This is a genomic window from Rhizobium sp. KNZ14-9A, assembly GCF_056755015.1.
This window is the reverse complement of the sequence record NZ_JBPGXB010000004.1, coordinates 978229-1091199: the sequence shown is the minus strand read 5'-3', so window position 1 is coordinate 1091199 and position 112971 is coordinate 978229. Positions and strand designations below refer to the sequence as shown.

The window sequence follows — 112971 nt, the reverse complement described above, 5'->3', positions numbered from 1 at the left end:
GCAAATGCCTTGTCGAATGCGCCTAAAGTGTTCCGCTCATGGGGTGCAAGCCACCAGCCACGATGTGCGAGTATCATCATCATTATGTCCCTCCGGCCCAATCGGCCAACAAACGATTTTGTGTCGTCACAAAGGGCGGATTAAATCCATGCATGTGCCGACCAATCTTCATATGCAGGATTGTAATTTCATCTTGACTATGCAGAAGTGAGTATAGATCGTCAATATCGAATATACACCAAAGTTGTTACTTTGGTAACACATGCGGTACGCGTAATAATGACAATATAAACTCCAGATAAACTCAAAAGAACATGTGACCATGGGCACATCTAGTACGGCATCACTACCCGGCGCAGAGGAAGACCAGGAGCCGCGTAGTGTCTCTACATCACGGGATGCGCTATGGGTTTCAGGCGCTCGTCTGGTCAGCCAGCTCTGCGGTATCGGTACGTTGCTGGTCGCAGCCCGCGTCCTCTCACCGGCCGCGGTTGGCGTCTTTGCCATGGTCTCCTCGACCGTCTTGCTGCAATCAAAGATTGCGGAAGCCGGATGGAGCGAATATCTGATTGCTGCACCGCACGATAGGGAGCTGCCCGGGACGGTTCTTTATTGCGCGCTTGCAAGCGGACTCGCCTTCACCATTCTCGGCTTCATTGGACTTGCTGTTTCCCTCATCTGGCTGGCGCCGACCGGGCCGATCTTCTTCACCCTCCTGCTGCTGATGGCGACCATCGTGCCCGGCACCTTCATCATCTGCCAGAGCGGCGTATTGGTCAGGAGGCGACGCCTGCGCGAACTTGCCTTCTATCAGGCGGCCTCGGAATTTTCGGGCCTTCTCGTAACGACCGGAGGGCTATTGCTCGGCTGGGGCATCGTCGCGCTTGCGGCAGGACGCTGTTGCGTCGTGCTTGTCGCACTCCTGATGTCCACCGGCTTTGCGCGCTGGCTTCCGCGGTTCGAATTCCAGCTCACGACCGCCCGCGAGGCGCTTGCCTATTCCACCCGGCTCCTGGCATCGCGCCTCATGCAATTTGCACAAAGTTATGGCGCGGAGTTCCTGATCGTGTTCTTCATCGGCGCGACGGAGGTCGGCATCTATAGAATGGCAAGCCGGATCGTCGGCGCCGTCACAGAGCTGATTTCCGAACCCGTGCGGATGCTGGCATGGAGCTATTTCTCCCGCCAGCAGAGCGCGCCGGGCAGCGGGGCGGAAGGCCTCAGCCGGCTTATGGGATTGATCATGGCGGCCACTGCTTTTGCCGCTCTTCCCGTCTTCATGGGCCTTGCCGTCATATCCGAACAACTCGTCAGCGTGCTGCTCGGGGTGCAGTGGCTCGCGGCCGCCCCAGTCCTCATCCTGCTGGCGGCTGCGCGCGGCATTGCCGTCATCCAGATGCTCAACGAGCCCGTGCTCAGCATCATCGGCCGGGTTGCCCTGCTGCCGCGGCTGAACATGCTGTTTACGGCAACAAGCCTCGCTTGCCTTGCAATCGCCGGCTGGATCCGACCGGACCTCGTCAATATCGCGGTTGCGCAGGTCGTGGCTGCGGCATTGACGACTTCGGTGTCTCTCTACTTCCTGCAGCGCGGCACCGGATTCCGATGGCCATCCTTGTTGCGCCGGATCCTGCCCGCCGGGCTGGGTGCCTGTGTCATGGTCGGCGCCGTCGGCCTGGCTCTCCATATGACGGGCGGTAGCCTGCACCTCCCCTGGGTGGATTTGTTTATGGGAGTTGCGGTGGGAGGCCTCGCCTATGTCGTCATTGCATGGTCCAGCGGTCGTGCCTTAATGGCGGAGCTGAACCATGTGACGGGTGCGCAATAGCGGCATGGATGCGGATGCCTGTTAAACCCAGCTTTCGTTGGTCCCCTTAGCCAATGCTCGAAAGCCATGCACCAAAAAATTGTATCCTTGTGGCGATTTATTTCATTCTCAAATGGGCGGTGAGATCGTCCAACTCGACGGGCTGTTGCTCCGGTTCCAGGCATAAAGCGGGATGTATCGGCTAGCTTCGAACTTATGACGGCTGAGCGCGTTCTCATCTTGCGATAATCGACCCGGCGGATGGGAGGTGCTTATGACGGATATACGCACGCGCGGATTCAAGACGAAGGCCGAGCTTGACGAACATCTTGCCGACATCGAGGAGGCGGCCGAAACGGAACAAGTCATGCCTACGGTCGACCATTCGGTGGAGAAGCAGGAGACCGTCGAGCTCGCAAGATTGCAGGAGGATCTGACGTTGCTGCGCAGACACCTCGCTCTCCTCCGCGAGCAGGCGAAGACCGCGATCTCGGCACGCACCCAATGGACGGATGCGAGTGCCCATGAGCAGCTTGGAAATTATCCCTGGCTGAAGCTCGCGGGGGTCATTGCCATAACATTCCTCGCGGCCAGGCGGTTGCGGTTGCTGCCTCCGTCGGGAATGGTGACGATGCCTCTCGCCCTTTCACGCTTCAACCGAATGTGATCACCCTTTTGAGCTAAAAGCTCGGTGTGCGCAGCAGCCCGTCGCGAACCTTCGACATCGGACCCCTGTCAGATCCGATCCTCCTCGAACTGCGCGGCGCCCTCCACCGGCTGCAGCCAGGGTTCACGCCGCTTGATCCAGAGCTCGTAGGTGGGCTTGAGGCTGGTCGGCGCATCCTGGAGGGTCCCGAGTTTGATTTCGGCCTCGTCCTCGTCATAGGCAAAGACCCGCGAACCGCAGGCCGGGCAGAAGCGGCGGCCTTGATGCACCACGGTTTCCCCGGTGGTCTTGAAGGCGGACGTCTGCCAGATCGCGTAATAGGTAAAAGCTGCGCCGCTCTCCTGCCGGCAGTCGGTGCAATGGCAAAGCCCGACGCGCTTGGGTTCGCCCTCCACCTGATAGCGCACCTTGCCGCAATTGCAGCTCCCGTATCGTATGGTCATCCAAAGCCTCCCTTAATGTTTCACCCCGAAAGGCGGTTGATCGTCGTCAAAATTGCCGTTGCTCAAACTGTCGTAGCGATTGAGGCTCGGCTCGCCGCCTCGGGTGCCGAAGGGTGTCAGCTGCACCATCATTTCCCTCGCACGATCGATTGCGTCTTCTTCGCTCAGCGCCGCCGCCTCGGGAAGGCGCACCGTCAGCTGCTCACCGGCGTCGCCGAAGAAATCGACATGCCAGGCCTTCTGCCGATGCGTCACCTTTGCCTCGTTCAGATGCATTGAAACCTCCGTTCGGCCTTTCCACCGGTTTCGCTTCTCTCGGGCATGGAGATCAGTGTATCAACCGATGTACTGGCGATTGGTTCCGAGCCCTCCCTCCTTCGGGTGTTCACTGCCGGCTTGCGGCGTTGTTCACTCAAGGCTTCACTCCGCCGGCACCTGTCGAAGAACATAAGCATTCATTGAAGAGCAGCGATCGATATAGTTTTCGCTCCGCGGACGTACATAGAGATGATCGAACGCATCTATTTGCGGTCCTCTGCGTTCACTCCAAGGACGGATCTTGTTCGAACCCTCGAAAGGAACGCAGATGAGTTTTCCAGCCCCGACAAGCAATGATCCCACGCGCCGGTTTCAGGATGCGACCGATGCTGCCCGCGTTGCCCTAGAGGCGCTTATCGCCGATGCCAACGCCGCGGGTTGGAGCACGGACGAGATGACCGTGGCACTCGTTGAGGCGGCACGGTCTCTCAAAGACGCAAACACCAGGGACCCCGACCCTGCCGACGATCCGCCAATCAGCGGCGTCGATGCGAAGCAAGGGCAGATTGGACGTGGCGAGTTATTTGACTGAGTGACGACCAGCGGTCGCTCATAACAGGACAAGTGACAGGAAGTGAGACCTCATCTCGCACGACATCGTCTCGTCAGATCCTGATCTGCAACAGGCCCCCTCGGGCCACCTGTCTGCCGTGGCACCAGAACGGATGGATCATGTCACTGATGGTCAGGATGTCGGCACACGGAACGAGTGGCGACCATCCTTCATGGGCATCGAGCCCGACGAAGGCCAGCCTTGTCAGGGATCTTGTGCCTGCCAGCAGATCTTCATCATCGATGGTGATGTCCACCAGCAGCACTTCCGGCGCCCGCACAGAGCAATCGACTGCTTCCCGAGCGATTGTCGTCACCGACGTGCTTGCTCCGATATAGAAGGCCATGACTGTATTGTCGTCGAAGTCGGCGATGGCGGGAATAAGCAGATTTGCCGGTAGGGCCGTCAGCGTGTCGCGTGTACCGTCAAACCGATGCCCGGTTGCGTCCTCGCCTGCGAGACTGCGATTTCCCGAAAATTGATAGAAGACCTCGCGTCGGGTCAGATATTCGACCGTCCAGCGACCGGAATGGTCTGCTGCAGCAGAAGTCGCGAGTGCCTCGATCTCCGAGACGACTTCATGGAAGGTGGTGCGAGCGTTGGCCATGGCGATTCTCCTTGAGGGAACAAAAGCGGATGGCGGGTGAATGTTCCTGCGAAAGGAGAATAACTTCCTATGCGGGCCTGATAACCAACGACGCCGATCATGATGCGGTGCCTTCGGTGTGGTCCCGCTGAAAGGCGCAATTAGCGCCATCATATTGACGCAGTGCGCGTTAACCTTTGAGAGCGAAAGGAGATGAGCATGGCCGGACACGATAGCTACTATATCGAGATCACCACGCGTCTTCGATCGGTGCGTTCTTTCTGCGACTTCCTGTCGAGCGGCGGGACAGTCGGCGTTGCTTCGGCGGACGGCTCACGCTACGGCGATGTCACCACCGATTTGCTTGCAAGAACACGCAAGGAAGCCGAGGCCCTCGATCGCATGCGCCGTCAACTCTTTCCGGATCGTGCGGACGAAGAGGTTTCGCCGGCGCTCTATACTTGTGGACTCACCGGCTCGCGTCAGTTGCGTAAGGCAGGTCGAGCTCAATCATGACTGGCGCATGATCGCTTGTATGGTCCCAACTTCGCGGATTGCGCCGCACGCTGGCAGAGCGAAGATGCCCAGCGAGGTCGGGACTGAGAAGAACGTGGTCGATCCGCATTCCTGCATCCCGTTCGAATGAGTTTCTCCAGTATTTCCAGAAGGTGTAGATTCGCTCATTCGGGTGAAGGTGGCGAAGCGCATCCGTCCATCCCTGTTGAACCAACCTGGCATAGGCCTTTTTGACCTCGGGTCTGAACAAGGCATCATCGCGCCATCGTCCCGGGGAATAGACATCCATCTCTGTCGGCATGACGTTGAAATCGCCAGTGAGCAGGGTCGGGACTTTGAGATCCAAGAGCTCTCCAGCATAGTGATGCAGGCGCTGGAACCAGCGCAGCTTGTAGTCGAATTTCGGGCCAGGCGCCGGGTTGCCGTTTGGAAGGTAGAGGCAGCCGATCAACATCCCGTTTATGGCAGCCTCGATGTATCGGCTGTGGCTGTCGTCCGGATCGCCCGGCAGGCCACGGCGTGTCAGCACCGGCAAAACGCCTCTCGCAAGGATCGCCACACCATTCCAGCTCTTTTGGCCATGCCAGACGGCACGATATCCGGCGCTTTCGATTTCCCGTCGCGGGAATTTATCGTCAGAGGTTTTCAGTTCCTGAAGACAGACGACATCAGGCGCATCTTCTTCCAGCCATCGCAGCAGTATTGGAAGGCGGCCGATGATCCCGTTAATATTATAGGTAGCTATCTTCAATCGACCTCCAAAGGGTGAGGCGGGCCGGACAGGTTGGGCGCTCGTCTGCCGTTCGTCGGCCATGGCGGGAAACCGGAAAAATCGTCATGTTCGCCATCCCCGTCGCGTCCGGTTGACACGGCCCGCGCTCGGCAAAGGGAATGTGCATGGCTTCAGAAGGTTCCCGTCGGGCCGCTGGAGGCGGATCCGGCTGCCTTGCAATGCCGTTATGCCTTTCTTATTTACCTCCCATCACCCCTATCGGTTTGGTACGACCCAGAGAATGACGCGTAGCGCTTCAGAAGAGAGGTGGTACGCGCTCCAGCCAGCACCTTTGCAGATATCGGCTACTGGCCGTTCAACACATGATGCAGCCACACTGACGCAACGCGCGGCAAAGCGCGGTCCTCTGATCGTTTTAGCTAAGGCTTCCTTCGATTGCGCCATTTGCGCAGAACGAATGCCGAGGGGTCGCCAGCCGAGCGGGCTCAACACCATTATCCGCAAGGAGAAAACATGCAGGTCATTGTCAGAGACAACAATGTTGAACAGGCTCTCCGCGCCCTGAAGAAGAAGATGCAACGCGAAGGACTATTTCGCGAAATGAAGGAACGCCGGGCCTATGAGAAGCCCTCGGAGCGGCGTGTCCGCGCGAAAAAGCCCAGGCAATTGCCCGACAGCGTAAGGCTGCCCGCAAGAAGATGCAGCGCGAAGGACTTCTGCCAGCCGCAAGACGCCGCGCGTCCACACGCTGATGACGACAGCGCCGCCGCATATGGGGGCGGCGCTATATTCTGGCCCTCTATTCTGGAAAGGGACATCATGGAAGAGTTGCGTAGTTTGACGGTTTCCGATGATCGGCTTGACGACTGCCGCGAGGCTATTGGCCCGGATCTGCAGGATCTGATCGACGCGAGTGTCGCCTCCGGTTTTACGGTCGAGGAAACATTGATCGCGATCAGCGAACTGGTGGCAGAAGATTTCGCCTCTTTGGTGAAACTCCCGAGCGTTCACTGAGGCGGAAGATCAGAGAATGGTTGCGAGCGCATCAGATCAGCCAGATTCAAGAGACGTTGGCGATTCGATCAGTCAAGCGCGCGACACGCGGTCGCGAGACGGTACATCATGACTGTCGCTCACTTTTTCTTCTCCATCGAGGGCGTTTTGCATTTCCTCAAGAACTCGAATGAGCTGCGAGGTCGCCGGCGCCTTATCGCCTGAGGAGACTGTGTCGGAAGCGATATTGGCGGGCGTTTTCTGGCCCGTTCGCGCCAGAACCGGTAGCAGGCTGACGATGAGTGAGGCGAAGAACTTCTTTCGGCGTTCTGCGACTTCCGCCAACAGGAAGCAAAGGATGAAACAGGCGACGAGCAGGGCAGCCGCCATCGGAACGTGCTCCTCCACCGGATGCAGGAAGGCCGCAAACATGAGGATAAGGGGCTGGTGGACAAGATAGAGCGTAAAACTGCCGCCAGCCAGCCATTTGATCGCCGGGCCTGCCTTCTCGAACAATACTGGAGCCTCATAAAGCAACGATGCCGTACCGATGAGGTGCAGTACAACGGCAACGCCGATCAGATTGAAGTATACGAAATTGATCACTTCCTGAGACAGTGACCAGGTCTCGTACATGTTGGTCGCAGCGCGATCGGCGAAAAATTTCAGGCTGAAGAACAGCAAAAGCGACGCGGCGATCATCGCAATGGAGATGGGGCGTCGAAATGGCGGGCGTTCGATGACGCACTTCATCGTCAACCAACCCATGAGCCACAGCGGCATATACATCAGGATTTTCGGGCCGGCGACCGCTGCCCAGAGACAGAGCAATGGTATTTTCGCGCGCCGCGGCGAAAAGGCAAACAGCCCGAAGAACAGATAGTACTGAACTTCGAAGCCAAGCGACCAGTATGGTTCGCCGCTGCCAAAAACGGCATGCGCAAACCACAACTGATTGGTGAAGGTCACATAGGCGAGCGCGGCCTCGGCTGATACCGGAGTGAAAAATCCGGTATTGATGAAGTCATAGTAAAAGGCGTTCGCGTGCATCCCGATGGTGTCGGCCACGAAGATCGCTGCGATCGCCACCAAAGCAACAGGCATTATTCGAGCGAGACGGGCGACGAGGTATACGCGCCATTCCCTTTCGCTTACCTGCCCGACGTAGCTGATGACAAATCCCGAGAGAACAAAGAAAACCGCGACAGCTTCCCGTCCCCAACCAAGAGGTCCGATCTTGATGGAGGGGAGCAGGAAAACATGCGCATGGGAGAGAAATACGACAACGGCTGCGCCGAGCCGCAGCAGATCAAGATAGATGGAAAGATTCCCGTCAATCTTCCTGCCTTCGATCGCGCGCATGACTGATTTCCCGTCGGATGACAAAGGGCATGTTCAGCTGGAAGCCGCTTTGTTCAGGAGCTGATTTCTGCGCGGATGCGCGAGGGCGCATTCGATCAAGCAAACCTTTTAAAAATGTTTACTGAACAAGCTTAAATATTGAGGAAACGGTTGATATTAGTGGGAATATCGCGTCAAGCGAGCGTTGATTTGTTCGTTACAACCGTTCTGCCCAGGCCGCCGTATATTCGGACAGTCGCCGCATATGGTCGCCAGCGGAATATCCGGAGATCTTCTTTCGCGGCTTGAGATCGTGGTCGCCATCTTCCAGCCAGAGCAGATCAATCCGGTCTGAGAGCGTATAGGATACGACCTCTTCCCTTGATCCGAAGGGGTCACGCGTTCCCTGGCAGATCAGTGTGGGCGTGCGCAGGCTTTCCAGATGCGCGGTGCGGAGCTGGTCCGGCTTTCCAGGCGGGTGAAACGGATATCCGAGGCAAAGCAGGCCCCGGACTTTCTTCGCCGCAAAACTCTCGTCGGCGATCATGCTTGCAACGCGGCCTCCCATCGACTTGCCACCGATGATGAGTCTGCCGGCATTTAGTTCGCCGATCGCCGCGCGATATTCATCCAGGAGATGGTCGGCACGCGGAGGAGGCTTGACCGCTCCGGTCAGGCGACGCTGCGCCATATAGGCGAACTCGAATCGCGCCACCCTGAATCCTCCGTCTGCGAGCGCTTTCGATAGATCCGTCATCGACGCGGAATCCATCGCTCCGCCTGCGCCATGAGCCAGGAGGATCGTGAAGCTCGCCGTTTCCGGTCCTGTGATCAAAAAGCTGGTCATTCCTTTTCCGTATGCTCTTATTGTGAGTCCATCATACTGCTCGCGTCATTCTGCGAGCGAATGTGCGATTTTAGCAAGAGCATGGCGTTTCATTCGAACCAAGGCTTTCCGATTTCCTGTTGCGTTTGAAATCAAGAAAGGCCCTGATTTTTCAGGCGAAGGCCCGAACTAGAATTGGCTGGAAGTGCGAAATTTGTGGGTGGGCCACCGCCGCTTCGGGAGCCATTTTTTGGTCCCACCAGCCCCGCGTTAACGATTTGTTAACCATGAAGCAGCTAAAGCTTTTAAATCGAAATTAACCAAGTTTACTAACGTGTTAACCGAAGCGCGCTCCATTCGCATCAAAGGCAGATCGTTTCTTGCGGTCGTGCTGACGCCTGATCTGCCATTCGAGGACTGGCTCGTACGCCTCGACGACCTCGCTGCACGCTCCGCTGGGTTTTTTCTCGGCAGGCCGGTGGTTCTGGATGTGAGTGATCTCTCACTGGATCGCGCCGCGCTCAAGGCAATGGTTGCTGCTCTCGGTGGGCGTGGCGTCAGGGTAATGGGCATCGAAGGTGCTCGGCCATCGCAGCTCGATGCCAGCATGCCACCGGGCATGGTTGGTGGCCGCCCGGCTGCTGACGTCGAGATGCCCGCTGCTGATGCCCAGGCACATGCGCAGACGCCAGGTAAGGCGCAGCCGGCCGAGGTGCGGGAAGTTGTTGCGCCGGTTGCGCGCGCTGCTCTGTCGTCGCTGGTATTGCACGAACCGGTACGCTCCGGCCAGTCGATTGTCTTCCCTGAAGGGGATGTAACGGTCATTGGATCCATCGCTTCGGGGGCTGAAGTTATCGCTGGTGGCTCGATCCACGTTTATGGCGCGCTTCGTGGACGCGTACTTGCCGGATCGATCGGCAATTCGGCGGCGCGAATCTTTTGCCGCAAGCTTGAGGCCGAGCTTCTGGCAATCGACGGGATCTACAAGACGGCGGACGATCTGCCGGCGGAGCTGCGCGGTCAGGCCGCACAGCTATGGCTTGAGAACGACGCGATCATGGCATCGCGACTGACTTAACTGGGTGAATGGTTGAAACAGGAGAGGGATATGGGAAAAGTCATTGTTGTAACCTCGGGTAAAGGTGGCGTTGGCAAGACAACCTCGACTGCAGCGTTGGGGGCGGCGCTGGCGCAAAGGAACGAGAAGGTTGTCGTCGTCGACTTCGACGTCGGTCTTCGCAACCTCGATCTCGTCATGGGTGCCGAACGTCGGGTCGTCTATGACATGATCAATGTCATCCAAGGCGATGCGAAGCTCACCCAGGCTCTGATCCGCGACAAGCGGCTGGAGACACTATTCCTGCTGCCGGCATCCCAGACCCGCGACAAGGACTGCCTCACCGAAGAAGGTGTCGAGCGCGTCATCGGCGAGCTGAAGAAGCATTTCGACTGGGTCATCTGCGATAGCCCGGCCGGTATCGAACGCGGCGCAACGCTGGCGATGCGGCATGCCGATGTTGCTGTCGTCGTCACCAATCCGGAAGTTTCCTCGGTGCGTGATTCCGATCGCATTATCGGTCTTCTGGATGCCAAGACGGAAAAGGCGGAGCGCGGCGAGCGCATCGAAAAGCATCTGCTTCTGACCCGCTACGATGTCACCCGCGCCGAACGCGGCGACATGCTGAAGGTGGATGACGTGCTCGAGATCCTGTCGATCCCGCTGCTCGGCATCATCCCGGAAAGCATGGATGTGCTGCGTGCTTCCAACCTCGGCGCTCCGGTGACACTTGCAGACCAGAACAGCGCTCCGGCAAAAGCCTATTTCGAAGCAGTCCGCCGCCTCAACGGTGAGGTTCTCCCGGTGACGGTACCAGGCGAGAAGCGAGGTCTGTTCGGTAAGATCTTCGGACGGAGGGCAGCATGAGCGTATTCGATTTCTTTCAGAAGAGGAAAACCGCGCCGGTTGCGCGCGAACGCTTGCAACTGCTTCTGGCACACGAGCGTATGTCTCCCGGTTCGGATCTCGTCTCTCTTCTCAGGGAGGAGATCCTTGCCGTTATCGCCAAACACGTCGAGATCGAGGGCGATCGCCTGCAGATAAGGATTGATCGTGGCGAGAACGTCTCGATCCTCGAAATCGACGTCGAGATCCCTGCCAAAGCCGCCCGGGCGGCATGAGGTTCGAATAGACTATTCGGGAGACCGAAATGTCTCCCGGATAAGTCATCGTGATTGCCATCGTGATGGCACACGGCAGAATTCTGTTGCTACAGGATCACCGGCGATAGACCGCAGTCCGCGCGAAACGCCTTGAAACCACTGAGCGCACGCAGCGAGCGGCCGTCATCGATGGCAGCGAGGTCGAGAATGACCGCGTTGGCGATCGTCATGGGAACGACGAGCGATTGAGACTCGCCGGCTTCCCCGCGGGAAACCGAGATCTGACGGTCGGGTGCGGGATCGATGCGGGCGCTGAGCAGATCGGTTAGCGCCAGGACCTTGGCGCCTCTTTCTGCGGCAATCTTCCTGATCTGATGGATGAGCGGCGAGGCCTTGCGGAAAGCGAGCAGCCAAACGACATCGCCAGGTCCCAATGTCGCCAGCGCTTCGGCGATCAGATGCATCTGGCCGGCGAGATCGACTGCCGGATAGCCTGAGCGATTGAGCCTCAGCGCGATGAGTGAGGCGAGGGCGGCAGAATGGCCACGCCCGAAGACGAAGACCCGGCGGCAATCGCGCAGCACGTCCGAAAAGCCTCTGACATCGGCGTCGGAGACGGCGTTGCGCACCTGCTGGAGGGCTGCAATCTCGCTATCGAGAACGGAGGAAAGCACGCCGCCGTCTTCCGCCCGGACGAGACGGGCGGCCATGCGGGCGGCCGGACTTTCGAAATCGCCGCCTCCTTTGATGAGGCTCGCCTGCAAGAAGGTGCGAAATTCAGGATAGCCTTTGAAGCCGAGGCGGCGTGCCAGCCGCACGGCTGAAGCCGGGTGCACTCCGGCGCGGAAGGAGACGGCCTTGCCGTTTTCCATCGCCGCGCGGATCGGGTCCTGCATCATCACGTCGAGAAGGCGCGTGTCGGCTTCGGTAAGCTTTGTCGAGTTGCGGCTGATAAGATCGCCGAGAAGCTGCGGAATTTCGCTCTGTCTTTCCATTGCATCACTTCTTGCGGTGCCGCTTCCGAGGTAGGAGCGGTCAACGGCGTCTAAATTAGATCGACGCGGCTCCCGCTCTGGTTATCGAAAAACACCGCCTGGTCAAGGTCGCACATGACCCAGAAGTTGTCGGCATGGCGCGGCACGTCCTTACGCGAACTGGTGAGCGTGATGCGCCCGGCCGGGCTGTCGCAGTGCAGGATGATATCAGAACCTGTCATCTCTGACAGCATGAGCCGCACGGGTAGGGCGGGTTCCGCCGGCTCTTCGGCACGGATCGCCATGGATTCGGGTCTTAATCCGGCGGTCAGCCCCCGCCGGCCCTGCCAGCCGGGAAGATGTTCGACAGGCAGGAAATTCATCGCGGGAACGCCGAGGAAGCCCGCGACAAAGCGGTTCTGCGGCTGGTCATAGATCGCTTCAGGAGTGTCGAACTGCAGGAGATCTCCGTCCTTCATCACCGCAATCCTGTCGGCCAATGAGAGTGCCTCGGTCTGGTCATGCGTGACATAGACGATGGTGGCGCCGAGCTGGCGGTGCAGCTCCTTGATTTCGGTGCGCATGGCGACGCGCAGCGCGTTGTCGAGGTTCGACAGCGGCTCGTCCATCAGGAAGATGGAACTGTTGCGCGCCATGGCCCGGCCCATCGCCACACGCTGACGCTGGCCTCCGGAGAGCGCACCCGGCTTGCGATCGAGGTAGGGTTCGAGCTGCAGTGTCTTGGCCACACTTTCAGCCCGCGCATTGCGCTCGGCCTTGGGCATGCCGCGCAGTTCCAGGCCGAAGGCAATGTTTTCGCGCACGGTCATGTGCGGATAAAGTGCGTAATTCTGGAAAATCATGGCGATATCGCGATCCTGCGGCGCAAGGTCATTCGCACGCCGTCCGCCGATTTCGATATCGCCCTCTTCGCAGCGTTCCAGCCCGGCAATGAGGCGCAGGAGCGTGGATTTGCCGCAGCCCGACGGGCCGACGATGACGACGAACTCGCCCGACTTGATATCCATGGACACGCCGTGCAGGACTTCCGGCCCGCCGGGATAGGACTTTCTGATGTTGCGAAGGGTGATGCCGCTCATTGTGCCGCCTCCACCCCGAAGCCGTTGCGAATGGCAATCGCAAGGTTCGGCCGGTCCGTTGTGAAGACCTTGACGCCGAGCGCCAGCACCTTTTCGATCTGCCGTGCCGAATGGGCGGCCCAGCAACCGAAATCGAGACCGGCTGCCATGATTTCGGCCTTGAGAGCGGGATCGGCGGTATCCACATGGACGCCGATTTCGGGGATGTCATGTGCCTTCGCGACTTCGATCACAGCCCGGGTCCCAAGCTGACGCAGCACTGGCGGGCTGACGAGCCAGAGCTTCGGCCGGCTCGTGGCCGCCGACAGCGCATCCTGTAATTCCACCAGAAAGGAAGAGAAGATCGTCCTTTCGAGCATGTTATGGCGCGCAAGCGTTTCGACGACGCGGGGCACGAAGTTGTCGTAGGGGCGGCCATCGACGCCAGGCTTGATCTCGCATCGAAAATTCACCTTGCTGTCGGAATAGATCGCGCAGAGTTCTTCCAGCGAGATCGGATGTCCGCCGGCGCCGTAATTGATGACGGCGGCGCGAACCTCTGCTTCGCTCATCGCGGCGATCGCCCCGCTGCGATCCGTCGTACCGTCAAGCGTTGCGTCGTGATGGATCATGATCGCGCCATCGGCTGTCGGATGGACGTCGAATTCCACCTCTTCCAGCGGCATTTTTGCCGTTGCGACGAAACCTTGCGGCGTGCTGTCGCCGAACTCCAGAGTGCCGCCGCGATGCGAAGCGATGCGTGTCATTCTATGCTTGTCCTTATTCATGATCTATTTGATCGCGCCGAGCGTGATGCCGCGTACGAGATGGCGCTCGACCAGCAGGAAGCCGAGCAGCACGGGCAACATGCTGAGGGTGCAGGCGGCCATGACGAGCGGCCAGTCGACCAGGCCTTCGCCGGGATTGATGCGATAAAGGCGGGCAAGGCCGATCTGCAGCGTGTAGAGGTCTTCCTTGCCGACCGCGACGAGCGGCCAGATGTAGTTGTTCCATTCGGTGATGAAGATATAGAGGCCCATCGAGAAGATGGCTGGCCGTGCGATCGGCACGATCACCCGCCAGAGCACCTGCAGCGGTGTTGCGCCATCCATATAGGCGGCTTCGTCCAGCGCTTTGGGGATGCCCTTGATATATTGGCGCAGAAAGAAGGCGGCAAAGCCGTTCGAGATCGCCGGCAGGATGAGGCCGGCATAGGTATCGAGCAGGCCGGCCTTGGCGAGTGTCAGATAATTAGGGATCAGGCTTATATGGCTCGGGATCATCAGCGTGGCGACGGTGGCGCCGAAGAGCAGGTTGCCACCGCGAAACCTGTAGCGTGCAAAGGCGAAGGCAGCCATGGTCGCGACCGTGATGCCCAGCAGCGTCACCAGGCCGGAGACGATGATGCTGTTCAGAAGATAGCGAGCGAAATTGTACTCGGTTACGGCACGAACATAGTTGTCCAGCGTGAACTCGTACCTGCCCGTGTAATAGGATTGCACCGTCTCGAAGGACATCCAGATCGAATAGAGCACGGGCGACAGGAAGATCAGTCCGGCAAGCAGCGCGAGGCCGGTGACGATCGGGTTCTCAAGCTTCATAGTGGACCCTCCGGCCGATGACGAGGGATTTGATCAGCGCCAGCACGATCAGGAAGATGAAAAGCAGGACGGCGAGCGCCGACCCCCTGCCGATGTCGAAGAGGGTAAACCCCACGCGATAGAGCAGGTTGACGAGCATGTCGGTAGCACCTGCAGGGCCGCCATGGGTCATGATGTTGACGATGGTAAAGACCTGGAAGGCCTCGATCACGGAAATCACCAACAGGAAATAGGTGGTCGGCATGACGAGCGGCACGGTGATCCGGCGGAACACATGGAAGCGCCGGCCGCCATCGACGGCGGCGGCATCATAGAGCTCCTGCGGCACGGCCTGCAGGCCGGCGATGTAAATGACGATATCGTAGCCGAGCTGTTTCCAGGTATTGACGAAGATCAGCACCCACAGAGCAAGCTGCGGATCCTGCAGCCATTGCACCTTGCCGAGGCCGAGCGAGGTCAGCGCGGCGTTCACCATGCCGTAATCGGTGGCGAAGACCCAGGAAAAGACGACCGCAATCGAGACGGTCGATGTGACGGAGGGAAGGAAGAGCGCCCCTCGCAAGAGCCGCGAGGGCAAGGTTTCGCGCACGAGATAGCTTGCGACAGCCAGCGCCAGCGCCAGTCTGATCGGTACTGAAATCAGCGCGAAGATGGCGGTGACTTGCAGCGAGTTCCAGAAGTCGCGGGAATTCAGCAGCAGGCGGTAATTGTCAAAACCGACAAAAGGCATGGTCGGCGACAGGAAGTCCCAGTGCCGGAAGCTGAGGTTCACGCTGGTAATGACGGGAATATAGGTGAAGACCGTGATGAAGAGCATCAGCGGTGCAACGAGGAGATAGGGTGTGAGTTTGCGCAACATGGGACCGAAACAGTTGAGACGACGGGCCGTTCAAGGCCCGCCCTCTTGACTTGGGGGAGAGGCTTAGTTGCTGGAACGCTTGGCTTCTTCTCGGGTCTGTTCAGCGAAGTCCTTCATCGTGTCTGTGACATCGCGCTGGCCGAGTGCCATGGCTTCCCACATCTTGTACTCGGTTGTGCGCATCCAGGTGACGACAGGCGGGCGAGCACGGCCATGGGCGAATTCGAGCTGCTTGATGGCGACGTCGATACCCTGCTTCTTGGCAAGTGCTTCGGCGGCAACCGGCTGGGAGGCGCTCTTCTTATTGATCGGCAGGTAGCCGGTCGCGGCAAACCAGATGGCATTGGCTTCCGGCGAAGCGGCGTAGCTGATGAACTTGTAGGCAGCGTCCTGAACGTCCTTCGGTGAGGTCGACAGGATACCGATACCGGCCCCGCCGATTGGAACGGAGCAGACCTTGTTGCAGGGCATCGGGCGGACTTCGAGCTTGTCGCCGAGCGCCTTTTTGGCGCCACCATAATCACCCGTCGAGTTGAGCGAGATGCCGACCTTGCCGGCGAAGAAAGCGTCGCGGCCGACATCCTCATCGGTGACGCCATCGGGAGAGGCGACCTTCTGGTCATGAACCAGCGACGCCATCCATTGATAGGCTTCGATCGTGTTCGGCGAGTCGAGCAGGATATCGTTGGTCTTGGAATTGATCAGTTCGCTGTCGTTGGACATCACGAGACCCCAGCGAGCGAACTGGCCGGGGGCCGCAATACCGCTGATGCCTTCCGCGCCGAGCTTCTCGGTGATTGTCTTCGAAACGGCAAGAATATCTGCGAAAGTCTTCAGCGAGGGTTCCGTCGTAAAGCCGGCACGCGCCAGGATGTCCTTGTTGTAATAAAGGACCGGCGTGGAGGAGTTGAACGGCACGATGTAGTTCTTGCCGTTGTAGACGCCGACCTCACGCGCGTAGTCGTAAAGGTCGTCCTTCAGCGGGTCGGCGTTGAAATAGGGCGTGAGGTCGATCAGCGCGCCGCGGTCGGCGAAGAGACCGTAGCGGGTGACTTCCATGATGACGGCATCAGGCGCACGGTTGGCGGGGATGGCCGCCTGCAGCTTGGCAACGATATCATTGTAGTCACCGACGAATTCGCCTTCGATATGGAGGCCGGGATTGGCAGCTTCGAAATTGGCGATGATCTTGTTCAGCGCCTCGCCGGAGGATTTGCTGAAGCTGTGCCAGAACTTCACGGTCGTTTCGGCATGCGCCGAACCGACCATGGACATCAGGCCGACAACGCTGGCTGCGACCGTATTCTGCAATTTGTTTGACATAAATTTTTCCTCTGCAAAAAAAATTGCATTCCGTTTCAGCGACGATTAGCGCGCAGACGCGACAGCTTCTTGAAGGCTGTGTGAAGTTTTGGTGACGGTGGGAGGCGCGGGATGGATGCTCGCCTAGTCGTCACCTGGCGATGCTGCATCCTTGCGCATGGAAGAGCCTTCATGTGGAAAAAGTCGCACCGCACTGCCGCTGTTCTCGGGGTGGCTTTGTGTGCACTGCGGTAGATTATGCTTCCAAGGTCACCGGCGACATGATATCCCGCTGTCTGCCCGTCTTTCATCTTCAAGTGCAAACAGAGATCATATGCCCCAGCAAGAAGACACGGCGAATGCGTCGCAGATGAATGCAACCCAACAGCCCGCGGCCAGACCGCAACGGAAATGGCTGGCTGATATCGAACGTCTCAAAGGATTGGCTATCATCCTCGTCGTCTGGGGGCATACCTACGACGCGGCTTTCCCTGTATGGGCGATTGATCTGCGACAGGCGATCTATGCTTTCCACATGCCGCTCTTTATGTTTCTGAGCGGCTATGTCTTCGTCTATGTCGGTGCTCACAAGCTGAAGGGTTCACTAGCGACCTATACGACGAAACGCGCAAAGCGGCTGCTTATTCCGTTTTTCATCATGGCGGCGATCGTCATTTTCGCAAAATTCTTCGCAGGGCAGTTCGTCTCGGTCGACAAGCCCGTTAACGACCTGATGCTCTCGGTTCAGCATGTCTTCATCCATACCGAGCAGAGCCCGTCGATGTTCGTATGGTACCTGATCGTCCTCTTCTATTTCTCGATCTGTACGACATTCTTCTTTTCGCGCATGAATGTGAGCTTGAACATCCTGTTTGCAGCTTCGATCATCATGTTCGGCCTGCATGTGCTTATGTTCTATAACGATGCGATACTGGACTATGTCTACATCAATCGCATCTTCATGTTTTATGCGTTCTTCATGGCAGGCTGCGTTGCCTGCCTTCACAAGGATTCCTGGGAGGCTTTCGTCGATCGGTATTTCATTCCGGCCGTCGCCGTTTTCCTTGTCCTTCTCTATATCTCGTTCAATTCCGAATGGCGTTACTTCCTCGTTGGTATGACGTCTCTCGTCGTTTTCCACGGGCTGATCCGCTCGCGGCTTTGCAATCAGAGTCGCTTCCTGGAATTCATTGGCCAGAACGCCTTCGCCATTTATCTGCTGAACACGATTTTCGTCGGTGGCGTGAAGGTCGTTTTCGGACGGTTTTTCTCTGTCAGCGATCAGGCACTTCTTCTCCTCGTTGGCGCGACGATTGCAGGCGTCGTGGGGCCGATCATCGTCAAATATGTGATTAGTCGTATCGGCTCGTTGCGGCCGATCGCAGCCGCCATGGAATGAGAAAAACGTGCGGTCAGACTTCAGCTCGACCGGCTGAATTGATGTGCCCTCGCGAAGGAAATCCAGGCTCAGCGGTCGTTATTCTCCAGGAAGCAATCCGGGAGAATCTGCGGAACAGGATGTCCGGTGTGAATGGCGGAGTTCGAGGCCAAAGGGTGAGTTATGTTGGCAGGGTGTTTTCGGTTGCTACTCTTGGCTCGATTGAATAGAAAACGCGCGAGCGTTCTATCGCTCGTCCTTCGCAAAGGGCTTCCGAACCGCGTGCTGCCGGGAACGTGCTGAACACGATAACTTGGCAACAGAGCATCAGGTTCATTTTCCAATTTGCTATAAGCGCGCAAGGAACGAATATGCACGAAATCTATCAAAGGGTATTTGGTGCTGCCAAAGGGATTAAAGGTCTCGACGGCTTGCGGGCGATATGCGTTCTCTTTGTACTTACCGACCATGCCGGACTGACCAAAGTTCAGGAAACGGGCACTCTTGCGGTCTGGGTGTTCTTTGCCTTGAGCGGCTTTCTCATCGTGCCGATCCTCTTCAAAGCGCGGCAGCGGGTGGAGGCGGGCACATCCGATGGTCCGACCGAGATCGTTCTCTTTATGCGCAATAGAGCTTTGCGAATATTCCCGATCTATTATCTGACACTTGGGCTGATTTTCCTGTCGACGATGACCTTGGTTTCGGGGGACAACGTCGATAAATTCTACGGCAGCATCGGTTGGATTCTGACCTATACGACGAATATTTACATCGGCTTCGTCAGGCACGACTGGCTGGGGCCATTATCCCATCTGTGGACCCTTTCCGTAGAGCAGCAATTCTACGTATTTTTCCCGCTTCTGTTCATTTGGCTGCCATCGCGATTCTGGCGATCCGGCATGCTGATCTCGCTGCTTGTACTGCTTGTGGTTTCCTGCTGGTGGGTATTCGACGACGAGCTTAAATTCCGCGTGAATTCGCTGTCGGGTTTTTATGCCATTGCGGTAGGCGGGCTTTTTGGGCTTGCTGCCAAGCGGCTTGGCTCCATCGACTTGCGATTTTCCGGTTTACTGATCGCCGGTCTAGGCATCGTCCTGGTGCTGCAGCATCTCTATTTCATCCTGCATGGCCATCCCAACGCCGCCTTGATCATCGCGCCGCTCCTGTCCGGATTGCTGATCATGCTTTTGGCAGTCTGCCAGAATTCGACCGCCACCCGGTTTCTTGAGATCCCATTGATCCGCGGTGTCGGGGTTGTCAGCTACGGTTTTTATCTCTTTCACAATCTCCTCCTCGGTCCATCCGGGCGCCTTGTCGCGCTGTTGACGGGGATGCGGGAAGGGACGGCCTTCCAGATCGTCCAGATAGCGACCGCCTTCATTCTCACGATGATCGTGTCGATCATTTCCTTTATCTTCTTCGAGGAAAGGATCATGCAGTTGAAGAAACGCCGGGCGTCATCTGCGGCTGTGGCTGCCGGTTCCAATGGCTGATGAGGTTCTCTGCCGGCCTCCTCGTTATCTTTCTTTTGTCGGTCGCTGATGTGGCCGCGGCACCTCTCAGGATTGTGACGTTCGGAACGTCGTTGACTGCGCGGGGGGGCTGGCAGGCAAGCCTTGAAGAAGGTCTTGAGCGCTGCCTTCATCGCGCGGTTGACGTTGCTATCGTGGCAAAGAGCGGGGCGACGACGGAATGGGGATTATCTTCGGTAGAACGCGTAATTGCCGAAAGGCCTGACATCGTGCTTGTCGAGTTCTATGCGAATGATGCTGCGCTGAATCGCTGGATGAGCGTCAGCCGCAGCCGCGGGAACTTCTCGACCATTCTTGAAAGGCTGAAAACCGGGCTACCCGATGCTCGGATCTACATGATGGTAATGAATCCGATGTCGGGTTTAAGGGGTGCGCTCAGGCCCTTTCTGAGCAGTTATATTTCGGCTCATCGCAGCGTCGCGGCCGAACGGAACGTTGTAATCATCGATCACAGCAACGGTTGGTCGATGTTGCCAGCGGAGGAATTGTCGACGGCAATACCGGATGGGGCTCACCCTGTTGCTTCGACTGCAGTCAAGGTTATGGTGCCGACGATTGTCAAGGCGATAGCTGGAGCATGTGCCGAGTGAATTCGCTCCGCCGGCAAGACAAACGCGCGCGAACCGGTTTAGCTAGTTCATCCGTGGATTGGTAATTGCAGCCTATCGGTCCTGGTGTTCAATTGCGGTTGGAGTCTTGGCCGTATCTGGTGTCTTTCGATACTTAATTGCTGCCGGTACGCCGACTGCGATCGCTCCAGCCGGAACGTCTCTGACGACGACCGCGTTCGCGCCGATGACAGCACCTTCGCCAATGACGACGGGGCCGAGAATTTTTGCGCCGGCACCCACGTCCACGCCATTGCCCAGGATCGGCACTTCATTCGGTTTATCGGCCGATTTATTGCCGATCGTCACCCCTTGCCGAAGGCGAACGTCGTCACCGATCCGTACTTCGGAATGAATGATAATTGAGCCGAAATGCTCGATGACGCATCGAGAACCAATCTTCGCATTCGCTCCTATGTAAATTCCGAAAAACACTTCGGAAAATTTTATAAGGAAGAAATGCACGATCTTTAGCGGTATGCGTATCGGCGCAAATTTGATCGAACGGACGGTGCTTCCATATCTGTGGAAAGCAAGTGCCCAAAAGCCCTGCGCAATCAAGGCTCTCTTGTGGCTTCGATAATCTTGGGCAATTTCTCTAAACATGACGCGCTCTCCTCGGAAATTACGCTTGTTTCCAGGCTCTAATTTTTCTTGCTTTGTTCAGCCAACTACGCAGCGCGTCTCGATCAAGCACCCCAATACCTGCGACATAAACGATCACGAAGAGGGGGGCCAGGATTATCGCCCGCAGCAACGCGGGCGAGGCGGGCATCGCATAGGCTCTTACCAAATAAACCACGGCCAGGCTGGCGAAGGATGCCAGGAAAAACGCGCCACATTTACCGAACATCGTCTTCAGTGAAACGTGGGTTTTTCGCGATCCGTAAACTATACCTATCGATATGACGACGATGTGGCAGCAGACGTATACTGTGACGAGCGTAAACACGGTGCTGTGCTGAAGCACCGTCAGTATGATTGCAATGAGCACTGCCGCGCAAACCTGCATGCGCAAAACGATGCGTGGCAGGCCCCACGCGTTCAGCATGACCTCATTGCTATAACCGATCGACTGGGCAGCGCCCAAAATGGCGGCAGGGAACATGATGAGTTCTGAATCGATCCCGTTACTTCCAAAGCAAATTCGCGCAATTTCCGGAGAAAGCGCCGCGATGGAGATAAAAGCGGGAGCGGAAATCATCGAAAGCGAGCGCAAGCTTGAGTAGAACGCTTCCTTCATTTGCGGAGGATTATCGACCAGACGCGATAAATGAGGAAGATTGACGTCCACCATCACGGCCGTCAGCATCTGCGCTATCACGGCTGGAACGCGCGATCCCATGATGTAGAGCGCGAGCGCTGCCGGCCCGAAGAAGATCGGAATAACGATCTCGATCATTCGCAGTGATGCATAGTTCAGGACGCGCGACCCGAAGATGCCGAAGGCGTAATGGAGAATATGCCCGATTCCAGCGAATTGGGGCGCCGCCGGCCGCAAGACCACCGGATACCATAGGAAGACGACATTTATCACCGTCGTCGCCAGGAGCTGGCCAACCATGCTGTAGACGCCGAAACCTAGGAATGCCATTGCCAGGCCGGTAAGAGCGCCGACGACGGTTGATGCCAGAGAGCGAAAGGCGAGGCGCTTGAACTGAAATTCCTTGCGCAGCAGGGCCTGCGGGACATAGCCGAAGCTGTTCAGAACCAGCGACAACCCAACGAGCTGCAATACCGACTCAATACCGGTAACGCCAAGAAGATTGCCGATTTCGGTCGAGAAAACCGTCAGCAAGGCATAAATGGCGAGGGCAAGAGCGAAATTCAGGATCAGAATGCTCGTCGCAATTCCGCGTGTGACGTTCTGCGTTCGAACGATGGCATCACCAAAACCATTATCGGCAAATAATTCGGTCAGCGATACAAGTGCATAGGCTGCCGCGAACATGCCAATTTCGGTTTTATCGAGAATACGCGCCAGCACGAAAAAAGTGATGATCGTGCCGAAGCGCGGCCCCCAATTGCGAACAGCCGACCATATAACGGAACTGCGATTCATCGGCGCCTCGTTTTACCATTAAACGGAGACGTCAAAGGCCCCTTCCTGCGACTAGGCATTCCGCACCGCAGCAATATAGCTTGATAGCGTCAACTTGCCGCTCGCGACCAATGATACTCCGACAAGAAGTTTGCGTATGAACGCGATGATGCCGGGGAGGCTTCGCGTCTTGTGAGCGGCAATGGCGTAAAGCGTGCCAGGGAAATATTTCGGCTTGAGGCTCGAATCGTGATCCCGGTGTCCGACCAGGGCGGCATCGGTGAAAAGAGTGCCGCGGGCCAGGTAGAAAGCCCGAATTGCATAATCCGTGTCCTCGCCGCCGTTCAGACGCGCGCCGACACCCAGTGCCTCGTCGAATATCTGCAACTCGGGCAGCAATCTCCCACGGAAGAAGAACGTGTTCGACGACGCTCGCGATATCACTTTCTGCAAAGCAGGTTTTTCCGTTGTCAATGCGCTCTTTGTCTCCGGAGTCGAGCTATAACGGCAGAACCAGAAATCAATCTCCGGCTTATCGCGAAAGAGATTGGCGACCAGGGTCAGAAATTTCTCGGGATACCAGCAATCGTCATCGGGGAAGGCATATATGCTGTCGGTAGTGACGACGCCGGCTTTCACGACCTCTCGAATAAGCAGGTTGCGGGCCGCCGAGAGCGAAATCTGATGATTGATTCGCCGTGTGCTGATCCAGTCCGGAAACTCGGGATCGGCGGCATCATCGGGAACATTCTGCAGAAGAAGATACAGATGGACGTCTATCGATGGGTCTTCGACCTTGGCACGCGCAATCGAGTCAACCATCCTCTGGAGGTGCTCGGAGCGGCCTTGCCTCAGATTGCTTGTCGAGAAAAGCGTAATTTTCGGCATGACTACTCTATTGTTCGGGAACATGTCAGTGGAGCTGGAGCCCCCAGCGAGCGGCTCGGCTGGCGACCCCCATCTTGCGGTGCAACATAGACATTGAGATCTGGGTTGAAAAGTAGAAAATAACCCATACGGCTTAACTTCGCTGCAAACACACGTTTATAGATATTGCGACAACCGGCAGTTTCGATCGCCGGATTTGGAGAGTGATATGTCGATGGTTTCGCGGAAAGCCAGACCTTTTAGTTTCACGGTTTCGTGGTTCTTTTCTGGCCTTCTCTTATTCGCAACGCCCGCGGCTGCCGAGCCGCCGCTCCGATACCTGTTCGAGAAAGTGCCCGCCGATACGCAGCAGGAGGACGGTTCTGCCAAAAGAACCCGACCTTTCGTCTGCTCAGTTCCAGTTGCTCCACTGGTCGATATGAGCAAGCTGTTTGGCTTCTATAAGCCAAGCCATACGCAGTCTGAGGTCGATCCGGCAGCCATGAAAGCTTACGTGAAGCGTTTATGGCCGACAGGGGCCGTCACGAAGAAAATGCTGGAAATGATGGAGACGGCGCTCGACATGCCTGGACAAGACAGGAATGCCGCCAACTGCATCATCCGGCAGACACGCGTCTGGGCAAATGCCAATGCCTTGCTTGGTGGTGTCGAGGACAATGATCCGCTCGGGCATCGTCAGGCGGTTCTCATCGGAGGCTGGACCAGCATTTCCTTCTCCAACGCTTATGCCGTGGCTGAGGAAGTCTCACCACCGGCCAGCTCTGCTGATGTTCCAATCAAAGCCTGGTTCGCCAAGCTTTCGGATATGATCGTAGCGGAATTCACACCCGCCCCCCGTGAGCGTAAATATGCGTGGCTCGACGGCAACAGCAATCATCGATACTGGGCTGCTGCCGCTGTCGGTCTAATGGCAGTACACTTGCAGGATCGAAAGCGGTTCAACTGGTCGATGGATATATTGAAGTCGGCGCTAGACGAAGTCCCAGAGGACGGCGGGTTGCCGCGTGAGCTTGCCCGCGGCGGACGGGCGCTGAAATATCAGAATTTTGCCATGGACGCGATTGCGATCCTCGTGCGGCTCGCCGATGCCAATGATATTGCGCTCGATGCCGATCAGGAGAAGAAGCTGCAGTCGGCTGCCGGATTCGCCGCCACCACGTATCTCCACCCCGACCAACTGGAGACGCGAACAGGATATCGCCAAGAAGTCGACCCAGGGATGATTGCGTGGATCGACGTCCTGTTACCGCATTTCAAGGGCCGCGATCCGGAACTCGCCGAAAAGCTCGATACAATAGCTAAGCCCTTGCGGCCGATGACCAATACTTTCATCGCCCTGCCTTCGACGCGCCTGATCGGCGATGAGGGCGTGGAGTGAGAGACTAGCACTAAGCTTTGCGAACGTCCGTGCCGCTCTTTCTTTGATCGGCTGCTCTTTCGGCTTCCGGGATATCGGCAAACAGGAACCGGCCGTAAGGGCCGACGTCGATGTTTTCACGAATGATCTTTGCCGGATTGCCAGCTGCGATACAGCGCGAAGGAATGTTCTTGGTAACGACGCTGCCGGAACCGATGACGCATTCGTCGCCGATCTCCACGCCAGGCAGAATGATGCTTCTGGCTCCGATGAAGCAGTGCTTGCCGATCTTGGTATCGCGGTAAACCCCGCGCGTTCTGTCGTGAGTCAGGATGGACACGTCGAACGCGACATATGACTTCTCGCCCACATGGATGCCCTTGGGATAGGTTTTATCCAGACGAACACTCAACGAGAACGTAGCTGTCGGATGGATATTCATTCCCCAGAACTTCGTGTAGTAATGGTACTTAGCTTTTACCAGAAGGGATCTCAGCCAGAGAAATTTGTTCAAGCTGCGTGCCATTAAACACCCTCTCCTTGTCGCGCGAACATTTCAGTTTCATCGGTGCCAAACGCGGGGCATATAAAGCATGGACGACAGGCCAGTGGAAGCTGCTTTGTGTGCAGTGCAAGAAAAAGCTTTGGATTTTTGGCGTCATTTCGCATGATGCTAACGGTTATTTTTGTAAGCGCCGCACTGCTGACACGAGGGGTCGCCCCTCATCGCCCAGCCAGACCTCCGTGCATTTGAAGCATTTTCCGCATCGCAGGACCCAATGAATGAGACATACCGTTTTTTGCGTCGCATGCACTGTGGTCTCCATCATACTGCTCATAGTTTGTCTTCGGTATGTCTCCAATATATGGCCTCTGGCAATCGTGAATGCGCTGCAAATGCAGATCGGCGCGTTATGCCTGGCGATTGTTCTTCTCTCCAATATCTTCGTGCGGCACTGGTATAGTCTGCTCCTCGCTATTGCTTCTGTCGTGTTAGTCGCCCATCCCACGCTGATGCTCGGAGAGTTTGCTCGAGCGCCGGCGCCGGGCTCAGGGCCTGCCCTGCGCCTACTAACGATCAAGATTCTCGATGATGCGGCGGATGATGCCGCACTGAAGAAAACGGTCGACGAGGCGAATGCCGACGTCGTTATCATGACCACCACCGGCTCTCTTGCCGGTAGGCGGGATCTGATGCGCCAATCATATCCCTTTCACGCCGGTTGCGACGATTCAGTTAACTCACGCTGTACTGTCATGCTTCTGGCGCGCCGACCGCTTTCGGATCTCCGTTTTCAGCAGTTAAGTCCGATCGGCAGCGAATTGATCTCCGCTGCCCTCCCGATCGAAGGCCGACGCGTGCGTGTTTTTGCAACCCGGCTTTCGAAGATGTGGTTCGATACGTTTCACAGCTTCGAACTCTTCAACATTACACTTATCTTGCGGGAGACGAAGGAACCTGTGCTTCTTGCCGGAGATTTCAGTGCGCCGGTCATCGTCGCAGACATGCGCTGGTTCCTTGGCAATAACAGGTTGAGCAGCGTCTATCCTGAGCCGGCGACATGGCCGGCCTGGCTCGGACCTCTCGGCGTCAGCAACGATCATGTCTTTTTCAAAGCGCCGCTGTCTGTTCTGTCCGTCAACCGAACTGACACGACTGGTCGGTCGGGGTATGTTTCTCTTATTTCTAACATTGCGATTAAATAAAAATAGCTCTCGCATACCGAGCATTTCGCCCGGTTTAGATGTGTTTTGTGAAGATAATTCAGAAAAATCTCGGTTGATTAAACCTTTAACGATTTTTGAATGCTGATCTTAACCCTGCTCCTGAAGGCTGTACCCAGCAGTTCAGTTGATGCAGGAGTTTCAGATGCCCACGACAATCTATCTCGATGCCACAGCCGGTGAAACCGAATTGCGCAAAGCGCTTGCAACCGTTGCCAACGGGGGTGGAACAGTTGTCCTTGCGAAGGATGCTGACATCACTGTCAGCAAGGCGATTTACGCTTCGGTCGGAGCAGGCGACGTTACCATAGATCTCAACGGCGGCACGCTGCATCAAGCGACAAGCTCCGAACGGGTTCTCGGCGTCTTCGGCGCGGAATCGCCGCTGCAAACTGTCGCGCTCGGATCTGATGCGATGAACAATGCAACGGTCACCTACGCATCCTTGCCGCAGAACGTTATGGTCGGCAGTTGGATAAAGGTAACCGCCGACGACAATCTGCCTGGAGACCATGTCGACCCGGGCGACGCCGGCCAGACGACCAAGCTTGGCCAGGCAGCCAAGGTAATCGCCATTAATGGCAACACCGTCACCCTGGAGGGCGCGCTGGTAGAGCAGAACCTCTATGCGACGAATGTCCGCGCCACGGTCTATGCCGAGGGAAAATTTACGATCAAGAACGGTACGATCGATGGGGCGGCAGGCGAATATAACTCCGCGACTGCCGATCTTCTTCATCTACGCAATCTGGTTGATGCCGTCGTGGAAAATGTCAACGTGAAAGACGGCGGCTTCGGCATCAACGTCGTCAACAACGTAAACGCTGCTCTGACCGACATTAGGGCCACCAATCTCTACTGTGGCATTCATACAGGTTCGTCGCTGAGTACCCAGATCGATGGTCTTTTTGCCGAACATGTCGGCCAGGGAGTTGTCGTCCAGGGAATAGGAACGGCTCTGAATACCTCAAGTGCGGCGAGCTATGGCGCCGAGATCGGTTTCCTCGCCAAGAATTCGGTCGTCTACGACGGGGCGAATTCAGCGTATGATTTCCACTCCGAAAGCCGAAACGGGGTTTACACGGACGATCTCTCCTTCAACTCCAGAATGTTCGGAGATTTTCGCGGCATAGGAAACGCCTTTACAAACAGCGGAAGTGCTGGGGACGCCTACGGCATACAGTTCTATGAATATGGCGATGGAGATGGTCGCAACTCGCTTGTCGACAACCTGATATTGCGTGAAATCAAGAACTACGCGTTCATAATATCCAATTCACCGGAGTCGAATATTGTCCAGAACAGCACCTTCGAAAGTTATCTCGAGGGATACGACATCCCCGAATCCATGGTTAAATTCATCAACACGCTGATTCTGACCAACGTGGTGCCGGGCGACGATACGCTCGTCGGCACGGCGGCCGCGGACAAACTTCTCGGCGGTCTCGGCGCCGACAATCTGTCCGGCGGCGGCGGTGATGATTATCTGTGGGGCGGCGACAAGGCTGATGTTCTAACCGGTGGTGCCGGACATGACCGGTTTGCCTATCATGCGCTGAGTGAAGGCGGCGACATCATCGGCGACTTTCAAGTTGGTGGTAGTGGCGATGTTATCGATGTTTCGGTGCTCGCCGCTCGACTGGGCTGGGGCAGCGGAAGCGACCTTATTGCCGACGGCCATATCCGCGTCATGCAGAGTGGGACATCTGCCGTCGTGCAGGCCAATGATGGCCAAGGCTGGTCGACGCTGGCCACGCTTCAGAATGCAAGTGCGTCAGGCTTCGATACGCGCAACCTCCAGACGTCACTTTCGGCGACGACACAATGGAACGCTGACGATCCTTCGGCGTCGTTACCAACTCCTACGCCACACACGGGTACGGATAAAGCTGACAGCTTTGCCGCGGCCAAGGGTGCCGATATCTATTACGGTTCTGCCGGCGATGACATCTATGTCTTTAATGATGCGCGAGATCACGTCACGGGAGAACTGGCAGATGGTGGCAAAGACTCGATATGGTCAAGTGTCAGCGTGGATCTTCGCAACGAATCCTTCGTCGAGAACCTGCGGCTTAGCGGAAGCGCCCAAATCGACGGAATCGGCAACGCTCTTTCCAATCTGATCACCGGTAACGCGCAAAGCAACACCATTGCCGGCGCCGGAGGCATCAACTCTCTTTATGGAGGTGGTGGGGCCGACACCTTCTATTTCTCCGAGATGAGTGCCGCGAACAAAGATTCGGTCTGGGATTTCAGCGAAGACGACAAGATAGCCTTGTCACAGTCAATATTTGCGGGCCTTGATGCGAACGGCGACCACATTCTCGATCAGACAACGTTTGTGGTGGTCAGCAAGCCTGGAGCGCTTGCGACGGACGCCGGCCCGCAGATAATCTATAATTCGGCAAGCGGCATCGTGTCCTATGATGCAGATGGATCGGGTGAAAAAGCTGCGCAGGACATAGTCTTTATCGGAGCCAACAAAGCGTTCTTCAGCTATGACGACGTGCTTCTGTCTTATTGATTGAAAACAGGTTGTTTAAATCAGGTGCTGGATTCTGCGGCTGATAGCCGCGGCGGTCGTACGGGATGGCTGTTGCCGTCACAGCAATTAGTCCGTCTGCCAGCATATTTCAGCCAAAAGGCAGCTCTAGGATGGTTTCTTATCTCTTTCAAGTTACTCGCAAGGTTGCGGAATACTGGCTGTCGAGAGTATCGGCGTTAAACTTACGGAGCGATTTTGTCTCACCGTCTATTTATTTTACTGTAATTTCTGTGGCATGAGATGTAACTCCAGCGACGTCGCATCGAATGTCTTCAAAGGCGTTCTGAAGTCGAGTGAGAGCAAATCGCCTGCAGGATCTCAAAAGGCGCTGTTTTAGAGGGTGTCGAAGGTTGAATAACGTTGTAGCGGGTTTCATGCGACAGCCGAAGAAAGATACGGAGGCTGAGGCCTTTTCGCGTTGCAAAAGCGCTCTTGTGGCAGTCGCGCTGGCAAGCGGGCTGATCAACATTCTCTATCTCACAGGTTCGTTCTTCATGCTGCAGGTCTACGACCGGGTTATTCCCAGCCGCAGCATCCCCTCGCTGATTGCCCTTTCGCTGCTGGCGCTGCTTCTTTATATTTTCCAGGGCGTCTTCGAAGTCATGCGCAGCCGCATGCTGATCCGTATCTCCGGTGTCTTCGATGAAGTGCTGAGTTCGCGTGTTTTCAAGGCCGTCATGAAAGCACCCGTCAAAACAAAGGTCGAAGGCGACGGATTGCAGATACTCCGCGATTTCGACCAGATCCGCAGCTTTCTCTCCAGTTCAGGCCCGGCGGCATTTTTGGACCTGCCGTGGATGCCGCTCTACATTGCGATCTGCTTCATGTTTCATCCGATCATCGGCTTCATTGCCATTGGCGGCGCGCTTGTTTTGATCGCCCTGACATTCCTGACACATAGAAGCGCTCAGACCTCGTCAAAGCAGGCGACGGAACTTGGCAACCGGCGGAATACATTCCTGCAGGCTGCCCAGCGAAATGCTGAAGTCGTCCAGGCCATGGGCATGAGAAAGGATCTGGCTGAACGATGGCTGGATCAGAACAACGCCTATCGGATGACATCGCGGGCGGCATCCGATACGGGCAATGTCTATTCGACCATCTCGAAGATTTTCCGCGCGGTGCTGCAATCTGCTGTCCTTGCGACCGGCGCCGTTCTGGTCATCGAAAATCAGGCATCCGGCGGCATCATCATCGCGTCATCGATCCTCACCTCCCGGTCGCTTGCGCCGGTCGAGCAGGCAATCGCCAACTGGCGCGGTTTCGTTGCGGCCCAACAGGCGTGGACGCGGCTCAAGGACGCCTTCCGCGATCTGCCGGAAAGCGATAGCCCCCTTAAATTGCGCGCGCCTTACCGCCAGTTGACCGTCGAGCAGCTCGTTAGCGGACCGCCTGGCAAACAGGAGATTACCATTGCTGGTGTTAGCTTCTCGATCAACGCAGGCAGTGCGGTCGGCGTGATCGGTCCCAGCGCCTCCGGCAAGTCATCGCTTGCGCGCGCCGTGACCGGCATCTGGCCATCCTACCGCGGCTCTGTCCGCCTCGACGGCGCTACGCTGGACCAATGGGATGACGGTGATCTCGGTACCCATGTCGGCTACCTCCCACAGGATATCGAGCTCTTCTCCGGCACGGTGGCCGAAAACATCTCCCGCTTTCAGCACGCGCCTGAAGCGGCAGCGGTGATTGCCGCTGCCGAAATCGCCGGTGTGCATGATATGATCCTGCGTTTCCCAAAGGGGTATGAAACCCAGATCGGCCCAAGCGGCTCGATGCTGTCTGCCGGTCAACGGCAGCGTATCGCGCTGGCGCGAGCTCTTTATAAGGATCCCTTCCTTGTCGTTCTCGATGAACCGAATTCCAATCTGGACGGAGAGGGCGAGGCGGCGCTTGCCGCGGCTATCGTTGCCGTGCGGCGGCGAGGCGGCATCGTCTTCATCGTCGCACATCGGCCGAGCGCACTTGAAGGCTGCGATCTCGTTCTCATGATGAATGACGGGAAGCTCGCAGCATTTGGACCCAAGGATGAGGTGCTCGCGCGTATCTTGCGCCGCGACATCAAGCCGATCCACGCGGATCGATCGCCGACGCTCAAGGTCGTTGGCGACACGCAGGAGCAGTAAGCTGTGGTGATGTCACAATCTCAACACTCACTTCGGCGCCATGCTACGATGGTCATCGCAATGGCAATCGTGCTTGTGGGAAGCATTGGCGGCTGGGCCGCCACAACGACGCTTTCGAATGCGGTCGTTGGTGACGCGACTGTCATCATCGATGACAACGTCAAGAAGATTCAACACCTGGTCGGTGGTATCGTTTCGGAGATCTCCGTCAGCGAAGGCGAGCATGTGGAAGCCGGTAATGTTTTGTTGCGGCTCGACGGGACATCCGTGAAGGCCAATCTCGGTATCATCAACAGCAGCCTTGCCCAGCTTTATGTGCGTAGAAGCCGTCTCCAGGCAGAACGTCTCGGCGCGTCCAGCTTTTCACTGGATGAACTGCAGGCGAAGGGCGTGGATCTGGAAGCAAACAAGCTGCTGATCGATGGTGAGATGCAGCTATTCAAGACACGCCAGTCTTCCATGGTGGGGCGTAAGAAGCAGCTCGAGGAGAAAACGGCGCAGCTCGCCGAGGAGATCAAAGGCGACACCATACAGCTGCAGGCGATCGACGATGCGACAGCACTCGTTAACGAAGAGCTTGAAGCGACGGAAGAGCTTTATGCGAGAAAGCTCGTCACAATGCAGAAGATCAACAGCCTGAAACGGGAGAAGACTGATCTTGACGGCAACCGAGGCGGGCGGGTTGCCGCTCGTGCGCAGGCCGAAGGAAAGATTGCGGAGATCAACCTGCAGATATTGCAGCTCGATGCCGATCAAAGTGCCGACAATTCCAAGGATCTGACTGATGTCGAGGCGAAGATCGCGGAGATGGAGGAGAGGCGGATCGCAGCTCTCGACCAACTCCAGCGATTGGATGTGAAGGCGCCACTTAGCGGCAGGGTCTATCAGCTATCCGTCCATACGGTCGGAGGCGTGGTCAATCCGGGTGAACCCCTCATGCTGCTGGCACCCGATAATCGCGCGCTGACAGTCGAGGGCAAGATTGCGACGCGCAATGTCGATCAGGTCCATGTCGATCAGGATGTCGATATTCGGTTTACCGCCTTCGATCAGCGAACCACGCCTGAAGTTCAGGGCAAGGTCCTTTCAATATCGCCCGACGTCATTACGGAAGAGCGCACCGGCGCGAAATACTATCCGGTGCGCATCAAACCGGAGCCGGAAAGTCTCGCGAAATTGCAGGGTATGGCGCTCTACCCCGGTATGCCGGCTGAAATCTTCATCAAGGTCGCCGACCGTTCGGTCATATCCTATCTGACCAAGCCGCTGACCGACCAGATGAACCACACGTTCCGTGAAGAATAGGCGACACGGGTTTGAAGCCTAATCGCTTTAACCAAGCGGGCTATTATTTTCAGATCGCGAAGGTAGCCGAGGCGGGAAAGTGAAGTTTGAACGCCTACTTTGGCATACCCGAAATACAATAGCGAAAAAGCCGCATGATGGTCATTTCATGCAGCTTTCCTTTGTATTTGTAGAGAGCGGTCAGGCCTGACGCTTTACCTTCTTGTAGGCCGCGACCAGGTTGGGAATCTGGTAAGGCCACGCGAGGCTGCTTGCCACGCGCTCCCTGCCGATAGCGCCCATCCGCGCGCGCTCTTCCGGATTTTCGAGGAGGGCTACTATTTTCTCAGCGAAATCCTTCGCATCGTTGGCCTTTGCATAAAGCGAGGCCTCTTCGGCGCTGCGCCTGCCTTCCGTAACGTCGAACTGAACGATCGGTTTGCCAAGAGCCATATATTCGATGATCTTGTTCATCGTCGACTTGTCGTTCATCGGGTTGACGCGATCGGGATTGACGCAGACATCTGCCGTTGAAAGCACTTCAAGCAGATCGTGGTCGGAGACGCGTCCGGTGAAGGTTACGCATTCCGAAAGACCCATCGCTTCCGCATCGGTAGCCAGGCCCTTGGCGCTTGGGCCACCACCGACCAGAACGAACTGAATGTCATCGCGGCCCATCTGGTTTTTGATGTACGCAACGGCATCGAGAAGGATATCGACGCCTTCCTGGGCACCCATGACGCCAACGTAACCGACCAGATATTTCCGGCCCTTCTTGAGCGACTGGTTGGGTTCGACGGCGACGAAACGAGAAAGGTCGGGACCACTTCTAACAACGTAAATGTCGTCGGCTTTCTTGCCGCCACGCACCTGGGCGATTTCCCGGTAGCTCTCATTTGTCGAGATGACGACACGCGCGCTTTTGAAAGTGATCCATTCGAAGCAGCACATCAGCCTCCAGAAGAAGCCACGTTTTTCGTATTTGGCTTCGTAGAGCTCGGGATTGATGTCGTGGTGATCAAAGATATAGGGGACGCCAAAAAGCCGGAACTGCAAGGCAACCAGGAAAATAAGATCCGGCGGATTGCAGCCGTGAACCGTATCGAAGCCGTGACGGAAGAAAATCTTCCAAGCCAGGACAGTTTCCCAAAAGAGCGCAACTCCATATTCCAGCAGGTAGCCCAGCGCACCGCTTGCATCAAGCGGAAGCGGGTGCCGGTAAACGTGGATGCCTTCGATGCATTCGTAGCGTTCCGTGAAGCCCTTTCCTGTCGGGCAGATGACGCAAACCTGTGCACCGGCGGCCGTCAAAGTTCGGGCTTCCTGCCAGACGCGACGGTCGAAGGGAACTGGCAAGTTCTCCACGATGATCAGCACTTTTCGGCCTTTCAGGGGCAAGGCGCTGACGTCTGCTGCGTCATCAAGGGCTGTATCGAATGTTTCTTGAATTGCCATCGATTGCCTACTCTTGGTATTTCTCAAAGAGTCGGCCTCCGAAGAGGCCGATGAGGTTTTCTGTTTTTTCTCTAGTGCAAGGTATTTGTGTCAACCGTCTTTGTGGCTTTCACGTCTATCTTTGCCAAACTGCCGTTTGTATCGATCACCAGGTCGTATTCGGTGCTCTCTGCGTCTTCCTTCGAAACCATGATCTCGGAGATGGACGGAAGATGGGAGAAAGCATAGCCCATATTTTGCCCCAGCAATTGCGTCGGTTTGACGGCTGGATCGTAAATGCTGAGCTTGTAGCCGGCTGTGATCAACTTATGCGCAAGGTTAAGCTGAGGGCTTTCGCGCAGGTCGTCGCTTTCCGCCTTGAAGGCCAGTCCAAGCATGAGGATGTTTGCCTTCGGAGCAACATCGCGCGTAACATAATCGAAGATAAAGCGCTTATGCGCTTCGTTCGAACGCAGCAGTGAGTCGACCAGGTGATTGAAGGCGCCTACTTCCTCGGAGATATGCGCCAAGGCTCTGACGTCCTTGGGAAGGCAGGAGCCGCCAAACGGGCCGCCAGGACGCATGTAGTAAGGCGAGATGTTCAGCTTGGTATCCGAGACGAATATCTTGTGCACTGTCTGCGGGTCGATGTCGAGCTGGACGCAAACGCGCCCGATTTCGTTTGCAAACGCAACCTTGACGGCGTGCCAGGTGTTGTCGACGAATTTGGTAAATTCGGCTTCGCGATAGCCGGTGACGAACATCGGCGCATCGATATTCTTATAGAGTTCGGTCATGCGGTCCGACGGCTGGCCATTTTGGGTGCCAACAACGATCTTCGGCGGATTGAAGTAATCCTTGATCGCAACGGATTCACGCAGGAATTCCGGATTGTAGACAATTTCTACCGCCCTGGCGAAGTCCTTGCCGAGATGGGCCCTGAAGATTGGCGCGATCAGCCCGTCAATGGATCCTGGCCGGATCGTGCTGCGGAAAACGACCGTTAGCGGCTTCTCGCGGGAGGGATCTACGCCAAGAGCGATCTGGCGCGAGACCTCTGCGATGAATGTCATATTGTGCGAGCCGTCAGCAGCGCTCGGCGTGCCGACACAAACAATCGCTAGGTCGCATTCCGAGAGCAATTTGCCCACCTGCGAAACAACAGTCAGGCGATTATCGGCCAGACCCGTCGCCAGCAGGTCGTCAAGCCCCGGCTCATAAATTGGAGAATGGCCCGAAAGAATGAGTTTTACCTTGTCTTCGTGAGGTTCCACGCCGACGATTGAATGACCTTCTTTGAGCAGGCATCCGGCACCTGTGAGGCCGACATAGCCAAGGCCAAAGATTGCAATTTTCATTCGCACGCTCCTGCTGTTTGTGACTTTGCGGCGATAGTCGAGAATTTACATCGATTACGCAACCGCAAAAAAATGAACGTTCCGTCGATGACCAATTTCGATCATGTTTGTATAGGGCATATGACATTTTCGAAATACCCCACCAAGGGATTTTTTTAAGTAAGCGCTGGGATTGAGGCAGCCAATCTGCAAAAAATCCTTTATATTCAGAGACATAATGTGCGCCTTTGCGTTGAGTTGAATTAATTTTTACACGTTGACTGTGCCGATTCGGCATGGTTCCGAGCGCGCCGAATTCTCCGGGACGGGAAGTGTGCGATGCAGCAAATGAACGGCTGGCTGCCTACAAAACCACGAGCAATACATCCGAATGAGGCAAGCATCGGGAGGATGCACCCAAAAAAGGCCGCATAGGGTAATCGTGTTTTGAACTCAACTTTCAGGGTAGGTGCTGCTGACGTCAAAGCAGCCTTCTGCCTATTTCAAACCTCTAAAAATCGGGGGAATCGGAGCCGATTCGGCTGATGACCACTTGGATAGGCCGATGGCTTGTGGCGCAGAAAAATGAACGCCTTCCTTCTGGTATTATGGTCAGAAACGTCCCGAGATCTATCGCCCGGTTTTTTCTCAACCGCTTGCTACTGCAACGGCAGAGTCCTCCGTTTCCGGTCAATTCCTTGGGTATGGCGCCTATTTCCCTAAGTCGCGGCTAGTCGATGGGTGTCTAATATTAGGGGTTCCTTCAATTAAAAACCGAGCCCGCTCAATGGTGGCATTGGGAAATACAAGGTAAATCGTAAGGCCTCGCACCTATGACACTATCATGAAAGTATTTCATGGCTTCTGAAGCCTCTAAACGCAGTGTTTGAGCATGCAATTTTAACGGGAGAACGTGAGTTAAGTATATTTTTGCAATAGGCATTTTTGCTCGCCGTCAGGGTTTACAATATATTAAATATCCAATACTCAAGTCGGCGAAAGCGAGTAGCGCTTCAATATAAATGTGTTGATTTTGTTTCAAGGGGAGAATTTAAATGGCATACGTTCTGGGTACCAGTTCAGACGACACTCTCAAAGGTTCTGCTTTAGCCGATGAGATCCGTGGACGTGACGGTGCTGACGTTATCTATTCTGGCAACGGTGGTGATAAGATACTCGGAGGCGACGGCAACGATTTTATCACCAGCGGCAACGGTGTAGACCACATTTACGGTGGTGCCGGCGACGATGCTATCAATTCCGGACAGGGCGACGACGTTATCTACGGTGGCGATGGCAATGATGTCGTTGTCTCCGGCGAGGGTAACGACATCGTTTTCGGCGGTACTGGTGCCGACAAGCTTTATGGCGGCGCTGGCAATGACTATCTGAGCGGCGGCGACGACAATGACATCGTCCGTGGCGGCATCGGCGATGACCGCATCAACGGAGACGCGGGCAACGACCGTGTCTATGGCGATGAAGGCAACGACATCGTCCACGGCGGCGACGGCAATGACTATGTCTACGGCGGCGTCGGTAACGATAAGGTCCTTGGCGACGACGGCAATGATTTCGTCTACGGCGGCGATGGCGATGACAGCGTCTATGGTGGCGCTGGCAACGACTTCCTTTTTGGCGGCGCAGGTAACAACTATCTCGTTGGCGGGTCGGGCAACGACACCTTCGTTTTCGAAAACGGCTCGGATCGAATCGCAGACTTCACCGTTGGTGAGGACAAGCTGAAGTTCGGCGCCTTCGGCGTCAGCCAGTATAACTATGCCTTCATCCACGATCATATGAATCAGGTCGGTGCAAACACGGTCATCACCCTTGATCCCGATCACGTGATAACGCTCGAAAACGTTAACATGGCGGACCTTCACGCCTCCGACTTCCTGTTCGCATAATCACTGATCGGCACCCTTGTGCCGGTTTGTATGGTTTATGCTCCAACGTCTTTCTCAAGTCTGACGTTTTCCTGGAAGCAGCATTTGCAAAAAGGGCATATCTCGAGATATGCCCTTTTTTATTGTCATGAGATGTTTGTTGCCAGTCTATGGTGGCTTCGTGAACCGGGATTGCCTCAGCAGGTGTCGCAGCGTGCATCTGACACGAACTGCCGCGGGCGAAGCGTCTCCAGCCATCACGCTGACATATATTTCTTCGATATTGCGCCAGCGTTCGGGTGCGACGTGCCCTGTTTCGAACTCTTGACGGCATGGAACAAACCATGGAGGATCGCGGGAGGTGCTGGGGCAACCTCAGCAAAAGTGCGCAGCGGTGCGTCCGGAATTACATGAAAACAAGAGATGGAGCATTTCCGCGGCTCGGAGAAAAACGGAAATGCTCCAGCGTCAGGCATGACGATCCATCAAATGTTTCGACCTTGTTGCAGCAATTCAAGGCGTCATCACTCGACATTTGGCGGACAGGAAAACGGGGTCTTCCGGCAGCTGGATCCGGGTTGTTAAATGCCAAGTCTGAGACTGATTTTTCAGGTTCAATAGGAAGGGTGCGCGTGATTTTCGCTGAGATTAGACTCGCGGTTGAAGTGGAAGCGGTGAATGGCATTTAGAGCAATCTATATAGCGTCGTTGATATTGTTGGTCTTCAATATCGGTGGGGCGCTGCACTTCTCAGGCAGCAATGCGGTCGAAAAGACTGCTTTTTTGCTGGCCGCTTTGGCAATTCTTTTGCGAAAAGGGGCGGACAAGAGCATCCTATTCCTTCTTGTCGGGCAGATATTTCTTGTTTTTGTTCTTGCCGCCGCGACCCCTTATAAGGGTTTCAGCTGGTCGATCTTTTTTGCCTCGCTCAATCAGATTATAATTTTGTTTGCGCTATTGGCAGGCAGAACCGGATTTCGGGATCAACAAGCGATTTGGAAGGCGACCGCATATCTACCTCTCTTATGCGCGGTCTTGGGATTTGCCTATCATTTTACGGGCATGAAGCCGATGACCGCGATCGAGTTCGCGACAGGTCTTTCCCGGTATTTGGGCTCCTTGTCTGCGGCCGCCTTCACGTCGGCGTTGGGTATGTGCGGCGTATTTGCGGCGGTACAGCTCGTGCTCGGGGGCCGGAAAGCTTACGCGATACTGGTTGTCGTCAATCTGCTGGTTCTGCTTGCAGCTGGTGGCAGAGCGACCTTGGCTGTCTGCGTCGTGGTGACAGGGGCTTCAGTTCTCATCCAGCGAGGAATCACAATTACGACCAAATTGTCATTGGTCGTTTTAGGCTCGGTAGGCGGGCTCGCTATATTGGCTATTTTCTGGAAGAGTTTCGCGACCCGACTTGCCCAAAGTGGCGACAACGGTCGATTTATCATGTGGGACTACCTGCGAACCGTCATTGCCGAATTTCCGTATACGGGCATTGGCTTCGGACATCAGTTTTTCATCACGCCACACGAAGTTGAGATCCTCACTGGTTCTGCCGCTGCTCATAATGATTACATTCGGCTGTCTGTCGAACTCGGCACTCCTGGCATGATCATCTTTTATGTGCTGCTCACTGCCGCAGTGCTCAAGGCAAGTTTCCGAGGCCGGCGACCGAATGTCGTTGCCATCTTGGCGTATGCAGGGTTCCTGTTTTTGTCCAACTCCGATAATGCTCTGTCATCGCCGCTGGAATTTCCTCTGATATTCTTGGCGTTGCTTTCGCGGCATGAAAAACCTTATCCGCGAAAGCTCATCCAGACTCGAAGTTTGCCGCAAATGCGAAGAGGCAGTCGTCCGGCTGCGACGGTTTCGCAAGGGGGATGATCAAAGGAGCTCAGGCAATCTGCGGTCTGCTAGAGGCTGTTTTGCGATGGCTTGAAAGATGCCTGAGACCGATTGCTTGCTTCAGCCTGGAGCGTTAAGAGGCGACGGGGTTAGTCGTGACGTATCCATCCGGCGAAGGCCGCGCGGCTTATGATTTCGGCTCGTCCGCCATGATGCGTTCGATTTTTTCCTGATCGCATTGCTCGTCAACAAGGAACTGCCGAATACCGCCGTCCGAGGTGCGGATATCCGCGAGGAACTCCTTCAAGCTTTCGATGCCCTGGTCGGTGAAGGTCGTGATGCCCTCCTCGCTGCCGTCATGAGCATGGATCATCTCGCCATAGTCGATGTTGTCGGAGTTGCTGGCGACTGCCTGAAGGAGTTCGAGGTTCTCGCCGATCAGCGTGGCGACGTAGTCGATCGTGTAGACATGCGTCGGGCGCGCCATCAGGCCGCCCTCTGCCGGGTGCTGCCAGCGGCGGTCCAGTTCCACGGCAACAGTTCCGGCAGCCGTGATACGGATATACCGGGCATACGGGCGAGCACGTCCGCCAACCAGGCCTGAGGATCGATATCGTTCATCTTCGCCGTGACGATCAGGGAATACATGAAGGCAGCACGCTCACCTCCGCGCTGGGAGCCGGCGAACAGCCACGCCTTTCTTCCCAGAGCAATACCGCGCAGAGCCCGTTCGGCAGCATTGTTCGAAAGGCAAAGCCTGCCGTCGTCGAGGAACCGCGTGAAGGCCTCCCAGCGTCCTTCCTTCTCGAACATATAGTTGATCGCCTTGGCGACGGGATTGTGCCTCGACATCTCGGCACGCTGAGCCATGAGCCAATCGTGCAGTTCTTCAACGAGCGGACGCGCATGTTGCTGCCGCGCTGTGAGCCGATCCTCGGCAGGCATTCCGTTTATGCTGCGCTCGATGTCGAAGAGCGCATCCATACGGGCCACGGCCTCAAGCGCGACGGGCGATATCTCGTGGGCAGGTTTGCCCTTGCGCACGTTGCCGGCGATGTCAGCGAGTTCGAAGAACTTGCGTCGCGCATGGCTCCAGCAGAGCGCGCTTTTGACCGGCGCGGGGCGGCGGTCGGCACGATAGAGGTCGTTGTAGCCGCCATAGGCATCGGCCTGCAGTGTGCCCTGCCATCCGGCAAGATGCGTGTTGGGATGGGTCTTCTCGCGATCGGGAGAGAAGTGGAAGAGCGCCGCGGGAGGCGCGCCGCCGGCGAAGGGACGGTCATCGCGCACATAAGTCCATAACCGTGCCTGCCTTGTTGCTCCCCTGGCCAGAAGCGGCACGGTGGTGTCGTCACCATGCAGCCGCTCGCCGGCCAGCACATGGGCGCGGATCAGATCATGGATCGGCTGCAGCGCCGTCGCGCAGGCTCCGACCTGATCGGCCAGCGTGGAAAGACTGAGATCGACGCCTTCCCTGGCGTAGCGCTCAGCCTGGCGGTTCAACGGCTGATGTTGGCCGAACTTCTCAAACAAGATCGTCGCCAGCAGGTTCGGTCCCGCCCATCCCCGCGGGGTCGCATGGAAGGGCGCCGGTGGCTGGCTGATCTTCTCGCAATCCCGGCAGGTGAACTTCTCGCGCACCGTCTGGATCACCTTCCACTGGCGCGGGATCGCCTCCAGCGTCTCGGTGACGTCCTCTCCCATCTTGACGATCCGGGCTGAGCCGCAGCAGGTGCAAGTCGATGGGGCTTCGATGATCAGGCGCTCCCGCGGCAAGTGCTCGGGAAACGGCTTGCGGACCGGCCGACGGCGTTCGAAGGCGGAGACATTTGTGATCTTCTCTGCCATGCGTTCAGCCGCGATCTCATCCTCGGTGGCGTCGGCCTCGAGTTCTTCGAGCTGCAATTCCATCTGGTCGATCAGCCGGGCGCGCCGTTCCGAACTCTGGCCATATTGCTCGCGGCGCATTTTGGCGATCTCGAGCTTGAGGTGCCGGATCATTGCCTCGGAGGTCGTTACGACGGCGCGCACCTGCGCGAGATCGGCCTCGGCGGAGGCGGCACGCGCTTCCGATGCCGCAAGCGCGGCGCGCAGTCTGGCTATCTCCGAAGCAGCGTCGTCCATAGCCGAAAGCTACCATGCCGCATGTCGAAAGCCCAACAAAAACAGAGTAATGCAGGCGATCAGCCTGCCTTCGAAGGCCGCTGCGTCCAACGAGGATTGCGCCAGTCGATCCCTTCCAGGAGATAGCCCAGCTGCGCCGACGATACAGACACGGCGGAGCCGCTTGGGCTGACCGGCCAGATGAACTTGCCGGCCTCGAGGCGCTTTATGTAAAGCGACATGCCGACGCCGTCATGCCATAGGACCTTGATCAGATCACCCTTGCGCCCCCGGAAGCAGAAGACTTCGCCGCCATGAGGATCACGGCCAAGACCTTGTTGCACCTTCAGCGCCAGGCTGTTCATGCCACAACGCATGTCCGTCACCCCGCCCGCGATCCACACCTTCACCCCGGCCGGAAAGGCGATCATGACCCATCCACGACGGGCAACAGGCGGGCAAGAATGGTCGGATCAAGCGAGGCCGGGATCGTCAGCCGTCGGCCGTTCGGCAGGCCGATCTCGATCGTCTTGTCGTCTTCAGATCGCGGCGGCGAGACCACCTCGCAAGATGCCGCCGCCGGTGGCGAAATCGAAAGTGGCACGAAGGTTGTTGGCGCGGAACCACTCAGAAGCCCGCTCCGATATTGACGACGCCAGGCCGTCAACAAGGACCGCGACAATCCATAACGCCGCGCCGTCGCCGAGCCCTGCCGAAATCCCTGCAGACTTTCCTCGACGATCCGAACCTTCTCCGCGTCAGACCAATCCCGCCGACGACCAAGATCGTCGGCGGACAAGACCTCAATGGGGGAAATCACTGTAGCGCATGACATAAGCCATGGACTTAAAGCCAATCACCAGATCAGGGCAGACGGCCTTCGGCGAATGGATACGTCGTGACCCGCGGCGGCACTCTTATATGGAAATGCCTCTCATCTGGTCGATGACATTTTGCTTGGCGAGCAGCATGCGACCCTTGACACGACCACACGGAACGCAGTGTGGTTTATTCCTTCTCCCGATGTTCAAAGTTGGTTTAACGGCGAGAAATATCTGTCCTAGGCGTGAATGCAAACATCATCCTTCGGCACGGTGATGCGCGCCCGCATACTTGCACTTTCCTGGTAGCAAAGATTTTTTCGCCGGTCGTTTCAGAGAGATCCCGATCCTCGGTCATAGAAATGTCGAGCTTGCGGTGATCTCTCGTGCGTCGATCAGTTAAGGGTAAAAGGTGTTTTGCTGTGAATTTGCGATCATATCTTACGTCAATCACTCGCCGTCGCTTTTTGACTGGAACATTGGCCGCAACGGGTGCCGGTCTCGTTGGAAACTCTTATGCATTAGCCTCGTCCTCATCTCGTGCGTTACCGTCTCTGCCGCTCAAGACCGGCGCGAAGGTCATGGCAATAGGACATAGCTTCGTCGCCAACAGCGGCTATACCGTAATTTATCCTGGAAGCCCGACGCCGCGCATCGATACAGTCACCGCGAACTGGCTCGGAACCATCGGGCCGCTTCGCAACATAGATAACCGTTTCAATCTCGATTGCTGGTACGATCCTAAAGTTCCGACTGCGGCCTCCCCGACTGCAAGGCTCGCTGGGGCGATATCGGGCCGTGGCGGAGAGCACATGCCGCAGACTTTGGCGCGATTGCCGTGGTGCCTCGAGCGGAAGCCGGATATCGTTCTCCTGGATATTGCGACCAATGATATCGCAAGCGATAACCTCACCCTGGAAAAGGCAATCGAACGTTATGAGGCCTTGTTGAAACCTCTCCGGGATGCAGGGGTATGGGTTATCTGCCTGCTGCCCGTTGATAGAATAGGCAAGACGAAAGGGACTTGGACGGCAGACGACGCTCGGCACGTGCTTAACAAGGGCCTTACCGAATATCTGGTTTCGATTGGCAGCCGCGAAGGTATCAGGATCGTGGATGATCGTGACGTGCTCGCGAAGGCAATTCAGCAAGGTATCGCTATTACCGAAGACGGCGTTCACCTGAATACCGACGGACAGTGGCTGCGCTACTCTGTGCTCCTGCCGATATTGCGCGATATGGTGACGGAAGGCGACTTCTATAGCAGGGATGTGAAGTTGGCCAACCTGTCGCCGCTTGGCGGTTTCTCGGGAGGTGCCGGAAAGCGGTCAGGTGTGACTGGCGTTGTCGCAGATGGCCTTGTGGCAAGACGCGGCAGCGGTCAGAATGACACGATCATGGGATCAAAGGAGCCTCTAGCTGACGGTATCGAGAGGCAGATATTCACGATCAACCCGGCAGCTAACGCCAACAACTCTCGAGTGTGTACTTTGACGCTGTCTTGGGCCGATATGGATCTTGAGAAACTCGGTCTCCAGGAGGGGGATTGGGTTGAGGCGGGCTTCGATTATGAATTATCGTCTAGCAATAGCTGGCTCGGGCTGGAGTTTAGCCTTGAAGCGAATAGCCGCCCCGCGATATGCCGTTATTCAGCGGTTGGCGGTATGGTCGTGCGTCTCAACACCACGCAAGATGGACCGCAATTGACGGCGCCATTGTCTGGGCGGGCAACCATACCGCGGTTTAAATTGCTTGGAACTGATGATGTTGCAGCTCCGGCGGATTATTTCCGAAGCTCGCTGCGGCCAATCCGCCTTCACTGGAACAAGAACGCGACAGAGACGCTTGTCGCGAAATTCTCTCCAATCATCATCCGCAAAAGCACAGATCCCCGCCCTGCCTGGAATCTGTGATCTTATCGGTCTTGCGGTATCACCTCAGCTAAAGTTCGATCCTGAATAAGACCTTTTCGCACATTTCCAGGAGGCTGTTTGGTCGATAACCCTTTGACGCCTTCAATCTCGGCCCACGCCGCTTTAGCAGAATGCTTGTTTAGGTCGCTGGAAATGGGATGCGACAATGGGGACATCGTTGTCGTGGGCAAGCTTCGGGAGCTCAGCCGTTGCGGACGTCAGCGTGCCAATAAACCCGGCTTTTCGAAATGAAGTAGCGAGTCTCACCTTTTTTCGGGTTTCTTGCCGACAGCAAAATAGCCGAAGCCATATTTGGTCACTTCGTTGACCGGATAAATGTTTCTAAGGTCAACGATAACCGGCTTTTTCATGATGGTCTTGAGGCGCTTGAGGTCGAGTGCGCGGAATTCGTCCCATTCAGTGACAATGACGATTGCATCGGCACCCGCGGCGATCTCGTATGGATCGTTGCCATAGATGACCGGGCCGAGCATATCCTTTGCCGCGTCCATGCCCTCTGGATCGTAGGCATGCACCGTTGCGCCACCGTCGAGCAGAGCCTGGACGATCGTGATCGACGGCGCATCGCGCATGTCGTCAGTGTTCGGCTTGAAGGTAAGGCCGAGGACGGCAATCTTCTTGCCACGCACGTCGCCATCGCAGGCGGCGATGACCTTGCGGCCCATCGCGCGCTTACGATTGTCGTTGATCGCAACGGTCGTCTCGATCAGGCGTACCGGGCTGTCGAAGTCCTGCGCGGTCTTGACGAGAGCGAGCGTATCCTTGGGGAAGCATGAGCCGCCGTAGCCGGGTCCTGCATGCAGAAACTTGTCGCCGATACGCTTGTCCATACCGATGCCTTTGGCAACCTTCTGGATGTCGGCGCCGATCTTCTCGGAGAGGTCGGCAATCTCGTTGATGAAGGTGATCTTCATCGCCAGGAAGGCGTTGGCGGCGTATTTGATGAGTTCGGAGGTGCGGCGTTCGCAGAAATAAAGCGGGGCTTCATTGAGGTAAAGCGGGCGGTAGACCTCGCGCATGACCTCGATGGCACGTGCATCCTCAGTGCCGATCACGATACGATCGGGGCGCTTGAAGTCGGTAATAGCCGCACCCTCGCGCAGGAATTCAGGATTGGAGACGACGGAAATATCCTTTTCCGGAAATTCATCTCGGAAGATCCGTTCGATTTCGTCCCCGGTACCGACCGGCACGGTGGATTTAGTCACGACGACTGTAAATCCTCTCACCGCGGCGGCGATCTCTCGCGCCGCTGCATAGACATAGCTCAGGTCCGCATGGCCGTCTCCGCGGCGGGACGGCGTGCCGACGGCGATGAAGACCACGTCGGCTTCGCCAACGGAAGGGGCGAGATTCCTCGAGAAATCGAGGCGGCCGGCGCTGCGATTCTGCTGGATAATGGCTTCGAGGCCGGGCTCATAGATCGGCACTTCGCCCGCTTCAAGAGCGTTTATCTTGGCTTCAGATTTGTCGACGCAGGTTACATGGTGGCCGAAATCTGCAAAGCAGGCACCCGAGACGAGGCCAACATAACCCGAACCAATCATCACAATGCGCATGGCGTAACCTTCGTTCAACAAAAAGTGGTCCGACCATCAAGGCGGACCACTATCCGTTACAGGGGCGGGGAACCAAGTTCAAGACCGCCAAAAAGCTTAGGTTCAGGTTCTGCCGAACTCGTCGACGATACGGATGATATCGTCTTCGCCGAGATAAGAGCCCGTCTGAACTTCGATGAGTTCCAGCAGAATCTTGCCGGGATTTGCGAGGCGATGGACCTCACCGAGCGGGATATAGACCAACTCGTTTTCGCGCAGCATCTGCACATTGTCCCCAATCGTAACTTCGGCGGTTCCCTTCACCACGATCCAGTGCTCGGAGCGATGATGGTGCTTCTGCAGCGACAGTTTCTTGCCGGGCGTTACGAAGATACGCTTCACCTGGAACCGATCGCCATTGAAGATCGAGGTGTAGCCGCCCCACGGACGATAGGATGTGGGATGCGTCTCGGTCAGCTTCGACGTCTTCTTCTGGCCGGCAAGCAGCTTGACGAGCTTGCCGACTTCCTGGCTCTCCTTCAATGGTCCGACATAAACAGCATCTTCGCTGGCGATGACGGCGACATCGTCCATGCCCTGGACGGCGAGGTGAACGCCATGGGTCATGACGAGCGAGTTGCGGGTGTTGACAACAGTCGTGTTGGCGGCCGCGATGTTACCGTTTTCATCCTGAATGCCGGTTTTCCATACCGCATCCCAGCTGCCCATGTCCGACCACCTGAAGGCGGAGGGCACGACCACCGCCTTGGACGTCTTTTCCATGACTGCGTAATCGATGGAGATGTCGGGGCTCTTTGCGAAGTGTTCGGCATCGAGACGCGTGAAATCGAGATCACGCGTTGCTTTGGATAGCGCCTTGTCGGCTGCCTTCAGCACATCAGGTGCATATTCCTGCATTTCGGAGAGCAGTTCGGCAACCGGGAACATGAAGATGCCAGAATTCCAGTAAAAGCCACCGGCGGCCAGCATTTGCTCGGCCTTCTCGCGTGCCGGCTTTTCGACGAAGCGCTTGACCTCGTGCGCGCCGCTGGGAAGCTGCTTGCCGACCTCAATGTAACCATAACCGGTCGCCGGCTCCGTGGGCGTGATGCCGAAAGTGACGAGCTTGCCCTTGAGAGCGGCGTCTCGCGCCGTGCGGATGGCGTCGAAATAGGCTTCGTCTGCCAGGATTTCATGATCGGACGCCAGCATCTGGATGATGGCTTCCTTGCCGAATTGCTCGGAGGCCAGGCTTGCAGCCGCTGCCACTGCAGCAGCAGTGTTGCGGGCAACCGGCTCCAGCAAGACCGCGGCAAGCGGAATATCGAGTTCGCGGGCCTGTTCGGCAACGAGGAAGCGAAAGTCCTCATTCGTCACAATAACGGGGGCTTCGTAAAGCACGGGATCGGAAACGCGGACCAGGGTTTCCTGAAAGAGCGTCTTGTCCCCAACAAATTGGATGAACTGTTTCGGCGCGGTTGCGCGCGAGAGGGGCCAAAGGCGCGTGCCCTTGCCGCCAGCCATGATCACGGGGACGATTTTCTGTGTCATCGGATACTCTTCCTTGAAATGAACGGCCAGGTTTGTCGCATGCTTACCGGGCTTCTGCCCAGCGCTTAATTCGGGTCAATCCCGCATTCAAAAGTTCTAAGGCAGCTGCCTCTCCTTCGGCTTCCACGTAGCAACGCATTTCCGGCGCGTTGCCGGACGGACGAAAATGAATGATGCGGCCATCACGCAACGTCACGCGCAAGCCGTCAATATCGCTTTTCGAACCGACCTCGCCAATCGGCTGCAGGAATTCTGCGAGATTAGCGTCGGATCCACGCAGGTAGGTCATCAAGGCTGCGCTGGTTTCGACGGGGAAATTCTCAAGACGGTCGGCCGCCGCAACGGGCAGTTTGTATGAGGCCGCAACGATCGAAAGCGGCTTCTTGCGGATTGCGGCGAGTGAAAGCGTTGCCAGCATCGGCAAGAAGCAATCGCGCGTGGGCAATGCTCGCACGCTGCGGCCGTTGATATCGAAGGGCGTTGCCGTCAGGAGCCCGCCATTCGCCTCGAAGCCCATCACGAGGTCCTTGCCTGCGGCAACGGCCTCTTCCATGCCGGCGATAACGAAGGGAGAGCCGACACGGGTGCGAATTACTCGGAAAGATCCTGCCGCTTCAATTCCCGAATTGGAGGTGACCGGCGTGACGACGGTACCGGCGCCGAGGAAATTGGCGGATATCAATCCCAATAGGTCTCCGCGCAACGGCGTTCCGGTTTCGTCGGCAACCAGCGGGCGGTCACCATCGCCATCGGTGGAAACAATCGCATCAAGGTCATGTGTGGAGGCCCAACTCTTTAGAAGGGCGATCGTCTCTTCGGAAACGGCTTCGGTGTCGACGGGAATGAAGGCTTCGGACCGACCAAGGGCGACGATTTCGGCGCCATAATGGGCGAGAACATCGACCATCAGGTCACGGGCGACCGTGCTGTGCTGATAGATGCCGATCCTCATACCTAGAAATGCGCTTGCCGGCAGGAGTGCCGCATTGCGCTCGAAGAAGAGCTGCAGACACGGCGCAGAGTGATTCTCCACGGCGGCCGGCGCGCTCACCACAGCCTCGCCGGAGGTTTCGATTTCGGCGGCAAATCGGGTAATTGCTGCTTCGTCCGTTTTGTCGATCTCGCCGTCGGGACGATAGAATTTGATGCCGTTGCGGTCCGCCGGGATATGCGAACCCGTTATCATCAGGCAAGCGGCCTTTCTTTCGAGGCCGTAAAGCGCAAGCGCCGGTGTCGGGACGGTGCCGCAGTCGAGAACTTTGAAGCCGAGGCTTGCAAGCGCGCCGGCGCAGTTACCGGCAATCTCCGGGCTGGACTCCCGGAAATCACGGCCGATCAGGATGACATCGCCCTTTGCGGCTTTGTTGCTCTGCAGCAAATATTTGCCGAAAGCCATGGCATAAAGCGCCGATGCGCGTCCCGTGAGATCCACCGAGAGGCCGCGAAGGCCGCTTGTCCCAAACTTCATACGAAACACCCTCGCGCTGTGAGCAACCGATTTCTACTGTGCTGATTTGCTTAGGTAAACAGCAAAATTAGGGCATAGTCAAAACGGCAGGCGGCATAGCAAAGTATTGCCATCATTTGCGTATCGTTACCAGCACTTTTGGTAATGGTAGAGAATTTCCATTTTATGACAGCTGGAACACTCTTCGCATCTGCGAGATGGCAAGGCATAGGGTCGCAACGGCCGCGTATTGTGGCTCTGCGTAATTTTGCTAGAACGGTTTTCGTACATAGGCTGCATCGATCCGGGAGGTTGGCGTCGTGAACGACACGTCAGTGACTCTTGAAGAGAGTTGGAAAGCGGCGCTCGCCGGCGAGTTCGCAAGTCCCTACATGCAACAGCTCAAGATCTTTCTCGTGGAGCAGAAGCAGCTTGGCAGACGGATTTTCCCGAAGGGCAGGGAGTATTTCCGCGCCCTGGATCTGACGCCGCTTGCGAAAGTTAAAGTCGTGATTCTCGGACAGGATCCCTATCATGGCATCGGCCAGGCTCACGGGCTCTGCTTCAGCGTTCGCCCCGGCGTGCGTATTCCGCCGTCGCTCGTCAACATCTACAAGGAGATGGAGACGGATCTGGGAATTCCGCCGGCACGGCACGGTTTCCTGGAGCATTGGGCACAACAGGGCGTGCTTCTGCTCAACAGTGTGCTGACGGTGGAGGAATCTCAGGCCGCCTCGCATCAGGGCAAAGGCTGGGAGCGTTTCACCGATGCCGTGATCCGCAAAGTGAACGACGAATGCGAAGCCGTCGTTTTCATGCTCTGGGGCTCCTATGCTCAAAAGAAGGCGGCCTTTGTCGATGCAAGGCGGCATATGGTGCTGAAGGCGCCACATCCGTCGCCGCTGTCTGCCCATAACGGTTTTTTCGGATCCCGGCATTTCTCCAAGGCGAATGCGTTTCTGCAGTCGCATGGCCGTGAACCTATTGATTGGCAGCTTCCCGTCAATCCTTGAACGCTCTCGCATTGTCGTTCACAGAATGGAGACAATGCGTGTCGGCTTGCCGGACTATGAGAACCGGCTCGAAAAGCTCATCTATGACCCATCAAAAGCCCGCCTGTTGCGGGCAGAAAGAGGTCTCAAATGCTCGATCAAATCAAGGGTCTGCACCACGTCACATCGATGGCGGAGGACGCCCGGACGAACAACCAGTTCTTCACCAATGCGCTGGGCCTGCGCCGCGTCAAGAAGACCGTCAATTTTGACGCTCCGGACGTCTATCACCTCTATTACGGTGACGAAACCGGTTCCCCGGGCACGATCATGACCTACTTCCCGTTCCCGAAGATGGCGCAGGGTCGTCCGGGCACCGGTGAAGTCGGTACCACGGTCTATTCAGTTCCGCAGGGCTCGCTCGGCTTCTGGAGCGATCGCCTGACGAAGCTCAATGTCACCGGCCTGAAGACGGAAGAATCGTTTGGTGAAAAGCGCCTGAATTTCGCTGGTCCCGATGGCGACGGCTTCGCGCTTGTCGAGGTCAAGGACGATACCCGCGCTCCCTGGACGCATGGCGGAGTCAGCGAGGATCATGCCATCCGAGGCTTCCACTCCGTTGCGATGCGGCTGAGAGATGACGGCGCCACGGCCGAACTTCTGAAGTTCATGGGTTATGAGGTTCAGGAAGAACATGAGGGCGTCAAGCGTCTCATCATTCCAGGCGGCAATGGCGCGCATCTCGTCGATCTCGAAACCATGCCCAATATTGCCCGTGCGCTCCCGGGTGCCGGTTCCGTCCACCATGTCGCTTTCGCCGTTGAAAACCGCGAAAAACAACTCGAGGTGCGCAAAGCGCTGATGGACACCGGTTATCAGGTCACCCCGGTTATCGACCGAGATTACTTCTGGGCGATCTATTTCCGCACGCCGGGCGGCGTGTTGTTCGAGATCGCCACCAACGAGCCCGGCTTCGACCGTGATGAGGATACGGCGCATCTCGGCGAAGCGCTTAAGCTGCCGCAGCAGCATGCCCATCTGCGGGCCCTCATCGAGCAGCACTTGCAGCCGCTCGAAGCCTAAGCGGAGGTAGGACGATGACGAACAATGGCTATGTGCACCGGCTGCATGCCGGTGCACCCGGAAAGCCCATCCTTTTTGTACTTCACGGAACGGGTGGCGACGAGAACCAGTTCTTCGATTTCGGCAGGCGCTTGCTGCCGGAAGCGACGATCGTTTCGCCGCGCGGCGATGTTTCCGAATATGGGGCGGCGCGCTTTTTCAAGCGAACCGGTGAGGGGGTCTATGACATGGCTGACCTTGCTCGGGCGACGGACAAGTTGAGTGGATACGTCCAGGATCTGGCGTCGGCACATGGCGCATCCAGAATTCTCGGGCTGGGATTTTCGAACGGCGCCAACATTCTGGCGAACGTGCTTATAGAGAAGGGCCTGTTCGACGCGGCAGCCCTGCTCCATCCGCTCATCCCTTTCCGGCCTCGCGCGAATCCCGATCTTGGCGGCCGCAGGATATTGATTACGGCAGGCCAGCGCGATCCAATTTCGCCAGCCGCGTTGACCGAAGCGCTTTCCGCCTATTTCGCGAGCCAGAAGGCACAAGTGCAGACGGAATGGCACTCCGGAGGGCATGACATCCGGCCGAATGAGATCGAGGTCATTGGCGGGTTCTTTTCGGATTTGGCGTGACCTAAAAATTATGCGGCGAAATTCGCCGCATAATTCATTTTAGACTCTCTCGAAAAGCACGCTTATGCCTCGTGATAGTAGGCGGAGTAGCGATTGTAATAGTACTCGCCGGAACCATAGGAGCGATAGAGCTTCAGCTTTTCCGTATCGACCTTGTTCAGCACGACGCCGATGCACTTCTGCATGAGCTCGGGCTGAACCGCGAAGGTCGTGCGAACAACGCGCCGTGATGTGCGGCCCCACTCGATGACGGCCAGCGAAGCATCGAGCATCGGGCTGATCGCACGGGCATCGACGACCGGTCCCAGCGGTGGCAGGTCGAGAACGATATAGTCGAAGTGCGCCTTCAACTCATCCAGCATGTTGACCATGATGGACGAGGAAAGCAGGTCAGAGGAGTGCGGCACACGGCGCTTGACGACCGCTGGCAGGAAGGCGAGCTTGGTCTTGCTGTCGAGCAGCAGCACGTCCTTTAGCGGCCTGCCTTCCAGCAATGCTTCCAGAATGCCCTGTTCCGCATGGCGGCCGATGGCGCGCGTCGCACCCGGGTTGCGAAGGTCGGCGTCGATCAGCAGCGTGCGTGAGCCCTGCATTGCAAGGAGTTGCGCAAGGTTGATGGCGATGGTCGACTTGCCCTCGCCCGGAAGGCAGGAGACGACGCCGATGACCTTGCTGCGTGAGCTTGGATTTTCCATGTCGACGGCGATCTTCGCGCTGCGCATCGTTTCGGCGAAGGCCGACAGCGGATGATTGACGACGTAATTGGTGATCCCGTTGCCGGTTTGCAGCCCGCGGGTCGACTCCAGCTCGCTGGCGCCGTTAGCGGCCTCCTTTGCGTCCACAGCAGGTACATGGCCGATATACTCAAGCGACAGGACCTCACGAACCTGTTCACCCGTGCGGAAGAAGCGGTCGCGGAATTCGCGGTAGGCTCCGATGCCGCCGCCGAAGAGCGAGCCAAGTACCAGCGCAAGAGCAAGCACCAGGGGCTTTTTCGGTGCGCTGGCGGATGTCGGTACCTGCGGTCTGGTAATAATGCGCGCTTCCGTGATTGGGAAGGACTGCTGTTGGGTTGCCTCTTGGTAGCGGGCGAGGAAGGTTTGATAAAGATTCCGATAAGTATCGGCGGTGCGTTCGAGTTCACGCAACTGAACTTGCGTTTCGCCCGCGGCGGCCGTCACGCTGGTCGCTTGTGTAACGTTGTCCTGAAGCGACTTTTCACGTGTTTGCGCAACCTGAAGTTCGCTTTGATAGCTTTCCGCGATTCGATTTAGTTCTTCGAACATCAACCGTTGATATTCGGCCATTTCGCTTCGCAAACGGACTGCTTGAACGTGATCTGGTCCCAGGCGGGCAGATATGTCCGCCTCGACCTTCGATGCCTCGAGATACTTTTTACGCAGATCGTTGGAAATCGAGTTATCAAGGACGTCGGTTACGATTGCATCCGTACGCTTGTTGTCGATGATTGATTTAACCCGGTCATATTTTGCTTGCGCCTTTGCCGTCTCGGCTTGTGCGGAGATAAGTTGGGTCGTCAATTCCGAAAGTTGTTGGTCGCTGAGAAGCTGGTATTGGCCGCCAGTGTTGAACAAGCCGTTTGCGGTACGGAATTTCTGGACCGCAAGATCGGACTCGAGTGCCTTTTGTCGCAGTTCGTCTATGCGTTCCTGAAGCCAATCACTCGCGCGTCGTGTCGCTTCGTATTTCGAGTTCAGCTTATCCACGAGGTAGGCATCAGCAATTGAGCCTGCAATCTTGGCCGCTAAATCTGGGGAGGTCGAGGTGTAACTTACAGAAAGAGCATAGGTGCGACCGATACGTTCGACATCCATATTGTCAGTGAGCTTTTGAGCCGCGTCACGCCGTTTGGATTCGACGTCATCGGCGTCGGCGTCATCGCTTGCAAACCAGGTGCGGAACTTAAGCAGCGAGCGAAGCATGCTGATCGGCGAGTTATCCGGCGAGGAAAATTCCGGGTTATCCAACAGCTTCAACTTGTCGATAACTGCCGAGCTGATTGTGTCGGAGTTGAAAAGCTCGACTTCGCTCAATACCGATGAGTCGTCCTCTACAGGAACTCCGGCGTTGGAGAGTTGGCTTAGGAGTTCGCTGTTGCCTCGATCGATGAGCACGCTTGTTGAGGCAGTATATTTTGGCACTGCGGTAACAATGTAGATAATTCCTAATACGAGAAATAGAAACGCGGAGAGTGCAACCGGACGCCATTGGCGTACCGCAATCGCAATCAACTTTTCAACATCGATAGTGCCTCGCGATTCAGAGTGCTCCCACTCGTCGTTCGCATGTTCCGTGACCTTATCTGGTGAAAGCAATCCGAGGCCTCCGTTGAGTTGAGTCATATCGGTAAAAGGTCTGTAGGTGCGCGTAATCAAATGCTTCCAGGAAGCCAATCGAAAGTCGGCGCACGCTACATGAAGGAGTAGCGTCAATCAATGTTTAAGCTCAAGCCGAGACAAAGCGCCCCGGCTTCAATGTCGTCAATTCGCATCAGGCCGCATTGACAACGTGTTTGCGCGGCGGTGATTTCTAGTGACTATCTTAGCATCCGGCAACGCCGCTGTGACACCCCAACTTGTCTGAATTTTATGAGAGGAATTTAGCTTTTTCTCACTGTCTGCATGTAGACTAGGCATGTATTGATGGATGGGTGATCGATTCCGTTCTCAGTGGAAGCCTGTAGTCCGTAGTCATTGTTAAGCCATTCTGGAGATATGTCGAGGTCGTTCGCAGGATAATCGTGGATATCGATAGTGTTAGGCTGGCGTATATTGTTGTTATCTCTTCCAATGTGGCGAATCTACTTTAACTATTCGTTAACCTGCATCTACAATCTGCGGAAGTTGTGAGGCTGTTTTATGCACGCAGTAAGCTCCAACTACGGTACGAGGTCTCGAGGATCAAAATAGAATGTCGAATTCCCACGTGAAGCGCCATCAAAGCTTTATAAAGCCAACTTTATTTGGGGTGTTTCAGAAGCTGATAGGTAAAGGCAGGACGCTGCCGGCGGTTCGCGAACAAACCCGGCAAAGGCTCCATTTCGATCCGGCTGATTTCTCTGCTATCTACGCTATCGGCGACGTGCATGGTTGCCACAGCAAGCTTCTTGAAGCAAAGCAGAAGATATTCGATGACTTTTCGAGATATACAGGCACCGCATTAATAGTAATGCTTGGAGATTATGTAGACCGCGGCATATCCTCTAAAGATGTCCTTGAGCACCTTAGCAAGCCAACCCCTGCCAATATTAAGCAAGTCGCCTTGTGCGGTAATCACGACGACGCGTTTCTGCGATTGCTGGAGGAGCCGGATTTGCTTCCGAGCTGGTATCGCTTCGCTGGCTCGGAAACGCTGAAATCATACGGGATCGACGTCGCCTATCTGCTGAAGCATGGCGACAATGGGGCGGTCGAGCGTGCAATCAACGATGCCGTACCAGCTCACCACAGAAAATTATTGGCTGAAATGCCGTCAATGCTCACTGTGGGAGATATCGTTTTCGTGCATGCCGGGATCAGGCCGGGTATTGCTCTGCCTGAGCAACGAGACCGTGATCTATTCTGGATTCGCGAACCCTTTCTGACGCGAGGCCCCGAGCTGCCTTTGCTTGTGGTGCATGGTCATACGCCTGTTGCTCAACCGTTTTTTGGTAATGGGCGCATCGCCATCGACACCGGCGCGTTCGCCACGGGTAGGTTGACTGTGTTGCGCATCGTGAACCGTCAAGCGGTCTTGCTGAATTGAAGCGGCGGCTTGCCCTACGGCAGTTTGTCAGGATTGAAGCCGAACCAGGTGAGTGAGCCCTTCTTGTTGGCTGGCAATTGTTTGGAGGCCTGCTTCACATAGGGCAGCAGGGCAGCGCTGATTCTGGTTAGTGCCGGCGCGACTTTCCGTGAATCTCCAAGCTTCAGGAGAAGGCTGACATCGCTTTCGACCGTTGTTCGCGCATTTTCAAGCGTTGCTACGTTCAGATGGTTCCAGAAATAGACACGGGCGAGAAGGGCGAGTTCGTCGGCGGGCGCGAGCCGGGCTGACATCGTCATCAGCCGGGCAATTGACTTTGGCTCTTGGGCGATTACGGCACGAACGATGGCAAGCCTGAGCCAGAGATTGCTGTCGGTTGGCAAGCAGGAGACGGCGTGGCGTATGTACCGCTCGGCGTCGTCTGCAGCCTTGGCCCAGGCGTCGTAGCCGGTGATCTCGTTGGCCGTGTCCAGCCTGTTCAGCACGAGTGTCGTGCCTGCCATGACGATATCCGAGCGGCAATAGTCGCCGGAGACGATTATATCGGTGTTGGCTGCCGTCCGGGCGACCGTTTCAGGGCTGATCTGTCCGGATTGTTCAAGTCTTTCCGCCACGAGAAAAATATCAGCAAAGCGCGCTGACTGCCTGATATCGGTAACGGCGAAGGCCAGCAATGCGATGGCCGTCAGACTAAAGAGGATAGATAGGGGAGAGGGAAGTGACAGCGCAACCGGGGCCGTGGCCCTTCGCCGCGTTTGTCCGCTTGCCTTGGCGCGCTGAGACATGTCCTATCGGTCCGACCTACTGCAGGAACGATCAGCTCCACTGCCGGCAATGGCTCGCGCGAGATAGGAGCTTTTCTTTAAATGTTGAAAGGAGAGGAGAGGCCGAACGGCCTCTCTGATAGCATTACGTGAATTTTGGAAGCGGACTAGATGCTGCCGCTGACAGAATTGTTGATGATAATCGTAAAATTGCCGCCACCTGAGGCGCCCGTCTGGAGCGAGCCCACGCCTGAGGCGTTCGTCTGGAGCGAGCCCCCGCTCTGGGTGGTGCCGCCGGCATCCGCGCCATCAGCCGGTCCACCCAAACCCGATGCACCAGGACCGCTGATATCGCCGCCACCTGCAGGGCCTGCGCCCGCGCCGCCGAGTGCTGCAACAGCGGTCTGGTTGGTCAGTGAAGCTTCAAATGCTGTACGGAAGCTACCGAGCGCCGGGTTGCTGACAATTGCCGCTGCGACAGCTGCCGCAATCTCGTCGGCGAGATCGGAATGCTGCGGACGGCAAACGTTGACTGCGCGCCCAAGGCCGGCGCCGATAGCTGCTCTTTGAGCATCCGTTGTTGCTGGGTTGGCTGCCAGCGTCAGCAGCATTGCCGTGACGTTCGTTTCGGTTGCTGCAAGATCGCGAACCGAGCCAGTGAGCACGCTGTCGGACGGATTGCCCGTGAGAATGCTTGCCGGCGTCGCGTTGAAGGCGTCCATCTGCGAGCCGCTTGCCGCGCCCGGACCCGAAAAGCAGTTGCCTGCAAAGGACGACGTCGCGAAGCAAAGGGTGCCTAATGCGAAGACAGCCGTACCTTTCAATGTATTCTTCCCTGCTTTTGCCATTCCCAGCCTCCAAAGATAACGGAGCTTATAACATAAGCTCCGATGAGCACCAGTCCGTTCAATGTCAGGTGCTCGAAGTATCGTTTAATATATTTAATTTCCAAGATCTTGGACTGCGTCGCGAGTATCGAGGGCATCGTTAGAAACGCCCCTGACCGTGGAGGTAACCGAGTTCAGAATGTCGAGGAACTTCACGAGCTCAACAGTGTGTGCGTTGGAGATATACATGACGTCCTTGTCCGCCATACGGAACTCCTGAACTGCGAAAAGGGTCGCCGGATCGCGCAGGTTTGCCCGGAAGATGACCGGCACCTGGTCGCTCTTAAAGCGGCTGGTATCGATATTCAGGCGTTGAAGAGTGCTGCGGTCGACCTTTCGATAGACCACGACTTCGCGCGGATCGGCCCGACTATCGAGGAGGCCGCCGGCCTTTGCCATGGCTTCGCCAAGGGTCAGGTTCGAATCCTCGAAGTCGATGCGGTTGTTGGTGCCGGAGGCGCCAAGTGCGATGAATGTGCGGCGCTCGTGCTCGACCGAAACCGTGTCGCCCGGCGCAAGGTAGATGTTTTCGGACGGGTTCTTCAGCAGAGTTTCGTAAGCGATGGTTGCCGTTTTAGCGCGACGCTGCAGCGTGACGTTGGTCTCGATATTCGGGGTCGTAAGGCCACCTGCCTGGGAAATCGCATCGAGAATGCGATCACCGGCCGGCGAGAGAACGATCTTTTGCGGATCATTGACGTCGCCGACGACCGCCACTTCCGAAGAGCGGCTCGTAATGGTCGTGAGAACGACCTGAGGCTCGATCGCACGGCTCGCCAGCTTGTCTTCGATATCCTGTTCGACTTCTTCCTTCATGCGGCCGGCAGCGGGAACGCGACCTGCATAGGGAATGCTGATCGTGCCGGCCTTGTCGATCGTCTGCTGAGGCAGAGTGATGTAGTTACCCGGACGGCTGCCTGCGTCGGACGGGATGAAGAGACCGCCGGACTGAGCTTCGAAAATTGAAACCTGCACGACATCGCCGAAGCCGAGCGGGATGTCCGGAGCGCCCCCGCGGCCACCGCCGAACCCACCCCGCAGAGTGCTTGACGGGATCTTGTCGAAATAGGGCAGAATCCCCTTGTTGAGATCGATCAGAACATAGTCGATTCCAACCTTGCGCTCGGGTGTCGTGACCTTAATTGCTGCATCGCGGTCGATATCCGTATGGTCCGGACCGGACCTAGGGAGAGAAGTGCAGCTGGAAAGCGCGATCAGCATCGATACAATGATGCTGCCGCGTCGAGTTACAGGAATGCCCATCGTGACCCTACTTGGTAATAGCACTAGCACCGTTTAGCCCGGTGGCAACTTAAATGACAAGTAAATATCGGACTTTGTCAGATACTGCATACCTAACAGAAGGTTATTGTGGCAATAGGGCAACATGGTTTGTTCCAGTTATGGTAAATTAGAGAGAGTTGATACGTTAAGATTCTGTGGTAATTCGCATACAACTCAAACGAATATTCTGATCTTCTTTAGTGGCGATTTTATGTGCAGTTGGCCTTTAAATCGTCATATTCCAAGGGATCTCCGCTGGGCGCTCGATTCTCACGCCGGATGGCAGGTCCTTCTTGTTTTCACTGACCCTTTCTTCGCGCCCGCAGCAAATGGAGATAGTCGTCGCGAGAAATGCGGTGAAGAATACGGCAAAACCGGGTATCTGAATCGAAAAGTCGACGGCGGAATGAACCGCCGTCAACAAAGTGCCTGAGCAACCCAAAATTGAGTAATGTCTGAGCCGACGGCGAGCCTGATAACCGCTCCAGAAGGCGCGCATGAGCACAAAGAAGATCAGGCAGACGACGATAGGGAATATTATTCCCAGTGTCAGAAAGCCCTCGAGGTAGGAGCTGTGCGCCCTGTCGACAATGCCGCCAATTCCGCAATCGGGCGTTCGAGAGGCTGAAAAAACCGTGCGGAATGTGCCGAATCCAGTTCCCTGCAGCCAGTTCTGCGAGAGGGCGTGTATCGTATCGGACCAGACGCAAAAGCGATCGTCATCGGTGCCTCGCTGGTCTGCACGCAGGATGGCTCTGCCGCCGAAAATAGCGGCGAAAACGAGAATAAGGGCGATCGCACTGGCTGCCGTTAACCAATTTCGGGTCACAGAGCTGCCCGCTTGAGGAAGCAGCCTGGAGCGTCTGCCCTTCCACTGTCGGGCGAGATAGGGGAGGTAGAAGATCGAGCCAAGGCCTGTTGCGACCAGTCCGGCACGGGACTGGGTGAGCATTAGCGCGGTCAGGCAAGAGAGGCCGAGGCCGGCAAAAAGCCAGAAGCCGATGCCCTCTTTGAAACTGCCTGATGGCGCGGATGAAAAGCCGAAATAGGCGCGGCCATTTTCCGAAGCAAATGTCGCAAGTATCAGAAAACTCAGCCCCAGGAAGGTCGCTGCCGTGTTGCGGTTGACGAAGACTGCAGTGAGGCTGTCGAGATAATAGCGCTTGCTTTCAGTCAGCAACATCTTCGGAAACAGCAGGAACTGGCCAAGACCGAAGAGCGAGATCATACCTGCGCCAACAGCAAGCACCATCAGGATACGGCGCGCCCGCTTGTCCGTATCTGCAACGATGAGGCCGGTCAAAAACGTCATGACAGGCAGCGCTATATACAGAAGCGAAGTGAGCGTGTCGGCCGGCGCAACTGATATAGTGTCTCTCGAGGCACCGGCGAGCGCGTTTGCATCCTTCCAGATCGGATTGATGAGAGATGGCCACGGGATGCGGATGGTCTGGATGACGATCCAGGCCGAGGTAACGATAAAGAGAAGCAGCACCCATACGAAGACCCAGTGAGCACGTCGGGGCTCACCGAAAAGCAGGAGTGCCGCAACGCTCAGCGCGAACATGCAGATCGCGACGGCCGCGAAAGGCGTCGCATCGACCAGACCGAATGGAATGACAGCAGCCAGCACCACCGTGCTGTAGAGGCCGGCAAGTATGGTCTTCAATCTATCCGTCACAGCCGCGGCCAAACTTTGAAAGGTCGGCCGCCCCTCCGGCGCCGCTGTGCTTGTCTCTGCAAGAATTCCGCGACTTTTGCAACCCTGCCCAATTCTGGTGCGACAATCGCCCCAAAATTGGTGGCGGCACATTCGATCGCTTCGAAAAAACGCAGTTCGTTAAAATTGTCGGGAACGATTTAAAAGGATCGAGAATGCTCTCTCCGTATGTTTCCCGTCATTGGCTGGAGCTGAAGAGAACTTCGACCAAGGATCAAAAGCCGGATCAACCGGCATGGGCATTTGACCGTGTAGCGGTCGTCGAAACGGGGTAAGAAAATGTTTAAGCACGCACTGATTACGGCGGTGACGCTTGCATCTCTGTTTGCGGTTCAGACCGCGCAGGCGGCCGGTCCCGGCGGTATTGCCCGCGGATTGAAGACAGCGCCGACATTCAGCTATATTTCTGAAAAGCGCCGAACGACAGCACCTTTCGCGCATGTGATGTTCTGCGCTCGAAATCCCAACGAATGCGCGGCACGCGGCGGAGCTTCGGAAGTTTCGCTGAGCGCGTTCGCAAGCAAGCAGCTTCGATCGGTCAATGCTTCGGTCAACCGCTCGATCCGCCCGGTCAATGACCGCTCTGATCAGGGAGACGTTTGGCAGGTGAATGTGAAATCCGGTGACTGCGAGGATTTTGCGCTGACAAAGCGTGATCATCTCATCGCCATGGGGTGGTCGCCGAAGGCGCTACGTATCGCCGTTGCCAAGACGCCCTATGGCGAAGGCCACGCTGTTCTCGTCGTTAAGACCGATCAAGGCGATCTGGTGCTCGACAACCGCTCAAACGCGATCAAGGGCTGGAAGGATACGGATCTTCGCTGGCTGATGATCCAGTCGGGCGACAACCCGCGGGTATGGTACGAACTTTGATTGAAATCTGCCGGCGCAGACGAAACCGGCGGCATAAGTGGTTTTGAGCGGAGTCGTTCGTCTCTTATTGAGAACATGGATAGAGTGACGCACCTTGCGTCACATTTCAGGTTCTCTGAAAAAAGCATCACTTTCCCCGGGCACAAGCTCCAGCGGCCAGATCCGATTGCGCGCACCACTGGGGTGGATCTCCGAATAGGCAGGCATACTGGAAAGTAAGGTTTCGGCGAGCGCTGCACCAAGGTCGCGTAGCGACATGCGGAAGCAGGTGAGCGTCGGCTGCAGGAACTTGGCGCGAGGCTCCTCGCGAAAGCCGATGACGGCGAGATCGCGGCCCGGAACGATGCCAGCTTCGACCAGGCGGCGATAGAGGCCGATCGCCATCAGTTCGTAGATCAGGATGATCGCCGTCGGTCTGTCTTCTATCAGCAGCAACTCGTCGCCAGCCTGGAAGCCTCCCTGTTCGCTTGATTTTACGCGGATCACAAGCTCCGGATCATATTCGATCCCATGCTTTTCCAGAGCTTTTCGATAGGCGTCCACGAAGACATAGCCGAGATTGATTTCGCCTGACGGTGCGGCAATCGCGATGCGGCGATGCCCCTTGGCCACGAGCCGATCGACGGCGCAGGTCGCGACGCCTTCGAAATCAAGGTCGATCCAGGTGAAGTTACCGCCGCCGGAAGAGCTGCGACCGAGTGCGACGAAGGGAATTTTCGTTTTGATGAGCAGATCGATACGTTTGTCGATGCGTTGAGTTGCAGAGATAATCATGGCATCGACGACACGGCGCGCCACCATGCGCTTCAGATATTCGTAGGGGTCTTCGTCGCTGGGGCAGGGGAGCATGACGAGATCGAGCTTATGTCGCGAGAGCACGCTCTGTAGCCCGCCGGTGACGCCGAGGAAGAAGTTGTCGCTGTTTTCGACCGTCTCCTTGCTGGATTTAATCATCAGGCCGATGACGTTGGTCGTTCCCTGACGAAGGCTGCGGCCGGATTGATTGGCGACGTAACCGAATTCTTCGGCGGCAGCCAGCACCCGCTTGCGTGTCTCCTCGTTGACATCGGCCTTGCCGTTCAGCGCACGCGAAACCGTCCCGATCGATATATCGAGATGTTCTGCGAGCTGGCGGATACCCTTCATCTGAGCGATCTTTCTTCCGATGCGATCATCTCATCTTATTGCCATGGGAAAACGTTTACGGAAAGCATTTGCCATGGAGGCGGGATGTATTTTTGCACGCTCCGAAAAAAATCTTGTTGCTGCATTGCCGAAGGTTTTGCCTAAGCGCCCGTTCGCATTGCGATTTTTCGCAGCATTTTGTCGAAATGCGCTGGCATTGACAGCAGCAAACGTTTCCGCTTAGTATCGTAAACGTTTACGGAAGGCGTTTCGGGAGGAATCTGAAGCGCACCGCTGGAGGAAATCGTGAAATTGAATGCCGTTCTGTGCGGGTGCGGAGCTATGTCTAAAGGCTGGCTGCGTGCTATCAAGGAAACGCCTGATCTTGCCGAGGCAATCGAGGTCGTCGGCCTCGTCGACGTCAATCCCGCTGCTGCCGAAAAACTTGCCGAGGAGTTCGGCTTGAGCACGGCTCGCGTCGGCACTGATCTCGCTGCCGTCATCGCCGAAACCAAGGCGGATATCGTCTTGGACGTCGTTGTCCCGACCGCACGTTTCAATGTCGTGTCAACGGCAATGAAGGCCGGTTGCCACGTGCTGAGCGAAAAGCCAATGGCGACTTCGCTTGCCGAAGGCGCAGCACTCATCGATCTCGCCGCCGAAACTGGCAAGATCCATGCGATCATTCAGAACCGTCGCTTCATTTCCGGTGTGCGCCGCCTGCGTCGCTTCGTCGAAAGCGGTGCAATCGGCGAACTGACCGGCATTCATTGTGACTTCTTCATCGCTCCCCATTTTGGCGGCTTCCGTGAAGAGATGGACAATGTCCTACTGCTCGACATGGCGATCCACACTTTCGATGCCGCCCGCTACGTGGCCGGCAAGAAGCCGCTCGCCGTCTACTGTGTTGAGCGTAACCCCAAAGGGTCCTGGTACCGGCACGGCGCCTCGGCCAATGCCACCTTCGAATTCTCTGATGATGTGGTCTTCACCTATCGCGGCTCCTGGTGTGCCGAAGGCGAACGCACGAGCTGGGAAAGCCAATGGCGGATCGTCGGCTCAAAGGGCATGCTGACCTGGGACGGTGAGGATGGCTTCAAGGCCGCCGTTTCAGGCAACGAGCCCGGTCTGCTTCATGGTTTTTCATCCGTCGAGGTTCCCGCACCTGAGCGTGCTGAAGAAACCCACGGTCATGCCAGCGTAATCGCCAGCTTCGTCGAGGCGATCCGCACCGGCAAGCGGCCGGAGACAGTCAGTTCCGACAATATCAGAAGCCTCGCCATGGTCTTCGGCGCGATCGAGAGTGCCAAGACGGGGCGTCGGGTTGAAATTTGAGCATAAGGATAGATGACGTGAGCAACCCCGCCAAAGCCATTCGCATCGGTACCATGGTCAGCGCCTCCAAGGGCGGCGCCGACAAGCGCATTGCCCAGATCGCCGATATGGGTTTCGAAAGCTTCGAGCCCTTCTTCTGGCAGACCACCAACGGCCAGAATCTCGCCGAACTCGGTAAGCGCAGCGTGGAGGCGATCGGCGATCGCGACATCACGATTTCAACACTCGGCATGTTCGGCAATCCGCTCGAAGAAACCGAGATAGACCTGCAGACGCTGCAGGGCTGGAAGGACTGCATCGACAACGCTCATCACTTCGGCGCCACTTGCGTTGCCGGCTTCACCGGTCGTATCCGCAACAAGCCGCTGACTGAGAGCCTGCCGCGTTACAAGCAGGTCTGGAGCGAACTCGCCAAGCGCGCCGCCGACAAGGGGATCAAGATCGCCTTCGAAAATTGCGCAATGGATGGCAACTGGGCGACCGGCGACTGGAATATTGCCCATAATCCCGATGCCTGGGAGCTGATCTTCAACGCGACGCCCGACGACAATATCGGCCTGGAATGGGAGCCGTGCCATCAGATGGTCTATCTGATTGAGCCGCTGCCACAGATCCGCAAATGGGCGAGCAAGATCTTCCATGTCCACGGCAAGGATGCGACCATCCGCTGGGATGTGATCAAGGAACACGGCATCTTCGGCAAGGAAAAGTTCGTCTTCATGCGCACGCCGGGCTTCGGCGACAGCAACTGGACAGACATCATTTCCGAACTGCGGCTTGCCGGCTGGTCCGGCTCCATCGATATCGAAGGCTGGCATGACCCGGTCTATCGCGACGCCCTGGAAATGACCGGTCAGGTCTATGCACTGAACCATCTGAAACATGCCCGGGGCGGCGATTTCGTCGTCGATCCGGTGTGAGTGAATATGGTCGGCGTGGAGGAAATCGCCGGCCACTTTAATGGATAACCACAAAGGAGGAGAATCATGGCTATCCGTAAATCCGTAATTCTGGGCGCGCTGGCGCTCGCAGGCGTCTCGCTCTTCGGCCTGTCTGCCAAGGCGGAAGACGTCAAGCTGACGCTCTGGTCGCTGGACAAGGACACCCAACCGGCGCCGAACCTGGTCAAGGAATTCAACGACCAGCATAACGGCATCACCATCGAATATCGCCTGATCCAGTTCGATGACGTCGTCACCGAAGCGATGCGCGCCTATGCCACCGGCCAGGCGCCCGATATCATCGCCGTCGACAATCCTGAGCATGCGCTGTTTTCGTCTCGCGGTGCCTTCCTCGATATCACCGACATGATCAAGAATTCGAAGGTCATCAAGCCTGAGAACTATTTCCCCGGACCACTGAAGTCGGTCGAGTGGGACGGCAAATATTTCGGCGTGCCGAAGGCGACGAACACGATCGCGCTCTACTACAACAAGGACATGTTCAAGGCGAAGGGCCTCGATCCGAACAAGCCGCCGCAGACCTGGGACGAACTTGTCGAGGATGCTCGCAAGCTGACCGATCCGGCCAAGAACGTCTATGGTCTTGCCTTCTCGGCAAAGGCAAATGAGGAAGGCACCTTCCAGTTCCTGCCCTGGGCGCAGATGGGCGGCGGCAGCTACGAGCACATCAATGCCGATGGTGCGGTCAAGGCGCTCGAAGTCTGGAAGACGATCATGGACGAGAAGCTTGCCTCGCCTGATACGCTGACCCGCGGCCAGTGGGATTCGACCGGCACGTTCAATTCCGGCAATGCCGCCATGGTGATCTCCGGTCCCTGGGAGCTGGACCGCATGGTTCAGGAAGCCAAGTTCGATTGGGGCGTAACGCTGCTGCCGGTTCCGAAGGAAGGTGCAGAGCGCTCTTCGGCAATGGGCGACTTCAACTGGGCGATCTTCTCGACCAGCAAGCATCCGGCTGAAGCCTTCAAGGCACTCGAATATTTCGCCTCGCAGGACGACAAGATGTTCAAGAACTTCGGCCAGCTGCCGGCCCGTTCCGACATCTCCATCCCGGAAACCGGCCAGCCGCTGAAGGATGCTGCCCTCAAGGTCTTCCTCGAGCAGCTGAAATACGCCAAGCCCCGCGGTCCGCATCCGCAGTGGCCGAAGATCTCCAAGGCGATCCAGGACGCCATCCAGGCTGCACTCACCGGCCAGATGAGCCCGAAGGACGCGCTTGATCAGGCTGCCGACAAGATCAAGGCAGTGCTCGGCTAATATCCGCATCACCGGATGGCCACCGGCCATCCCACCCTTTTCCTCCCGGCAGGGGCTGTCTCCCGCGAAAGCGCCAGGCAGCCCCGTTCGGAGCATCGGAGGACCCATGAGAAGGATCCTTTCCAGCGTCAGAGATGGCCGCGGTTTTGATATCGTGCTTGTCGCCTTTCCGCTTGGCTTTCTGTTTCTGATGGCAGGTCTACCGCTCATCTACAACGTGGTGATGAGCTTCCAGGAGGTTGACATGTTCAGCCTCGGCACCTTCTCGCGCCCCTGGGTGGGCCTCAAGAATTACACGGATCTTTTCGCGCAGCCGGAAACGCTGCCGATCCTCTACAATACGGCGATCTTCGTCGTCGGCTCGATCGCCGGCCAGTTCCTGATCGGCTTCGGCCTGGCGCTGTTCTTCTGGGTCAATTTCCCCGGCGCATCCTGGCTGCGCGGTCTCTTCCTCGTCTCCTGGGTCATGCCCGGCCTTGTCGTCGGTGCGATCTGGAACTGGATCCTCTCGGGCGATTTCGGCGTGCTGAACTTCATCCTGAAGGAAAGCGGCATCATCTCCGGCAACATCTTCTGGCGCTCGGACCCGCATTATTCGCTCTACGCCGTCATCATCGCCAATATCTGGCTCGGCACGTCCTTCAATATGATCCTGCTGTCCGTCGGTCTCTCCGGCATTCCAGGCGATCTCTACGAGGCTGCCGAACTTGATGGCGCCACGGCCTGGCAGCGCTTCTGGACGATCACGCTGCCGATGATGCGCTCGACAATCGGCGCCATCATCGCGCTCGGCCTGATCTTCACGCTGCAGCAGTTCGATCTCTTTGCCGCCATCACTTCAGGCGGGCCGAACAACTCCTCCAACGTCACGCAATACTGGGCCTGGGATTTGTCTTTCCGCCAATATGATTTCGCCAAGGGCGCGACCATTTCCGTCATCATGATCGTCTTCGTGATGTTCGCCTCTGTCGTCTACGTCCGCTCAACCCGCCATGAGGTGCGCGGATGAGCGAGACTGCACGCAATCGCTTGATGCTCGTGATCGCCATCATCATGGCGGCGATCTATCTTTTCCCGCTCTATTGGATGTACATCACCGCGCTGAAAAGCGGCTCGGAGATGTTCGCCACACCCCCGAGCTTCTGGCCGGCCTCGCCGCAATGGAGCACCTACGCCTATGTCTGGGAAAGCCGGAGCATGGGGCTCTATCTCTGGAACTCGCTGGTGATTGCGATCGGCGCGGTCGTCATCATCACCGTGCTCGGAGTTGGCTGTTCCTATGTGCTGGCGCGCTATCGCAATGTCTGGGTGGATATCGGCCTCTTCCTGATCCTCATGCTGCAGGTTCTGCCGGCTTCGCTGATGATCACGCCGATCTTCGTCGGCTTCTCTCAGATCGGCATGCTGAACTATCCAAGGCTTGCCGTCATCATCGCCATTGCCGCAAAGAGCATGCCGTTCTTCGTGGTGCTGGTGAGGGCCACCTTCATGGCGGTTCCGATGGAGCTCGAAGAGGCTGCCCTCGTCGACGGCAATTCACGTGTCGGCGCCTTCTTCAACATCGTGCTGCCGCTTGCCCGCAACGGCATTCTGGTTAGCGCCATTCTCATCTTCATGCAGGCCTTTGGTGAGTTCGTCTATTCCAAGTCGATGATCCAGGCGGCCGAGCTTCAGCCGGCGAGCGTCGGGCTCAATTCCTTCATGGGACCGAACACCAATGAATGGAACAACATCATGGCCTACGCCACGATGTATGTGACGCCGATCCTTGCCATCTTCGTTCTTTTGCAGCGCCGCATCGTATCCGGCCTCACCTCGGGAGCCCTCAAATGACCCCTCAGATCGAGCTTGCCGGCGTCAACAAACACTACGGCGCCTTCCATGCCCTGAAGAATATCGACCTGTCCATCGCCAAGGGCACTTTCGTCGCGCTCGTTGGCCCTTCCGGCTGCGGCAAGTCGACCCTGCTGCGTTCGCTCGCCGGGCTGGAAACCATTTCCGATGGCAGCCTGAAGATTGCCGGCGAGCTGATGAACGGAGTGCCGCCGCGTAAACGCGATGTCGCCATGGTATTCCAGTCCTATGCGCTCTATCCGCATATGACCGTTGAGGAAAACCTCACCTACAGCCTGCGCATGCGTGGCGTTGCAAAGGCGGAGGCGAAGAAGGCAGCCGAGGAGGTCGCGGCAACCACAGGCCTTTCGCATCTGCTGAAGCGCTATCCGCGTGAGCTCTCCGGCGGCCAGCGCCAGCGCGTCGCCATGAGCCGCGCCATCATCCGCCACCCGAAGGCTTTCCTCTTCGATGAGCCGCTATCCAATCTCGATGCGGCCCTGCGCGTCCATATGCGCAAGGAGATCCGCGCGCTGCACGATCGTCTGCATGCGACGTCGGTTTATGTGACGCATGACCAGATCGAGGCGATGACCATGGCCGATCATGTCGTCGTCATGCGCGATGGTATCATCGAGCAGCAGGGCAGGCCGCTCGACCTTTACGACAAGCCTGCCAACAAATTCGTTGCCGGTTTTATCGGCTCGCCCGCGATGAACTTCATTCCGGCGATTGGCGGCGAGGATGGAAAAAGCCTGACGCTCGATCTCGGCGCGCTCAGGCCACAGATCGCCATCGACCATCAGATCCAGCCAGGTCGCAGGGTCACCGCCGGCATCCGTCCGGAGCATATCGGCATCACCAATCAGGGGCAGGGGAGCTTTGACGTGCCAGTCGCGGTCGTCGAATCCACGGGTTCCTCGACCTTCATCACTGCTGCGACGACACCCGAAATGACGATCGTCGAAACGGGCAGGGGATCGGTTCAGCCGGGCCAGGCGATCGGCGTCACCGTCGATCCGACGCAGGTACATCTCTTTGACGAGACGAGCGGCGTCAGAATTTGAGATCTGGTTTCGAACTGATTGGTTCCCGCAGCAGCCTAATGCGGGACACCGCGCGACCATGACTTATCAGGGATAGATCTGATTGCCATATTCTCGGCCGCCATTATCGTCGGCCGAGCTATTGTCGTGCTTATCGAGCGAGCGAAGCCGGCGCCGCTTGCTTGGCTGCCACCTCTGTATCGTGCGGTCGTTCGTCGGAGTTTGCCCATACGGCCACAGCAAGTCCTGCGACGATAAAGTAGGGCAGTTTGCTTGAAAGCTTGAGCTTGCCGGAAACGGCATTGCCGCGGGTGCATTCAAAGCCGGACATTTCTGGGGTCATCAGTACCTGTCTCGTGTGAACATCACGTCGCAAACATAGTACATGCAACGATTCGAATGAACCCCCAGATTAGGGGATATACAAGAAGTTGCTGACACCAGGCAGATCAGTGTCCGCCCTGATGGCCCGAACCCTCACCAAGGTCGATCTTGCGCAGGATGAAGGCGAGCGGCAGAACTGCGAGCGATAGCCACATCAGTGTGTGGAAAACGTCGATATAGGCGAGATAGCTCGCCTGGGTCTGCACCTGCTGGCCGATCCAGGCCATAGCCTGCGATTGGGCATCGATCGCTCCAGTTCCTCTATGGGCAAAATACTGGGTCGCGCCCTGCAGGGTGTGGTTGTAGGTGGGATCGGAGGGGATGATGTGCTCGACCAGCCGGCTCTGATGCCACTGTTCCCGGTGGGCGAGCACGTTTGAGGCGATCGCAACGCCGATCGAACCACCAGTGTTTCGCGCTGCATTGATGAGGGCCGATGCCTGGTCTGTCTGGTCGGGCCTCAGGCCATCATAGGAGGCTGCAGTCATCGGGATGAAGATCAGCGGCAGGCCGAGGCCGAGATAGATGCGCGACCAGACGAAAAAGCCGAAGTTCAGATCGGCATTGAGCCGCGTCATGTCATACATGGCGGCTGCAATGATAGCCGTGCCGATGGCGATCAGATATTTCGGCTGGAACTTGTTGGAGATCCGTCCCGCCACGAACATCATGAACATCGTTACCAGGCCGCCGGGCGAAAGCGCAAGGCCAGCCCAGGTCGCCGTATAACCGAAATTCTGTTGCAGGACCTGCGGGATGAACTGGGTCGTGGCGATCAGGATCGCGCCCGTCGCCAGCATGACGATGAAACAGGAACCGAATTGTCGGCCTGCCAGCAAGCGCAAGTCGACGACAGGATTGGCCGTTTTCATCAGCCATGGGATCGCAAGAAGAAAAGCTGCGATGCAGATTGCCGTGGCGGCAATGATGAAGTTCGAGCCGAACCAGTCTTCCGTCTGGCCACGGTCGAGAACCAGTTCGAGTGCGCCCAGAAAGGTCGCGACCAGCAGGAAGCCGACAATATCGAAACGCACGCCTTGCCGGCGCATCCGTGCGCGTTCCTGGCGCAGTGAATCCGGTTCGTCCACGAGAAAGTAGACGAGGATGAAGGCGAAAAGGCCGACCGGTCCGTTGATCAGGAAGCACCAGTGCCAGGAGAAATTGTCAGAGAGGTAGCCGCCGAGCGTCGGGCCGACCACGGGAGCGACGACCACGGCGACGCCGAACAGGGCAAAAGCCTGGCTGCGCTTCGATGGCGGGAAGGAATCGGCGAGGATCGATTGGGAGATCGGCACCATGCCGCCGCCCGCAAAACCCTGGATCATGCGGAAAATCAGCAGGGATTCCAGGTTCCACGCAAGGCCGCAGCAGAGAGAGGCAATGGTGAAGGTCGCAAGGCACAGAAGGTAGAAGCGTCGTCTCCCGTAACGTTTGGCAATGAAGCTGCTGGCGACGAGAATGATGGCGTTGGAAACGAGATAGGTCGTGACGACCCATGAAGCTTCGTCGGCGCTGACGGCAAGACCGCCGGAGATGTAGCGCAGTGCCACATTGGCAATCGTCGTATCCAGGACCTCCATGAAGGTCGCGAGCGAAACGACCAGCGCGATCAGCCACGGATTGGCAACCCTGGCACCGGATGCCGGCGTGCCATCCGCTGTTATGGCATCACTCATGTCAGTTCCTCGGACGCACGGTTACCGTCGGCACTACGGACATGCCGGGACCGATCGCCACATCCTTCGGCCAGTTGTCGACGACGATCTTGACCGGCACACGCTGTATGACCTTCACATAGTTGCCGGTGGCGTTTTCAGCTGGAAGCAGTGAAAAGGCGGTGCCCGATCCGGGCTGGACGGAATCGACCCGGCCACGAAGGACATGATCCGGATAGGCGTCGATCGTCACATCGACAGGTTGGCCCGGCCGCATGTCCGTCAGCTGGGTTTCCTTGAAATTGGCCGTCACCCAGATCTCGTCGGGCACGAACATGGAGACTGCCTGTCCAGCCTGGACATATTGCCCTTTCGAGCCGCTGAGCTTTACGACACGGCCGGGCTGCGCCGCCGTGATCGTCGTGTAGCTGAGGTTCTGTTCGGCCGCTTCGACCTCAGCTTCCGCCTGATGCAGACTGGCGACGGCGCTTGCTCGTTGTGCTTCGGCGGCTGCCTTGTTCTTGATGGCCGAGGTGACGCTTGCCTGCGCCTGAGCGGTACTCGCCCTGTCCTGCCTCAACGTGGACGCTGCCTGCTGTGCGGCCTGCTCTGAGCCGGCGCCGCTTTTCACCAGTTGCTGCTGCCGGTCGTTTTCGTCCTGCGCATACTGAAGGGCGGCTTCTGCCGAGGTCTGCTGCGCCTTGGCCTCGTCGATCGCTGCGGCTGCGGCGGCAATCTGCGCTTCGGCGCTGGAAATCGCTGCCTTTGCGACATCGTCCTGGCCGTGCGCCTGATCCAGTGCGATCTGGTAGTCGCGAGGATCGATCTTGGCGATGACTGCGCCGGCGTCGACATGCTTGTTATCGGAGACAGGAACGTCCGCGACGTAGCCTGACACTTTGGCGGCGACGGAGAAGCTGCGAGCATCGACGAAGGCGTCGTCCGTCGTCTCATAGGGATGGAAATAGATGAGCCAGATGAAATAGCCGGCGACAGCAAGAACAATCAGCGCGAGAACGATGAGCAGGGTCGCCATTGGATGGCGGCGGATCACGGAAGGGCGCTTCTCGGCTTCCGTGTTCTTTTCGACCTCCTTGGTCGGGGCTTCGTCTCTTGCGGGATCGGAGGGCTGATCTTGCCCGGCGGCGGCGCGCTGGTTCTGGGGCACGGCAATGTCTTTCATTTTGAAAACCTGAAACCAACGCCGGATCATCGGCTTCGGTTCCGGTCAAAACGCCGCATGGATGGACGGAGGCGACACGCCGAAGGTCGCCCATGGCCTGCAGATCAAGGTGTGCTGGCGACGGGATTGAAGCATCCGCGCTCGGTCTATGTGCTGCCGAACGGTGCGGTGCCGGCGGTCGAATCCATCGCTCCGCGGTGAAGCAAGTCGCAGACATCAACCTTCCCTCTTGAGCTCGGCCTTGCCGTACACAAGGTCGGCGGCATCCGAGAATAACCTCTCAAATCTTGGTGCGCCGCGGGAGATAATCCAGTCCACCGCGTTCGGTCGAAGGACATGCCAAGCCGTTCCGCAGACATCTCGAAGCGACAGCCCGGTTGTGTCAAATTTAAATGCTGGCAAATAGACTGCCAGCTATGGTCCCGCCGCATGCACGGTCTTGCATGTCATGTCAGGGGGCACGAGTTTGTCACGTTCGATCAATTATTTACCGGCCACCCGGCTTCGCTTGGGGTGGAATCAATCCAGCCATTCGTTCGAAAAAGCGAGACTCGCGACGGATATGGGCCGCTGTTCGGACCGGACCGTCAACGATATGATGGTTCTCTCTCCGGCTGGCAGTTCATCACGTGCGATATCGACCAGGATTCGTGCCATCTCCCTGAGCACCTCGGCTCGCGAAGCAAGTTCCGTTCCCTCATTGTCCCGGATCGGGCCGTCACCATTGTGAAGGTCAAAAAAGTATCGGGCCATCTGCTCACACTATTAGAATATTTCATCATGAAGTGCCGGCCGTCCAAATTGTTCCATTCGCCTATTTTGTTAGGAAGTCATCATTTTTCAGCTTTCGCCCGAAACAGGGAGAGCCGTTCGTGATCGAGCCTCTCCTCCTCAATCTCGAAAGTCATGATGTGCTCTCTACGGCGGAGATCGAGCTCCTACGCTCCATCGTCGGCCGCGAAAGGTCCGTGGCAGCAGGCGAAGACCTCGTCTCCGAAGGAAGCCGGCCCAATCATTCCACGCTGCTCCTCGATGGGTTTGCAGCCAGATATAAGGTTCTGGAAGACGGCACCCGGCAGATCACTGCATTGCAGGTCGCCGGCGATTTCGTCGATCTTCATGCCTTTCCGCTGAAGGTGATGGACCACGGCATTATCGCAATTTCAAATTGCCGTGTTGCTTCGGTGGATCACCAGGAGCTGAAGGCGATAACCGAGACCAATCCGCATCTGACACGCCTGCTATGGCTCGATACTCTGGTCGACGGGGCGGTGCACCGCGAATGGATTGTTACCATGGGCCGCCGTTCAAAGAAGGCGCATATCGCCCATCTTATCTGCGACCTCTATGTCCGGTTGCGCACGGTGCGCAGGACGAACGGGTCAAGCTTCCAGCTACCGCTGACGCAGAATGCCATGGCTGATGTTCTCGGCGTTTCGCTGGTTCACCTCAACAAGACGCTGCAATCGCTGAGGAAGGAAAAGGCTTTCACCTGGGAGGGGAGGGTGATTACCATTCTCGACTGGGACAAGCTGCAGAAGATCGCCGGCTTCGACGCCGGATATCTGTCGCTGTCGATCGAAGCGCGATAATAACGTCTGTTATGGGAAATGTCAGACCCAACAAGCGAGTGCATCATGATCAACCGTTACATCAAACCTCGAGACGAAGCGCTGACATCGGATGACCTCGCCACATGCCAGAATGTGCTGGATGTGCTGAAGGTCGAGTTCGGGCTTGCCGATGACGACGAAGATGTGGCCCGTTCGGCCGCGATCATCATCGAACTCTACCGTCAGGGCGTGCATGACGAGGAGCAATTGAAGACGCTGGTCTTTGCCACGCGCGGCAAGATCTGAAGCCAGTACGTCTTCAATGTGGATGGATCGATCTGGTTTGTCATCCGCCCAAATCCCATCTTTATCGCGCGACATCAGCGCTGCTGTTGCGATTGAAGCCGCAAGCGTTGCTGGTAACCCGCCCGCATCAGGAGGTCTTATGAGAAGTTTGATTTTAGCGGTTGCCCTCTTGCTCCCCACGGCTGCCTCTGCTCTCGACGCCGTGGAGGTCAATGCGCGCGACCATTCTTGCCGCGAGCTCGCGCAGATTATCCAGCAGAAAAAGGCCGTTTTTGTTCGCATGGGCATCGGAGGCCGAAGCTTCCGATATCCGCCTGCACGATGCCGGTTGGGCGATAAATACAGCGTGGCCAGACTGCGCGCAGCCAACGGGGAAATGTGCGTGCTCGATTACGAGTGCGTTTACGACCCGCAATCCTTCTACAACCGCTTCCCCAAATAATGCTTTTTCTATCGCTCTGCCGCTGCGGCGTAGACGACCTGAAGCTCCATCTGTACCGCATCCATGAACAGGGCGGCCTGCCGCGAGAGTTCGTGATCGCTGCAGCCCTGTTCTCTTAAATTGGCCGCGAACCCGGCCATCTCCGACCGCCAGAAGCGGTTGGCGGCCTCGCCGTGAAGGTTCTGAAGGGCCTCGGCGCAGCGCCTGATATCGGCTGTGCGTCGGTCGGCGGGAAACTGCAGAAGCGGCATGCTATCTCCGTCATTGCTGGGCGAATCGCCAAGTGTCCCGCAGAATGGCTGTGAGTTCTTCACAAGTGGTGAAGCTGATCGCGAAGACACGACTCTTCAAATGCTGCCCGTTCGTTCGATTGCACCCACCATCACCGAAAATTGACAGGATGCACTCTGGCAGCACTCGCCGTCGCGCCAAGCTATTATGTTAGAGTTCTCGGCATAACGCAGTGATGGGAAGTGATGATGCTGACAACACTTGCGATGCTCGCGAGCCTGTCCGGCGCTGCCGCCACGATCGCGCTATCAGGCCAAAACGAAGTCGATGTCGAGCTGGTGCTAGCCGTCGATACGTCCCGCTCGATGGATTACGAAGAGGTCCGCATCCAGCGCGAGGGCTATGTAGAGGCGTTGCGGCACAAGGAGTTCCTCGACGCCGTGAAAGGAGGCCTGACCGGGCGGATCGCTGTTAGCTATTTCGAATGGGCCGGCTATGTCGTGCCCGGTTCCGTCATCGACTGGCAGGTGATCGAGACGGAAAAAGATGCGCTGGATTTTGCCGACAAACTGGAAGCGCGGCCGATTGCTACCCAGCGCCGTACATCCATATCCGCAGCGATCGTTCAAGGCGCATCGATGCTTGCCGCGAGCCCCTACAAGGGTCATCGCGAGGTGATCGACGTTTCCGGTGATGGTCCCAACAATTCCGGCGATCCCGTCACACCTGCACGGGATGCGGCTCTGGAGGCGGGCATCGTCATCAACGGACTGGCCATCATGCTGCGACCATCCGATGTGCCCGAGGGACTCGACAAATATTACGGCGACTGCGTGATCGGCGGCCCGGGCTCGTTCGTCTTGCCTGTCCATAAGATCGAGGATTTTGCCGTTGCCGTCCGCAGGAAGCTGATCTGGGAAATCAGCGAGCTCGAACCGCCAGCACGGGTCCGAAAAATTGCGACGAACCAGCCTACAACGGACTGCCTTATTGGCGAGAAGACTTGGCAGAATTTCTTCGACCGCTAACCGCGTATTTCAGAGATTATCGAGACGCCTGCAGTTCTGCGGCTTGGCTCAGTCGTGGCAGAACTTCTCGCGCGACGATCTCAAGATCGGTGAGAGCCTTGCGCCCATTGACGAGCAGGTTGAAAGCAACGTGGTGAACGCCGAGATTGCGGAGGGTAGAGAGAGCGGCGAGCAATCCCTCTGGTCCGGTTCGATATCCGAGATTGATCTCCTCGATGTGGTCTGATGGCGTATCCAGGAGATCGAGGGCCATGGCCTGACCTATGCCCCGGAATTCAGTGGTCGTGCGCTGTATCGCCCCATGCCAGAGGGCTATCCGGTCCTTCTGTGCGCCAAGGGGCCGGTGGTAGGTCATCCAGGCGCCGGCGTTTCTGGCAATCCACTCGAGTGATTGCGAGGACGAACCGACGGCGACCAGTGGAGGACGCCGCCCGCTGCGCGGACGGATCTCGAATTGGTTCTCACCTGCCTGCGAGCCGACATGTCCGTCAAGCGCATTGCTGAGTGCAGCCCAGTTGGACCGAAACAATTCGCGCCGGTCGTCAACACTGCGGTCGAAGGCCGCAAACTCCGACGGACGGTCGCCGGAACCAAGGCCGAGAATAAACCTGCCCGATGATAGGGCGTCCATCGATAGAGCCGCTTTGGCGACATGAAGCGGATGGCGCAAGGGCAGAACGATTGCGCCGGTCGCCAATGCGATCGAACGGGTAGATGCCGCCAGTGCGCCAAGCAGCACCCATGGGTCGGAATGCCCGATGTTGGAGTGGACGGCCCCTGAACGGCATCGAAATGTGCCAGAATGAGCTGTTAAGATCTCAATCGAAGGGGCCGCCCATGGACAAGATTATTCGTATTGGCATGGATACGTCAAAGCATGTCTTTCAGTTGCATGGCGTGAATGCCGGAGAGAAACCGGTCTTGCGTAAGAAAATGCGACGTAAGGAGATGATCGACTTCTTCACGACCTGCCCGCCAACTTTGGTCGCGATCGAGGCCTGTGGTGGTTCGCATCATTGGGCGCGCTTACTCACCTCATTTGGACATGAGGTAAAAATGATCGCGCCACAACTCGCCAAGCCCTACGTCAAGCGGAACAAGAATGACGCTGCCGATGCCGAAGGGCTCTGCGAGGCGATGAGCCGCCCAACGATGCGGTTCGTTCCGGTTAAGACAGTTGATGAACAAGCGGCACTCATGCTGATCAGCGTCCGTACCCGCCTGATAGCCAACCGCACCCAACTCGCCAACGCTATACGGGGTTACGCCAATGAGTTTGGTGTCTCCGCAGCCAAGGGGCTGGCACATATTCCGATGCTGCTCGAAAGGGTGCAAGCTGAGAAAACTGTGCCAGAGCTCGCGCAGGAATTGTTCATGAGCCAGGCCGAGGAATACGCTCAACTTGAAAAGAACATTGCTGACGTGGAGGCGAAGTTAAAGGCATGGCAGCGTAACGACGAACGCAGCATACGTCTCAACACCATTCCCGGTATTGGCCCGATCAGTTCGGCTCTTTTGATAATGAAGACACCTGCTCCAGAGCTCTTCAAATCTGGCCGCCAGTTCGCAGCTTGGATAGGGTTAACGCCAAAGGATCACTCGACCGGCGGCAAGCTGCGTCTTGGTTGCATCACGCGGGCCGGCGATGAAGCGCTGCGGGCAGCCTTGGTGGTTGGAGCAACCGCTGTCATTCAGCATGCACGGCGATCTGGTAATGCCTCTCGGTGGCTTACGGCATTGCTTAAGCGCAAGCCACCTAAAGTGGCAGCAGTAGCACTCGCCAACAAGATGGCGCGTATGGCCTGGAAGCTGATGGTCTCCGGCGAGACATACAGCGCAAGACCGGCGTCTGCTCCACAGGGCTGCGCGGCATGATGATCGGCGAGCAAGAACCGAAGAGGCCGTGATCCTTACTCCTTTGTCGAGGTCAACACTTGCAGGATAAGGAGCAGATGGTGTGATCGATCGATCCGGAACACAGGATACCCCGGTGATCCCATTGGCAGCTAGAGGCCGTCTTGATGCTTGGGACCTGTGTTGCGGAAACCATCTTGGCCAGCGTTCATGTGCGAACGCAACAACAGGCCGGACATATGGACGCAAGCGATACGATCAGATTATCTCGAAATATCTTGCGAGTCGGGGGCCGTCCACATATGGGATCAGGATAGGCGGGACTGTTCAACGGAACGTCGCGGACCCAGATTGCCGAGAAACCGAGCTCATCGGCGCGGCGCGCAAGCTCCAGTTGAAGGCCGAAGTCGATGTCGTGCCGCTCTCGCTCCTGCATGGGGAGAACGATACCGATTGTTAGCCGTGAATCTTCGAAGAGCATCGGTCATTGTCCAGCACTGCTCACCTGCACTTGGGTGATCCGGGCAAGCTTTGCAATAGGATGTGATGCTGCGGCTACCAGAGGGCGACCGGTGCACTTGCGAGAAAATGTTCGAGAGCGGAAGCGACCAAGGGGGCGACGGCCACGATCTCCTCATGGGCGGCGAAGACGAGCAGCCCCAGCAGCGAAATCACCGATCCGACTTCCAGGGCAGACATCGGTCTGGCCCCGGACACTGGTACACTAGTGGGTAGAGCGGCGACGGCTGGCCGGATCGCATTTTGTCTATTGTCGTTTGCAGGATGGAACAGGCGGACAGGACGAGGATGAGCGAGACGGGATTTACTGCATATTCCAGGATAGGCTTCGCAGATTGAGCTAGACATCGAACGTACCCCTGATCGGCTTTGGAGGATCGTCGGGATCACGTGGGGCTTCGGCGGACCTCCTTCAATTATACTCACGGATAGGAAGTTGCCCAAGAAGAGGCCAGTAGTCCGTCGTGTTATGCGTTTTGTGCATAGGTGTACTGTAGTCTGAACGCTACTCATTCCCGCAACCCCATATTATATATTTCTCATCAAAGCGAACGAAGCGCCGCTACCTGGCAGCTGTCGCTAGACCCACGGAAAGGGGATTACAATGAGCATCGCACGCACCTTCAACAACTGGCGCAAGTATCGTCAAACCGTTACTGAGCTTGGACGTATGTCGAGCCGCGAACTGAACGACCTGGGCATCGCTCGTGGCGATATCCGCGACGTCGCACGCGCAGCCATCGGTCGCTAAGACCAGTTCTTAATGAATGCTAAACGCGCTCGCCTGATGATGGCAGGCGCGTTTTTTGCGTTATATGAGCTCTTCTTCTGACGCATAGCGCATGGCAGCCTTGCAAATATGTGCCTAGAAGACTGGCAGCGATCAGCCTATATTCCGATTCAACGAAGCGATGAAACTCCTCCCTCGTCGCTTTGTCCCAGACGCGGCTTACCTCCTCCCAAGCCAGCGTCTAAGTGGCGGCATCCTCCTCCCGTCGCCACGCGTCATAAAAGGCGTCTGCTGGATCTCCTCCCCCGGCAGACGCCTTATTCTTTTTGGGCGACGTCCTCAGTCACCAATAGTCTCGATAAGCTTTATCAGGGTTCTGCGGGCATCATTCACAATCGGTGCAGCCGCCGTAGGCCACATTGAACATGATAATTGCACTCATGTTATTTTTGGCTTAGAAGCCGATAGGAGAGCTTGCGATAGCTCGTAGAAGGCCATCGGGACAATGGCTGCAGCGGGTGTTTCCGCTCTTCTAACAGGTGCGATATCGTTCATGCCGAGCAAGGATGGATCCCTACATTGAGTTTCTGGCATTCCATGATCTGGCACACTGAAGGCATCCGGGTCATAGCGCCGGTCAAATGGCGCCAGTTCGATGGGCTCGTGAGTGTCTTCTGGGAAGCCGAAAGCCAGTCAGGCGCGAGGGGCTATTACCTCTCAGACGATCCGCGCATCATGATTTTCTTCAGCGATGTTTCGTCCCAGATCCGCATGTCGAACCGCGACGGTGACTTTCAGCAGCACTACAGGCCTATGACGCGAGCGGTCTATGTTCCGCCCGGCATGCCGATGTGGACGACGAGCGGCACCACGCATCGCTTCTCGCACCTCAATCTGCATATGCACAAAGACCGGCTGCTGCGATACCTCGCGCCTTCGGTCGGCAATTCCACGGCGATGGCGGCATTGCGCAATCCGGTCGAGGTGCAGGATACCGGAGCAATCGAAACGCTGGCCCGCCTTGTCGTCGACGAGGTCTCCAGTCCATCGAAACATGAAATCTATGGCGAAAGCCTCGTCGGCAGTATCGTCAGTGGTTTGCTGGACATTCCCCGACAGGGTGCCGAGCAGCCGAACGGAAGGCTGACGCAGGCGCAGATGAACAAGCTGATCGCCCGCGTCGACAGGCTGAGCGATTGCCGCCTGACCGTCGCCGAGATGGCCGAGACCGTCGGCCTGTCGGAAAGCTGGTTTTCCAATGTCTTCAAGCAGACGACCGGCAAAACGCCGCTGCAATGGCAGCTCGGCAAACGCATCGACCATGCCAAGCGGCTGCTCACCGAAAGTGAGCTTGCCGTTGCCGATATCGCCGCCCAGCTCGGTTTTTCCGATCAGGCCCATCTGACCAAGGTTTTCCGCCAGATCGCCGGCGACACACCCGCTGCCTGGCGGCGGATGCAGCAGCTCCGCTAAATCCCAAAAAGGTGGTTCCGCCCGCAAGGATGCGGACGGGACCGGCCGATTACCAGGTCTGGCGCAATGTTGCGTAGATCGCGCGACCCGGATTGTAGAAATCCGCTCCGAAGCCGCCATAGGCGACATGCTTTTCGTCGAACAGGTTGCTGACATTCACATCGAAGGATGTGTTTTCCTGGATCTTGTAGCTGAAGGCGGCATCGAAGGCGATGCTGCTGCCCGTCGACTGGGTGTTGGCGTCGTTGAAGTAGTAGGAGCCGGTATAACGCGCACCGAGGCCGAAGTTCATGTCGCCACGGAAGCCGTTGCCGGGAATTCCGTAGTTCACCCAGAGCGAGGCGATGTGATTGGGCACGAACGACATTTCGTTGCCCTCGTTGCCTAGCGTGCCGTTCTCGACGATGTCGGAGACCATATAGGAATAGGCGGCCGTCAGGCTGACATTGTCGGTAACTTCAGCCTTGGCCTCGAGATCGATACCACGCACGCGAACCTCGCCGATCGTCTCCTGGAAACCGGTTGCCGGGTTGGTGCGGGTAATGTTGTTCTTGGTCAGATCGTAGACTGCCGCGCTGAAGAGGGCAGGGAATTCGTCGGGCCGGTATTTGACGCCGACTTCCCACTGTTCGCCGCGCTCGGGATCAAGCGTCAGCGAGGCCGGCAGCACCGATTCCGCGTAGCTGACATAAGTCGCCACCTGATCGGTGATCTTGTAGCTCAACGCGGCGCGCTTGGTGAACTCGCTGAGATCGGCATCAGAGGTCGAGCCCGCCATGTTGTTCTGCTGCTGCAGGTCGAGCCAGTCGTTGCGCAGGCCGACGGAGGCGGTCAGCTTGTCGAAGAAGGTCAGATCCTGCTGCAGATAAAGGGCCGTAGTCTTCTGGTTGTTTGTCAGGCTCTGGTAGAGCGGAACCGAAGTCGGTGCGCGAGTATAGACGGGGTTTGTCCAGTCGATGCCTGGGGCGCCGCCGAAATAGCCATCATTGTCGGATTGCAGATTGTTGTATTGGAGACCGACGAGGCTGCGGCTGTCAATGTCCTCGAAATTCGTTTCATATTGCAGGCGGGTATCGATGATGAAGTTTTCGACCGCCTGGTCATTGGCAAAGAAGGCACGGTCGGCGATGGTCGAGCCGTTTGTCGGCGTCGCCGAGATATAGGCATAGCCGAAATTGCTCTTGGTATTGCTGTAGCGCGCATTCGAGCTCAAGGTCAGGCCCGAGCCGAAGTCATGATCAAACATGACACTCAGCGTATTTCTGTTGACGTCGCGGTAGTTGAAATCAGGCTCGCCGAAGAAGCGGCTTCTCGCAAAATCCGAACCAACCGGATGACCGCCGCTGCCGGGAACGCCGTCCTTGTCCAGATGGTCATAGACCACCGTCAGATTGGTATCGGCGCTCGGGCGCCAGGTCAGGCCGCCCATGAAGAAGTTCTCATCGTCCTGCGAGTAGTCATATTCCTCGTCGGCGCGCTTCACCTTGCCGGTGATGCGGTAGGAGAAGGTATCGTCCTCGGTGATGTTGTCGCCGAAATCGATACCCGTCTCGCGGTGATCAAAGGATCCGCCGGTGACATAGGCCTCGCCGAAGCGCTCGCTTTTCGGCCGCTTGGTCACGAAGTTGACCGCGCCGCCGGGGTCGGAAACACCAAAGGTGGTGGAATTGGCACCCTTCAGCACTTCGACGCGCTCGAAAGCGAAGGGCTCTTCGCGGATGCCGCCGAAGGGGTCGCCGAGCGTCAGGCCGTCGCGGTAGGTATAGGCATCGAAGCCGCGGATCTTGAAGTAGTCGAAGCGGTCGTCCGAGCCGTAGAAATCGGTGGTCACACCGGATGTATATTGCAGCACTTGCTCGGTATCCTGCGCGCCGCGCTCCTGGATCTCCTTCGACGTGATGACGGAGACGGAGGCTGGCGTGTCGAGAAGATCGGTCGCCATACCGTTGCCACTGATGGTCTTGGTCGCGACGATTGATTTGGAATCATTATCGGTATCGAGGCCGCTGCCCTGAATGACGATCGGTGCCAGAGTGGTGACCGTATTCGAATTCCCGTTCTCCTGACCGAGCACCGCGCCCGGTGCAAGGGCGACAAGCGCCGTGCAACCGAGAAGGACCGCATTCCGGTAGCGGAGGAGGGTCTGTCGCGAGTGAGCGCCTGTGCTTTCGATGTCCATGTTCACGTTCCAGAGGTTGGTGTCGCCGTTGCGGCCCTTCGACAGGGGGTGCCGAATGGAATGCCGGTTTGAGGGTCGGTCCGAACGGCATGTCGGCAGCCGGTGCGAACGAGAGATTTGCTCGCGGACCGGCTGCCCAATGATTGGTTCGATGTCCCCTGCGACGGCTACTAACTTGAGCACGCTTGTCCAGTATTGTAAATTTCCCGGGTTTTGTAGGATCCCACGGAAATCTCAACGCTGTAGCCCCGAAGCGCCGGCATGACCGTTGACGCAGGTAGATTAACCTGAAAGTGGAGGTCAACTTAAAACTGGCGGAGTTTGCACGATGCTGCGCTTTTTGCTTCTGGCCGCGAAACTGGCGGTAACCTGTGTCTGGCTGAATGTCGCTGCGTCCGGCAGTGGCTGGGCGGACGAGGGCACGTCTTATCCCGTTATCATCAAGCATGCTTTTGGCACGACCGTCGTCGCCAAGAAGCCAGAGCGGGTCGCGACGGTCGCCTGGGCCAATCATGAAGTGCCGCTGGCGCTCGGCATCGTGCCGGTCGGTTTTGCTGCTGCCAATTTCGGCGATGATGACGGCGACGGGCTGCTGCCATGGGTCGCCGACAAGCTCAAGGAGTTGCATGCCGAAAAGCCCGTCCTGTTCGACGAGGGCGACGGCATCGATTTCGAGGCGGTCGCCGCCACCCGGCCGGACGTGATTCTGGCGGCTTACTCCGGCCTCAGTCAGTCCGATTACGATACGCTGAGCCAGATCGCCCCTGTTGTCGCCTATCCGGAGGCGCCCTGGTCGACCGATTGGCGCGAGATGATCCGCCTGGACAGTGCCGGGCTTGGCATGGCGGCAGAAGGTGATGCGCTGATCAAGAAGATCGAGGGCGGAATATCAGAGACCATCGCCGGCCATCCCGAACTGCATGACAAGTCGGCGATGTTCATCACGCATCTCAACGCGACCGATCTCAGCACCGTAAATTTCTACACGACCAACGATACGCGCGTGAAATTCTTCGCCGATCTCGGGCTGAAGTCTCCAAAGAGCGTCGTTGAAGCCTCTGCTCCAGGCAAGTTCGCAGGCTCGATCAGCGCCGAACGCATCGATTCCTTCGATGATGTCGATATCGTCGTCACCTACGGAAACCAGCAGCTGCTCGAAGAGCTGGAGAAGAATCCGCTGATGGCGAGAATGCCGGCCGTTTCCAAGGGCGCACTGGTGACGCTCGGCCGCAATCCGGTCGGCACAGCCGCCAATCCGACGCCGCTGTCGATCTCTTGGGTTCTCAAGGATTACGTGGCGCTGCTCGCACACGCCGCCAGAAACTCTCCCAGCAAGCCCCAATGATCGCACGCAGTCCGAAATCATCAGCCCGGCCACCCATAACTGCCCGGTCGAACCAGGCCCGCAGCCTCTGGCTTCTCGGGCTCGCTGCGGCTCTTGCGTGCCTCTGCGCGCTCTCGGTCATGGTCGGCACGCGTGACGTGGATTGGGCGGATATTTCCGCGGCCCTTGCCGGCCATGCGGACACGATCGGACAAGCGGCGGTGACGGTGCGCATTCCGCGTACGTTGCTTGCCGTCATCGCCGGCGCAGCACTTGGCCTTGCCGGCGCGATCATGCAGGGTGTGACGCGCAATCCGCTCGCCGATCCCGGTATTCTTGGCGTCAATATGGGCGCATCGCTCGCTGTCGTCGTTGCTGTCGCCTGGTTCGATATCTCCTCGAACGAAGCCTATATCTGGACGGCGATCCTCGGGGCCGGATGTTCCGCGGTCTTCGTCTATACGATTGGTTCGCTCGGGCGTGGCGGGGCGACGCCCTTGAAACTGGCGCTTGCTGGCGCCGCAACCTCGGTCGCCTTCGCCTCCATGGTCATTGCCGTCGTGCTGCCCCGCAACGATATCGCCGGCGGCATCCGCTCCTGGCAGATCGGCGGTATCGGCGGGGCGACCTTCGAACGTATCCTGCCGGTTCTGCCGGTTCTCGCGGCCGGCCTCCTCATCAGCCTGCTGTCGGCGCGCAAGTTGAATTCTCTGGCCCTCGGCGATGAGCTGGCGGCAGGCCTTGGCGAGCGCGTGGCGCTAGCGCGCGGCGTTGCTGCGCTCGGCGCCATCCTGCTTTGCGGCGCGACCACGGCGGTCTGTGGGCCGATCGGCTTTCTCGGCCTTGTCGTGCCGCATCTCTGCCGTCTGCTGGTTGGGATCGATTACCGCTGGCTCCTGCCCTTTTCGGCGATCGGCGGTGCCTGTCTACTTCTGGCGGCCGATGTCATCGGGCGCATCGTCGCGAGACCCGCGGAGCTTGATGTTGGGATTGTCACCGCGCTGGTTGGCGCGCCCTTCTTCATTGCCATCGTCAGGCGTCAGCGGGTGCGTGAGTTATGACCGTGTTTGCCTCTTCTCTCGATCGCATCGTTGATAGCAGACGCCGCCGGATGCGCCGGCACGTGCTCGTGGTCGCTACGCTGCTCTGCCTCGTCGTGGCGACCTTCGCGCTCACCCTGTCGCTCGGACAATCCTTCACGCCGCCCGGCGATGTCATCCGTGTGCTGCTCGGTGAGAATGTGCAAGGCGCAGCCTTTGCCGTTGGCCAGCTCAGGCTGCCACGCGCCGCATTATCGGTGCTTGCAGGCCTGAGCTTCGGGCTCGGCGGCGTCGCCTTCCAGATCATGCTGCGCAATCCGCTCGCAAGTCCCGATATTATCGGCATCAGCTCGGGGGCGAGTGCGGCTGCCGTCTTCGCCATCGTCGTGCTGTCCCTGAAAGGGCCGATCGTTTCCGTCCTGGCCGTCGTCGCCGGTCTCGGAGTGGCCCTCACGGTCTACGGACTGTCGTCTCGCAATGGCGTGGCGGGCACGCGGCTCATCCTCGTCGGCATCGGCGTATCCGCCATGCTGGAAAGCGTCATAGCGTATATCCTGTCGCAGGCACCGGCCTGGAGCCTGCAGGAGGCGATCCGCTGGCTGTCGGGTAGTGTCAACGGCGCCCAACTCGGCCAGGCGGCTCCGCTGCTTCTGGCGCTTATCGTCTTCGGCGGGTTGCTTCTTAGCCGTGCACGCGACCTCGAGGCACTGCGGCTTGGAGATGATACGGCCGCCGCCCTCGGTGTCGGCGTGTCGCGCACCCGCATCATGATCATCGTGGCAGCCGTCGGCATGGTCGCCTCGGCAACGGCGGTGACAGGCCCGATTGCCTTCGTGGCCTTTCTGTCGGGGCCGATCGCCGCGCGTATCGTCGGGAACAATGGCTCGATCCTCATTCCAGCTGCGCTCGTCGGTGCGGTGCTGGTGCTGGCGGGGGACTATGCCGGCCAGTTCCTGCTGCCGAGCCGCTATCCGGTCGGCGTCGTCACCGGGGCGCTCGGCGCCCCCTATCTGATTTTCCTGATCGTGCGCGTCAACCGGACCGGAGGCTCGTTATGACCATCCATACCCTCACAGCGAGCGGACTTTCGGCCGGCTACGGTGAAGACGAGATTCTGTACGGGCTCGATCTCGCCATCCCACCCGGCAAGATCACCGTCATCGTCGGCGCGAATGCCTGCGGCAAGTCTACGCTGCTGCGCGCCATGTCGCGGTTGCTTTCGCCGCGCCAGGGACAGGTGCTGCTCGACGGCAAGTCGATCCATCGCACGCCGCCGCGCGAACTTGCCCGCACGCTGGGTCTGTTGCCGCAATCACCGATCGCGCCCGAAGGCATAACCGTTGTCGATCTCGTCAGCCGTGGCCGCAATCCGCACCAGAGCTTGTTTTCGCGCTGGACCCGCAAGGATGACGAGGCCGTTGATGCTGCGCTGACCGCCACCAAGACCTCGGATCTTGCTGAAAGACCGGTGGACGAACTCTCAGGCGGGCAGCGCCAGCGGGTGTGGATCGCGATGGCGCTCGCGCAGGAGACGGAAATTCTCTTGCTCGACGAGCCGACAACCTTCCTCGACATCAGCCATCAGGTCGAGGTGCTGGATCTCCTGACCGATCTCAATCATGCGCGCGGCACCACCGTTGTCATGGTGCTGCATGATCTCAATCTTGCGGCGCGTTATGCGGACCACCTCGTCGCCATGACGGATGGCGGCGTGCATGTGTCCGGCACGCCGCAGGAGGTGTTGACAGAAGACAATGTGCGGCAGGTCTTCGGCCTCGAAAGCCGCATCATCACCGATCCCACATCCGGCCGGCCCATCATGCTGCCGATTGGCCGTCACCGGATGGCGGCGAGTGAACGCGAACTGCAACAGGCATTCCACAAGGAGGACAGATGACCACGGCTCAGGAATTCAAGCTCTCGGGTGTCGCGCTTCCCAGGGATGCCGCAGCGATGCTTGGCGAAATCTGCGAGCATTTTGTCGAGCATGCCGAAGTGCAGCGCAGTGAAGACCTTGCGCTTCTGAAGAGCAAGGCCGGCACTGCCGAAATCCGTATTGAGGACCGCAAGCTGCTGATCGAGCTTTCCTGCTCCTCGGAAAAGGCGCTGCAGATGAGCCGTACCATGCTTGCCGAGCACCTCTTCTATTTCGCCGGCGACGATCCGCTGGAACTCACCTGGTCCGATCCTGGCGCACTCGCCGTGCTGCCGAACATCCATGAGGCCACCGTTGTTTCGGCCGAGGATGTGACGCCGCATATGCGCCGGGTGAAATTCGCCTGTGCCGACGTCACGCCTTTCATCGGCGGCGATATGCATGTGCGCCTGCTCGTGCCGCCGAAGGGCAGGGCACCAGTCTGGCCGGGTCTGCGGGCGGACGGCCGCGTTGCCTGGCCCGAAGGCGAGGACGAACTCCTAGTGCGCGTCTACACGATCCGTACCGTCGACGTCGAAAAGCGTGAACTGTGGATCGACTTCCTGCAGCACCCGGCATCAGGCGTCAAAACGCCCGGTGCCGATTTCGCCCGCGATGCCGAGCCCGGCCAGCGGGTTGCGCTCCTCGGTCCCGGCGGCGGCAACCTTCCGGCGGCGCAGTCCGTCCTGCTCGCCGGCGATGAAAGCGCGCTTCCTGCCATTGCCCGCATCGCCGAGGAAATGCCTGCAGGGACGCGGCTGCAGGCAATCATCGAGGTCGCCGACGAGACGGAAGAGCAGCCGCTGTCATCAGCCAGTTCACTCGATGTGCGCTGGCTGCATCGAAGGCATTACGCCAATGGCGCCAAGGGCGTTCTGCTGGAAGAAGCCAAACAGGCGGTTGCCGCTACCGAGGGCGAAACCTTCGTCTGGTTTGCCTGCGAAAAGGAGGATGTACGCGCCATGCGGACTTTCCTGAAGGTGCGTCGGCACGACAGGAAGAACATGTATGTCGCCTGGTATTGGGAGCGTGAACCGGACTAGACTGGTCTGACGGGCATCGATCACGATCCGTCAGGTGGAAGGGCTATCCTTTGACGGCTTCCGCGACGGGCGGCCGGGCGCGATCGGATCGCTTGCCGGAAATGTTTCCTCAAGCGACTCCTCGAGAAAGTCGTCCTGCTCCTGTTCGAAGGTGTCCGTCTCGTTAGGCTTGTTGGTGGCTTCGGCAGCTTCGATCATTTCAATACCCTTGATGCTTGGCTTGGCGAACGTAGCAAGCCCGGCGGCACTTCGGCACTAAACTCACGGATAGGGCGAACCGCGATGCGCTTCGGATCAGCGATTCCGGAAGACCGTGCAGGCAACACCGGCAGCGCGGATCGTGCTGCAGAGCTTGGTCGCTTCGGCGCGGGTCTCCCGGCCGATTCTGGCGGCATAGCGCGGGCGATAGCCGAAGTTTCCGCCCCTCTGACGCACGATCAGGGCGCGCTCGGCGTTCAGCGGTTCGGGAAGCTTTGTGAGCGATATGGTAAAGAGCCGGTCGGCCACGGACGGATTGTAATGGGCGGCAAGCTGTACGCCCCACGGCGCCCAGTCGGCCGATCCGGTCAGGACCGGTTCATTCATTTGTCGGGTCTCGGCAAGCGCCACACATGCGTCACGGAACGGCATGCCGTCCCGTAGCTCGGGCGCAGCGGTTTCCGGAGGGCTATCCCGCCAGGTCTCGACGGTCTGCCCGGTAATCGCGAACACATAGTCGCGGGTCTCGATCGGCAGGCGGTCTGAGGAGAGAAACCGGCTGAGGCCGGATTCACCGGCATTATAGGCAGCGGCGGCAAGTCCGAGATTGCCGAAACGAAGCCTGAGTTCGTCGAGGTAACTCGACGACGCTTTGAGCGCCTGGACGACATCGAAGCTGTTTTCCAATGCCCTCAGCCGGGCAGTGCCCGGCATGAACTGGGCAATGCCCTCCGCGCCCTTCGGGCTGACCGCTTCCGGACGGAACAGGCTTTCGCGCCAGATCAGGCGGGCGAAGAAGGCAGGTGGAATGTTATGGATCGCTGCGAAACGGTCCATGACCGCGCAGAGATCGGCATTGAAGTGATCTTTTCGAATGCAGAGCGTTTGCCCGTCACCAGCGTCCCCTTGGTAGAGGCACGCCGCTTCAGGAGCGGATGGCTCGGCAGCGCTGGTCGTCATCGCCACGATAATCCACGCTGCGGAAACCAGCGCCGCAGCCATTAAGCCTATGCCGCATCTCATCATCGCCAAACCTTGCCTGACGACATCGTCGCGGTTTTCAGGCAAGACGGCAAGCTTCCTTCGTAGTCCCGCGGCCCTGGCCGCGGGCGACTGGCTTCAGTGCACAACGGTCAAGATCGCAATGCCGGCTTCAGCTGCCGCACGGCGAATGGCGTCCTGCAGTTCGCCAACATCGATGTGTCCGCTGATCGCATCGACGCAGGCCTTGACGGCCACGACATATTCCTCGCCGTCTTCTGACGGCCAGTCCGTTATCAAAACCTCAGCGGCGTCTCTCAACGTTCTGAGAACCCTGTATTTTTCCCGGCCACCCAGCATCAGCACCAGAGGGGGAAAGCGCTCGTATGTGTTCCATTCCATTACACTTGGTCTCCCCAACGTAAGGATATTGGTAACGCTGCAAGAACCATACCGCTCGCGTGTGAAAATCATGCATCCGACAACTTGAGCGTTGCGGGCTGATTTTGAGGTTCGGTCAATGCTCTAAAATGGAGGCGAAAACTCAAGTTTTTATTGCGTCTCGTTCCGGCCTTGGCTAAAGAAGGATCGTCATTGGCCGGAGACGCTCCGCCACGTAAGCGTTAACGTCACTCAACGCGTATGATCGAACGGCCCTGCGGCTTCGATCTGCGCGACTGTGTCCTGCGGATCGTTTCCCGAGGCCCCGGAAGGACATGATGGATAACAAGCAATCCACACATCCCCAGTTCCCTGCACCTGCTATCGAACGGGTCCGCCATGAATTGCGCCGCCGTTTGCTGACGGTAGAAAGCGTGGCCGATATCACGCCCGGCATGCGGCGCATCGTGCTGATGAGCGAAGATCTCGCAGATTTCACCAGCCTTGCACATGACGATCACATCAAGATCATCGTGCCCGGCGCCGATGGCGCCGAGGAGCGTCGGGACTACACGCCGCGCCGCTATGATAATGCTGCCCGCAGCCTGACGATCGACTTCGCCCTGCACGAGGCCGGTCCGGTCACGCAATGGGCAATCGACGCCCAGCCCGGCACATCTCTTGAGATCGGTGGCCCGCGCGGCTCAGCCGTGGTTGCCGGCAGCGTGAAGAGATGGCTTTTGGTTGGCGATGAGACGGCTTTGCCCGCCATCGGGCGGCGCATTGAGGAGAGCGGGGCCGATACGACCATTGTGGCAATCGCCGCAGTCGCAGGCCCGGAAGAAGAGCAATCCTTCGAGACAGCTGCAGCGCTCACAACGCGTTGGGTTTACCGTCCCCTCTCCGATGCGACGAATGCCGAACAGCTGATTGCTGCCTTGGCAGGGATCGACATCGCTCCCCAGACCTTCGTCTGGATTGCAGCCGAGGCGTCGGTGGTGCGGGCAATCCGTGCCTATCTCGTCGAAGAACGCGGCTATCCGTTGAGCTGGATCAAGGCCTCGGGTTACTGGGTCAAGGGCAAGACCGATACGACCGAGAAGTTCTGATAGCCAAGAAAATTCCTCTGCTCCGCCAAATCGCTCCTGCCAGTCGGCTGGAGCGGCCTGGCAAGGCTCTCATTTGAACTCTGTGGCGGAACCTCGAACGAATGCCGGTGTTTCCTAGAAAAGGAGATGCGTCATGGGCACGAAGGATACCAACGCCAAAGCCGAACAACGCCGTCCCAGAGATGTCGGACCGATTGCCGAAGCGCCAGATCGTGCGGACAAGGAGTCTATTGCTCCCCCGACTGTCCAGCCGTCGGGCGCCTGGGATGAAAGCGAACGGCCGATCGTCGATCCGATCACCGGCGTCGCCCACTGACGAGAAAACGCCGGCGGATTCGGGACGATTGGAGGTAACAGAATGGCCAGGGACAAGGAAGAGGCAATTCGGCAGCGCGCCTACGAGATCTGGGAGCAAGAGGGCCGCCCGGAAGGAGCGGCGCTTCGGCACTGGCTGCAAGCATCCGACGAGTTCAGCGAGGATGACGAACACGAGACGATGCAGGAATTGATCGATGAAGACGATCGTGACGATGCGGCTCTGCTGCAAGGTGCCGGTGAGAGCGGTGACATTCACACGCGTCGTTAGTCGCGCATAGGTAGATTACTTCTCGGTCCGCTCCAGCAGAATTCGTGCCTCCTCGAAGCGGCGTTTTCGATCGGCATCATCTTCACCTGGCGAATAACAGGTATTCGATACGCAGAACCGCGCAAGCTGGTGCGGCTTGTCGACCTTGTCGAATTCGCATTCGAACGTATCGGTCATCTCCGCCGGCGCGGTTCCCGGTCGCGTCGAATAGGTCATGCGAACGCCCGGTGGCTTGAGTTCCGGGAAGGATTGAACCGTGCCGATCGAAAGCTGGTCACTCATGAAGAAGCCCTTGGCGACTGATTGGCATGTCGCCTCCAGATCCTGGGATTGCGCGAAAGCTGCCGTTGGAAACAGGATAATGCCAAATAATACTAGATGTTTACGCAAAGGCGTCTCCTCATGGTATCGTTCAGAGTGAGGTAGCGCCAATACGGCAAAAACAAGTGGGGCGCCTCAGGCGGCGCCGGAAAAATCTTCCGACAGCAGGCCGAGCAATTCGTCGCGATCCCGCACCCCGAATTCGAACCAGTCGACCAGCGCTCTCGCCTTTGTCATTCCGAGATTGCCGCTACGGCTGCAACGCGCGGCCGAGCACCATTCCTGGTGAATGCCGTCGAGAAAATTCATCGTCTCCGACGTCAGCGCTTCCTTCGGCCAAACCGTTCGCGTCATCGCCATGCTCCCTGGTGCGGCCCTACACTAGATGACCTATGGTTGAGGGCAATGGCGAGAATGCAACACCGATCGATTAGTTGTCATTGGCCGCTGTGCCGTCGCGCAACAGAAAAGCGGCAGGCGTTAAGGCCTGCCGCTTGTCGTCACGTGCTCTCTGGACGAGGCAATCAGCCCTCCAGCCACCTCACCTGTTCGGGCGTCAGCGTGATGTTCAGTGCCGAAAGGCTGTCTTCCAGCTCGGCGATCGTGCGCGGTCCGATCAGCGGAATGACCGGGAACGGCTGGGCAATGACATAGGCGAGCGCGATATGAATCGGATGCCGGCCAAGTTGTTTGGCGAGTTCGATTGCCCGGTCACGTCGCCCAAAATTGCGATCCGAATACCAGCAACGGACGATTTCCTCGTCGTCCCGTTTGTCGCGGCCGGCGCGGTCGGTGAAGAAGCCGCGGCCCTGACTCGACCAGGCGAAGTTCGGGATCTGCTTTTCGTTCAGCCACTTTTTCCACTCATCGTCCGACGCGGCAACGCAGCCGGCCCAGATCGGATCGAGCATTTCGGCGAGCGAGAAGTTATTGGAAAGGGCAGCGGGTGCTTGCTTCCCGTTCTTCTTCGCATAGGCGATCGCCTCGTCGAAACGCTCACGCGTCCAGTTCGAGCCGCCGAAGATGCCCGGATGCGGCCGCGCTTGACCTCGGCATCCATGGCATCGACGAATTCGCCGACCGGCACGTCGGTATTGTCGCGATGCATGAAGTAGATATCGACATAGTCGGCCTTCAGGCGGTTGAGAGACTGATCGAGCTGTTTGCTGATGACATCGGGATAGCAGAGCGGCGAGTGGGCACCCTTGCCGATCAGCACGATCTCCTCGCGTGGAACCTGGCGGCTCGTGTGCCAATCGCCGAAGATGCTCTCCGTCTTGCCACCGCCATAGACGAAGGCCGTGTCGAAGACATTGCCTCCGGCTTCATAGAAGGTGTCGAGCGTCAGCGAGGCGGCAACGAAACTCGGGAAGAATTCGAAGCCGAGGGTGACGACCGAGGCCGGCTTGGAAATGCCGGGGATCTGGCGCTGCGGAATCGAGTTGCCGCGCCGGACAGCACCGCCGGCAATGTTCAGGGTACGCTTGGCTGCTTTCTCGACGCTATATTCGAGACCAACCGAAGCGCGCCACTGGTCGAGCACCTTGAGATTGTTAATCGAATCCGCCCAGCTCATGCCCGGTGAGCGGAATTCCTGTTCGCCGGCGCGGATTGCGTCACAGGCAGCGTCCGCTTCGAACGAGTAGAGCCAGCGATCTTCCTTGACTTCGATCGTCTCCTGCTCGCCGTTCCTGAAGATCTCGATCTTGCCGACGCCGCCCTTGTGGCCGGAGGCAAACCAGAAATCCTTGACTTCGATGCGGCCTGCAGACCCGATGATGCGCAGCACATTGTCCTGCTGCGCCATGATCGAGCACGAAACTTCGGCGATGATGTCGTTCGGGAATTTGAGCACGGCAGACGCCCATTCATCGACGCCGGACTGGCCGAGATGGGCCACACCAGAGACCTTTTCCGGGTCCAAGAACGGCTTGCCGGCCGCTGCACCGGCAATCAACCGGGCCATGGAGACAGGATAGCCGCCGACATCGAGAATGCCGCCGCCTGCCGTCTCATTGGCAAAGAGGCGGTGTTCCGGCTTGTAGGTGCCCATGCTGAAGCCGAAGCTGGAGCGGATGATGCGGATTTCGCCGATCGTGCCGCTCTTGATCAGCTCGACCAGCTTTTCGGTCTGCGGATGCACACGATACATGAAGGCTTCGCCAGCAAAAACGCCAGCCTTCTTCGCCTCGTAATAGATCGCCTCGGCATCATAGGCTGAGAGAGCGATCGGCTTTTCGACGAGCACATGTTTGCCGGCGCGGATTGCCTTGATGGCCCATTCGGCATGCCCGGTATGGGGCGTGGCGATATAGATCGCGTCGACCTCCTTGTCGGCCAACAGCGCCTCATAACCATTGACGATACGCGCACCCGGAAAGCCATCGGCAAGGCCTGGCTTGTCTGGATTACGGGTGGCGATCGCCACCAGCTTGCCGGTGCGCGAATGCGCGACGCCATCGGCAAAGGTGCGGGCGATGGTGCCGGGGCCGATAATGCCCCAGCGGATCGGATTATCTGAAGTCATGACTATCCTCTTTCGTCTTTCTGTCTTGGGATTGCGTTATCGGAGCCGCTTGCCGGCTGCATCGAACAGGAAGGTGCGGGCGGCGGACAGCGACACGGTCAGCCGCTCAGTCTTGCCGAGGCTGCGGGATTCTGGCTGTTCGATGATGAGCTGCTCACCGCCAAAGTTTGCGTAGATGTAACTGGTGTTGCCGAGGTGCTCGGCGACATCGACGGCAACCGTCAGATCCGCTTCGCCCTGACCCATCTCGCCGAAATGCTCTGGCCGAATGCCGAGCGTGACGGGCGTGCCCGATGTGATGGGGTCATGCAATGGTACCGCGAGGCGCACCGTTCTGTCGTCCGCGAGCACGACTGTCGCTTTGCCGGCCTGTATCTCGGTCACCTCGGCCTTGAGGAAGTTCATCTTCGGCGAACCGACGAAGCCGGCGACGAACTGGTTAGCCGGATCGTCATAGAGATCGAGCGGCGCGCCAATCTGTTCGATATTGCCGGCGCGCAGAACGACAATCTTGTCGGCAAGCGTCATCGCCTCCGTCTGGTCGTGTGTCACATAGATCATCGTCGTGCCGAGCTGCTTGTGCAGCCTGGAGATCTCGACGCGCATCTGCACGCGCAGTTCCGCATCGAGATTGGACAGCGGCTCGTCGAACAGGAAGACCTGCGGTTCGCGCACGATGGCGCGGCCGATTGCGACGCGCTGGCGCTGGCCGCCGGAAAGCTGCTTCGGCCGGCGCTTCATCAGTTCCGTGATCTGCAGGATCTCCGCGACATGGCGCACGCGCCGTTCGGTGTCTGCCTTCGGGTTGCCATTCATGCGCAGGCCGAAGCTCAGGTTCTCCTCGACGGTCAGGTGCGGGTAGAGCGCATAGGATTGGAAGACCATGGCAATGCCACGGTCGGCCGGCTCGACATCATTGACGAGGCGGCCGCCGATCTTCAGCTCACCGCCGGTGATATCCTCAAGGCCGGCGATCATGCGCAGCAGCGTGGACTTGCCGCAGCCGGAGGGGCCGACGAAGACGACGAACTCGCCGTCCTTCACGTCCAGATCGGCGCCATGAATGATTTCAAGCGCGCCGTAGTGCTTGACGATATTGTTGAGTGAAAGCTCTGCCATAGGCCCCTCGATTATTTGATTGCGCCGGCCGCGATGCCGGCGATGAAGTGACGCTGCAGAGCCACGAAGACAACGAGGATCGGTGCCGTCAAAAGCACCGCACCCGCCATGATGCCGCCCCAGGAAACCTTGGTGAGGCCGATCAGCACGCCGAGCGCCACCGGAGCCGTCATCATGCCGGGCTTCGAATTGATCAGCAGCGGCCAGAGATAATTGTTCCAGGAGGCGAGGAAGAGGATGATTGCCAGTGCCGCCATGGTCGGCCGGGCAAGCGGCAGCGCGATGCGCAGGAAGATCTGCCATTCCTTGACGCCTTCGACGCGGGCTGCATCGAAGAGATCGTTGGGCATCATGGAGAAGGACTGCCGCATGAAGAGCACGCCGAGCGAATTGAAGAGCGGCGGCACGATAAGGGCGATCCAGGTATTGGCGAGCTTGAATTCGCGCGCGACCATGATGAATTGCGGAATGACGACCACGAAATAGGGCAGGGTGATCGTGCCGAGGATGATGGCGATGACCAGCGAACGGCCGACGAAGCGGTAGCGTGCGAGTGCCCAACCGGCCATGGAGGTCAGGAGCACGGATAAGACGGTATAGACGGTGGCAACAACGATGGAGATCACCATTGCGCCGATGAAATTCGTGTCTGCCTGCAGGTTCTGGAAGTTTGCGACGAAATTGGTCGAGGGCCAGAGCACGATCTGCGGGCTGAAGATGCCGTAGTCAGGCATGGTCGAGAAAACGAACATCATCCAGAGCGGAAAGAGCCAGATGATCGCGAGCGGCAGCAGGAAAGCGTGCAGGGCGATCTGGCGGATGAGAAGGGATTGTGACTTGGATCTCATTTCGGCTCCCTCCCAACCCAAAGGTTGAGCAACGAGATCGCGACTGCGAGCGCTGCCATCGTATAGGCGATCGCCGAGGCATAACCGAAGTTCAGCGATGTAAAGCCTTGGCGATAGAGCAGCAGACCAAGTGTCTCCGTGCCACCGCCAGGTCCGCCTCTGTTGGTAATGAGGAAAGGTTCGGCGAAGAGCTGCATCGTACCGATGACGGACAGAACCACGCAGAAAAGAATGATCGGCTTCAGAAGCGGCAGGGTGATGTGGAAGAACTGTTGCAGCTTGCTGACGCGGTCGAGCGTAGCCGCCTCGTAGACATCTTCCGGGATCGATTGCAGGCCGGCCAGGATGATGATGGCATTGTAGCCCGCCCATCGCCAGGTGACGGCAATGATAATGACGACCATGGCGGCATTGGCGTTGTCGAACCAGGAAACCGGGGTGAGGCCTGCTGCGCCGATCAGCTTGTTGATGATGCCGAAATCGAGATTGAACATCAGCCGGAAGACAGCCGCATAGGCGACCTCGCCAACCACGACTGGCGCGAAAAATGCGAAACGAAACAGGACGCGTGCTTTCAGAAGCGGCGAATTGAGCAGCACGGCCATGATGGTCGCAAGGGCGATCATGACAGGCACCTGGATGACCAGGATGATGAGCGTGTTATAGACGGCGTTGTAGAAGGCCGGGTCGGCGAAGAGGCGCCCCCAATTGGCCTGAAGGCTGAATTTCCACGGATTGATGCGCGTGTTCTGGAACGAGATCAGGAACGAATTGATGATCGGCCAGACCCAGAAGGCGGCAAAGACCAGAAGATAGGGCGCGAGGAACGCATAGGCGCTGCGGTTTCTCATCGGCATAAATCCTCCTTACCGAAACGAATGTGCCGACCGCCTCCCGCGGCAGGCGAGGCCGGGCGCTTCGGCGCCCGGCTTGCCATTCATTGTGCGATCGGAAGACCGGTCGCCGATGCAATCTGCTTGGCGGCATCGTCGAGGGCAGCCTTCGCATCGGGATAACCGCCGGCGAAATACTTCGTCTGCGTCGTCTTGTAGATGGCATCTGCATCCGTCTGGAAGGCCGTACCGCGGCTCGGCACGATCTTCGGCAGGGTAGCCAGGATGTCGGCCCAGATCTTCTGGCCGCCCCAATAGGGCTGCGGCTCGTTGACGAAGGGATCCTGAACGGCCGACAGCAGCGACGGCACGAGACCGAACGACTTCAGCATGGTGACCTGGCCCTCATTGGTGGTGAGCGCATAGGTCAGATATTTGAAGGCTGCTTCCTTGTTCTGCGAGTTGGCATTGATGGCGAGCGAGGAGCCGCCGAGGTTGGCAGCATGGGGGCTGTCTGCGGTCATGCCCGGCATGGCGTAAACGCCCCACTTACCTGACAGATCGGGAGAGCCGGAACGGATCGTGCCTTCGTACCAGCCGCCGAAGACCTGGCTTGCCACTTTGCCGGCGGTGTTGGAGGAGATCTTCTCATCCCAGTTCGCCGCCGTCAGCGTGCCGGCATCCTTCATCGCCTTGACTTTTTCCAGCGTCTGCACGCAAGCGGGCTTATTGATGGTGATCGATTGGCCGTCGGTCGAGAAATAACCGCAGCCCTGTTCGTTGGCGAGCATGCGGAACCATTCGCTGTCGCCGTTGAAATCGCCCTGGCCCATGACGACGCCGGGATTGGCTGCCGAGACCTTCTTGCCGGCGGCAATGAAATCGTCCCAGGTTGCGATCGACTTCGGATCGACACCGGCCTTTTCGTAATAGTCGCGACGATAGAAGACGGTGACTGGACCGGAATCCCACGGCATGGCATAGGCGACATCACCGATTTCAAGCTCTGTACGCTTGAACTCGGGGAATTTCGCCTGCATGTCGGCGTTGTAACCGAGGTCCTTCAGATTAGCGAAGCAATCCGGGAAGCGGCTCCAGAAGATTTCCGCCTCGAAATTCTCTATCGTGACGATATCGGGAAGGCCGTCGCCGCCGGCCGCGCAGGCGGCAAGCGTCTTGTCGAAGACCTGCTGGTTGCCGAGATCCTGGACATCGACCTTGATGTCGGGAAACTGCTTGTTGAAGCCTTCGACCGTCGATTTGAGAGCGGAAGCTGCGACATTCCAGCTCCAGATGGTAAGTGTAGCGGACTGCGCATAAGCAGATCCGGATGCAAGCAGCATAAGCGCTGTCGTTGCAGTGATGAGTTTAGAGCGCATGAAAATCCTCCCTTTTCAATTGCCTTGCCGTCGCTGAGCGAACGTGGCTAATCTAGCGCGGCGGGAGCGGCTGTCTCATAAAAAGGGAATATAGAATTGGCGGAAAGTAAGGTCGTTGGCAAACCTGTTTACCAGCCTGGTGCCAGCACGATTGAAGGCATGCCGATGGCGCTGCAGATGTTTTATGCTCATCCGCCTGTCATGGCGATGCCGCATTGGCATGCCCAGGTCGAGGTCAATTACATCATGCGCGGTAGCGTCCATTATCGCATGAGCGACCATGACATCACGCTCAAAGCCGGCCAGATGTGCCTTTTCTGGGGCGGGCAGCCGCATCAGATGGATAAGTCCTCAGATGATTCCCTTTATGCGGGCGCGCATCTGCCACTCGTCTATTTCTTCAGGCTGCGCCTGCCTCCGACCATAGGTACCCGTCTGATGAAGGGGGAAATCCTGCTGACATCGGCGACCGATGCGGCGGATGAGGCAAATTTCCCGCGCTGGTATGACTATGCGAGATCCAATGATGTCAGGAAGACGCAGCACGCCGTCGATGAATTGCTTCTGCGCATCGAGCGGATTGCCCTGGAATCATATCTGATGGTTCCAGGCACCAGCACAGACGAGCTTGAGCAGCCCAATTCGCATCTTTCCCGCAGCGTCGCGCGTATGTGCGATTTCATAGCGAGCAATTTCCTGCAGGACATCGATACGGTCGAAATTGCTCGCACGGTCGATCTTCATCCGAAATATGCGATGAACCTGTTCAAGAAGACGACAGGCATGACGATCAGCAAATACGTTAATTTGCTGCGCCTTTCGCATGCCCAGGCGCAACTGATGGGCGAAGGCGCGAACGTTCTCCAGATCGCGATGGATAGCGGTTTCGGCTCGATCAGCGCCTTCAACAAGTCCTTCCGCAATATTGCCGGCATGTCTCCATCTGATTTTCGCCGGGACATGCGTTCGATGATCGGCGCTATCTCGGCTGCTGGTTGAGACGCCCTGAGTTTGCCTTCGAAGACCGATCTCGATCGCGGGCATGGATAGGGTCGGTCCAGTCGCGCCCGGGCGCTAGGTCGACTGCCGATCGTCAAGATCTGCCCCGCAAGAAGACGCGTTGAACGGGGTGCATCTTCCGCCGACGGAAACATGGCCCTTGCAAAGAGCGCCGGGAGCGACATCATGTCGGAGAGGAACCCAGATGACCGCGACCCAGGATGCTTTTCGTGTGTACATCACCGGCGGGGTGCAAGGCCTCGGCTATCGCGCCTGGACTCGCGGCCAGGCCCTCCAACTCGGCCTGACGGGCTGGGTGAGGAACGAGGCCGACGGCTCGGTCAGCGCTTTGATCGTCGGTTCTCAAGGCGCCACCGGCTCCATGCTCGAGCGTTTCTGGAGCGGTCCCGCCGGCTCCTCCGTGGCAGACGTGAAAGCGGAGCCGGCAAATCTCGATGAGATACCGAGCGACTTCCGCATCGTACGATAGAGATCAGGAGAACCTGTGTTCTTTCCCGGCGAGCGGTGAGGCAAACTGCGTTTCACCGGTTGTCACCGGCCGGTCGCCATCCGTACGCACGACAAGTGTCTGCAATTCCGGCACATCGAGGTAGACGACCGTATCTGCGCCGAGCCGCTCGATATGGCGCACCTTGCCCTGCCATTTGCCTTCCGTCGGCGAGAGTGTGATATGTTCGGGCCGGATACCGTAGGTCCGGCATCCCTCCTGTGCGGCGATCTCTCCCTCGAACAGGTTCATCTTCGGCGAGCCGATAAAGCCGGCCACGAAGGGGCTGGCCGGATTGTTGTAGAGCGTCATCGGCGTTCCGACCTGCTCGATCTGTCCGCCATTCAGAACAACGATCTTGTCGGCCATCGTCATCGCCTCGACCTGATCGTGGGTGACGTAGATCATGGTGGCGCCGAGCTTGGCATGAAGTTCGGACAGTTCGATGCGCATCTGCGAGCGCAGCGACGCGTCGAGATTTGACAGCGGCTCATCAAACAGGAAGACTTTTGGATTGCGGATAATCGCCCGCCCGATCGCCACGCGCTGCCGCTGCCCGCCCGACAGTGCCTTCGGCTTGCGATCGAGCAGGTGCGACAGCTGCAGAATATCGGCGGTCTGTTTCACCCTTTCGGCGATTTCCGCCTTGGGTCGCCTGGCGAGCGACAGGCCGAAGCCGATGTTTTCTGCGACGGTCAGATGCGGATAGAGCGCATAGGACTGAAACACCATGGCGATCCCGCGCTCGGATGGCTCGGCATAGGTCACGTCCTTGCTGTCGATGAAGACCTTGCCCGAGGTCTGTGTTTCCAGCCCCGAGATGATGCGCAACAGGGTCGATTTCCCGCAGCCGGACGGGCCGACGAAGACGCAGAATTCGCCCGGCTCTACAGTGAGATCGACGCCCTTCATGACCTCCAGGCTGCCGAAGCTCTTGCGGACACTTTCGAGAACAACTGATGTCATGGCTTATCCCTTGACTGCACCGGCGGTCATGCCTGCCACGATCTGCCGGTTGAAGAAGATGAAGACGATCAGGGGCGGAATAGTCACCAGAAGGATGTTCATGAACAGCAGGTTGAACTGGGTCTGGAACTGGCCCTGAAAATTATAGAGCGTCAGCTGCACCGTCACGTTTTCCCGGCCCGGCAGGTAGTAGAGCGGGTTGGTGAAATCGTTGAAGATGGCGATCGACTGGACGACGATAACAGTAACCGTGACCGGCTTTAAGAGCGGCAGGATGACGCGAAAGAAGATCTGGAATGGCTTGGCCCCGTCGATGATAGCAGCTTCGTCGAGATCCCGTGGGATCGTTGCGATGAAGCTGCGAAACAGGAGAACCGTGAAGCCGAGGCCATAGGCGACTTGGATCAGCACCATGCCGGACAAGGTCTTGAAAAGGCCGAGGAGTTGCAGCACCCAAATGGTCGGAACAATGGCCGGCGGGATCATCAAGCCGGCGAGCACGCAGCCATAAATGATAGTATTCCAGCGTGAGGGGCGGCGCTGCAGAACGTAGCCGACCATGGCACCGAATAGCACCAGCAGGGTGACGGCGGCCACCGTGATGACGGTCGAGTTGAAGTAGGCCAGCAGCAGCATGTAGTTGCGGGTCTGCACGACCTCCATGAAATTCTGCCAAAGCTGCCACTCGACCGGCCAGCTGAATCTCAGCGTTGCCGCATCCTGTTTCGTCTTGGCGGCCGTGATGAAAATGAAGATGAAAGGCAGCACGAAGATCACGCCGCAGGCAGCCAATGCCGCAATCCCGGTATAGAGCTGGCGGCGGCTCATAGATCCACCTCCTTGCGATTGAACCAGGCCGTCAGCGGCAGGACAATGAGGCCGATGAGCAGGAAGAGGATGACATTCCCAGCCGTCGAAAGGCCGTAGAAGCCCGCCTGGTACTGCTTGTAGATGACGCTTGCGAGCACATCCGAGGAAAAACCGGGGCCGCCGCGTGTCATTGCCCAGATCAAGTCGAAACTTCTGAGGCCACCGATCAACGAGAGCGTCACGACCGTCACCGTCGCGGGCTTGACCAACGGGACAGTCACGCGGAAGAACATCTGGGTGCGGGTCGCGCCATCGATGCGGGCGGCCTCATAATAGTCGGGGCTGATCGATGCGAGCCCGGCGATATAGATCACGGTCGCAAGCCCGATGCCCTTCCACAGGTCGACGAAGACGATGGAGTAGAGCGCAAGAGCCGGATCGGTCAGCCAGCCAGGGCCGTGGATGCCAATGGCGGCGAGCGCCACATTGATCAGCCCGCGTGTCGGATGCATGAGCACCGAGAAAGTGATACCGACGCCGATCGTCGATACCAGAACCGGAAAGAAGATCACGGTGCGCAGCAGGCCTTGTCCCCAGAGGCCGGAGGTCAACAGCACCGCGAGCAGGAGACCGAGAACGGTTTTCGTGCCTGAGGTCAGCACCGCATAGATGACCGTGTTGACCAGGCCCTGGATCAGAAAGGGTTCGCGGAAGAATTGCCGGTAGTTTTCCAGGCCGATGAACTGCGTGGTGAACAGGTCCCAGCGCGTGAGGCTGAACCAGAAGGAGGCGACCGTCGGAGCCAGAAAAAGGACTGTGAATATCACCGCCGCCGGCAGGACGAACCAATAGGGATAGGGTGACTTGCGTTTTATCATACGGACACCGTGAAGCGTCCCCCACCCAGGCTCAAAGGGGTGAGTGGGGGATCGGCTGGAAGGTTACCAGTTCGGCAGGCCGAGCTGCTTGGCCTGCTTCTCGACATCCTGGTCGTAGAGGGCGGCCGCATCCTTGGCGGAGCGTATGCCGGTTCCGACCTCGACCGTGATCTGCTCAAGCGCCGGTCCCTTGACGGGCGAGAGGAATTCGAGCGCCGGACCGTTGCGTCCCTCGGTATCGAAATAGGGCAGCATGTCGGAAACGACCGGCGGAATGTCCTTGGGAAGTTCGCATCCCTTGACGAGGTAGGGACCCGACGGAACAGCCTTGGCCATCAGGTCGCACGCCTCCTTGGAGCCGACGAAATCAAGAAATTTCTTGGCCTCTTCCAGGTTTTCGGACTTTGCGGAAGCATAGAGCGCGGAAGGCATCCAGACGGTCAGGCCGTTCTTGGCAGCGTCCGTTCCAGGCTGAGCGAAGAAGCCCAGATCCTTCAGGTTGTCAGGGAAATTCTGCTGGATGTTGCCGATACCGAAGGTGAGGTTTGGATAGTGCGCGGCTTCGCCTGTGGCCACCATCCGCATGCCGTCGTCAAAGGTTGCCGCGCCGAAGTCCGCGTTGAGGAAACCGCCTTTCGCGACCTCCTCAAGATGTTCGAAGCCGCGCAGGGCAGCTGGCGTAGTGGCATATTTGATCTTGTTGGCGGTATAGTCGGCTGCGAAATTCGGGACCTCGGTCTGGACGTTATAGAAGTCGGCAAGCACGAAGAGCTGCGAGGTCCAGGTCGTGCCATAGGTCTGCGCCACGGCAACCTTGCCGGCCGCCTTGATCTTCTCGTTGTTGCTCATGAACTCCGCCCATGTCTTCGGCGGGGTCAGCCCGAGATCGGCGTAGATCTTTCTGTTGTAGAAGATGCCGCCGCCCATGGCGGGACCAAAAGGAAGGCCGCGGACATGGCCGTCCGGGCTGGTGACGACCTTCTTGAAGCTGTCGAGAATCCCGGCTTCCGACGGAAGATCGGAAAGATCTGCGATCGTTTCCTGCGGCTTCAAAGCCTGGAAGAGGGAGCCGCCGTTATACAGGAAAATATCGGCCATTTCGCCGGTGGCGAGCCGGGTCTTGATGATGTTATCGCCCTCCGAGCCTCCGGCACGCTGCTCGACATCAAATGTGACGTCGGGATGCTTTTCCATATAGGCTTTGGAAACGGCATCGAACGAGGCAATCGTCTCGGGATTGGTGTCAATCAGGACGCTGAGGGTCGCATCTGCATGCGCCACTCCAGCGGCAAGAGCCATGATACTGGTTGCAAGGATGCTGCACTTCGTCATTCGCATAGTCATTTCCTCCTCTTGAAGACCGGAATGCGTTGGGCTGCTTGCCCGCGGATCGAAAACCCGCGGGCAACCGCATCAGATAGAAAACGTAACCGTATGTTCTCCTGCACCGAGCATGGTCTCCTCACCTTGCTCGATCAGGGTGCCATCTGCCTTCAGTGACTTGCGTTCGCCCTTACCTTGCAGACGCGCAGTCACGCCCTGCGGCAGCAGTAAGCGACACGTGACGGTCCCCCCCTCCAGTGTCCAGCCAGCTTCGATACGGCCAAAGCGGGTGTCATGCCAGGCTGAAACCGGCGAGAGAGCAGGCAGGATGGCGGGATCGAAGGCGACTTCCTCGAAGCCTGGCTTGTCTTCCAGCGGCTTGATGCCGGCGACATCTTCGAAGAGCCACTGGCATACCGCGCCATAGGCATAATGGTTGTAGCTGTTCATGTCGGGATCATAGATCGTGCCGTCCTCGGCGAGCGCATCCCATCGCTCCCAGATCGATGTCGCGCCGCGCTCGACTTGATACAGCCATCCCGGAACCTTCCGGTTTAGGAACATCTTCTCGGCAAGGTCCAGCATGCCGAGCCGGGTCAGCGCCGGCAGAAGGGCAGGGGTGCCGATGAAGCCTGTGCCGATAACGCCGTCTGTTTCTTCCGCCACCCGGCGGAAATAGTCACGAGCAGCAGGTTCATATTCCGGCGGCACGAGGCCATAGAGAAACGCCAAAGACCAGGACGTCTGGTCGTTATGGGCAATGCGGCCGGAGGGCGAAAAGAATTCGTGCTTGAACGCGGCCTTGATTTCATCAGCGCGCTTGTCGAGCCTTGCTGCTTCGACAGTCTCACCCAGAATGCGCGCGATCTTTGCCGTCAGCTGGGTGGAAATGAAATGATAAAGGGTCGCTGCGCAATCGTCTGCCACGGTTGGGCGCGGCTTCCTGTTATCTCCGACCGGTTGCAGCCAGTCGCCAAAAGTGAAGCCATGCGCGCCCCAGACTGCCGGAGGACGGATAATCGGTCCATCCGAGATACCCCAGAGGTAATCGAGCCAGCGAAGCATTGCAGGGAAGCATTCTTCCAATACGGCATTGTCGCCGTAATGCAGGTAAAGCTGCCAGGGAATGATGGTGATCGCATCGCCCCAGCCGGTTGAGCCCGCCCAATCGCCGCGCCCGTCGACCGGGTGAAGCCGCGTCGGATCAGGTGAAAAATGCGGGACTGCGCCGTCGGCACGCTGGTCGTGGACCACATCGCGAAGATACTTCCTGAGGAAGGACTGGCTGTCGGCAAGCCAGCAGGCCGTTCCGGCAAAGACCTGGGCGTCGCCGGTCCAGCCGAGGCGTTCATCGCGCTGCGGGCAATCCGTCGGCACTTCAATGAAATTGGAACGCTGCGACCAAATGGTATTGTCGACGAGCCGGTTGACGGCCGCAACACCTGACGTGAAGCCGCCGGCACTTGTTGGCACCGAGGTAATCGGCACCATAGTGATCGCGATCAGTTCAACCTGGCCTGTCAGGGTGATGCGCGCATAGCGGAAGCCCATGAAGGTGAAGAGAGGCGCGTATTCCTCTTCGGCTTGTCCAGAGAGCGTATAGATCAGCTCGGCACGCGCGCCGCGATAATTGCGGTTGTCGAAGAAGCGGTCAGGGCCGAGCACTTCGGAATGTTCGACGCGCACCTGTGTTCCGGCTGCACCCTTAAGGCGCAGGCGGATATAGGCTCCGGCATTCTGTCCGAAATCATAGACAACCCGGCCATCGGCCTCCGTCCAGCGATCAATGGGAGAGAGCTTGGCCAGTTCCTTGACTGCGCCGGTCTCATGCGGAACGAGCAAAGCCTTGTCGAAGGAGAGGACATCGACGCCGTGACTATCCTGTGGACGGATGCGAGCGTCGTAATCCTCGCCATAATAGATCCCGTTGCGAACAACGGGGGTGAAGCCGCTCTTCCAGCTGTCATCCGTCTTCAGAAGCGTTTCACCGCCGGCGCGCAATTCTGCGATTGCCGCCGTCCGGTCGCCCCAGCAATTGATGATTGGATTGGAAGCCCACATCAGCTGGCTGCGATACCAGCCGTCGCCGAGCCAGATTTCGATACGGTTGTTGCCGGGCTGCAAGAGCTTCGCCACGTCATAGCTTTGATAGGCGATCCGGTCGTCGTAGCAGGTCCAGCCGGGCGTCAGGAGGTCGGTGCCGACGCGGTTGCCGTTGATGAAGGCGCGGTAGAGGCCGAGTGCCGAGATGCGCAGTGTCGCCTCGGCGGGGATGGCATCGAGCGCGAATTCGCGCGACACGAAAGTGCCTGCGGTTGCCTGGCCGCCGTCACAGGAGGGGCCGATCATCGACGCTGTAAACTGGAAAGCAGAACCGGCGAGGCCGTCTTCTCCGGCGATGCCGTGGGCCGAAACAGTCTTCATTTAGAGCCTCCCTCAACCGCCAATCTCCTCAAGCGGTCGCTCAGTGTGTATCGTTCTATGTATATCATTCTACATTCTCAATTGCCGCGCAAGAGGTTTTGTGCCTATAATTTCCCAACACTTGAGAGTGAGGCAATTTGGAATGAAAAATCAGACCGTTAACGCGACAAGGGACCGGATAACGATCCGCGATGTGGCACAAGATGCCGGTGTCTCCGTTGCTGCGGTATCGAAGGTCCTTCGCAACGCTTACGGCGTCAGCGACATCTTGCGGACAAAGGTCGAGACCTCGATTGAAAAGCTGAATTACCGGCCCTCTGTCGCGGCGCGGGCTATGCGCGGCCGCACCCAAACGGTGGGTATGCTGGTCATCGAATTGTCGAACCCATTCCTGGCGGGTGTTATCGAGGAGGCCAATGCGACCTTGTCCGAGAGCGGCTTCAAGGCGCTGATCGGGATCGGCCGCTCTACAAGTCCGATCGAGGCATCGATGATCGAATCGATGATCGATAACCGCATGGATGGCGTGTTGATCATCGCTCCGCGAATATCGGGCAAAATCCTTGAGCTCTATGCGCGGCAAATCCCGATTGTGGTGATTGCCCATCATGAGCCGCATGCCCAGACCTACGACACGGTCAATTCCGATGACCACAGAGGCGCCTATCTGGCAGTCCAAGCCGCCTTACAGCGGGGTTATCGAGACATCGCAATGCTCGGCTACGACCTCGGCGACTCGCCGCCGACCATCGTCGCTCTTCAGCGCGAGAAGGGTTATCTGGATGGCATGAAGGCGGAGGGGCTGGAGGGCCGCATCATCCGCCTGCCGTTGGTAGGCGCTGACCGTCGGGCGGCAATCAATGATTTCCTGGCCTTAGAGGACCGCCCCCGTGCGGTCTTCGTCTGGTCCGATCTCGATGCCGTGCCCCTCATCAATGCCGCGCGTATGAGCGGCATCCGGGTTCCGGAGGACCTCGCCATCATCGGCTACGACAATTCGCCGATGGCGGCCATTCCGCTCGTCGGCCTGACCAGCGTGGACCAGAACGCCGCGGCACTCGGCAGAACAGCGGCAGAGACGCTGCTCGGCAGGATTGATGGCCGCGAAGAGGCTCGTCATCTGTTGATCGAGCCGCATGTCGAGATGCGCGGAAGCACCTGAAAGCTGACAGCCTTTCGGCAGTCTACAGTCTATGCTGCGGCAAAGAGAGTTCTCAGCACGTCTTTCCGTTCTATGATGTCGGCGACGCTATACCGATCGAAGACGCCGACAAAAGCGGCCGTCGCCTCTCGCAGGATGGGCGGCATGCCGCAGCCGGCTCTGATGGAACAGGAAGAGCATTCGAGAATATCGTCAAGGCCCTCAGTATGTCTGAGCAGGCGACCGAGATTGATGGAGGCGGCCGGACGGCCGAGCCGGATTCCGCCGTTTCTACCCCTGATCAATTCCACGAAACCGGCTTTCGCCAGATCCTGAACCACCTTCATCAGATGGTTCTGGGAGATTTCATAGGCGTCAGCGACCTCCTTGATGGACGAGATCTCTCCCTCGTGTGATCCGAGGTAAATCATCACGCGGATCGCATAGTCGGTGTACCGTGTGAGCTTCATGGCACCTGCGTCAAAACGCTCAAAAAGAAATGATGCATTCAAATAGCATCTTTTACTGACTGCGTATACATGCATTGCAGATGCATGATTATGGAGTGACGCGATGAATGCGGCCAAGTTGCAGGAGAGCCAGATTCTGCCAGTATTGGAGCGGTTCTATGAGAAAGTCCGGCGCGATCTGATGCTTGGTCCGGTTTTCGCGGTGGTGGCGGATTGGCCGGAGCATTTGCAGCGACTGACTGAATTCTGGTCTTCGCTCATGCTCACGACTGGCAAATACAAGGGCAATCCAGTCGCGATCCACCTGATTCATTCGGACAAGATAGAACCTGCCATGTTTGAGCGCTGGCTTGCGATCTGGCGCGAGACGACAGACGAGATGCTGCCGCTCGCGGTCGCGCAAGAGATGCAGATCAAGGCGGGGCGGATTGCCTCGCGGCTGAACCTGGCGCTGACCGGGGAGATGCTTGAGTTACGGGCCGAAAAGTCTGCACCGCCACCTCTGAAGCCATACAAGACGACAAAGATCTTCGATGAAACGACTGTGCCAAATGCACTTCTCGAAAATCATCGGGTCAAATCCGGCGCCTGGGCACTCATCCGCGTTCTGACGGGCAGCATGCGCCTGGTGACAGGGCAGACGGTGAGCCCCTTAAGCCCCGATCACATCGGCCGGGTCCTGCCGGAGGTGGAGCATCACCTGGAGCTTCACGGCCCTGTTCAATTTCAGATCGAATTCTTCGATCGCGACCCTCTCCATATTGATAGCATTGAAAGGAAAGAACATGCCTAACCCACTTTCGGCACGCACCATTGAACTGGTGAAGCAGAGTGCTCCGGCGGTTGCCGCCCATGCGAGCGACATAACGAAGACGATGTACGGGCTGCTCTTCAAGGACGAGCACATCAAGGCGCTCTTCAATCAGGCGAATCACGGTGAAAATGGCTCTCAGGTTCACGCGCTGGCGGCGGCAATCGTCGGTTATGCGCAGAACATCGATAACCTCGCGCCTCTTTTGCCCGTCATCGAAAGGATCGCGCATAAGCACATCGGTTTTCATATCCTCTCCGAACATTATCCCTATGTCGCCAAATCACTGCTGGCAGCAATCCGCGAGGTATTAGGTGAGGCGGTGAACGAGGAACTGATTGATGCCTGGGGAGAAGCTTACTGGTTCCTTGCCGATACCCTGATCGAACGAGAGGAGCAGATACGAGCCGAGCTTGAAAAGCGGGCAGGGGGCTGGAACGGCTGGCGCGAATTCAGGGTTGCCGAAAAAATCAAGGAAAGCGATGTGGTGACATCGTTCGTCCTGCGTCCGGTCGACGGGCAAGGCGTCGCGCTTCATCGTGCCGGCCAGTATCTGACTTTCGATCTCAGCCTGCCCGATGGCAGCCGGATGAAGCGGAATTATTCGATCTCGTCCGGCCCGAACCAGGGCTTCTATCGCATCTCGGTCAAGCGGGAGGAGAACGGCAAGGGCGCCTCGCGCTATCTGCACGATCACGTCGCGGTCGGCACGGTGTTGAAGGTCACGCCGCCTGCCGGAGACTTCTACCTGCCTGAGGAGCCGACCAGCGTAATTGTCCTGTTGTCAGGCGGCGTAGGCCTCACGCCGATGGTCAGCATGCTGGAAGCGATCGCTGGCGATTATCCTGACGTCGAAGCCCATTTCGTTCACGGAGCCATGAACAGCTCGACGCATGCGATGGACAAGCATGTCCGCTCGCTTGCCCAGCGGCACGGTCGGGTATCGGTCAGCACCTTCTACAGCGAGCCCGCAGCCAGGGATGTTGCCGGTTTTTCTCACGATGAGGATGGTTTCATCACCAGAGGATGGCTGGAAGCAAATACGCCGATCGATACGGCAAACTTCTACATTTGCGGTCCAAAGCCCTTCTTGCGATCGATGGTCAGTAACCTGCGGGCGCTTGGCGTTTCCAGCGATCGCATCCACTATGAGTTCTTCGGCCCGGCTGATGAATCGCTGGCGGCCTAGAAGCGTCCGGCTGCCAGCCTAAATCCACAGCACGAACAGATATTCGACCAGGCGAAGCCACCGTGGCTCCGCCTGGTCGATTGCATTTTTCGGAGGCGGTGATGGACGCGGCGGCATGGCGATAGGGGTTCATTTTACCCGGCCAACGGTTCGATTAATCGTCCGTTCATTTTGCGGCCGCTATTGACCACTATCCGCCATTTCGAACAATCCACGTTTGAAAGTAAACTCCCGCTCAAAAGCAATGAAGATGCCCAATTCGAAACGCTCGTGCCCCTTCTCGCATCCAGTTCCGCAAGAATGCATCGGCCGGACACGAACCCAGTAGAAGAGAAAACACTATGTCCTCTCAAAATATTACGGGCGCTTCGGGCGCGAATGTTCATGCAACTGCCGCCGATCCCGATTTCGGTATCCGCGCCGCTCTCCTGTCGAATGATCAGCTGAGGGTAAAGGCCGCGCAGTTTGCGGAAAACCGCGCCCTTGACGTGGCGAGCTTCAAGAATTTCGATTTCTTCCAGCGTCACCGGGAGAACGAAGCCGAGATCCTTAGGGTCTATCGCGCTGCTGCAGCGGATGTCGATGCGGGCGAGAGCATCACACCGGCGACCGAATGGCTGCTCGACAACCACTACATCGTCGAAGAAGCCATCCAGGAAGTCCGTCGTGACTTTCCGAAGAAATTCTATCGCGAACTGCGCAAGATCAAGCTTGACGGAACGGAAGTGCCGCGCACGCTGGCGCTTGCCTGGCTCTACATGGCGCATGCGCATAGCAATATCAGCAATGCTGGTATGGCCGCGGTCACGGAAGGCTTCCAGGACAGGGAGACGCTGCGCATCGGCGAACTCTGGGCGCTGCCATCGCTCGTCCGTTACGTGCTCATCGACAACCTTCGTCATGTTGCGACGCATGTCGACAAGAGCCGCGAAATGCGCACCAGCGCCAATGCAGCGGCCACCCAGGCGATTGCGCTCGGTGATGCCGGGTCCGCCGGTTTCCTGGAGACGCTGGTTGCCAATCTCGATGATACGACCTTCGTCACCCAGCTGCATTATCGCCTGCGTAACGCGCTGGAGCCGACCGAAGCTGCGCTGAGCTGGCTCGAGGCCAAGCTCGCGGCAAAGGGGACCGATGCCGAAACGGTGATGTCGGCCGAGCAGGTGCGTCTTGGCGCGGCCAATACGCTGATGGGCAGCATCATCAAGAGCCTGCGTGAGATCAACGACACCGACTGGTCCGAATGGGTCGAAGAGGTCAGCACGATCGACAAGCTGCTCTGGCAGCAGACGGATTATGCCGAGCTCGATTCCGGCTCTCGCAACAGCTACCGCCGCCAGATCGAAAAGCTTGCCAAGCGCTCCGACAAGACGGAAATGGATATCGCCGAGGCGGCCGTGCGCCTGGCTGACCGCGCAAAGGCAGGAAGCCAGGATCCATCTTCCTCTGCCGGCAATGTCGGCTATTATTTCGTCGGCAACGGGCGTCCGGCGCTGGAGTCTGAGATCGGCTTCCGGCCGACGCTTGGCCTGCGGTTCATGCGCGTAATCCGCGAGCTGAACTGGCTGGCGATCGCCGCGCCTGTTCTCTTGCTGACGCTGCTGGCGCTGGTCATCACCGATGCGATTTTTGTCGATGCCGGCATGCCGCTTTTTGCGACGATCGTGCTGTTGCTGATGTTCGCGCTTCCAGCATCCGAAGGCGCGACGGGCCTCTTCAACTTCTTCGCCACCTTCTTCATCACGCCCGACCGTCTTGTCGGCTATGAATTCAAGAAGGGACTGCCTGCGGAAGCCCGCACGCTCGTCACCATCCCTTGCCTGATCGGCAAGCGCGAACATGTCGATGAACTCGTTCGCAATCTTGAGGTCCATTATCTCGCCAATGCGCGCGGCGAAATCTACTACGCGCTTTTGAGCGATTGGCCGGACGCGCAGGAAGAACAGAATGCCCGCGATCTCGAAGTGCTCGACTATGCGCTGAGCAAGATCGCCAATCTGGAGGCACGTTACGCCGAGGACGGCAAGCAGCGCTTCTATCTGCTGCATCGCCGCCGCCAGTATAATCCCGCCGAAGGCGCCTGGATGGGCTGGGAGCGCAAGCGCGGCAAGCTGCATGAGCTCAACATGCTGCTGCGCGGCGAGCCGAACACGAGTTTCCTGCCAGGCGCCGATGTCGTGCCGCAGGACGTGAAATATGTCATGACGCTCGACAGCGACACGCGCGTCGTCCGAGACACCGTGACCAAGCTTGTCGGCAAGCTGCATCATCCGATCAATCGCCCGGTCTTCGACGCCAGGAAACAGCGGGTGGTCGATGGCTACGGCGTGCTTCAGCCCCGTGTGACGCCGTCGCTGACGACAGGCAAGGATGCATCGACCTTCCAGCGCGTCTTCTCGGTCAACCGCGGCCTCGACCCCTATGTCTTTGCCGTCTCCGACGTCTATCAGGACATTACCGGCGAAGGCACCTTCACCGGCAAAGGTCTCTATCACGTCGATGCCTTCGAAGCGTCGCTGAAGGGACGGATCAAGGAAAACTCGGTTCTCAGCCACGACCTGCTTGAAGGCTCGATGGCGCGTTGCGCACTGGTGACGGACTGTGAACTGGTCGAGGACTTTCCGATCCGCTACGAAGTGGAAGTCTCGCGCCAGCATCGCTGGGCGCGTGGCGACTGGCAGCTTCTGCCTTACATCTTCGACGATCGCCGTGGCGTCACTGCGCTCGGCTGCTGGAAGATGTTCGACAACCTGCGTCGCTCGCTGACGCCGATCGCCTGGTTCCTGGCATCCGTGCTCGGCTGGTACTGGATGGACCCGCTCGGTGCGCTCATCTGGCAGATCCTCTTGATCTTCAGCCTGTTCGTCGCACCGACCCTGTCGCTGATCAACGGCATCATCCCGCGCACCAGCGATATTATCCTGCAGGCCCATCTGCATACTGTCTGGAAAGATATCGAGAATGCCAACGCCCAGGTGGCGATGCGCATCGTCTTCATCGCCGACACCGCCTGCGTCATGGCCGACGCCATTATCCGCTCGCTCTACCGCCTGTTCGTCAGCCGCAAGCTGATGCTGCAGTGGCGCACCGCCGCAAGCGCCCAGGCCATGGCTCAGACGACCATCCTCGGCCATTACAAAGTCATGTGGCGGGCTCCGGTGCTCGCCGTCCTGGCATTGCTTTTCGTCATTTCCTCCGGCGACAGCGCCTGGATGGTCGGCCTTCCCTTCGTTATTTTGTGGGTCCTCTCGCCGGCTATCGCCTGGACGGTCAGCCAGACGGCGGAAACCGAGGACCGGCTCGATGTGCCGGACAATGTCCGCAACGAATTGCGCAAGATCGCAAGGCGTACATGGCGGTATTTCGACCACTTCGTGGTTCCCGGTCAGCATTACCTGCCGCCGGACAATGTCCAGCAGACGCCGCATGCCGTCGTCGCCATGCGTACCTCGCCGACCAATATCGGCGTCTATCTTCTATCGGTGATTTCGGCGCGCCGCTTCGGTTGGATTTCCTTCGAGGATGCGGTCAAGCGCATCGAACAGACGATCGAAACCGTCGACAGGCTCGAGAAATATCGCGGCCATCTCTTCAACTGGTATCATACCGATACGCTGAAGCCGCTCGGTCGCCGATATGTGTCATCGGTCGACAGCGGTAATTTTGCCGGCCATCTGATTGCGGTATCGTCAGCCTGCCGGATCTGGGCGCAGGCTCCGCTTGCCCACATTCACACCGATCTCGATGGCATTGGCGATGTCGCGGCCATTCTTCGCGAGGTGCTGAACGAGCTTCGGGAAGAAGACAAGTCTGTCCTATCCCTTCACGATCGGCTCGATGGCCGGATCGCCGATCTCGAAACGGCGGTTGCCACCGGCAAGCGGGAGAAGGAATTCTCCTCAGGCCTGATCGAGCGATTTGCCGGACAGGCCCGCGAAATCCGCGAACTTGCCGGCAGCCTCGACCGAGAGGTCAAGACGGCGCAAAGCGACGAGATCGTCCAATGGGCGGAAAAGCTCGTGGCAACCTGCGAGCTTCATCTCACCGACAAGGCTTTCGATCCTTCGCAGGTGGATGTCATCAGCGAACGGCTGATCCACGTCGGCAATCGGGCCCGCGAAATCGCTTTCGACATGGATTTCAGTTTCCTCTATCGCCCCGAGCGCCGGCTACTGTCGATCGGCTTCCGGGTCGAGACGGAAGAAGTCGATGCGGCTTGCTACGACCTGCTTGCCTCGGAAGCACGCCTGACCAGCCTGTTTTCCATCGCCAAGGGCGACCTTCCGACAGAGCATTGGTACAAGCTCGGCCGTCACGTCGTCCCGGTTGGCCCGCGCGGGGCGCTGGTCTCCTGGTCCGGTTCGATGTTCGAATATCTGATGCCGCCGCTCGTCATGCAGGAGCGCAGCGGAGGTATTCTCAACCAGACCAACAATCTGATCGTTCTCGAACAGATGAACTATGCCCGCAAGCTCGGCACACCGTGGGGCATTTCGGAAGCGGCCTTCAATGCCCGCGACCACCAGATGAACTATCAGTACAGCAATTTTGGCGTGCCGACGCTCGGCCTGAAGCGCGGTCTCGGTCAGAACGCCGTCATTGCGCCTTACGCTTCGCTGCTGGCGAGCCA

Annotated in this window: 106 protein-coding genes and 3 pseudogenes (2 of these 109 cut by a window edge); 53 read left to right on the top strand and 56 right to left on the bottom strand. The window is 57.9% G+C overall.

The annotated features are described in order from the left end of the window. Positions 1-83 carry the start of a PI-PLC domain-containing protein gene (locus tag ACR9ZQ_RS35325; protein WP_481430088.1) on the bottom strand. Its footprint begins 592 nt before the window's first position, so only the first 83 of its 675 coding nucleotides appear in the window; it begins with the start codon at positions 81-83; the stop codon falls past the left edge of the window. A gap of 239 nt (positions 84-322) precedes the next feature. Between ACR9ZQ_RS35325 and ACR9ZQ_RS35320 the strand changes: the two genes are divergently transcribed. After that, positions 323-1828, top strand: a complete 1506-nt coding sequence (locus ACR9ZQ_RS35320) for an oligosaccharide flippase family protein (RefSeq protein WP_481430087.1) — start codon at positions 323-325, stop codon at positions 1826-1828. Positions 1829-2081: 253 nt separating this feature from the next. Then, positions 2082-2474: a hypothetical protein gene (locus tag ACR9ZQ_RS35315; protein WP_310382684.1), complete on the top strand. Its 393-nt coding sequence runs from the start codon at positions 2082-2084 to the stop codon at positions 2472-2474. Positions 2475-2542: 68 nt separating this feature from the next. Here the strand turns inward: ACR9ZQ_RS35315 and ACR9ZQ_RS35310 are convergent, their stop codons facing one another. Further along, entirely contained in the window at positions 2543-2917 is a 375-nt protein-coding gene (locus ACR9ZQ_RS35310) for a GFA family protein (protein WP_310382685.1), read from the bottom strand. A 12-nt stretch (positions 2918-2929) separates the two neighbouring features. Next, entirely contained in the window at positions 2930-3193 is a 264-nt protein-coding gene (locus ACR9ZQ_RS35305; protein WP_113320106.1) for a hypothetical protein, read from the bottom strand. 310 nt (positions 3194-3503) lie between these two features. Between ACR9ZQ_RS35305 and ACR9ZQ_RS35300 the strand changes: the two genes are divergently transcribed. Beyond that, positions 3504-3767: a hypothetical protein gene (locus tag ACR9ZQ_RS35300; protein WP_310382686.1), complete on the top strand. Its 264-nt coding sequence runs from the start codon at positions 3504-3506 to the stop codon at positions 3765-3767. A 73-nt stretch (positions 3768-3840) separates the two neighbouring features. Here ACR9ZQ_RS35300 and ACR9ZQ_RS35295 read toward each other — a convergent pair whose 3' ends face one another. After that, entirely contained in the window at positions 3841-4395 is a 555-nt protein-coding gene (locus tag ACR9ZQ_RS35295; RefSeq protein WP_310382687.1) for a hypothetical protein, read from the bottom strand. 198 nt (positions 4396-4593) lie between these two features. Here ACR9ZQ_RS35295 and ACR9ZQ_RS35290 point away from each other — a divergent pair, with 198 nt between their 5' ends. Next, complete coding sequence (locus ACR9ZQ_RS35290; RefSeq protein WP_310382688.1) at positions 4594-4890, top strand: hypothetical protein; 297 nt, start codon at positions 4594-4596, stop codon at positions 4888-4890. Here the strand turns inward: ACR9ZQ_RS35290 and xth are convergent. Further along, positions 4844-5641, bottom strand: a complete 798-nt coding sequence (gene xth, locus ACR9ZQ_RS35285) for an exodeoxyribonuclease III (RefSeq protein WP_310382689.1) — start codon at positions 5639-5641, stop codon at positions 4844-4846. The genes ACR9ZQ_RS35290 and xth overlap by 47 nt on opposite strands. 495 nt (positions 5642-6136) lie before the next feature. Between xth and rpsU the strand changes: the two are divergent. Further along, a pseudogene (gene rpsU / locus ACR9ZQ_RS35280) lies at positions 6137-6375 on the top strand (30S ribosomal protein S21). Between the two features lie 67 nt (positions 6376-6442). After that, complete coding sequence (locus ACR9ZQ_RS35275) at positions 6443-6637, top strand: hypothetical protein (protein WP_481430086.1); 195 nt, start codon at positions 6443-6445, stop codon at positions 6635-6637. A 72-nt stretch (positions 6638-6709) separates the two neighbouring features. Here the strand turns inward: ACR9ZQ_RS35275 and ACR9ZQ_RS35270 are convergent, their stop codons facing one another. Together ACR9ZQ_RS35270 and ACR9ZQ_RS35265 are read right to left on the bottom strand one after the other, a co-directional pair. Then, entirely contained in the window at positions 6710-7978 is a 1269-nt protein-coding gene (locus ACR9ZQ_RS35270; protein WP_481430085.1) for an acyltransferase family protein, read from the bottom strand. A gap of 196 nt (positions 7979-8174) precedes the next feature. Continuing rightward, the gene (locus ACR9ZQ_RS35265) at positions 8175-8804 is read right to left on the bottom strand and encodes an alpha/beta hydrolase family protein (protein ID WP_310382692.1); all 630 of its coding nucleotides are present in this window, start codon (positions 8802-8804) and stop codon (positions 8175-8177) included. Positions 8805-9117: 313 nt separating this feature from the next. Here ACR9ZQ_RS35265 and minC point away from each other — a divergent pair, with 313 nt between their 5' ends. The 3 genes from minC to minE are packed head-to-tail and all read left to right on the top strand — an operon-like array spanning position 9118 to position 10961. Beyond that, positions 9118-9861 carry a septum site-determining protein MinC gene (gene minC / locus ACR9ZQ_RS35260; protein WP_310382693.1) on the top strand — a complete coding sequence of 248 codons (744 nt, stop codon included), beginning with the start codon at positions 9118-9120 and terminating at the stop codon, positions 9859-9861. A 30-nt stretch (positions 9862-9891) separates the two neighbouring features. Then, positions 9892-10707 (top strand): septum site-determining protein MinD, encoded by an 816-nt coding sequence (minD, locus tag ACR9ZQ_RS35255; protein WP_310382694.1) that lies wholly within the window; start codon positions 9892-9894, stop codon positions 10705-10707. Next, positions 10704-10961 carry a cell division topological specificity factor MinE gene (minE, locus tag ACR9ZQ_RS35250; protein ID WP_007823242.1) on the top strand — a complete coding sequence of 86 codons (258 nt, stop codon included), beginning with the start codon at positions 10704-10706 and terminating at the stop codon, positions 10959-10961. Before minD ends, minE begins: the two co-directional genes overlap by 4 nt. An 89-nt stretch (positions 10962-11050) precedes the next feature. Here the strand turns inward: minE and ACR9ZQ_RS35245 are convergent, their stop codons facing one another. The 6 genes from ACR9ZQ_RS35245 to ACR9ZQ_RS35220 form a co-directional block, all read right to left on the bottom strand. Next, positions 11051-11938 carry a MurR/RpiR family transcriptional regulator gene (locus ACR9ZQ_RS35245; RefSeq protein WP_310382695.1) on the bottom strand — a complete coding sequence of 296 codons (888 nt, stop codon included), beginning with the start codon at positions 11936-11938 and terminating at the stop codon, positions 11051-11053. A gap of 50 nt (positions 11939-11988) precedes the next feature. Further along, the gene (locus tag ACR9ZQ_RS35240; RefSeq protein ID WP_481430084.1) at positions 11989-13017 is read right to left on the bottom strand and encodes an ABC transporter ATP-binding protein; all 1029 of its coding nucleotides are present in this window, start codon (positions 13015-13017) and stop codon (positions 11989-11991) included. Then, a complete protein-coding gene (locus ACR9ZQ_RS35235; RefSeq protein ID WP_481430083.1) occupies positions 13014-13763 on the bottom strand; it encodes a glycerophosphodiester phosphodiesterase family protein in 750 nt (249 codons plus the stop codon). The genes ACR9ZQ_RS35240 and ACR9ZQ_RS35235 overlap by 4 nt, the downstream gene beginning before the upstream one ends. 24 nt (positions 13764-13787) lie before the next feature. Next, positions 13788-14597, bottom strand: coding sequence for a carbohydrate ABC transporter permease (locus ACR9ZQ_RS35230; RefSeq protein ID WP_481430082.1), 810 nt, complete (start codon positions 14595-14597; stop codon positions 13788-13790). Further along, positions 14587-15456 (bottom strand): carbohydrate ABC transporter permease, encoded by an 870-nt coding sequence (locus tag ACR9ZQ_RS35225; protein ID WP_439017877.1) that lies wholly within the window; start codon positions 15454-15456, stop codon positions 14587-14589. Before ACR9ZQ_RS35225 ends, ACR9ZQ_RS35230 begins: the two co-directional genes overlap by 11 nt. Positions 15457-15519: 63 nt before the next feature. After that, a complete protein-coding gene (locus ACR9ZQ_RS35220) occupies positions 15520-16779 on the bottom strand; it encodes an ABC transporter substrate-binding protein (protein ID WP_481430081.1) in 1260 nt (419 codons plus the stop codon). A gap of 313 nt (positions 16780-17092) precedes the next feature. On the opposite strand from ACR9ZQ_RS35220, the gene ACR9ZQ_RS35215 reads away from it, so the two are divergent. From ACR9ZQ_RS35215 to ACR9ZQ_RS35205, 3 genes are all read left to right on the top strand, one after another. Beyond that, entirely contained in the window at positions 17093-18157 is a 1065-nt protein-coding gene (locus ACR9ZQ_RS35215; RefSeq protein WP_481430080.1) for an acyltransferase family protein, read from the top strand. 275 nt (positions 18158-18432) lie between these two features. Then, positions 18433-19629 carry an acyltransferase family protein gene (locus tag ACR9ZQ_RS35210; protein WP_481430079.1) on the top strand — a complete coding sequence of 399 codons (1197 nt, stop codon included), beginning with the start codon at positions 18433-18435 and terminating at the stop codon, positions 19627-19629. Next, positions 19629-20258, top strand: coding sequence for an SGNH/GDSL hydrolase family protein (locus tag ACR9ZQ_RS35205; protein WP_481430078.1), 630 nt, complete (start codon positions 19629-19631; stop codon positions 20256-20258). The genes ACR9ZQ_RS35210 and ACR9ZQ_RS35205 overlap by 1 nt, the downstream gene beginning before the upstream one ends. 72 nt (positions 20259-20330) lie before the next feature. Here ACR9ZQ_RS35205 and ACR9ZQ_RS35200 read toward each other — a convergent pair whose 3' ends face one another. From ACR9ZQ_RS35200 to ACR9ZQ_RS35190, 3 genes are read right to left on the bottom strand one after another with little or no spacing between them, the layout of a single operon-like run. Then, positions 20331-20882, bottom strand: coding sequence for a serine O-acetyltransferase (locus ACR9ZQ_RS35200; RefSeq protein ID WP_113320089.1), 552 nt, complete (start codon positions 20880-20882; stop codon positions 20331-20333). Between the two features lie 19 nt (positions 20883-20901). After that, positions 20902-22338: an oligosaccharide flippase family protein gene (locus ACR9ZQ_RS35195; RefSeq protein WP_439017882.1), complete on the bottom strand. Its 1437-nt coding sequence runs from the start codon at positions 22336-22338 to the stop codon at positions 20902-20904. A 51-nt stretch (positions 22339-22389) separates the two neighbouring features. Further along, positions 22390-23205 (bottom strand): glycosyltransferase family 2 protein, encoded by an 816-nt coding sequence (locus ACR9ZQ_RS35190; RefSeq protein ID WP_481430077.1) that lies wholly within the window; start codon positions 23203-23205, stop codon positions 22390-22392. Between the two features lie 418 nt (positions 23206-23623). Here ACR9ZQ_RS35190 and ACR9ZQ_RS35185 point away from each other — a divergent pair, with 418 nt between their 5' ends. Beyond that, on the top strand, positions 23624-24583 hold the full coding sequence (locus tag ACR9ZQ_RS35185; RefSeq protein ID WP_481430076.1) for an alginate lyase family protein: 960 nt from the start codon (positions 23624-23626) through the stop codon (positions 24581-24583). 10 nt (positions 24584-24593) lie between these two features. Here ACR9ZQ_RS35185 and ACR9ZQ_RS35180 read toward each other — a convergent pair whose 3' ends face one another. Then, the gene (locus tag ACR9ZQ_RS35180; protein WP_113320085.1) at positions 24594-25088 is read right to left on the bottom strand and encodes an acyltransferase; all 495 of its coding nucleotides are present in this window, start codon (positions 25086-25088) and stop codon (positions 24594-24596) included. 371 nt (positions 25089-25459) lie between these two features. Here ACR9ZQ_RS35180 and ACR9ZQ_RS35175 point away from each other — a divergent pair, with 371 nt between their 5' ends. From ACR9ZQ_RS35175 to ACR9ZQ_RS35160, 4 genes are all read left to right on the top strand, one after another. Beyond that, positions 25460-26269, top strand: coding sequence for an endonuclease/exonuclease/phosphatase family protein (locus ACR9ZQ_RS35175; protein WP_481430075.1), 810 nt, complete (start codon positions 25460-25462; stop codon positions 26267-26269). A gap of 163 nt (positions 26270-26432) precedes the next feature. Continuing rightward, the gene (locus ACR9ZQ_RS35170; protein WP_481430074.1) at positions 26433-28811 is read left to right on the top strand and encodes a hypothetical protein; all 2379 of its coding nucleotides are present in this window, start codon (positions 26433-26435) and stop codon (positions 28809-28811) included. 395 nt (positions 28812-29206) lie between these two features. After that, positions 29207-30955, top strand: coding sequence for a type I secretion system permease/ATPase (locus ACR9ZQ_RS35165; protein WP_481430073.1), 1749 nt, complete (start codon positions 29207-29209; stop codon positions 30953-30955). A 9-nt stretch (positions 30956-30964) separates the two neighbouring features. After that, positions 30965-32260, top strand: coding sequence for an HlyD family type I secretion periplasmic adaptor subunit (locus ACR9ZQ_RS35160; protein ID WP_481430072.1), 1296 nt, complete (start codon positions 30965-30967; stop codon positions 32258-32260). Positions 32261-32440: 180 nt separating this feature from the next. On the opposite strand, the gene ACR9ZQ_RS35155 is transcribed toward ACR9ZQ_RS35160, so the two are convergent. Both ACR9ZQ_RS35155 and ACR9ZQ_RS35150 read right to left on the bottom strand, forming a co-directional pair. Continuing rightward, entirely contained in the window at positions 32441-33694 is a 1254-nt protein-coding gene (locus ACR9ZQ_RS35155) for a glycosyltransferase family 4 protein (protein WP_481430071.1), read from the bottom strand. 71 nt (positions 33695-33765) lie between these two features. Next, positions 33766-35031, bottom strand: coding sequence for a nucleotide sugar dehydrogenase (locus ACR9ZQ_RS35150; protein ID WP_481430070.1), 1266 nt, complete (start codon positions 35029-35031; stop codon positions 33766-33768). Positions 35032-36065: 1034 nt separating this feature from the next. Between ACR9ZQ_RS35150 and ACR9ZQ_RS35145 the strand changes: the two genes are divergently transcribed. Both ACR9ZQ_RS35145 and ACR9ZQ_RS35140 read left to right on the top strand, forming a co-directional pair. Next, positions 36066-36920, top strand: coding sequence for a calcium-binding protein (locus tag ACR9ZQ_RS35145; RefSeq protein ID WP_481430069.1), 855 nt, complete (start codon positions 36066-36068; stop codon positions 36918-36920). Positions 36921-37577: 657 nt separating this feature from the next. Further along, the gene (locus ACR9ZQ_RS35140; RefSeq protein WP_113320077.1) at positions 37578-38777 is read left to right on the top strand and encodes an O-antigen ligase family protein; all 1200 of its coding nucleotides are present in this window, start codon (positions 37578-37580) and stop codon (positions 38775-38777) included. 148 nt (positions 38778-38925) lie between these two features. Here the strand turns inward: ACR9ZQ_RS35140 and ACR9ZQ_RS35135 are convergent, their stop codons facing one another. Genes ACR9ZQ_RS35135 through tnpA form a run of 4 tightly spaced genes read right to left on the bottom strand, consistent with a single transcriptional unit; the run spans position 38926 to position 41676 of the window. Further along, positions 38926-39225: a hypothetical protein gene (locus tag ACR9ZQ_RS35135; protein WP_481427257.1), complete on the bottom strand. Its 300-nt coding sequence runs from the start codon at positions 39223-39225 to the stop codon at positions 38926-38928. Then, complete coding sequence (gene tnpC / locus ACR9ZQ_RS35130; RefSeq protein ID WP_481426832.1) at positions 39225-40862, bottom strand: IS66 family transposase; 1638 nt, start codon at positions 40860-40862, stop codon at positions 39225-39227. The genes ACR9ZQ_RS35135 and tnpC overlap by 1 nt, the downstream gene beginning before the upstream one ends. A gap of 59 nt (positions 40863-40921) precedes the next feature. After that, on the bottom strand, positions 40922-41272 hold the full coding sequence (gene tnpB / locus ACR9ZQ_RS35125) for an IS66 family insertion sequence element accessory protein TnpB (RefSeq protein ID WP_481426833.1): 351 nt from the start codon (positions 41270-41272) through the stop codon (positions 40922-40924). Next, positions 41269-41676: an IS66-like element accessory protein TnpA gene (tnpA, locus tag ACR9ZQ_RS35120; RefSeq protein ID WP_481426834.1), complete on the bottom strand. Its 408-nt coding sequence runs from the start codon at positions 41674-41676 to the stop codon at positions 41269-41271. Before tnpA ends, tnpB begins: the two co-directional genes overlap by 4 nt. Positions 41677-42243: 567 nt before the next feature. Here tnpA and ACR9ZQ_RS35115 point away from each other — a divergent pair. Continuing rightward, positions 42244-43575: an SGNH/GDSL hydrolase family protein gene (locus tag ACR9ZQ_RS35115; protein ID WP_481430068.1), complete on the top strand. Its 1332-nt coding sequence runs from the start codon at positions 42244-42246 to the stop codon at positions 43573-43575. A 263-nt stretch (positions 43576-43838) separates the two neighbouring features. On the opposite strand, the gene ACR9ZQ_RS35110 is transcribed toward ACR9ZQ_RS35115, so the two are convergent. The 3 genes from ACR9ZQ_RS35110 to ACR9ZQ_RS35100 all read right to left on the bottom strand — a co-directional run bounded on the left by ACR9ZQ_RS35110 (position 43839) and on the right by ACR9ZQ_RS35100 (position 48153). Next, positions 43839-45155, bottom strand: coding sequence for a UDP-glucose dehydrogenase family protein (locus tag ACR9ZQ_RS35110; protein WP_113320075.1), 1317 nt, complete (start codon positions 45153-45155; stop codon positions 43839-43841). 102 nt (positions 45156-45257) lie between these two features. Next, complete coding sequence (locus tag ACR9ZQ_RS35105) at positions 45258-46685, bottom strand: mannose-1-phosphate guanylyltransferase/mannose-6-phosphate isomerase (RefSeq protein ID WP_481430066.1); 1428 nt, start codon at positions 46683-46685, stop codon at positions 45258-45260. Between the two features lie 43 nt (positions 46686-46728). Then, positions 46729-48153: a phosphomannomutase gene (locus ACR9ZQ_RS35100; protein WP_481430065.1), complete on the bottom strand. Its 1425-nt coding sequence runs from the start codon at positions 48151-48153 to the stop codon at positions 46729-46731. Positions 48154-48452: 299 nt separating this feature from the next. On the opposite strand from ACR9ZQ_RS35100, the gene ung reads away from it, so the two are divergent. The 3 genes from ung to ACR9ZQ_RS35085 all read left to right on the top strand — a co-directional run bounded on the left by ung (position 48453) and on the right by ACR9ZQ_RS35085 (position 50830). After that, positions 48453-49145 carry a uracil-DNA glycosylase gene (gene ung / locus ACR9ZQ_RS35095; protein ID WP_481430064.1) on the top strand — a complete coding sequence of 231 codons (693 nt, stop codon included), beginning with the start codon at positions 48453-48455 and terminating at the stop codon, positions 49143-49145. Positions 49146-49274: 129 nt separating this feature from the next. After that, a complete protein-coding gene (locus ACR9ZQ_RS35090) occupies positions 49275-50207 on the top strand; it encodes a VOC family protein (protein WP_007823294.1) in 933 nt (310 codons plus the stop codon). 14 nt (positions 50208-50221) lie between these two features. Next, positions 50222-50830, top strand: coding sequence for an alpha/beta hydrolase (locus ACR9ZQ_RS35085; RefSeq protein WP_481430063.1), 609 nt, complete (start codon positions 50222-50224; stop codon positions 50828-50830). A gap of 62 nt (positions 50831-50892) precedes the next feature. Here the strand turns inward: ACR9ZQ_RS35085 and ACR9ZQ_RS35080 are convergent, their stop codons facing one another. After that, on the bottom strand, positions 50893-53166 hold the full coding sequence (locus ACR9ZQ_RS35080; protein ID WP_481430062.1) for a polysaccharide biosynthesis tyrosine autokinase: 2274 nt from the start codon (positions 53164-53166) through the stop codon (positions 50893-50895). 595 nt (positions 53167-53761) lie between these two features. Here ACR9ZQ_RS35080 and ACR9ZQ_RS35075 point away from each other — a divergent pair. Next, complete coding sequence (locus tag ACR9ZQ_RS35075) at positions 53762-54595, top strand: metallophosphoesterase family protein (protein ID WP_481430061.1); 834 nt, start codon at positions 53762-53764, stop codon at positions 54593-54595. A 14-nt stretch (positions 54596-54609) separates the two neighbouring features. On the opposite strand, the gene ACR9ZQ_RS35070 is transcribed toward ACR9ZQ_RS35075, so the two are convergent. The 4 genes from ACR9ZQ_RS35070 to ACR9ZQ_RS35055 form a co-directional block, all read right to left on the bottom strand. Then, on the bottom strand, positions 54610-55380 hold the full coding sequence (locus tag ACR9ZQ_RS35070) for a hypothetical protein (protein WP_481430060.1): 771 nt from the start codon (positions 55378-55380) through the stop codon (positions 54610-54612). Between the two features lie 146 nt (positions 55381-55526). Then, a complete protein-coding gene (locus ACR9ZQ_RS35065) occupies positions 55527-56207 on the bottom strand; it encodes a hypothetical protein (protein ID WP_481430059.1) in 681 nt (226 codons plus the stop codon). Between the two features lie 93 nt (positions 56208-56300). Beyond that, a complete protein-coding gene (locus tag ACR9ZQ_RS35060) occupies positions 56301-57509 on the bottom strand; it encodes a polysaccharide biosynthesis/export family protein (RefSeq protein WP_481430058.1) in 1209 nt (402 codons plus the stop codon). Positions 57510-57756: 247 nt separating this feature from the next. Continuing rightward, a complete protein-coding gene (locus tag ACR9ZQ_RS35055; RefSeq protein ID WP_481430057.1) occupies positions 57757-59343 on the bottom strand; it encodes an O-antigen ligase family protein in 1587 nt (528 codons plus the stop codon). Between ACR9ZQ_RS35055 and ACR9ZQ_RS35050 the strand changes: the two genes are divergently transcribed. Together ACR9ZQ_RS35050 and ACR9ZQ_RS35045 are read left to right on the top strand one after the other, a co-directional pair. After that, on the top strand, positions 59262-59525 hold the full coding sequence (locus ACR9ZQ_RS35050) for a hypothetical protein (RefSeq protein WP_481431025.1): 264 nt from the start codon (positions 59262-59264) through the stop codon (positions 59523-59525). The two genes, ACR9ZQ_RS35055 and ACR9ZQ_RS35050, sit on opposite strands and share 82 nt — an antisense overlap. A gap of 4 nt (positions 59526-59529) precedes the next feature. Next, complete coding sequence (locus ACR9ZQ_RS35045; RefSeq protein ID WP_481430056.1) at positions 59530-60123, top strand: transglutaminase-like cysteine peptidase; 594 nt, start codon at positions 59530-59532, stop codon at positions 60121-60123. 99 nt (positions 60124-60222) lie between these two features. On the opposite strand, the gene ACR9ZQ_RS35040 is transcribed toward ACR9ZQ_RS35045, so the two are convergent. Then, the gene (locus tag ACR9ZQ_RS35040) at positions 60223-61269 is read right to left on the bottom strand and encodes a substrate-binding domain-containing protein (protein WP_481430055.1); all 1047 of its coding nucleotides are present in this window, start codon (positions 61267-61269) and stop codon (positions 60223-60225) included. 285 nt (positions 61270-61554) lie between these two features. Between ACR9ZQ_RS35040 and ACR9ZQ_RS35035 the strand changes: the two genes are divergently transcribed. The 6 genes from ACR9ZQ_RS35035 to ACR9ZQ_RS35010 all read left to right on the top strand — a co-directional run bounded on the left by ACR9ZQ_RS35035 (position 61555) and on the right by ACR9ZQ_RS35010 (position 67702). Beyond that, positions 61555-62583: a Gfo/Idh/MocA family protein gene (locus ACR9ZQ_RS35035; protein ID WP_310390511.1), complete on the top strand. Its 1029-nt coding sequence runs from the start codon at positions 61555-61557 to the stop codon at positions 62581-62583. A gap of 17 nt (positions 62584-62600) precedes the next feature. Then, complete coding sequence (locus ACR9ZQ_RS35030) at positions 62601-63503, top strand: sugar phosphate isomerase/epimerase family protein (RefSeq protein ID WP_310390512.1); 903 nt, start codon at positions 62601-62603, stop codon at positions 63501-63503. 66 nt (positions 63504-63569) lie between these two features. Further along, a complete protein-coding gene (locus tag ACR9ZQ_RS35025; protein WP_310390513.1) occupies positions 63570-64802 on the top strand; it encodes an ABC transporter substrate-binding protein in 1233 nt (410 codons plus the stop codon). Positions 64803-64908: 106 nt separating this feature from the next. After that, positions 64909-65811 carry a carbohydrate ABC transporter permease gene (locus ACR9ZQ_RS35020; protein ID WP_310390514.1) on the top strand — a complete coding sequence of 301 codons (903 nt, stop codon included), beginning with the start codon at positions 64909-64911 and terminating at the stop codon, positions 65809-65811. After that, positions 65808-66635, top strand: coding sequence for a carbohydrate ABC transporter permease (locus ACR9ZQ_RS35015; protein WP_481430054.1), 828 nt, complete (start codon positions 65808-65810; stop codon positions 66633-66635). Before ACR9ZQ_RS35020 ends, ACR9ZQ_RS35015 begins: the two co-directional genes overlap by 4 nt. Continuing rightward, positions 66632-67702 (top strand): ABC transporter ATP-binding protein, encoded by a 1071-nt coding sequence (locus ACR9ZQ_RS35010; RefSeq protein ID WP_481430053.1) that lies wholly within the window; start codon positions 66632-66634, stop codon positions 67700-67702. Before ACR9ZQ_RS35015 ends, ACR9ZQ_RS35010 begins: the two co-directional genes overlap by 4 nt. Positions 67703-67832: 130 nt before the next feature. On the opposite strand, the gene ACR9ZQ_RS35005 is transcribed toward ACR9ZQ_RS35010, so the two are convergent. From ACR9ZQ_RS35005 to ACR9ZQ_RS34990, 4 genes are all read right to left on the bottom strand, one after another. Beyond that, entirely contained in the window at positions 67833-68024 is a 192-nt protein-coding gene (locus ACR9ZQ_RS35005; RefSeq protein ID WP_192730951.1) for a hypothetical protein, read from the bottom strand. Between the two features lie 106 nt (positions 68025-68130). After that, positions 68131-69741 (bottom strand): DHA2 family efflux MFS transporter permease subunit, encoded by a 1611-nt coding sequence (locus ACR9ZQ_RS35000; RefSeq protein WP_310390517.1) that lies wholly within the window; start codon positions 69739-69741, stop codon positions 68131-68133. 1 nt (position 69742) lies between these two features. Next, positions 69743-70903, bottom strand: a complete 1161-nt coding sequence (locus ACR9ZQ_RS34995) for an HlyD family secretion protein (protein WP_405049805.1) — start codon at positions 70901-70903, stop codon at positions 69743-69745. A gap of 519 nt (positions 70904-71422) precedes the next feature. Continuing rightward, positions 71423-71656 carry a DUF6894 family protein gene (locus ACR9ZQ_RS34990; protein WP_310390518.1) on the bottom strand — a complete coding sequence of 78 codons (234 nt, stop codon included), beginning with the start codon at positions 71654-71656 and terminating at the stop codon, positions 71423-71425. A 119-nt stretch (positions 71657-71775) separates the two neighbouring features. Here ACR9ZQ_RS34990 and ACR9ZQ_RS34985 point away from each other — a divergent pair, with 119 nt between their 5' ends. The 3 genes from ACR9ZQ_RS34985 to ACR9ZQ_RS34975 all read left to right on the top strand — a co-directional run bounded on the left by ACR9ZQ_RS34985 (position 71776) and on the right by ACR9ZQ_RS34975 (position 73204). After that, positions 71776-72495, top strand: a complete 720-nt coding sequence (locus ACR9ZQ_RS34985) for a Crp/Fnr family transcriptional regulator (RefSeq protein WP_481430052.1) — start codon at positions 71776-71778, stop codon at positions 72493-72495. 45 nt (positions 72496-72540) lie between these two features. Then, positions 72541-72762 (top strand): hypothetical protein, encoded by a 222-nt coding sequence (locus ACR9ZQ_RS34980; RefSeq protein WP_310390520.1) that lies wholly within the window; start codon positions 72541-72543, stop codon positions 72760-72762. A gap of 139 nt (positions 72763-72901) precedes the next feature. Beyond that, positions 72902-73204: a hypothetical protein gene (locus tag ACR9ZQ_RS34975; RefSeq protein WP_310390521.1), complete on the top strand. Its 303-nt coding sequence runs from the start codon at positions 72902-72904 to the stop codon at positions 73202-73204. 8 nt (positions 73205-73212) lie between these two features. On the opposite strand, the gene ACR9ZQ_RS34970 is transcribed toward ACR9ZQ_RS34975, so the two are convergent. Then, entirely contained in the window at positions 73213-73455 is a 243-nt protein-coding gene (locus tag ACR9ZQ_RS34970) for a DUF6074 family protein (RefSeq protein WP_025668238.1), read from the bottom strand. 228 nt (positions 73456-73683) lie between these two features. On the opposite strand from ACR9ZQ_RS34970, the gene ACR9ZQ_RS34965 reads away from it, so the two are divergent. Beyond that, entirely contained in the window at positions 73684-74463 is a 780-nt protein-coding gene (locus tag ACR9ZQ_RS34965; RefSeq protein ID WP_310390532.1) for a DUF1194 domain-containing protein, read from the top strand. 16 nt (positions 74464-74479) lie between these two features. Here ACR9ZQ_RS34965 and ACR9ZQ_RS34960 read toward each other — a convergent pair whose 3' ends face one another. After that, positions 74480-75223, bottom strand: coding sequence for an LLM class flavin-dependent oxidoreductase (locus tag ACR9ZQ_RS34960; protein ID WP_481430981.1), 744 nt, complete (start codon positions 75221-75223; stop codon positions 74480-74482). A gap of 77 nt (positions 75224-75300) precedes the next feature. Here ACR9ZQ_RS34960 and ACR9ZQ_RS34955 point away from each other — a divergent pair, with 77 nt between their 5' ends. Beyond that, the gene (locus tag ACR9ZQ_RS34955) at positions 75301-76338 is read left to right on the top strand and encodes an IS110 family RNA-guided transposase (protein ID WP_481427849.1); all 1038 of its coding nucleotides are present in this window, start codon (positions 75301-75303) and stop codon (positions 76336-76338) included. 534 nt (positions 76339-76872) lie between these two features. Here ACR9ZQ_RS34955 and ACR9ZQ_RS34950 read toward each other — a convergent pair. Further along, on the bottom strand, positions 76873-77016 hold the full coding sequence (locus tag ACR9ZQ_RS34950) for a hypothetical protein (RefSeq protein ID WP_310390523.1): 144 nt from the start codon (positions 77014-77016) through the stop codon (positions 76873-76875). A gap of 424 nt (positions 77017-77440) precedes the next feature. Between ACR9ZQ_RS34950 and ACR9ZQ_RS34945 the strand changes: the two genes are divergently transcribed. Both ACR9ZQ_RS34945 and ACR9ZQ_RS34940 read left to right on the top strand, forming a co-directional pair. Then, on the top strand, positions 77441-77587 hold the full coding sequence (locus tag ACR9ZQ_RS34945) for a DUF1127 domain-containing protein (RefSeq protein ID WP_113296387.1): 147 nt from the start codon (positions 77441-77443) through the stop codon (positions 77585-77587). 558 nt (positions 77588-78145) lie between these two features. Then, on the top strand, positions 78146-79039 hold the full coding sequence (locus tag ACR9ZQ_RS34940; RefSeq protein WP_481430051.1) for a helix-turn-helix domain-containing protein: 894 nt from the start codon (positions 78146-78148) through the stop codon (positions 79037-79039). Between the two features lie 49 nt (positions 79040-79088). On the opposite strand, the gene ACR9ZQ_RS34935 is transcribed toward ACR9ZQ_RS34940, so the two are convergent. Next, positions 79089-81218, bottom strand: coding sequence for a TonB-dependent siderophore receptor (locus ACR9ZQ_RS34935; protein WP_481430050.1), 2130 nt, complete (start codon positions 81216-81218; stop codon positions 79089-79091). Positions 81219-81546: 328 nt separating this feature from the next. Here ACR9ZQ_RS34935 and ACR9ZQ_RS34930 point away from each other — a divergent pair, with 328 nt between their 5' ends. Genes ACR9ZQ_RS34930 through ACR9ZQ_RS34910 form a run of 5 tightly spaced genes read left to right on the top strand, consistent with a single transcriptional unit; the run spans position 81547 to position 86540 of the window. Then, entirely contained in the window at positions 81547-82563 is a 1017-nt protein-coding gene (locus tag ACR9ZQ_RS34930) for an iron-siderophore ABC transporter substrate-binding protein (protein ID WP_310390526.1), read from the top strand. Then, positions 82560-83603: a FecCD family ABC transporter permease gene (locus ACR9ZQ_RS34925; RefSeq protein WP_481430049.1), complete on the top strand. Its 1044-nt coding sequence runs from the start codon at positions 82560-82562 to the stop codon at positions 83601-83603. The genes ACR9ZQ_RS34930 and ACR9ZQ_RS34925 overlap by 4 nt, the downstream gene beginning before the upstream one ends. Next, entirely contained in the window at positions 83600-84640 is a 1041-nt protein-coding gene (locus ACR9ZQ_RS34920; RefSeq protein ID WP_481430048.1) for a FecCD family ABC transporter permease, read from the top strand. The genes ACR9ZQ_RS34925 and ACR9ZQ_RS34920 overlap by 4 nt, the downstream gene beginning before the upstream one ends. Next, positions 84637-85479, top strand: a complete 843-nt coding sequence (locus ACR9ZQ_RS34915) for an ABC transporter ATP-binding protein (RefSeq protein WP_481430047.1) — start codon at positions 84637-84639, stop codon at positions 85477-85479. Before ACR9ZQ_RS34920 ends, ACR9ZQ_RS34915 begins: the two co-directional genes overlap by 4 nt. After that, positions 85476-86540, top strand: coding sequence for a DUF2218 domain-containing protein (locus ACR9ZQ_RS34910; RefSeq protein WP_481430046.1), 1065 nt, complete (start codon positions 85476-85478; stop codon positions 86538-86540). Before ACR9ZQ_RS34915 ends, ACR9ZQ_RS34910 begins: the two co-directional genes overlap by 4 nt. A 30-nt stretch (positions 86541-86570) precedes the next feature. On the opposite strand, the gene ACR9ZQ_RS34905 is transcribed toward ACR9ZQ_RS34910, so the two are convergent. The 3 genes from ACR9ZQ_RS34905 to ACR9ZQ_RS34895 form a co-directional block, all read right to left on the bottom strand. Next, the gene (locus ACR9ZQ_RS34905; protein ID WP_481430045.1) at positions 86571-86738 is read right to left on the bottom strand and encodes a hypothetical protein; all 168 of its coding nucleotides are present in this window, start codon (positions 86736-86738) and stop codon (positions 86571-86573) included. Positions 86739-86834: 96 nt separating this feature from the next. Then, positions 86835-87740, bottom strand: coding sequence for a lytic transglycosylase domain-containing protein (locus ACR9ZQ_RS34900; protein WP_481430980.1), 906 nt, complete (start codon positions 87738-87740; stop codon positions 86835-86837). A gap of 117 nt (positions 87741-87857) precedes the next feature. Beyond that, entirely contained in the window at positions 87858-88121 is a 264-nt protein-coding gene (locus ACR9ZQ_RS34895) for a DUF982 domain-containing protein (protein ID WP_310390159.1), read from the bottom strand. 317 nt (positions 88122-88438) lie between these two features. Here ACR9ZQ_RS34895 and ACR9ZQ_RS34890 point away from each other — a divergent pair, with 317 nt between their 5' ends. The 3 genes and pseudogenes from ACR9ZQ_RS34890 to ACR9ZQ_RS34880 all read left to right on the top strand — a co-directional run. Then, entirely contained in the window at positions 88439-89209 is a 771-nt protein-coding gene (locus ACR9ZQ_RS34890; RefSeq protein ID WP_481430044.1) for a siderophore-interacting protein, read from the top strand. A gap of 133 nt (positions 89210-89342) precedes the next feature. After that, entirely contained in the window at positions 89343-89525 is a 183-nt protein-coding gene (locus ACR9ZQ_RS34885; RefSeq protein WP_310390161.1) for a hypothetical protein, read from the top strand. Positions 89526-89567: 42 nt separating this feature from the next. Next, positions 89568-89792: pseudogene (locus tag ACR9ZQ_RS34880) on the top strand (DUF2934 domain-containing protein); the annotation flags it as partial. Positions 89793-89810: 18 nt separating this feature from the next. Here the strand turns inward: ACR9ZQ_RS34880 and ACR9ZQ_RS34875 are convergent. The 7 genes and pseudogenes from ACR9ZQ_RS34875 to ACR9ZQ_RS34845 form a co-directional block, all read right to left on the bottom strand. Beyond that, positions 89811-90185, bottom strand: coding sequence for a hypothetical protein (locus ACR9ZQ_RS34875; protein ID WP_481430043.1), 375 nt, complete (start codon positions 90183-90185; stop codon positions 89811-89813). A gap of 66 nt (positions 90186-90251) precedes the next feature. After that, a complete protein-coding gene (locus ACR9ZQ_RS34870; RefSeq protein WP_481430042.1) occupies positions 90252-90470 on the bottom strand; it encodes a hypothetical protein in 219 nt (72 codons plus the stop codon). 170 nt (positions 90471-90640) lie between these two features. Beyond that, positions 90641-92643, bottom strand: a pseudogene (locus ACR9ZQ_RS34865) (aldo/keto reductase). 36 nt (positions 92644-92679) lie between these two features. Further along, complete coding sequence (locus tag ACR9ZQ_RS34860) at positions 92680-93762, bottom strand: ABC transporter ATP-binding protein (RefSeq protein ID WP_481430041.1); 1083 nt, start codon at positions 93760-93762, stop codon at positions 92680-92682. 11 nt (positions 93763-93773) lie between these two features. Next, complete coding sequence (locus tag ACR9ZQ_RS34855) at positions 93774-94610, bottom strand: carbohydrate ABC transporter permease (protein ID WP_310390172.1); 837 nt, start codon at positions 94608-94610, stop codon at positions 93774-93776. Further along, positions 94607-95467, bottom strand: a complete 861-nt coding sequence (locus ACR9ZQ_RS34850; protein WP_481430040.1) for a carbohydrate ABC transporter permease — start codon at positions 95465-95467, stop codon at positions 94607-94609. Before ACR9ZQ_RS34850 ends, ACR9ZQ_RS34855 begins: the two co-directional genes overlap by 4 nt. 80 nt (positions 95468-95547) lie before the next feature. After that, positions 95548-96822, bottom strand: coding sequence for an ABC transporter substrate-binding protein (locus tag ACR9ZQ_RS34845; protein WP_481430039.1), 1275 nt, complete (start codon positions 96820-96822; stop codon positions 95548-95550). Positions 96823-96912: 90 nt separating this feature from the next. On the opposite strand from ACR9ZQ_RS34845, the gene ACR9ZQ_RS34840 reads away from it, so the two are divergent. Together ACR9ZQ_RS34840 and ACR9ZQ_RS34835 are read left to right on the top strand one after the other, a co-directional pair. Further along, positions 96913-97821 carry a helix-turn-helix domain-containing protein gene (locus tag ACR9ZQ_RS34840; protein WP_481430979.1) on the top strand — a complete coding sequence of 303 codons (909 nt, stop codon included), beginning with the start codon at positions 96913-96915 and terminating at the stop codon, positions 97819-97821. Positions 97822-98026: 205 nt separating this feature from the next. After that, positions 98027-98311: an acylphosphatase gene (locus tag ACR9ZQ_RS34835; protein ID WP_481430038.1), complete on the top strand. Its 285-nt coding sequence runs from the start codon at positions 98027-98029 to the stop codon at positions 98309-98311. A gap of 3 nt (positions 98312-98314) precedes the next feature. On the opposite strand, the gene ACR9ZQ_RS34830 is transcribed toward ACR9ZQ_RS34835, so the two are convergent. The 5 genes from ACR9ZQ_RS34830 to ACR9ZQ_RS34810 form a co-directional block, all read right to left on the bottom strand. Then, the gene (locus ACR9ZQ_RS34830) at positions 98315-99295 is read right to left on the bottom strand and encodes an ABC transporter ATP-binding protein (RefSeq protein ID WP_481430037.1); all 981 of its coding nucleotides are present in this window, start codon (positions 99293-99295) and stop codon (positions 98315-98317) included. Positions 99296-99298: 3 nt separating this feature from the next. Then, positions 99299-100123: a carbohydrate ABC transporter permease gene (locus ACR9ZQ_RS34825; RefSeq protein ID WP_310390181.1), complete on the bottom strand. Its 825-nt coding sequence runs from the start codon at positions 100121-100123 to the stop codon at positions 99299-99301. Continuing rightward, positions 100120-100983, bottom strand: a complete 864-nt coding sequence (locus ACR9ZQ_RS34820; RefSeq protein ID WP_007823368.1) for a carbohydrate ABC transporter permease — start codon at positions 100981-100983, stop codon at positions 100120-100122. Before ACR9ZQ_RS34820 ends, ACR9ZQ_RS34825 begins: the two co-directional genes overlap by 4 nt. 63 nt (positions 100984-101046) lie before the next feature. Continuing rightward, positions 101047-102327: an ABC transporter substrate-binding protein gene (locus ACR9ZQ_RS34815; protein WP_481430036.1), complete on the bottom strand. Its 1281-nt coding sequence runs from the start codon at positions 102325-102327 to the stop codon at positions 101047-101049. Positions 102328-102396: 69 nt separating this feature from the next. Then, positions 102397-104730: a family 78 glycoside hydrolase catalytic domain gene (locus tag ACR9ZQ_RS34810; protein WP_481430035.1), complete on the bottom strand. Its 2334-nt coding sequence runs from the start codon at positions 104728-104730 to the stop codon at positions 102397-102399. Positions 104731-104872: 142 nt separating this feature from the next. On the opposite strand from ACR9ZQ_RS34810, the gene ACR9ZQ_RS34805 reads away from it, so the two are divergent. After that, positions 104873-105892 (top strand): LacI family DNA-binding transcriptional regulator, encoded by a 1020-nt coding sequence (locus ACR9ZQ_RS34805; RefSeq protein WP_481430034.1) that lies wholly within the window; start codon positions 104873-104875, stop codon positions 105890-105892. Positions 105893-105921: 29 nt separating this feature from the next. On the opposite strand, the gene ACR9ZQ_RS34800 is transcribed toward ACR9ZQ_RS34805, so the two are convergent. Next, on the bottom strand, positions 105922-106341 hold the full coding sequence (locus tag ACR9ZQ_RS34800) for an Rrf2 family transcriptional regulator (RefSeq protein ID WP_481430033.1): 420 nt from the start codon (positions 106339-106341) through the stop codon (positions 105922-105924). A 103-nt stretch (positions 106342-106444) separates the two neighbouring features. On the opposite strand from ACR9ZQ_RS34800, the gene ACR9ZQ_RS34795 reads away from it, so the two are divergent. The 3 genes from ACR9ZQ_RS34795 to ACR9ZQ_RS34785 form a co-directional block, all read left to right on the top strand. Further along, positions 106445-107134: a TehB-like domain-containing protein gene (locus ACR9ZQ_RS34795; protein WP_481430032.1), complete on the top strand. Its 690-nt coding sequence runs from the start codon at positions 106445-106447 to the stop codon at positions 107132-107134. Then, positions 107127-108341 (top strand): NO-inducible flavohemoprotein, encoded by a 1215-nt coding sequence (gene hmpA, locus ACR9ZQ_RS34790; protein WP_481430031.1) that lies wholly within the window; start codon positions 107127-107129, stop codon positions 108339-108341. Before ACR9ZQ_RS34795 ends, hmpA begins: the two co-directional genes overlap by 8 nt. 341 nt (positions 108342-108682) lie before the next feature. Next, positions 108683-112971, top strand: partial view of a glycoside hydrolase family 94 protein gene (locus ACR9ZQ_RS34785; RefSeq protein WP_481430030.1) — the 5' portion only. It continues 4207 nt past the right edge of the window; 4289 of the gene's 8496 nt are visible here — the first part of the coding sequence; its start codon is at positions 108683-108685; its stop codon lies beyond the right edge, outside the window.

Bases quoted from the DNA above. Each gene is read 5' to 3' on its own strand.
- ACR9ZQ_RS35320 (WP_481430087.1), top strand. From the start codon at position 323: ATGGGCACATCTAGTACGGCATCACTACCCGGCGCAGAGGAAGACCAG.
- ACR9ZQ_RS35315 (WP_310382684.1), top strand. From the start codon at position 2,082: ATGACGGATATACGCACGCGCGGATTCAAGACGAAGGCCGAGCTTGAC.
- ACR9ZQ_RS35310 (WP_310382685.1), bottom strand. From the start codon at position 2,917: ATGACCATACGATACGGGAGCTGCAATTGCGGCAAGGTGCGCTATCAG.
- ACR9ZQ_RS35305 (WP_113320106.1), bottom strand. From the start codon at position 3,193: ATGCATCTGAACGAGGCAAAGGTGACGCATCGGCAGAAGGCCTGGCAT.
- ACR9ZQ_RS35300 (WP_310382686.1), top strand. From the start codon at position 3,504: ATGAGTTTTCCAGCCCCGACAAGCAATGATCCCACGCGCCGGTTTCAG.
- ACR9ZQ_RS35295 (WP_310382687.1), bottom strand. From the start codon at position 4,395: ATGGCCAACGCTCGCACCACCTTCCATGAAGTCGTCTCGGAGATCGAG.
- ACR9ZQ_RS35290 (WP_310382688.1), top strand. From the start codon at position 4,594: ATGGCCGGACACGATAGCTACTATATCGAGATCACCACGCGTCTTCGA.
- ACR9ZQ_RS35275 (WP_481430086.1), top strand. From the start codon at position 6,443: ATGGAAGAGTTGCGTAGTTTGACGGTTTCCGATGATCGGCTTGACGAC.
- ACR9ZQ_RS35270 (WP_481430085.1), bottom strand. From the start codon at position 7,978: ATGCGCGCGATCGAAGGCAGGAAGATTGACGGGAATCTTTCCATCTAT.
- ACR9ZQ_RS35265 (WP_310382692.1), bottom strand. From the start codon at position 8,804: ATGACCAGCTTTTTGATCACAGGACCGGAAACGGCGAGCTTCACGATC.
- minD (WP_310382694.1), top strand. From the start codon at position 9,892: ATGGGAAAAGTCATTGTTGTAACCTCGGGTAAAGGTGGCGTTGGCAAG.
- minE (WP_007823242.1), top strand. From the start codon at position 10,704: ATGAGCGTATTCGATTTCTTTCAGAAGAGGAAAACCGCGCCGGTTGCG.
- ACR9ZQ_RS35245 (WP_310382695.1), bottom strand. From the start codon at position 11,938: ATGGAAAGACAGAGCGAAATTCCGCAGCTTCTCGGCGATCTTATCAGC.
- ACR9ZQ_RS35240 (WP_481430084.1), bottom strand. From the start codon at position 13,017: ATGAGCGGCATCACCCTTCGCAACATCAGAAAGTCCTATCCCGGCGGG.
- ACR9ZQ_RS35235 (WP_481430083.1), bottom strand. From the start codon at position 13,763: ATGACACGCATCGCTTCGCATCGCGGCGGCACTCTGGAGTTCGGCGAC.
- ACR9ZQ_RS35230 (WP_481430082.1), bottom strand. From the start codon at position 14,597: ATGAAGCTTGAGAACCCGATCGTCACCGGCCTCGCGCTGCTTGCCGGA.
- ACR9ZQ_RS35225 (WP_439017877.1), bottom strand. From the start codon at position 15,456: ATGTTGCGCAAACTCACACCCTATCTCCTCGTTGCACCGCTGATGCTC.
- ACR9ZQ_RS35220 (WP_481430081.1), bottom strand. From the start codon at position 16,779: ATGTCAAACAAATTGCAGAATACGGTCGCAGCCAGCGTTGTCGGCCTG.
- ACR9ZQ_RS35215 (WP_481430080.1), top strand. From the start codon at position 17,093: ATGCCCCAGCAAGAAGACACGGCGAATGCGTCGCAGATGAATGCAACC.
- ACR9ZQ_RS35205 (WP_481430078.1), top strand. From the start codon at position 19,629: ATGAGGTTCTCTGCCGGCCTCCTCGTTATCTTTCTTTTGTCGGTCGCT.
- ACR9ZQ_RS35200 (WP_113320089.1), bottom strand. From the start codon at position 20,882: ATGTTTAGAGAAATTGCCCAAGATTATCGAAGCCACAAGAGAGCCTTG.
- ACR9ZQ_RS35195 (WP_439017882.1), bottom strand. From the start codon at position 22,338: ATGAATCGCAGTTCCGTTATATGGTCGGCTGTTCGCAATTGGGGGCCG.
- ACR9ZQ_RS35190 (WP_481430077.1), bottom strand. From the start codon at position 23,205: ATGCCGAAAATTACGCTTTTCTCGACAAGCAATCTGAGGCAAGGCCGC.
- ACR9ZQ_RS35185 (WP_481430076.1), top strand. From the start codon at position 23,624: ATGAGCAAGCTGTTTGGCTTCTATAAGCCAAGCCATACGCAGTCTGAG.
- ACR9ZQ_RS35180 (WP_113320085.1), bottom strand. From the start codon at position 25,088: ATGGCACGCAGCTTGAACAAATTTCTCTGGCTGAGATCCCTTCTGGTA.
- ACR9ZQ_RS35175 (WP_481430075.1), top strand. From the start codon at position 25,460: ATGCAGATCGGCGCGTTATGCCTGGCGATTGTTCTTCTCTCCAATATC.
- ACR9ZQ_RS35170 (WP_481430074.1), top strand. From the start codon at position 26,433: ATGCCCACGACAATCTATCTCGATGCCACAGCCGGTGAAACCGAATTG.
- ACR9ZQ_RS35165 (WP_481430073.1), top strand. From the start codon at position 29,207: ATGCGACAGCCGAAGAAAGATACGGAGGCTGAGGCCTTTTCGCGTTGC.
- ACR9ZQ_RS35160 (WP_481430072.1), top strand. From the start codon at position 30,965: ATGTCACAATCTCAACACTCACTTCGGCGCCATGCTACGATGGTCATC.
- ACR9ZQ_RS35155 (WP_481430071.1), bottom strand. From the start codon at position 33,694: ATGGCAATTCAAGAAACATTCGATACAGCCCTTGATGACGCAGCAGAC.
- ACR9ZQ_RS35150 (WP_481430070.1), bottom strand. From the start codon at position 35,031: ATGAAAATTGCAATCTTTGGCCTTGGCTATGTCGGCCTCACAGGTGCC.
- ACR9ZQ_RS35145 (WP_481430069.1), top strand. From the start codon at position 36,066: ATGGCATACGTTCTGGGTACCAGTTCAGACGACACTCTCAAAGGTTCT.
- ACR9ZQ_RS35140 (WP_113320077.1), top strand. From the start codon at position 37,578: ATGGCATTTAGAGCAATCTATATAGCGTCGTTGATATTGTTGGTCTTC.
- ACR9ZQ_RS35135 (WP_481427257.1), bottom strand. From the start codon at position 39,225: ATGGCGCGCCCGACGCATGTCTACACGATCGACTACGTCGCCACGCTG.
- tnpC (WP_481426832.1), bottom strand. From the start codon at position 40,862: ATGGACGACGCTGCTTCGGAGATAGCCAGACTGCGCGCCGCGCTTGCG.
- tnpB (WP_481426833.1), bottom strand. From the start codon at position 41,272: ATGATCGCCTTTCCGGCCGGGGTGAAGGTGTGGATCGCGGGCGGGGTG.
- tnpA (WP_481426834.1), bottom strand. From the start codon at position 41,676: ATGTCATGCGCTACAGTGATTTCCCCCATTGAGGTCTTGTCCGCCGAC.
- ACR9ZQ_RS35115 (WP_481430068.1), top strand. From the start codon at position 42,244: ATGGCAATAGGACATAGCTTCGTCGCCAACAGCGGCTATACCGTAATT.
- ACR9ZQ_RS35110 (WP_113320075.1), bottom strand. From the start codon at position 45,155: ATGCGCATTGTGATGATTGGTTCGGGTTATGTTGGCCTCGTCTCGGGT.
- ACR9ZQ_RS35105 (WP_481430066.1), bottom strand. From the start codon at position 46,685: ATGACACAGAAAATCGTCCCCGTGATCATGGCTGGCGGCAAGGGCACG.
- ACR9ZQ_RS35100 (WP_481430065.1), bottom strand. From the start codon at position 48,153: ATGAAGTTTGGGACAAGCGGCCTTCGCGGCCTCTCGGTGGATCTCACG.
- ACR9ZQ_RS35090 (WP_007823294.1), top strand. From the start codon at position 49,275: ATGCTCGATCAAATCAAGGGTCTGCACCACGTCACATCGATGGCGGAG.
- ACR9ZQ_RS35085 (WP_481430063.1), top strand. From the start codon at position 50,222: ATGACGAACAATGGCTATGTGCACCGGCTGCATGCCGGTGCACCCGGA.
- ACR9ZQ_RS35075 (WP_481430061.1), top strand. From the start codon at position 53,762: ATGTCGAATTCCCACGTGAAGCGCCATCAAAGCTTTATAAAGCCAACT.
- ACR9ZQ_RS35070 (WP_481430060.1), bottom strand. From the start codon at position 55,380: ATGTCTCAGCGCGCCAAGGCAAGCGGACAAACGCGGCGAAGGGCCACG.
- ACR9ZQ_RS35065 (WP_481430059.1), bottom strand. From the start codon at position 56,207: ATGGCAAAAGCAGGGAAGAATACATTGAAAGGTACGGCTGTCTTCGCA.
- ACR9ZQ_RS35060 (WP_481430058.1), bottom strand. From the start codon at position 57,509: ATGGGCATTCCTGTAACTCGACGCGGCAGCATCATTGTATCGATGCTG.
- ACR9ZQ_RS35055 (WP_481430057.1), bottom strand. From the start codon at position 59,343: ATGTGCCGCCACCAATTTTGGGGCGATTGTCGCACCAGAATTGGGCAG.
- ACR9ZQ_RS35045 (WP_481430056.1), top strand. From the start codon at position 59,530: ATGTTTAAGCACGCACTGATTACGGCGGTGACGCTTGCATCTCTGTTT.
- ACR9ZQ_RS35040 (WP_481430055.1), bottom strand. From the start codon at position 61,269: ATGAAGGGTATCCGCCAGCTCGCAGAACATCTCGATATATCGATCGGG.
- ACR9ZQ_RS35025 (WP_310390513.1), top strand. From the start codon at position 63,570: ATGGCTATCCGTAAATCCGTAATTCTGGGCGCGCTGGCGCTCGCAGGC.
- ACR9ZQ_RS35020 (WP_310390514.1), top strand. From the start codon at position 64,909: ATGAGAAGGATCCTTTCCAGCGTCAGAGATGGCCGCGGTTTTGATATC.
- ACR9ZQ_RS35015 (WP_481430054.1), top strand. From the start codon at position 65,808: ATGAGCGAGACTGCACGCAATCGCTTGATGCTCGTGATCGCCATCATC.
- ACR9ZQ_RS35010 (WP_481430053.1), top strand. From the start codon at position 66,632: ATGACCCCTCAGATCGAGCTTGCCGGCGTCAACAAACACTACGGCGCC.
- ACR9ZQ_RS35005 (WP_192730951.1), bottom strand. From the start codon at position 68,024: ATGACCCCAGAAATGTCCGGCTTTGAATGCACCCGCGGCAATGCCGTT.
- ACR9ZQ_RS35000 (WP_310390517.1), bottom strand. From the start codon at position 69,741: ATGAGTGATGCCATAACAGCGGATGGCACGCCGGCATCCGGTGCCAGG.
- ACR9ZQ_RS34995 (WP_405049805.1), bottom strand. From the start codon at position 70,903: ATGAAAGACATTGCCGTGCCCCAGAACCAGCGCGCCGCCGCCGGGCAA.
- ACR9ZQ_RS34990 (WP_310390518.1), bottom strand. From the start codon at position 71,656: ATGGCCCGATACTTTTTTGACCTTCACAATGGTGACGGCCCGATCCGG.
- ACR9ZQ_RS34980 (WP_310390520.1), top strand. From the start codon at position 72,541: ATGATCAACCGTTACATCAAACCTCGAGACGAAGCGCTGACATCGGAT.
- ACR9ZQ_RS34975 (WP_310390521.1), top strand. From the start codon at position 72,902: ATGAGAAGTTTGATTTTAGCGGTTGCCCTCTTGCTCCCCACGGCTGCC.
- ACR9ZQ_RS34970 (WP_025668238.1), bottom strand. From the start codon at position 73,455: ATGCCGCTTCTGCAGTTTCCCGCCGACCGACGCACAGCCGATATCAGG.
- ACR9ZQ_RS34965 (WP_310390532.1), top strand. From the start codon at position 73,684: ATGCTGACAACACTTGCGATGCTCGCGAGCCTGTCCGGCGCTGCCGCC.
- ACR9ZQ_RS34955 (WP_481427849.1), top strand. From the start codon at position 75,301: ATGGACAAGATTATTCGTATTGGCATGGATACGTCAAAGCATGTCTTT.
- ACR9ZQ_RS34950 (WP_310390523.1), bottom strand. From the start codon at position 77,016: ATGTCTGCCCTGGAAGTCGGATCGGTGATTTCGCTGCTGGGGCTGCTC.
- ACR9ZQ_RS34945 (WP_113296387.1), top strand. From the start codon at position 77,441: ATGAGCATCGCACGCACCTTCAACAACTGGCGCAAGTATCGTCAAACC.
- ACR9ZQ_RS34935 (WP_481430050.1), bottom strand. From the start codon at position 81,218: ATGGACATCGAAAGCACAGGCGCTCACTCGCGACAGACCCTCCTCCGC.
- ACR9ZQ_RS34930 (WP_310390526.1), top strand. From the start codon at position 81,547: ATGCTGCGCTTTTTGCTTCTGGCCGCGAAACTGGCGGTAACCTGTGTC.
- ACR9ZQ_RS34925 (WP_481430049.1), top strand. From the start codon at position 82,560: ATGATCGCACGCAGTCCGAAATCATCAGCCCGGCCACCCATAACTGCC.
- ACR9ZQ_RS34920 (WP_481430048.1), top strand. From the start codon at position 83,600: ATGACCGTGTTTGCCTCTTCTCTCGATCGCATCGTTGATAGCAGACGC.
- ACR9ZQ_RS34915 (WP_481430047.1), top strand. From the start codon at position 84,637: ATGACCATCCATACCCTCACAGCGAGCGGACTTTCGGCCGGCTACGGT.
- ACR9ZQ_RS34910 (WP_481430046.1), top strand. From the start codon at position 85,476: ATGACCACGGCTCAGGAATTCAAGCTCTCGGGTGTCGCGCTTCCCAGG.
- ACR9ZQ_RS34905 (WP_481430045.1), bottom strand. From the start codon at position 86,738: ATGATCGAAGCTGCCGAAGCCACCAACAAGCCTAACGAGACGGACACC.
- ACR9ZQ_RS34900 (WP_481430980.1), bottom strand. From the start codon at position 87,740: ATGGCTGCGGCGCTGGTTTCCGCAGCGTGGATTATCGTGGCGATGACG.
- ACR9ZQ_RS34895 (WP_310390159.1), bottom strand. From the start codon at position 88,121: ATGGAATGGAACACATACGAGCGCTTTCCCCCTCTGGTGCTGATGCTG.
- ACR9ZQ_RS34890 (WP_481430044.1), top strand. From the start codon at position 88,439: ATGGATAACAAGCAATCCACACATCCCCAGTTCCCTGCACCTGCTATC.
- ACR9ZQ_RS34885 (WP_310390161.1), top strand. From the start codon at position 89,343: ATGGGCACGAAGGATACCAACGCCAAAGCCGAACAACGCCGTCCCAGA.
- ACR9ZQ_RS34870 (WP_481430042.1), bottom strand. From the start codon at position 90,470: ATGACGCGAACGGTTTGGCCGAAGGAAGCGCTGACGTCGGAGACGATG.
- ACR9ZQ_RS34860 (WP_481430041.1), bottom strand. From the start codon at position 93,762: ATGGCAGAGCTTTCACTCAACAATATCGTCAAGCACTACGGCGCGCTT.
- ACR9ZQ_RS34855 (WP_310390172.1), bottom strand. From the start codon at position 94,610: ATGAGATCCAAGTCACAATCCCTTCTCATCCGCCAGATCGCCCTGCAC.
- ACR9ZQ_RS34850 (WP_481430040.1), bottom strand. From the start codon at position 95,467: ATGCCGATGAGAAACCGCAGCGCCTATGCGTTCCTCGCGCCCTATCTT.
- ACR9ZQ_RS34845 (WP_481430039.1), bottom strand. From the start codon at position 96,822: ATGCGCTCTAAACTCATCACTGCAACGACAGCGCTTATGCTGCTTGCA.
- ACR9ZQ_RS34835 (WP_481430038.1), top strand. From the start codon at position 98,027: ATGACCGCGACCCAGGATGCTTTTCGTGTGTACATCACCGGCGGGGTG.
- ACR9ZQ_RS34830 (WP_481430037.1), bottom strand. From the start codon at position 99,295: ATGACATCAGTTGTTCTCGAAAGTGTCCGCAAGAGCTTCGGCAGCCTG.
- ACR9ZQ_RS34825 (WP_310390181.1), bottom strand. From the start codon at position 100,123: ATGAGCCGCCGCCAGCTCTATACCGGGATTGCGGCATTGGCTGCCTGC.
- ACR9ZQ_RS34820 (WP_007823368.1), bottom strand. From the start codon at position 100,983: ATGATAAAACGCAAGTCACCCTATCCCTATTGGTTCGTCCTGCCGGCG.
- ACR9ZQ_RS34815 (WP_481430036.1), bottom strand. From the start codon at position 102,327: ATGACTATGCGAATGACGAAGTGCAGCATCCTTGCAACCAGTATCATG.
- ACR9ZQ_RS34810 (WP_481430035.1), bottom strand. From the start codon at position 104,730: ATGAAGACTGTTTCGGCCCACGGCATCGCCGGAGAAGACGGCCTCGCC.
- ACR9ZQ_RS34805 (WP_481430034.1), top strand. From the start codon at position 104,873: ATGAAAAATCAGACCGTTAACGCGACAAGGGACCGGATAACGATCCGC.
- ACR9ZQ_RS34800 (WP_481430033.1), bottom strand. From the start codon at position 106,341: ATGAAGCTCACACGGTACACCGACTATGCGATCCGCGTGATGATTTAC.
- ACR9ZQ_RS34795 (WP_481430032.1), top strand. From the start codon at position 106,445: ATGAATGCGGCCAAGTTGCAGGAGAGCCAGATTCTGCCAGTATTGGAG.
- hmpA (WP_481430031.1), top strand. From the start codon at position 107,127: ATGCCTAACCCACTTTCGGCACGCACCATTGAACTGGTGAAGCAGAGT.